Genomic DNA, 115,343 nt, shown 5'->3' on the forward strand with positions numbered 1-115,343 from the left:
TGGGTTAGCGGTTTTCCGCCTGCATCTCGGATTTATGTTGATGCCCAGGGGCTTCGCTGCATGGACGAAGATTCCACATATGCGGTCAACCAAGGGCAATGGAAAGCAGTGGGTAAGACAGTGTGGGCTGTTTTCGATGAGCGTGCACGTTTGAATCTGCCCACCGATGTTGAAGATTGGCAACCTGAACGAATCTTAGAGGAAGTAGATAAAGGTGTAGTTCTTAAGGCAGGGTCTTTGGAGGAGTTGGCAGGAAAGATCGGAGTGCCACGAGAAAACTTGAAAAGTTCAGTAGACCGCTGGAATCACATGCTTCCCAACGGGATTGATGATGATTTCAGACGACATGACACTCTTCAAGCTAAGGGAGCCAAGCTGAAGCTTGATGCAATTGAACAAGGTCCTTTTTATGCGGTGCAAATTGTTCCCGGTGAATTGGTGTGTACGCATACAGGATTGCAGATTAATTCCACTGCACAAGTTGTAAATTCCAGCGGCAGTTTAGTTGATGGTCTTTTTGCAGCTGGCGAGGCAGCAGGGGGAATTTTAGGTGAGCGATATGTTGGTGCTGGAAATTCGGTTACCAATGGTTTAGTTCTGGGAAAAATCGCAGGTACGCAAGCTGCGCTTTCACAGAATGAACCTATGTCCCAGGTGTTAATCTGAATCGATGACTGAAGATACTAAGCCGGTAGGTGCTAAGACTCTGGACAATGGGCTTAGGGTGCTTGAAGCGGTGACAGCTGAGTCATCGGGGATAACGTTGACTGAGTTGGCTGCCCAAACGCATCTTCATGCCACTGTTGTGTTCAGACTGTTGCAAACTTTGGAAGCTCATCGACTTGTTCGCAGAGATGAGAACAAAAGGTACTTTGCAGGATCTGGACTTATCCATTTGGCAGCCTCAGTCGATGTGGATCTTAAAGCGTTGGTGTCTCCTTATCTGCAAAGACTGGCTGACCGGACGCAGGCTTCTGCATATGTCATGATTTCTATCTCTGAAACTCAAGTAATGGCTGAACAAGTCGTCCAACCCATGATGCATCTGCCATATGTAACGTTTTCAGCAGGTAGTATCCATGCCCTTGATCGGGGTTCTGGTGGTCGTGCCATTTTGGCTGGGCGAGCACCTTCTCGGAATGATTCGGAGGAGGTTAAACTTGACCGGGAGCGTGGATATTCCATTAGTCATGGGGAGGTTCTTCCCAACGTGTATGGCGTGGCTGCTCCGTTGTCGCTGCCGGATCGTTTTCCAGAAGCATCAATTGGCGTATCCCTGCTTGATGATAAAAATTTGGATGAGATTGCAGATTTAGTCCGCGGTGTAGCTCGAGAGATCTCACTCCAAATTTGACACCAACGTACTTAAATTTGCTCTGACCAGGGCGCGGACGCGGGAGTCATAGGGCATGGCTTCGTGGAGGACAACGGAGTTTGGGTCCAGGTTTTCAACCCAGATGTTTTTCACACGTTCCAGTTCTTCTGAGTTCCGTGCCTCTAGGAAGCAGGTTTCTGGTGGTTGGATCACGGTGTCAAAGTGGGTGGCGATGCACAGGTAGGTCACGCCGGGATCGAGATCGCCACCTTCATTGATGGCATTGATGGTGTCGTGGCCTCGGATCATTTCAAATCCAGCTTCCCCAAACCATGAGTTCACTACGGAATTAACTACCGTTTCACCTCGGTTGTTGCGGATCAGTGGGCTGACAATGCCTCCCATGGTGGTTCCGTGGTTGGGTACAGCTAGTGACACCATGTGTTTTACTTTTGTTGCACCTCCCAAAACGCGCATCCAGTATCGCAAAAGCACACCACCTTGGGAGTGTCCGACCACGATTACTTTTGATGCCCCAGTAGCGAGCAATACTGTATCTATATAGGCCCCAATTTGTGCGGATGATTCTGCCACGGCTCCTGTGGCGCGTTGGCCAAAATCGGGTGCAAAAACTGCCCATCCATCGCGGCGTAAATCTGCACCGAGGTCTTGCCAATCGCCTTTTGTGGCTCCGGTTCCGTGTATTAAAACGACAGGCCAGGGGCGTTCTTTGGTGGGCCGTGCTCGCCAATCGTCTTCAAAAAGGCCACGTGAACGCATGCGTGCCAGCATGGGTAGTGAATTGGAGTGGTCTTCGTTGAGTTTGCCGCGGTTTTTGGGGTTGCGGTAGAAGTTTGTTGCGATCTCATTGACCACATCATCTGGTAATGCATCAGCTTCCGGAGCATTGTCGGTGGGTAGGTTTTTCCACACGGACCTTAACGCATTGGTGAGTTCTCGGCGGAGATCATTAAGTGCGTCAACCATGTCCCCAACTTAGCCGAGGCGCGCTACCCGGTCGAGCTCTGCGCGCACGATTTCTATTACTCGGGGGTCGCGCACCATGTCGTTGTGGGCGATCATTGCGCGTGGGTGTTCATCTTCTACCCAAATATTGTGAACTCGATCGGGGTCGTCATCTTCGCTCACCTCAAGGAATGCCACTTCTGGTGGTTGGATGAATGGATCAAAATGGGTGCCGACGCAGGTGTAGGTAACGCCAGGGTCGAGGTCGCCTCCGTCGGCTAGGAATTCAATAATGTCGTGTCCGCGAAGCTGCTCAAATCCGGTGGGGCCAAAAAGTCTGTGCATCAATCTTTCGACCGTTCCTTCACCTGACTTCACCTTCGTCATTGGATTCAAAATGCCACCCATGAGGGTTCCGTGATTGGGTGTGGAGATAGATATCATATGCCTGACCTTCATGTATCCGCCGTAGGTACGCATCCAATACCGCGCCACCACGCCTCCTTGCGAGTGTCCAACGAGCACAATTTGCGCGGCTTTAGTCACCAGCAACACGGCATCTATGTAGGCGCCGATCTGGGCAGCGGAGGCTGCAATGGGTTCGGTGGCGCGTGTTCCAAAATCAGGTGCAAACACCGCCCAGCCCTTGCTGCGCAGTTCAGCGCCCATTTCCTCCCAGGAACCTTTGCTGGCGCCAGAGCCATGAATCAGCACAACCGGCCAAGGCCGAGCGCCGCTTGGTCGCGCTCGCCAATCATCTTGGAAGAACCCTTTTGGTTTCAGCCGTGCGGTCAGGGGCAGGGTGATATTTGTTGCGTGGTCATAGAGCTCCTGGGTGAGTTCCTCCGCGAAATCCTCCCGCGGCTTGCGCCGTATCTTCGCCACGCCGCGCTTAATAGCGCGCTTTAACAAATGGGCCATGTGCACACATTAACGCCGTAGGCATGGTTGCGCTCGCTGAGCGATTTTGCTTTTCGACGCCACCCTCCGTAACAGTTCCAACTCAAACCACCAACGATTCAACCGTTATCGCTTTTGTCTATGAAAATAGTGCAAAAATGGAGTTTAAGCTGTCGTGGAGAGGATGATCATCATGAGCAATGTGCAGCAGTTTCATCGATTTTTTGATGATTCCGCAGTCTACTATCCCTGTTTCGTCCCGCTAGACCGAGCAATCGGCGAACATTTTGATCGCCAGAACAAGCCGATGTCCAGATTCATCGGCACGCTTATTTTGCCTCTGGCCAAGTTGGAAGAAGCTGCTCAATACACCGGAGATCAAGTACTGCGTGTATCTGCAGTAATCAGTACAGACGAACTGGGAGATCTGCGACGAGATTTCTATGAACTCCCCAACATTGATATCGCTTCGGTAGAAATCAAACTCGTTGGTGCAGCACTAACCACCACCGCGTGGCTTGATGATGTAGAAAAATTTATCCAACAACACCGCAACACTTTAGTGTGGGTGGAAATCCCTACCGCCTTGGTCACGGCAGATACCGTCCGAAGGCTGCGCCATATGGGAGCTGGCTTAAAGTACCGAACTGGTGGTGATCGGGAAGAGCTCTTCCCAGCACCCGAAGATTTGATAAAGGTGCTGAGTACTGCCATTTCTGCTTCATTGCCGTTCAAGCTCACTGCTGGTCTGCACCGTGCATTGCGGTACAAGGACGAAAAAACTGGCCGTCTGCATTTCGGTTTCCTTAATATTGCAGCTGCGGTGGCAACCCTGCGTTCTGGGAAAGGAGCGGATGAAGCACTGAAAATTCTTCAGGGCGATGATGCCGCTCCATTGGTTCATGCTTTGCAGAGTGATGAAAATTGGCGGGATTCATTCCGAAGTTTCAGCACGTGCAATGTGGTGGAACCGCTTAACACCCTGATTGATCTTGATATTTTGGCAGAAAGCGATGTCCACCCTTAAAAGCGGCAGAATAAGTAGTCATTACTGCAGGGCTGGGAACATGAACCCAAGTGCAATAATGGCTAGGACTCCAATAAACGGAACGATCACCGTCACTACTCCAATATCCTTGTAGGACTGGCGGTGTGTCATTCCTGTGACCAGCAACAATGTCACGATTGCGCCGTTGTGTGGCAGGGAATCGAAGGAAACTGAGGCCATAGCCATAGCGCGGTGGAGGAAATCTAGGGAGATGCCTTGGGCATCTGCCAAAGGAACAAGATACTCCGCGAAACTTTGCATCGCGATGGTAAGACCACCCGAGGAAGATCCTGTAATTCCCGCGATCACTGCTGTTGCAAGGGAACCCACGATAACTGGGTTGTCGCTGACATCGAAAAGGCTGTCGCGGATAACAGCAAAAATGGCCAAGGACGCGATCACGCCACCATATGCTACTTCGGAAGCGGTGGTGAAGACGGGAAGCACAGCATTTTTCGCACCATCGGAAAGGGCGGTGATGTAGTCTTTAACGGATTTTGGAGACATGATAAAGATCGCGATGATGGCGGTAACAAGTGCTACCACCACTGACCACACACCAATCACATTAGACAGTGCAACCCCGCCAAATTTTTCTTCTGACAAGTAGGAGAAATCCAAAACATCCGACAAGACATAAACAAACAGCAAGTTGGTGATGACAACAACCAGAATTGGAAATAACCCGATAAAGCCACGCAGGTGAAGATTGTGAGTGATGCGGGTGCGTTCTGCGATTACTACTCCGCGCTTTCCTACTTCTTCAAATTCATCATCGGTATTGGGGTTGGGATCTTTACCGTCGATGTAGTGGGAAGTATAGCCTTCGCCAGCCTTTTCCAGCTGCTTCTTGCGATAGTTCAACCATGCCATACCCAGCCCAAACGTAATGGCAGCGCCAATGATGCCTAGCAGCGGTGCGGCAAAGGATGTGGTATTAAAAAATCGTGTTGGAATCGCATTGTGGATTTGTGGAGATCCCGGCAATGCAGCGGTGGCAAAAGTGAAGATACCCAGTGCAATTGCAGCTGGCATGAGCTTTTTAGGAATATTTGCTTCACGGAACAAAGCACTAGCAATGGGGTAGATCGTAAACGCAATAACCCAGGCAGACACGCCACCATAGGTGAGTAGTGCGGTGGCGATGACTGTTGCCAACACTGCTCGTTGAGGTCCAAGAAGTGTTGAAATCCAATGGGCTAGGTCTTTTGCTAGGCCACTCACGGTCATGAGTCGACCAAAAATTGCCCCGGCCAAAAACAGTGGGAAGAAACTAACGATGAATCCACCCAAGGCAGGCATAAAAATTTGGGTATAGGTGGCTAACATCGGGGCACCGGAGAATATCACCGCGATCATTGCGGAGATCGGGGCAATGACGACCACGGAATGGCCCCGGTAGGCCATGGTGATCAAAAATGCTAGTGAAATTAAAATTCCAAGCAGGGGGATGAACGTAGACATAAAACGTCCTTGGTTGAGGTGAGTCTGGGGGTGTTTATCTAAGACAATCGACAATTTATGTGATTGAGGGCACAGTACAATAACGCCCTGAAAATAGTCAAGGCATGAACTAATAAAAGGGTAAAATTGACGCCCTTTTGACAAAAATCCCACGTGTGAAGCTACACCCGTTTATCCCCCGAAAGTAGCTAGCGCCTTTGCTCTCGAACCTCCTCTGCGCGCTTTCCGTTGAGGAGTTTATTGAGCAGTGAAATTAAAAGATCCCTTTCGATCGCGGTGAGGGAGCTAGACCATTGGGTTTCGAGGTCGTTTTGTAGAGGGAAGACTTTGTTTATATATTCCTCACCTTTGGGTGTGAGGATAAGGAGTTTTGACCTGCGATCTTCAGCCGATGCCTCCTGGGTAACATAACCCTGCTTGAGCAGTGGCTTCAGTAAATTTGAGATTGCCGATTTTCCCATTCCGGTTAGTTCAGCGGCTCGTGCCGGGGTGAGTGGACCAGCAAGCCAGACGACGAAAATAACGCGATAAGCTGCCCAACTTGACTCCTCGGGGCGGTGGACTGTCGCATCAAAGTCGTATGTGAGCAGGTGGGACACCCGATTAAGTGCTACGGAGAGCTGGTTGGCTGTTGGGTCTGAATGTGGAACTAGTTCGGCCACTTTGGAGCTGGCAAACTCTGCAAAATTCCGATATTCCAGATTGTCTTGTGTCATTTCGTCTCCTTTGTTTGAAATGAGCATAATCCAATCCAAATTGCGTAGTTGTAAAAGGATCTTGGAATGTGTGAAAAGCCAATGGGGGTGAAAATTTCACCCTCTAAAGCAAAGATTGCAATGGTGTTAAAAGTGTTATTTTCCCGGGGGATTTATGGAAACCGTGAACATTGCAAGGTCTGTTGAGAATTGAGGGTAGACGAGAGTTTAAGTGAACGATATAGTACATGCATGAACTACATTGAAAGGGAAACATCATGGCTTACTACCGTTCTCTAGGAACACTTCCTCGCCAGCGCCACACGGTTCTGCGCGGAGAAGATGGACGTTTACGTTTTGAAGAACTCATGGGGGAAGAAGGCTTTTCCTCTGATTCATCGTTGCTGTACCACAAGGAAATTCCATCTGCATTGGTTGATGCGCGTCCGTGGGTGCTTCCGGATCAAACACTGACTCCTAATGATCCGTTGATTCCACTGCACTTAAAGCTTCATGAATTAGATGCGCCCGCGGGACAAAAAGTTAATGCGGTGACAGATCGTCGTTTGGTTCTTGGAAACTCTGATGTACGTATTTCCTATGCGAAAGTAAATGAGACCTCGCCACTGTATAAAAACGGTGTCGGTGATGAATGCGTTTATGTTGAACGTGGCTCGGCACTTTTAGAAACTCAATTTGGTGCCCTAGAGGTATCCCAAGGCGATTATGCCATGATTCCTCGTGCAGCAATCCACCGCTGGGTCCTGCGAGATGGTGAAGAAGCACGACTTTATTTCATTGAAGCAAATAGCCATATCGCGCCACCAAAACGCTTTTTGTCCAAGTATGGCCAGCTTCTAGAACATGCTCCTTATTGTGAGCGTGACTTCCGAGGACCAACTGAGATTCTCTTACGTGAAGAAGAAGATGTAGAGGTTTATATCAAGCACCGTGGTGCAGGACCTTCCGGATTGTCTGGTTCCATCCATGTCTTGCCTACACACCCATTTGATGTGGTGGCGTGGGATGGCTGCCTGTATCCCTATGTTTTCAACATCAAGGATTACATGCCGTTAACGGGTAAAGTGCACCAGCCACCACCATCGCACCAGGTGTGGGAGGGATGGAACTTTGTGATCTGCAACTTTGTTCCTCGAAAAGTTGATTACCACGAGGGCGCGATCCCAGTTCCGTACTACCACTCCAACGTGGATTCTGATGAGGTCATGTTCTACGTCGAAGGTAACTATGAGGCACGAAAAGGGTCAGGAATTAAAGAAGGATCCATTTCTCTGCACCCTGGTGGACACCCGCACGGGCCACAGCCAGGTGCAATGGAAGCATCCCTTGGCGTTGAATACTTCGATGAGACCGCAGTGATGGTTGATACCTTCAAACCTCTGCTGCTTGGTGAGGCAGGAATTGCCTGCAATGATCCAAAATATGCCTCTTCCTGGACTGGCGGTCGCTGGATTGGAGAGTCATAGGTGTGTCTACGCTTCAACAAATCACTAAATTTTTTGATGATGCCGCAATTTTTCCACCGGGCTTAGCACCGCTGCGCGAAGCGGTTCAAGCCCACATTGCAAGACGAGACGATCCCGTATCTCAAGTGGTGGGTCCATTCATTGTGCCTGTGGCAAAACTAGCGGAAGCTGCCACCTATGCAGGTGGGGAAAAACTTGATGTATCGGTGATTCTTAATTCCACAGAAGTTGATCTGTTGGTGGAAACAGCCAAAAAGTACTCCAACATTGAGATTGTGGCTGTGGAGGCCAAAATAGTTGATGGGCTTGAGGGGATAGCTGAAATACGGGAGAGGTTGGCGTCGACAAGCATTTTCGTTGAGCTACCCGCTGACCTGGTCAGCGCTGACAACCTTAAATATCTGCGCACGCTGGGCGCCGGGCTGAAGTTTCGCACCGGCGGGATCCGCCAAGAGCTTTTCCCCACATCACAGCAGCTTATCGACGTGCTCGCTCTGGCAATCAGAACGGAAATCCCTTTCAAATTGACGGCTGGGTTGCATCGTGCGATGCGATACAAGGATGAAAAAACCGGATTTCAACATTTTGGATTCCTCAATGTGGCCGCAGCTGTTAAAGAGTTGCAATCTGGGCATGGGGTAGAAGCAGCGCTTCAAATTTTGGACTCGGACGATGCGCAGCAAGTGATTGAAGTGGTGTCCAGGGATCAGCAGTGGCGCACATCGTTTCAAAGCTTTGGCACCTGCAGCATTGCAGAACCATTGGAAACTTTGGCAGATATTGGCTTTATCGACACCACGATTTTTGACATCGAAGGATAGGACATATGACTTCAACGGCAGTAAAAGAACTAGCAACCGACGGTTTTGGAATCGAAAACCTCCCCTATGGTTCATTTGAACTTGAGGGTGAAACCCATTTGGGAGTCCGATTGGGGGATCACGTCATTGACCTTAAATCACTGATTTCCAAAATAGGTGGATTAGACGAAGAGGTAGCTCGCGCAGCTTCCGCCTCCAACTTGGATCTGCTTCTAGCCGGCGGAAAAGCCATATGGTCACCGCTGCGTGCATGGTTGCAAACAACCCTAAAAGATGAAGAGGCATCAGAAGAAGTACTGGCCAGCGCCGTGCCACTTAATGAAGTGACCATGAAGCTGCCATTTACCCCAGCTGATTACGTGGATTATTATGCGTCCGAGCATCACGCAACCAATCTTGGAAAAATGTTCCGCCCCAATGAAGATGCGCTAAAGCCCAACTGGAAGCACCTCCCAGTTGGATACCACGGCAGGTCAGGAACCATTTTTGCATCAGGAACAGATGTTATTCGCCCAAAGGGTTTGCGTCCCGGCCAAGATTCCATTCCATCATTTGGGCCAAGTAACCGGCTTGATATTGAAGCAGAGATGGGCTTTGTTCTAGGTGGATCTGCACCTCGTGGTGAGGTAAATATTGCAGATGCAGCAGATCATATTTTTGGCGCATTTTTGTTTAATGACTGGTCAGCTCGTGATATTCAAAACTATGAGTATGTGCCTTTAGGTCCCAACCTTGGAAAATCTTTCGCCTCCACGGTAGGCGAATGGGTTGTACCTTTTGAAGCTTTAAACGCGGCTCGAATCGCTCCACCGAAAAGAACTTTTGAGCTCGCGCCCTACCTTCAGGATCCAACAGATGAGCACGGTGAATTTGGCCTCGATGTGACTTTAACCGTGCGTCTTAATGATCAAGCAGTGTCTCATCCTCCATTTGGGTTGATGTACTTTACCGCGCCACAAATGCTGGCACATATGACCGTTAATGGCGGTTCCCTGCGCCCAGGCGATATGTTTGCCTCGGGCACCATCTCTGGCCCGGATGCCAACCAACGTGGATCATTCATTGAACTTTCCTGGGGTGGAAAAGAACCACTGCAACTCGAAGACGGTAGTGAGATCACCTTTCTCCGGGATGGCGATACCGTAACACTGCAAGCAGTTGCGCCTGGACCTGATGGTTCAACAATCAGCTTTGGTGACTGTGTGGGAACGATCAAACCAGCAACCGACTAAGCCTTGAAACAAGAGCCGGTGTACGGAAAAGTAATTTTCCGCACACCGGCTCTTGTAATCTTTGGGGTAACAAGAAAGACGCTTTTCGACGAAAGAAGACGCACATGACGGTTAACTCAGAAAGTTTTGAATACTGGGATTTTGTGCGAAGCAGCCGAGCGAAACTTTCGGAGGAATTATCTGGAATTGATATCAGCCCCAATGATTTAGCCATGATTCTCAACCGTGCATCCGGTGTTGCCACCGGGGTTTCCGAAGCAGAAGTTCACCGCCCGAAAGGCATGGGGTGGAATGCCTTTAAAGTGCTTTTTATTTTGTGGATGGAAGGTGACCTAGAGCAGCATCGCGTGGCCATGCTTGCAGGAACTAGCAGGGCAACCACCTCGTCGATCGTTAAATCTTTAGTCAGTGCAGGGTATGTAGAGCAAACACCGTCGACGATCGATAAACGCACGCATGTGCTTTCTTTGACGCTGTCAGGGGCAGAACTAATCAAAGAATCGTACTTGGAACAAAATGACATTTTATCCTCGTGGAACCGCAGACTGACTAAAACTGAACAAGAAATTTTAAAGATGCTGCTTTTGAAGTTGCTGCGAGGAGATGAATAGTTAGGGTTGCCGCGGATCTGGAGATTTTCAATTAAGTTTGAGGTATATCTCGGGCTCAAATAACTCAAATGAGCTGTAGGTTTCTGATTTGAGGTGGTATTAGAAGATGCAAAACACTGAAGCTTTTAGCGCGGATAATTTTTAATAGTTCATCCCAAATATTCTTCTATTTTTATCCCGGAAAAAAGCGGTATATTGTCGATTTTTAAAGGCTCTCCCAAAAGTTTCACACGGGGAGCTAAACTAATTTCTGTTGCCTGACAGAAAGGGGAAAAATTGCATATCACTCCACGTGAACAAGAAAAACTAATGATCGTGGTGGCGGCAGATCTTGCACGTCGCCGTAAAGATCGCGGCCTGAAACTTAACCACCCAGAAGCCGTCGCACTTCTCACGTACGAACTTATTGAAGGCGCACGCGATGGTCGCACAGTCGCAGAACTCATGAGCTGGGGAAGCACCATTTTAACCAGGGATGATGTCCTCGAAGGAATCCCAGAAATGATCCCTGACATCCAGGTAGAAGCAACATTTGATGACGGCACCAAGCTTGTGACTGTTCATAACCCCATCCGTTAAACCTTGATGTTTTAAGGAGTTTTCATGATCCCAGGCGAGTACATCTTGTCCAAGGAATCTCTCACCGGAAACGTCGGGCGAGAGGCCAAAACCATTGAAATCGTCAACACCGGCGACAGGCCAGTGCAGATCGGTTCACATTTTCACTTCGCAGAGGTCAATCCCAGCATCCGCTTTGACCGCAGCGAAGGCTATGGTTTCCGCCTTGATATTCCAGCAGGCACCGCAGTGCGTCTCGAACCAGGTGACGCCAGGACCGTCAACCTAGTTGCCATTGGTGGTGACCGCGTTGTTTCAGGCTTCCGTGACCTCGTTGATGGACCTTTGGAAGACCGCAAAGTCAACGTATGGGAAGGCCGCGAAGATCATTGGCGCCGTTCCTCTGCAGCTGGTGATGCTCCACAAGAATTGCCACAGTCTGATGCCGCAGAACGTGGCCGCAAGCTTGATGAGGCCACTGATGAGAGCTCGGAAGAAGGACGTAAATAAATGAGTTTTGAGATTTCCCGCAAGCAATACACCGACCTCTACGGTCCAACCGTTGGTGATTCTGTTCGCTTGGCTGACACAGAGCTCTACCTATGCGTGGAAAAAGACTACGCAGCAATTGGTGAAGAAGTCACTTTCGGCGGTGGCAAAGTAATCCGTGATGGCATGGGCCAAAACGGTACCTTGGTGCGCGATGTTGATATCCCAGACACTGTGATCACCAACGTGATCGTGCTGGATTACACCGGTGTGTACAAAGCAGACGTGGCGCTTCGCAACGGCAAAATTTTCCGCATCGGTAAAGCCGGAAACCCGAATGTCATGGAAAATGTGGATATCGTCATTGGTGTTGCAACCGACATCATCGCTGGTGAAGGCAAGATCTTAACTGCAGGCGGCATTGATACCCACGTACACTTTCTAGGCACCGACCAGGTCAACACCGCTCTGGCATCAGGTATTACCACCATGATTGGCGGTGGTACTGGACCAAGCCAGGCCTCCATGGCCACCACTGTTACCCCAGGTCAGTGGAATACCTACAACATGCTTAGTGCTTTTGAAGGCATGCCCATGAACTTTGGCATCCTGGGCAAGGGACACGGATCATCCAAATCCCCTTTGGCTGAACAAGTACGTGCAGGTGCCATTGGTCTGAAAATCCATGAAGACTGGGGTGCAACCCCCTCATCGATCAACACTGCGTTGGAAGTTGCCGATGACATGGATATCCAGGTGGCTTTGCACTCCGATACCCTCAACGAAGCAGGGTTCGTGGAAGATACCATCGAAGCCATCGCGGGCCGCGTAATCCACACCTTCCACACTGAAGGTGCCGGTGGTGGACACGCACCTGACCTCATTCGAGTTGCCTCACTGCCTAATGTGTTGCCAGCATCTACCAACCCGACTCTTCCATATACCCGCAATACGGTAGAAGAGCACTTGGATATGGTGATGGTTGCGCACCACTTGAATCCAGATATTCCAGAAGATGTGGCGTTTGCTGATTCCCGCATCCGTGCAGAAACCATTGCTGCTGAAGATGTGCTTCACGATATGGGAATTTTCTCCATCACTTCTTCGGACTCTCAAGCAATGGGTCGCGTTGGTGAAACAATCACCCGCACATGGCAGGTCGCTGACCATATGAAACGTACCCGCGGAGCACTAAGTGGTGATTCCCAGTACAACGACAACAATCGTCTGCGTCGATTCGTTGCCAAGTACACCATCAACCCAGCTATCGCTCACGGCGTTGATTACGTGGTGGGTTCGATTGAAGAAGGTAAATTTGCAGACCTTGTGCTGTGGGATCCAAAGTTCTTTGGTGTGAAACCTGATCTGGTGATCAAGGGCGGATTGATGGTTAATTCCCTCATGGGTGATTCCAACGGCTCCATTCCAACACCGCAGCCTCGAACCCTGCGCAATACCTGGGGTGCCTTTGGTCAGGCAGTTTCACGAAGCTCTATTACCTTCTTGTCGCAAGATGCGATCGACGCCAATGTTCCTGATCTGCTGAACTTAAGAAAACAGATTCGTGGCGTTCGTGGCATTAGAAACCTGACCAAAAATGACATGAAGCTTAATGCAGAGATGCCTGATATTCATGTCGATCCAGAGACCTACCAAGTCTTTGTCAATGGTGAATTGATCACCAGCAAGCCAGCAGAGATCGTGCCCATGGCGCGTCGCTACTTCTTGTTCTAGTACCAGCAAAAAGGAAAGGGAGGTCCATGATTATTACAGCGATTGACACCAATATCAGTGATCATCCAGAGTTCGTTTCCGGACGAGAAGTGGTTGGTGTGCGATTTGAAGATTTAGTGTTGGATAAACGCATCCAACGTGTCACACTTCCAAACGGCGTGGAGCTGGGTTTGCGCCTTGATCACGGCCACCCCATCTTGCGTGAAGGTGATGTTTTAAGCGCGGATGAAAATTCGGTTTATGTTGTGGAGATCATCCCAACCGATGTTCTGGTGATCACTCCAGATGATATTCACCAAATGGGTTTTGTAGCGCACTCGCTGGGAAATAGGCACCTACCAGCACAGTTTGCAAAACCTGGTGAGGTAACAGACAAGGCTGCGATGATTGTGCAATATGACCACACCGTGGTCAGCTTCTTGGACGAGCATGAGGTTGACTACCAGCGCACAGAACTGGTCCCACCAATCCCATTTAGGCATAGTGGGCACACACATTGATAGATCTTGATGCCGAATTCTTGCTGCTGCATCTCTCGGACTCAGCACTGCCAACCGGGGCGTTCGCGCACTCATTTGGCTTTGAGACCTACATGGATGCAGAGCGGATTACTGATGCGAAACAGTTTCAGGATTGGTTGACAGTTTTGCTCAAAGTCCAATTGACTAGCGCAGATGCTCTGGCAATGCGGCTTTATTACGCAACACCCACGATGGAGGAATTACAGCGTTTAGATGAACGTCTTTACGCAGGTACTCCGTCAAGAGAAGTACGGGAAGCTAATTCCCGAATGGGTACTCGCATGGCAGAAATCATTGAAGAAACCTACGGGCTACCCATGATTTCGCAGTACCTGGCCCTAATTAAGCAACGCGAACTTTCTGGCCATCCCGCACTAGCTGTAGCCATTGCAGCGCACAAAGCTGAAATTGATGTGGAAAGAGCCATCCATGCGCACTTGATGGCGACGGTGAGCTCGCTGATCCAAAACGCAGTACGTGGCATACCTTTGGGACAAATGGCTGGTCAACGAGTGATGTTTGCCATGCGTGAGCCAATTAATCAGGCAGTACAGCGTAGCGCCACCTTGGAAGAAGTTGATTTCTGCTCAGGTGATCCAGGTTTGGATATTTCACAGATGATCCATGAAACCCAACGCGCACGACTATTCATGAGCTAGAAAAGGAGATTTTAAAAATGAGCCCAATTCGAATCGGGGTAGGCGGACCTGTAGGCGCCGGAAAAACGCAGCTGGTAGAGCGGATTACGCGAGCGCTTATCGACGAAGTCAGCATGGCTGCAATCACTAACGATATCTACACCATCGAAGATGCCAAGATCCTAGCGGCCAATGGAGTTCTGCCAGAAGAACGCATCGTTGGTATCGAAACCGGTGGCTGCCCTCACACCGCAATCCGCGAAGACACCTCCATGAATGATGCGGCAATCAAGGATCTTGTGGAACGCTTCCCAGATTTGGAACTGATCTTTGTCGAATCCGGTGGCGATAATCTTTCTGCAACCTTCTCCCCAGAGCTCGTTGATTTTTCCATCTACATCATCGATGTTGCCCAAGGTGAGAAGATCCCAAGGAAAGCCGGACAGGGAATGATCAAGTCTGATTTGTTTATCATCAACAAAACAGACCTTGCCCCATACGTCGGTGCCAACCTGGACATCATGGTTGAAGATGCCAAAGCATTCCGCAAGAACAAACCATTTTGCCTGACCAACCTGCGCACAGATGAAGGTTTAGATCAGGTCTTGGAATGGATTCGCCATGAGGTGATGATGCAGGACTTGCAGGAAGCCTAAATGACACAAACTCAACCGGTGGGCACACTCAAACTCACCATTGATGATCAAGGACCCCAAGGGCAAAGCCGTGCGGTGGAACAATTTCACCAGGGTGCCCTGCGGGTTATTCGACCTCACTATTTAGATGACTCCGGTCAAGTTTGTTACACCATCATCGCAATAGGTGGTGGATACCTAGGTGGAGATGTCTATGAACAACAGTTCACGGTAAAAGATAACGCCCAGGCGTTGATCACCACCCAGTCCGCGACCAAGATCTACCGCACTCCGCAAGGACCAGCAACGCAGCACACGGAGATCGAAGTCGGTGAAAACGCGGTGTTGGAATATTTGGCGGATCAAACCATCGCGTACCGGGAATCCACGTATCATCAATTCACCAAAGTGACATTGCATCCAACCTCGACATTTGTGCTCAGTGAACAAATAACTCCTGGCTGGCACCCAGATGGCAAACACTTTGCCTACGATGAGATGCGCTTGCACACCGAAATCACCGACGCCACCACGGGTCGGTTATTTCTTCTGGATAATTTATTGCTGCGCCCAGACTCTAGGGAAGGTAGCTTTGGGTGGACCGAGCAGTACACACATTCAGGGCAGATGATTGTGGTGGGGGAGGGCGTCGATAAGCAGCTTGTTGCGGAGCTGAATGCGTCGCTTGCCGAAAACCCTCATGTGTACGGCGCCGTCAATTTTTTAAGCGCGCCCGGCACGGCGCTGCGCGGATTTATTGCGCGCACGCTGAGCAACCGCACTGAAGAGTTGATTAACCTGCACGAACACATCGCATCACTGCTGCGTGGGCGATGGCGCGGGCAAGAACCAGTCAATTTGCGGAAATACTAGACCGAATCCAAAAAACGAAGCACCCTGGATGTAAGCCCCAAAGGGTGCTCGAAAATGGAATAGTGTCCGACATCGGGCAACTCTTCAACCGTCAGATTGTTATAAATCGGACTGAACGTAGATTCCACCACCGACTTGGTCACCGCAGGATCCAACGCTCCCGTAATGACATAAACCGGGAGCGTTTGGCTGCCCAATTCATCCGCGAAATCACAATCTGCCCACGCATAGAAATACTTTTCTACCGCCTCCGGCGTGGAGTTTTCTTCCGTGGATTTAGTCAACTCATCCAACCACGCATCAGGCTGCGAAGAACCCGATGTGAAATCAATGATGGCGCGCCGGGACTGTGGATCCTGGCCTGCTGAGGTAAACAGCTTTCGGGAATCCTCATCAAAGGGGGTTCCTGCTGCTGGAACGGGAGAAATACCCACTAGCGAAACAATGGGAACAGGGCTTTGGGCCAACACTTTTTGCATATACACCCCACCCATGGAGTGGCCTAAAAGTGATAGTTTTTCTGCCTCTATTGTGGAGATATATGCCACGATATCGTCCGCGATTTCTTCAAGACTAAACTCACCTGATTCGTCCTTGCGGCTGCCATAACCTCGGTAATCCCAAAAATGCCAGGTGTATTTATCCTCATCGAGGTAAGTGCCAAAAGGTCCCCAATCAGCGGCATGACCAAACCACCCATTTAGCACAAGGACATGATGCGGACCAGAACCTCTAATTAGTGCAGCCACTGCTTTCTCCTAACCGTTGATTAAATATTGAGAACAAGTTTTGAGCATCCTTTAGCTCGGGAAACACAGGTGAGAATCTTGGCTCCGGTTTCTTTCTCCCGTTCGCTGAGCACATGATCACGGTGATCTATATCACCCGAAAGTACCCCAACTTCACATGTTCCGCAGAGCCCTTCGCGACAGTCGGCGTAAACATCATGACCAGAGCTTTCCAATGTTTCCAACAACGTGGTGTTTGCTGCCACGGTGAGCGCCTCGCCAGTGGAATTAATCTCTACTGTGAATTCTTCATTGTTGCTGGAATCAAGGGCATTAAGCGCAGTGAAGGTTTCATGTCGAATACTTCCTTCCGGCCACTGCGGTAATTGTTCAAGCAAAGAGCTGGTCAGCCGATCAGGACCGCAGGCAAGAAGTTGTACACCTTCAGCATGGCGTTTTTGGAACTGCTCAATATTAAGGCGTGTTCCTTCATCACTGATGTGAAGTTCTGTGTTGGGGCCATGATCACGTTCAATGCGGTCAAGATAGGCAAGGGTAGAGCGATTCTTGCCACAGTAGTGAAGCTCGTAGGAAATGCCACGTTTCTTGGCATCATCAGCCATGGCAAGCATAGGGGTAATGCCTACTCCTCCGGCTACGAGAATCAGGTGGGTGGCGTCTGCATCTGCTCGGAAATTGTTGCGCGGACCCCTGACATTAAGGGTGGATCCTTCCACCAAATTCTCATGAATCCACCGGGATCCACCACGACCATTGTGTTCTAGAGCAACGGCAATTTCCCAGGTCTGTGGATCATCCCCGCAGAGAGAATAATGGCGGTTAACTCCACCCGCTTCCACTTCAATATGTGCACCTGGATGCCAGCTTGGCAGGGGATTGCCATCGGCGGTATCGGCGGATTCCTCGGATTCCGCGGATTCCAACACAAGTCGGCGGATTCCTGGTACTGAATCATCAACATTTTTCACCATGAGTTTGCGGGTGCGTAGTTCACGGCTCGGACCGTTGAAAACCATCTCGGGAAATTCAGCAGGAGGTGTTTGCACTTTTGCTGGATCCCATTCCACCTGTAGTGCATTAGGTCCACGGAATGATGTGTTGGCTACAAATGTGAACTCTTGATCAGCAAGAGTGAGATCAGGAAAGCGCGTGGTTAATTCCTGAAGGATAACTTGCAGCTCCAGACGAGCAAGATTTTTACCTAAACATTGGTGGCTGCCATAACCGAAGGTGAGGTGCTGTGCCGAATTGTCGCGGTAAAGATCAATAACGTCTGGGTCTGGGAAAACCTCTGGATCACGGTTTGCTGCAGCGGACACCATGAGCAGTTTTGAACCTTTAGGCAACTTCACGCCAGAAAGTTCCGTATCGGTAGTGGTGATCCTGCGCCACGCAGCAACACCGCCGGATAGCCTCAGGCATTCTTCGATTGCGTTGGGGATAAGCTCTGGATGTTTGCCCAACTTTTGCCACAGGCCTGGGGTTTCCAAAATAAGCTTTACTGCATTCGCTCCAGAATGGGCTGTGGTCTCATGAGCTGCAACAATGCCGGCCATCATCATGGAGTGAAGGTAAGAATCTGTAACTACTTCTGGCATTTCTTTTTGCATGCGGATGGAAAAAGGCATCCATCCTTCCGCCTCTGGAGTTTCCCGTAGCTCTTCCAGAATATCGCCAGCTAGCTGCCAAAACTTACCCACCGAGGATGCGATTTCTGCTTGTTCCTCATCGCTTGGTCGACCCCAGGTAGAAACAGTATGGGCGACAGAATATTTGTGCAGCAGTTCCATGTCATGTTCTGGAACACCTAAGAAGTGGAAGGCCACGGTGAGCGGAACATCATAAAGCAGTGCCCCAACTAGATCGACGGTGCCTGAACCTTGGAATTGCTCAATGCGTTCGCGCACGAGTTTGCGCACCATAACATCATGATGGGCAAGCTCTTTAGTATCGAATGCTCCACCTAACGCACGGCGTCGGGCAGTATGTTGTGGTTCATCCTCATTAACCAACGTGCGATTCAAACTGAAGTCATGAGCTTTGAGGATCTCCTGGGCTTCTTGGGTAAGCGGAGTGATTTTCTCCAAAGCATTGGAAGGTGAGTATGTGACATTGTCGCGGAAAACTTCTTGCACATCTTCATAACGGGTAATCACCCAGTACCCTAATTTTTCATCGAAGAAAATTGGGGCGTTTTCGCGTGCCCACTTTAAAGCTTCACCGGGGTTGAGCTGATATTCGGTGCCGAAAGGGTCAAAATTTTCAGCAGCTTTTTCTGCGCTAAAACCAAAAGGGCAAGTGGCGGGAGCGTAGCCATCATTTACTTGGCTGGGGAGTGCTGAAAGATCGATAGACATGGTGTCCTCCAATTTTTTGTGATGGCAAACACGTTATCCACATCACAAAATATTGTCAAGGTTTTGACAATTTCAGGTATGGTGATCTGTTCTTACGCCTTCTACTCCAAGTGTTTATGTCAAATGATTGACTAAATATTGCGCTTTCTGCAGCTCGATCAAAGGGGATGAACTCATCGGATTTCTGCACATCCGGATTCCTTGGACAGCGCCTTTTACAGGCCGTTTAAGCGGCTGATTTTTGGCAATGGGTATTTGTATCACCTGGGGTCTTAAAAGGGCTTGAGGGGCGAATCTGTGGGGCTGTTTTTTTCTAACCGCTTTTTAAGTTTTGCGGTTCATTTCATCTGGAGACCAAGCGAGCCCGTCTGAGAGCAAGTTTTGGTCGCATACGCCGGTATCTCCGCCTTCAAATTTGATCTGGCGACCAAGAATCCTGCGAGCGCTTATGGATTTGGTCGTCTGTGCTGGTCCTAAGACACTGCCCAACCAGATCGCTAAAAACCAACCACGTCCCCAACATAAAACCGCTACTAGTCCCCCGAATCCCGAATTTTAAAGACATACTCCCAGGCCACAGATCTACCTTGCAGGAAACTCCCTAAACCACATACCCACGTTTGATCTGAACCCCGCGCACAATAGCTGAGCCACCTGCAAGAACCGCAAGTGCATAAAGCGGAGCGGAGGCATCAAAGTGGGGGAGGAGGGCGTCGAGAAGCACTGGGAGCCCAAATCCTAAATACGTGAACACGTAATAGATGCCGATGCCCGTGCCTCGTCGATTTAAAGGCGTATATGTTTCGATGCCTAAAAGCCCTTCGCGCAGGCAGAGCCCATATGCCGTGCCCAGCAGAATCGATGAAAGCGCGAAAAGCCACACCGGAACAGCGATGCCGCCAATCGCTGCCAGCAGCATTCCCGCTAAAGCACATAGCGCGCCAAAAATGCCGGAACCGCGTCCCCACTTGAATTTTCTGCCTAAAAATTGCGCGATCAATCCTGCGCTGAACGCGATGGCTGCGGCGATTCCCGGCAGCATGATGGTGTTAGAAAAATTCTCAGCCGTGCGCGCGGAAAGCACAACAAGGGATGTGGTGATGCAGCTAAACACCCAAATTGCCATCGGCAAAGAAACCGCAAGCGCCTTTGTCATGCTGCGCTTATGGCTAATTCCCGTAGCCCCGCTGGAGGTGTTTTGTGTGCTGCGCGCATCGCCAAAAAGCCAGCCAATAATCACCGCGAGCAGTGAAAGGGCAACGGTTAAGGCAAACGGCAAAATAATGCTTGTCGACGCAACCCCCAACCCACTTGCCACAATCGGCCCCACCATAAAACCGGCAGTTAAAATAATTCCCGCCAGCGTGATACCACTTGCACCCCGTAGCCGACCTGCCCATGCAGTTCCTGCGCTAACAACCAGGCCAACCCCCAAGCCGACGATGAACCTTCCTACCAGCAAGGCGGGGCCATCATGGGCTAACAAAAGCATAAAGTTTCCGGCAGCAGAGACCACACCGCCGGTGAGGACAACGATGCGTGCACCAAAACGATCAGCAAGCACACCGCCGGCAAGCAAATTGGGTAAAAGTCCCAGCGCATAAATACCAAAAGCGCCGTTGACCAGCACGCTTGATACACCTAGTTGTTCTCTGATCAGCACTAACACTGAGGCAAAATGGTTAGCTGCCCACCCTGCGGTAAAAAGCAGGAAGGCAACGCCTAAGAAGACACGATTAGTGTTCCCTGATCTCATGGGAGAACACTTTAATCCATAAATCGTTCCTTTTCTTCAGCTTTCTTGGCCCAATATTCTGCCTTTTTGGGGTTGCCAAGATCGTCATAAACAGAGGACAGATAGGTGGCGTAATACGCCGATTGCTCGACGGGAATGTCGAGAACATTAAAGGCATTCTCGAGCATTTCTGCACCCGCCTCTAGATTTCCGCTTTGGAACGCATACAGGGCGCCTTGTTCAAGTTGGGATGCAGCGTTGGAAGGATCTCCAGTTGCCATCGCCAAGATATGCGCCCTGTGACATCCTTTGAGGCAGTCATCAAGGCGTTCAAAAGTGAAGTAAGTGCGGTTGAGGGATTCCTGCACATACAGCTTCTGCAGAGCGGAATCTGCGAGCTCATAGGCGGTATTTAAGGTATCAAGCGCCTCAGTCATCCCCAGATCTGCTTGAACAATGGCGATGTTATCGAGCAGTTTGATTTCTGCTTCGTGTTCATCATCAAGTACTTGGGCAAAGGGGAGTGTGTCATTGAGCTCGTCCAGGAGCCACTCGAGTTCACCAAGGGAATATAAAACTCCAGTAAGCATATGCATTGCTTGGACTGCAATCTCAAAGTTTTCAAACGCAGCGGCCATTGCGCGAGCTTGAAGGAGGATCGCGGCAGCTGCCTTTGAATCAACGGTGACAAGGGTTCTTCCCAAAGCAAGAAGAGCCTCCATCTCCAGTTCATCAAATTCCGATTCTTGGGTAAATTTCGGTAGGAGAAGCTTTTCTAGAATCTCGCGAGCTTCAACTGGTTCGACCGCAGCAAGGTGGATACCCAACTTCAATTCTTGCTCGCGGTGTGGCAAACCTGCAGCCTGCATCGACTCGACGGCAAGCCTGGCCATTTCCACGACGCGTTCAGATTTCCCAAAAATGGAGTAAAACTCTGTGAACTGCTCTGCCAGATGAGCAGTGGCTTCACGCAAACCGGCATTGATCAAGAATCCAAGAACCTCATCGAGGATGGCTTCGCCGGTTTGTGTGTTTGGAGATTGTGGGGCCAAAGTCTCTATGTCCAAAGCAAGCAGGTGTTGGCCGTAAAGCATATCCAGCGTGTGCACCTGCGCCGCGGTTCCTACCTTGCGAAGCTCCAGGTAGGTGTCCTTATCTACTTCTCCATCCACTAGAGCAAGGTTGGACGCAAACGCAGAAAAACGGGCTTGCAGATTTTGTTGTGCAAACTCCGGTTTGGATTCAGTAGCTGCGATGATTTCCTGGGCAACTTTATGCGCTTTGTAGCTTTCGCTTCCATAGGGAGCAAAATCTAGGCCATCGAGGCACATTTGACGAAGCAGGATCCAAGATTTCAGATCACGTTCAAGAAGTTGCGCTTCGGTCAAAAATTCCGGTGTGTTGGGGTCTCTTAGCTCGTCATTAGTTTGCGCCTCAAGATAGTCAGCGGCCAAATAGTCCTGGCGACGAAGCTCATCGATGAACAGTTTGCGGCCTTTATCTTCCTGCTCTGGTGGGAAAAGCAAAGCCATCGCGTAGTGCACGCGGTCAAAGTCGGAGAGTTGCGCAAATTCTTCGTCGCTCAGCACAAAACGCTGACAATCGGCAAAAGCTCCGCGCTTCAGACAGATGTAGAACAACGACAGCTTATCCTCAACAGTTTCAGGTTCACTCGGGGTGGCTGTCTGCACCTGAAGCAGCAAATTGGATCCGCCTAAGTTCACTGGAATATCCAAATCGGCATTGGCCGTGGAGGCTTCAAAGCGTTTGGCAAAATTATCATTGCCATTGCGGGCGTCATATTCGCGGGCAAGGTTGCGCGCCAATTCCAGGCAGCGCTCTTTAAGCTTGTCGACGCTCAAATCCACATCTTGGCCAAACACCTCACCACTACCGGAGACAATCACATCGCCAAACCCTGCGCGGTCGGTAGAGGACAACAAGGTATAAGCACCCAAGTAGAACTGGAAATGTCCCAAGGTGGCCAACGGATCAGTGATCAATCGGTGCTGGTAGCGGGTAAGTAGAGCTAGCCCCTTGGAGTGGTTTCCGGTTACTCCAAGGAATTCTAAATGGCGCCCAACAGTATCAAGCGATTGAAACTCTGGATTTGCCTTGGCGCTGACGTCTTGTAGATGACGTGCAAATTCGACATCCCCAGTTTTCAACGCCTGCATCATAAAAGCAGCGGTAGTGGTCTCCGGCTCCATGACACAGCCGATTGAACCAAAGCTTAAGATCTGGGTAACAAGGTTTGATGCTTCGTCGAAATCTTTTGTTGCCATCGCGAGTGCAAATTTTCCTGCAATCTTGCAGGTTGGACAATCGTCGAAGGGATCGCTGTAGGAGGAGGCGTCGATAAGCTCTTGGCGCTTAAGCGCGTGCTCGAGGGAGCCGTTAATGAGGGCGTCGTCGCGGTATTCAATATCAATCGCGAGATTCGGAATACCCGCGCTTGAGTAGTGGTCCTCCATCTGATCAAGCATGTCGTCGATCTGCTCACGCGTGAACAACACAGAGCTAACCACCAGGTTGAGGGCATTTTTGTACAGCCAAAACAGATCCGGATAGGAACCGTCTAAACTCTCACCAGGAAAACGCAGCGGATCGCGATCATGCATTCCAACAGCCGCGGAAAAGTGCGTAAGTAGGGAGGTGTGATCCACGTTGACATTAGCCAACGAGGCTAAAAACAACCGAGCCTTAAATTCTGTATCTTCATCCCCGGTTTCCTGCGCCACATTCAAAGCAAGCTGAAAAGTTTCAACTTGCTCATCATTCATGGGCATATTCATTGCACGATCTAATAACGCGCTTGCTGACTGCTCAAAGCCATAATCCATGTCTCCGAGCGTAGCGGAGGGTTACTTTAGAGTTCAGGTGATATAGACAAAGAAACCAGATCTGCCAACGAATCATTAAGCAATGTACGTTCCTTAGCCAGCAATGGTCGCTTGCCAGAAAGTAAAGCTTGGACGTACAGCAAACGCACTGTCCTAGACACCACAGCGTGGTCATCTATTGATGCCAATTGTCTGACCAGTGAGTTATTCCAATTCAGACACAACGCGGAAAGACCTTGGCTTTTCGAGGTATTGGCTGCCTGACGGCTCAAAGTGTCATCTACTGTTGCCAAAATATCCGCCCAGCGATCAGTAGTCGCGCTTTGTGTTTCATTGCGATCCCTTGAGGCTTGCGCCTTGGAATCAATAATCACCACAGCAGGAACATCTGCAGGTTCAAAAACCCTCGTTGCGCCATTGATCTGGAAATCTTTCAGCGATTCTGTGACTTGCGCATCCAAGGCTCTGGCTTTTTCCATATCTTTTAGAGGTGGAAGCTCCATCAAATCCATGGATTCACGCAGGTCAGCGGTAGATACCGTAAGAGGAGGGTAGTGAACGGGAATGAGTCTAGCCAGGTCACTGTCATGAACGTAGCCACCATTAATAATCAACGTATCCGGACGTGCAATGGCGTTGAGCTGCCTAAAATCATCCAACGTGGTGGCTAGCTGCAGTGAGATATCTTCAGTGATGCACAACGTGGTGATCTCACCAATGGTGATGCGCCCACGAGAGGTCTCCAAAGTAAGCAAGCCCAACATGGTTTCGGCCAAGTCTGGATCAGATAGGCACAGTTCACGCAACGCTAAATCATGAATGGAAGTAAATTCTCGCACGCGGTGAGGTTTGGTCATAGCAAGATTAATCAGCCACGATTTAATGCGCTCACCGATATGTTCCCGGGTGGCAGCAAACGCAGTATCATCCATGAGTGCTTCACGCGATGCAGTTGGTTCCAAATCGCTGGAGTTGATCTCACACTCAACAAAGAAAGCCCAGCTAGGAAGCACTGTTGAAGGTCCATCAGATACCAGCATTCGATTCACATAAATGCTGTGGCGCCGAGACATATGAGGAGCTTGCGCCTGAGGCAACACATAAGCCACACCTTCAATACCAGGCCCGGAAATGTCGATGACATCAAAAGGAGCCTTGCCTAAACGCTGTCTACCGGCATGAAACCTGACCTGGCTGTCCGTATTTTGCGCAAACGCCGGAGTGGTGGTGATAGTAGTGTTCTTCTCACCTTGCACCACGATGGGAAAAGGCAAGTAGCGGCCATAGTGGCTAGCAATGGAGACCACGGAATTTTCCGTTAACAATGTGCGCTCATCAGCACGCGGAGCAAGATGCACAGTAGTGCCCACGGGAATGACATCCGAGGCTTCCTGATTTAGGGTTTCGAGCAAAAATGTGCCATCGGCAAAACCCGTCCACCGAATCGCAGGCGACCCTTCCGCACGTGACACCATGATGATCTCATCTGCCACCATAAAACAACTAAGCAGTCCGATGCCGAACTGCCCAAGTCGGCCTTCGCGTTGCAAACCGAATTCATCGCGTTTCGACGTCCGACCCACCGTCGCCAACAATTCCCGCGCCTCCTGCACGGTCAGGCCCGTACCATTATCAATCAGTGAAAACGTGGCACGCTCTTTAGTAATCGGACGGATCTTAATACTCGGAACGTAATCAGCCTCGCCCATTTCCACACGAGCGGTACACGCATCAACTGCATTTTGTAACAACTCACGCACATACACCCGGGGGCCGGAATAAATATGACGACTTAAAAGATCAACAACTCCACCGAGATCGACTTGGAAATTATCACGCGAGGTTTCATGCATACGCCTATAAAAGCACAGTTTTTAATTCACAGCGCATCCGGTGCCAGCTAAAGATAATGTGGTGCGCATGGAAGCAACAACGATCGATGACGCAATTGCAAAGCTCATTGACATCTACGACACCTCGACCAAACTGGCCAAAGAAACCCTCAACAATGAGGACTACGCCGCATACGCCGATGTTGTTTACCCCAAACTCACCGTTGACGTGCTGGAATGGAAACCCATCGACCGTACCGAACCTTTCGGCTACGTTGATCGTGCAGGACGTTACTCTGCCATTTTGTCCAAACCACGCGTGATTGAGCGTTACCTCCGCGAACAACTCGAGCGTCTCACCAGCAATTATCCCTGCAAGATTTACGTATCTGAGTCAGATATCCGCATCCCACCGGAGTACATTCGCGGCGCACCTTCCGCTACCGAAGCTCGCCGTGCTGGTGATGTTGCAGATATCATCCCACGCCCCACCCTGGATGAAGTCCACGACGCAATTATCGACGGCGACTGGCACGCCTTCAACGGCCCCGAACTCCCGCTTTTCCACTTCGGGCCGCAACGCTTCGACATCGCCTGCGCCCGCATCGAGCACTACACCGGCATCAACGTGGAACACGTGCAGAAGTACATTCTGTTCACCAACTACGCCATGCACACCACCGAGTTCGTGCATTTTGCCATGTCCGAACTCACCTCGGAAGACTCCCGCTACGTGGGTCTATCCTTGCCAAACGGGCAGGTAATTGACCGAGAGACCGCCACCAGCCTCGGAACGGAAACCCTTGATCTGACTAGCCGTTTCCAAATGCCTCGTTACGATCTCATCACCGAAGCCGGTGACGGTATTACCATTATCAACATCGGTGTGGGCCCATCCAATGCAAAAACTATCACCGACTGCCTTGCTGTACTCCGCCCAGAAGCCTGGGTGATGATCGGCCACTGTGCTGGTATGGACGCCCGCATGCGCATCGGCGACCTCATCTTAGGCAACGCCTACCAGCGCGAAGACCACATTCTGGACAAACGCATTTCCCTTGGCAACCCCATTCCTGCCATCCCAGAAATCCAAAAAGCACTCGAAGCCAGCGTTGATGAAATCTACGGATCTGACAACAGCCTGATGCGCACCGGCACCGTCCTATCCACCGACGACCGAAACTGGGAATGGCACACCCCAGAAGACCTCTGGAACTGGCTCAAAGGATCCACCGCCGCAGCTGTCGACATGGAATCTTCCACCTTGGCCACCAACGGATATCGATACCGCATTCCGTATGGAACCCTGCTCAGCGTGTCCGACCTTCCCCTCCATGCAGTGCCGAAACTCCCAGCGCAGGCGCAGGCGTTCTATTCCAATTCGAAGGAAGCGCACGTGATGTGTGCCGTGCGAGCCATGGAATACCTGGCAGTAGATCCTGAACGGTTGCGTACCCGTAAACTGCGCAGGACCTTGGGTGAGGTGCCGTTTCGCTAAAGTCTCGGAGAGTTAGGCCAGTTGTGCGGCCATTTTTTCAGCCGCATGACGTGTCGCATCGCCGAAATCTTGGCCCACTGACCTGATCACTCGGTTGAGAGGCGTGGCAATACAAACAGCACCGAGGATGCGTCCGTTAACAATGATGGGCGCACTCGGTGCGAAGGAAGGTGTCGGCGTCGGTAAGCGCCATCATGTCGCCTCCGTTGCCGGTGACAAGCACGGTGAGGCGCTCTTGCCCAGCAGCTGTGGCGACACCTACGGCGGTGGGGAAGCCGAGGCCGATGGATTGGAAGGCGGTTCCCAAAAGCACGATGCTGTCTCGTGATTCCAGGTCGAAGTAGGTGTTGGCCCCTCCGATGAAGTGTCCGCCAGGGCATGTCAGAGGATTATCGTCCAGGTATAGCTGGCGCGGTGCGTGGAAATTTTGTGTACGAAGCTTTAAAAGCACTGCGTCTACAACAGTTGTGTTATCTGCGCTAATGAAATGGTTAATGCGCGGGTTGGTGGTCTGTGTTTCAAGATCCACTTGGAGCACTTCCGCGAGTTCACCGAAAGCCTCCCCGAATGCCATGGTGAATTGGTTCAAACCGGCGCCCAGCACAAGTGCCACGTCGGCTCGGCGTATTTCTGAAGCTGCACCGGTCGCAGCGAAACCTCCACATACGACCAGGTCGCGAGAGTTTCCTGAGGGATGGAAGAATCCTCGGGCGGGCGCGCTGGTGGCTACATCAGCTGCCAAAAGATCTGCCAATTCCAGGATGCTTTGCTGTGCTTCGCGTGTGCCACGACCTGCAAGAGGGAGGGGATTTTGGGTATTGCGTAGAGCTAGGACAAGGTCGGTGACATCGGGAGTTTCTGAAATCCGGGGCGCAGCAGGTATGTAGTCACTGTTGGATCGGTGGCTGTGGCAGCTGCTAGGTCATAGGGGATTTCCAGAATCACGTGTGTGTTTTCCGGCGTATTATTCCAAGCCTGAAGAGTTACCGCAGCAACGTCATCTGCATGCACGGTGAAGGTTTCCACGCCTACGGCACGTGCGAGTCCTTGCCGGTCAATGTCGAAACAGCGAGGCCCGGCGCTCGGGGCAGTGCCCACAACCAAAAGAAGTGGGATACGGGAGAGGGCGACGTCGGCAAGCGTGGTCATGGTGTTGGTGAAACCAGCACCATAGGTGGTGGTAGCGACCGCCGGGCGGCGGGTGACGCGGTGGTAGGTGTCCGTGGCGGCCACGGTTTCAACTGTGGGGCGGACGGTGATGATGCCTCGCCCGAGGCGTTCTAGGGCATCGACGAACCAGGCGTTTCCGTTGCCCATCAGGTCGAAAACGTGATCGGTGCGGGGCATAAGAGTGCGGGCGATAGTTTCTGAAATTGAGTACACAGTGGTCTCCAGTAAAAGGAAAATTTTGAGGGCCAGATGTGTCTCTGCCCGCTTGAATTCAACGGTGCTGTTGCAAAGTCGGGTGGAGGGGCCACGAACGCCCGAGTTTCATTTCTCCATGGTCTCTGCGACTCAGCGTTCTCAGGCCATCTCGAAGACCCGGCTGACGATCACCGCGTCCGGGTTCGGTTGCCCGTAAGCAAACATCGTCCCCTGACCTTTCCGCAAGGAGTGCATCGCTTCCATCCCTTTCAACGTCCGATATGCAGATGTCTAAGTTCTTAAACGCGCCTTTCGGCCCGAGGATCCGCTTCAGCCGACCATGGTCGCCTTCCAGGATGTTGTTGAGGTATTTCACCTGCCGGTGTTCCACTGTTGGCGGGCAGATTCCCTCTGACTTCAACTCGGCGATTGCCCTGGCTAGGGAGGGTGCTTTATCGGTGTTGATCACTCTGGGATACCCGGCTGACGCAGTGGATCTGAGGGCCTTGGCCAGGAAACGCTTCGCTGCGGCCACGTTCCGCTTCGGAGAGAGGTAAAAGTCCAGGGTCTGGCCACCGGCGGTGATCGCCAGATCAGAGGTAGCACCACCTGCCGCCGACCCGGATATAGGTCTCATCCACCCGCCAGGAACTGGCCTGCCAGTCGGGTACCTGCCGGTACCACCGTGTTTGCTTGTCCAGCTCAGGGGCGTATTTCTGGACCCAGCGGTGAGAATCGTGGTGTGATCGACCGGCACGCCGCGGCTGAAGTCATCATTTCCTCCAGATCTTAGGTCAGCTCACGCCGTAGCGGCAGTGACCTGCGCACCGCCCACAGGATGACCTCGCGAGGGAAATGACGACCGGAGAAGATACCTATGGCTGTGATTATTTCACGCCTGTCTTCCTACTGCCCCAACTTTGCAACAGCACCGAACAGGCCACCAGGGTCACGGCGGTGAGCACCGCGGCAACCGCGATGGCGGCTCTGCGGGGTGTGCTCGGCATGGATTAGATCTCCTTATTCCGGGGTGGTGGGGAAGAAGACGGTGTTCTGGTTGTCCCGGAAGACCACAACACCGAGGAAGGTCATCGTGCTGCCCGGTGGGTGGTCTGCAGCGACTCTGCCCACCTCGGCACTCAACCCTGCTGTGGGGGTTACTCGTAGCGAAGCGAGCTGACCATCCCGGTTTCCATGTGATAGGCGTTATGGCAGTGAAATGCCCACTCACCGGGGTTGTCAGCGATCAGGTCGGCGATCATGGTTTCACCGTGGCGGAGAAGGACGGTGTCCTTGCGTAGCCCGCCGCTGCCGGGCAGCGCCCACGTGTGGCCGTGGATGTGCATGGGATGGGGCATCATGGTCCTGTTGCGCATGACCATCCGCAGGCGCTGGCCCTCCTGCACGGTCGCGGAGGAGGATTGGCCGTCGGTGAGAATGCTCCATTCATACGGCATCATCTGCCCGCCCAGGTCGATGCTGACTTCTCGGTCTGGTGTGCCCTCGGGCAGGAGTGCACGGTCTGCTGGCTTCAGGGAGGACAGAAGCAGTCCGGTGGACGACAACTCGGGGAAGTCGACATCGGGGCGGGGGGCCTGGCCGCCGGCGGTGCGGATGACGGCGAAGGCGCGGTCGTCCTTACCCACCGCCAAAGCCGTGAGCGGGAAGATGCCGTCGCCGAGGATGACCTCGACGTCGACACGCTCGCCCATCGACAGGTAGATCGATTCGGTCTCCCAGGGCTGGACAGGGAAGCCGTCGGTGTGGGTGACGGTCATGCGGTGACCACCGAGGGCCACCTTGAAGATGGTGTCACCGCCGGAGTTGATAAACCGCAGGCGGGCCTTGTCGCCCGGGCGAGCCTCGAAGGTCCGGTGAGCACGGGGGATACGTCCGTTGATGAGGTAGTGCGGATACATCACATCGCCGACATCCCCGCCCAGTACCCGGTCCGGGGTGCCGTGCATCATCTGGCCGTGACCTCCCATTCCCATCCTCCCGTTATGGTCGCCCGAACCCATTCCGGTGAGCTTGTCGAGCTCATCGTCGGGAGTGCCCTGAATGCCATCGACCCAGTCGTCGAGCACGATGGTCCACTCGACGTCCTGGTCCTCAGCGTCTTGCGGGTCACGGATGATCAGTGGGGCGTGGAGGCCGCGATCAAGCTGCAGGCCGGTGTGGGAATGGTAGAAGTAGGTGCCACCGTGGGGGACTTCAAAAACATAGGAGAAAGACTCGCCAGGTTCAATGGGGTCCTGGGTCATGCCGGGCACACCGTCGGCTGCGTTGTGGAGTGCGATGCCATGCCAGTGGATGGAGGTGCTCTCAGGCAGTTCATTGGTGATATCGACCTGGAGGACGTCGCCGGCGGTGGCCTCAATGGCCGCATCCCCGGTGTCAGAGACGTATCCCCACGTCTTGGCTTCGATGCCGCCGATATCCAGGGAGAGGGGCCGGGCGGTCAGTGTCCGGCGCACCGTCGGCTCGCCGAGCGCAGTGGGGGTGGGAGTGGGGCGAAGGGAGGGACCTGGTGCCGAGGCAGCGGGTCCAGGGTCGCTGGTGCAGGCGGCCACGGCCCCGGTGCCGGCGAGTACGAGCCCGCCGAGCAGAAACTGTCGCCGGGAAAAACTACTTGTCATGGTTAAACCGTCCTTGGTGCAAGTCTGAGTGACACAGGGGAAGGATCAGGGGAAGGATCAGGGGAAACCCACTGCTGAGGCATCAGGTCAGGCGCAGGTCCGTGACACAGGTGGCCCCGTCCTCGGTGGTGGAGAACTCGGTGACACCGGTGCGCCCCTGATGGGTGATCTCGATGGTGCCGGTGGCATCATCGGGAAGCCAGAAGCCGACAAACCCGTTGTCGAAGGTGGTGGTTTGCTCATCGATCAGGACCTCGCCGGTCGCTTCATCGGTGATCGTGACCTGGATATCCTCATTGTCGAGTTCCCCCAGGCAGGTCGTGAGGCTGTGGTAGAAGCAGTCGTGGGTGGAGGTGATATACGGAGCAACCGAGACATACGTCTGATTGTCGGGAAGATCGACCACGACTTCCTGGTCATCGCTCGAGAGCAGCAGTTCATCGGCACGCACGGAGGCGATCAGATCCGTGGGACGCTCAGTGACCTTCTGCCGGTCGAGGTGATCAATGATCTCCACCGCGTCCATGGCGGCCAGGCCATGGGTAGTCAGGAATGTATCCTGGGACACCGTCCCGTCGGCGGTGGGTTCCGGGTCGGCGGCCGAACACCCCGTGAGGGCGAGGGCAAGGGCGGCGGCTGCGATCGCTGCTCGTTTCACGTCAATCTCCTTGGATCGTGGTAAGACCGTGAGAAGACACCGCCTCAAGGTCGATGCCATACCTTTTCTAGCACGGGTGCCTGACGGCCCAGAAATCAAAAACCCTGCTCACAGCCTTATGACAGGGCGAAAAGGGGGTGACTCCGGTGGGCTGGGTCACCACCGGGACACCACCCCACAGCCGTGGGCGATGTCCTTCTACCCGCCCCGGGTATGCGGTGCAGGCAGTGAAATCCCTGGTGGCGCTTGCTGAACTGACCAGGGGAGGCGATGCCGCCGGCCCGGGGTGGGGCACAGGGGTGACGGCGGTCGAAGGGTGATGTTTGAAGATTTGATGAAGATTTCCCCGCCGGGCACTGAGCGAGGGTGGTATTTCCCCCGGCAGAAGCGATACTGGGGTCTATGGCTGACCGCACACCGACCACCGCCACGCCCCCGGGGCGGGTGCTGGTCGTCGATGATGAACAACCCCTGGCTCAGATGGTGGCCTCCTACCTCATCCGGGCCGGCTTCGACACCCGCCAGGCGCACACCGGCACCCAGGCCGTGGACGAGGCCCGTCGCTTTTCCCCCGATGTTGTGGTGCTGGATCTGGGGCTGCCCGAACTCGACGGCCTGGAGGTGTGCCGACGGATCCGCACCTTCTCGGACTGCTACATCCTCATGCTCACCGCGCGTGGCAGCGAGGACGACAAGATCAGCGGTTTGACCCTGGGGGCGGATGACTACATCACCAAACCTTTTAGCATCCGGGAACTGGTGACCCGGGTGCATGCGGTGCTGCGCCGCCCGCGCACCAGCACCACCCCACCGCAGGTGACCACCCCCTTGATCGTTGGTGACCTCATCCTTGACCCCGTCGCCCATCAGGTGCGGGTGGGGGAGACGACCGTGGAGCTCACCCGCACGGAGTTCGAGCTGCTGGTTGCCCTGGCCCTGCGCCCCGGCCAGGTGCTGACCCGCCACGACCTGGTCACCGAGGTCTGGGACACCACCTGGGTCGGTGATGAACGCATCGTCGATGTCCACATCGGCAACTTGCGTCGCAAGCTCGGCACCGACACCCGGGGCCGGGGGTTTATCGACACCGTGCGTGGCGTGGGCTACCGGGTGGGGCAGCCATGAATCACGGACCCGGCCTGACCTTCCGCTTCCTGGCCGCCCAGGTGTTGGTCGTGGTGATTAGCCTGCTGGTGGCCGCGGCCGTGGCCACGATGGTGGGCCCGACCCTGTTCCATGATCATATGTTGATGACCGGCCGGGAGGACCCCTCGCTGGAGCTGTTCCATGCCGAGCAGGCCTACCGGGACGCCAACCTGATCACCCTGGCCGTCGCCCTGCCCACCGCCTTGATCAGCGCCCTGCTGGCCAGCCTGTGGTTATCGCGTCGCCTGCGCACCCCCCTGCAGGATCTCACCCGCGCCGCTACCAGCCTGACGGCCGGCAACTACCGTATCCGCGTGCCCGCCGGAGAAGCAGGCCCCGAGGTCACCACCCTGGCTCATGCCTTCAACACCATGGCCGACCGGCTGGAACACACCGAACAGGTCCGCCGCCAGATGCTCTCTGATCTGGCCCACGAAATGGGCACCCCCTTATCGGTGCTCACGGTCTACCTCGATGGTCTCCAGGACGGGGTCGTGGACTGGAATAATGCCACCCACACGATCATGGCTGACCAACTCACCCGCCTGACCCGGTTGATGGAAGACATCGACGATGTCTCCCGGGCCCAGGAACACCGGATCGATTTGGACCTGGCGGAGGAAGGGCTCGGGGATCTGCTCCATACCGCCGCTGCTGCCGCGGGGGAAGCTTATGCTGATAAAGGCGTCGATTTACAGGTCGAGACCATTACGGACACCGCCCGGGTGCTCGTGGACCGGCAACGCTTCGGCCAGGTGATGAGCAATCTCCTGTCGAACGCGCTACGGCACACCTCGGCCGGCGGGCAGGTCCGGATCAGCGTCCACCGACAGGGGGCGTCCACCGCGCTCATCCACGTCGCCGATGACGGCGAGGGCATCCCACCTGGCCAGCTCGGACACATCTTCGAACGCTTCTACCGGGGGGATGCCGCCCGTAGTCGGGACAACGGCGGGGCCGGTATCGGTCTGACCATCTCCAAGGCATTGATCGAGGCCCACGGCGGCACTCTCACCGCCACCTCTCCTGGCCCCGGTGCCGGATCGGTCTTCACCATCCGTCTTCCCCTGCACCAGGAAAACGTGTCCCTGATGCTCAGTAACCCCACTCCCGGGGACAATAATTCTGATGACCTCGGCAGCGATCCGTATCAACCCCTTGACAATACCCCATAGGGGTATATTGTGGGAGGGGAACCCCCGCCTGATCCCCCGATCCCACAGGAGCGATCCGATGACCACCCCGACTTCCCCCTTGCTGCCGCTGGCCTCCGACGGTTGTGGATGCTGCGCGCCCTCTACGCCGTCCGCGACCGTCTCCGCCCCGGCCGTGGCCGCGGCAACCGATGCAACACTTGAAGGTCCCACCACCTACCAGGTCACAGGCATGACCTGCGGACACTGCGCCGGCAACGTCACCGAGGCGGTGAGCGCTCTGCCCCAGGTCGACGACGTCCAGGTCGACCTCATCGCCGGTGGGGTCTCCATCGTCACGGTCACGGGTTCCGTGCCCCTGGAAACCGTTCACCGGGCAATTGAGGAGACCGGCTACACCGTCTTGTCCTGATCGATTCGCCCATCATCTCGACCCCGACTGGGTTGAGCGGAAGGAACCTCATGAGCACTCCCCACCACCACGGTGATCACCCCGCTCCGGAAACAGACCACACCCACCACCCGAATCATGCCGGTCACGAGCACCATGCGGATGCCGCCACCCACGGCCAGGCCATGCCGCACGATCATCCGCATTCCACTGTCGATGAAGAACACCAGGTCCACAGTCACGGTGAACACGCCGGCCACAGCGCCGCGATGTTCCGGGACCGCTTCTGGTGGTCGCTGATCCTGTCGGTTCCGGTGGTGTTCTTCAGCCCGATGTTCGCCGACCTGCTGGGATATAATATTCCGGAGATTCCGGGAGCCTACTGGATTCCTCCGGTCCTGGGCACGATCATCTTCCTCTACGGCGGCACCCCCTTCCTCAAGGGCGCAATGACCGAGCTGAAATCCCGCCAACCGGGCATGATGCTCCTGATCGCCATGGCGATCACCGTGGCGTTTATCGCCTCCTGGGTCACCACCCTGGGGCTGGGCGGGTTCCACCTAGATTTCTGGTGGGAACTGGCCCTGCTGGTGACCATCATGCTGCTAGGCCACTGGCTGGAGATGCGCGCTCTTGGTGCAGCCTCCTCCGCGCTTGACGCGCTGGCAGCGCTCCTGCCCGATGAGGCCGAGAAGGTCGTCGACGGGACCACCCGCACCGTAGCGATCTCAGAGCTGGCCGTCGACGATGTCGTGCTGGTCCGAGCCGGTGCCCGCGTCCCGGCCGACGGGACCATCATCGACGGAGCGGCCGAATTCGATGAGGCCATGATCACAGGCGAATCCCGACCCGTCTACCGGGATACCGGTGAGACCGTGGTGGCCGGCACCGTGGCCACCGACAACACCGTCCGTATCCGGGTGGAGGCCACCGGTGGGGACACCGCCCTGGCAGGCATCCAGCGCATGGTCGCCGACGCCCAGGCCTCCTCCTCCCGGGCCCAGGCCCTGGCCGATCGAGCCGCAGCCTTCCTGTTCTGGTTCGCCCTGATCGCAGCCCTGATCACCGCGGTGGTCTGGACCATCATCGGCAGCCCCGACGACGCGGTAGTCCGCGCCGTGACCGTGCTGATCATCGCCTGCCCGCACGCCCTGGGCCTGGCCATCCCGCTGGTCATCGCGATCTCCTCCGAGCGCGCCGCGAAATCCGGGGTGCTCATCAAGGACCGCATGGCACTCGAGCACATGCGCACCATCGACGTCGTGCTCTTCGACAAGACCGGCACCCTGACCGAAGGCGCACACGCCGTCACCGGCGTGGCTCCGGCCACGGGTATCGCCGAGGGTGAGCTGCTGGCCCTGGCCGCCGCCGCTGAGGCCGATAGTGAGCACCCCGTGGCCCGCGCGATCGTGACTGCCGCGGCCGCACACCCGGAGGCCTCGCAGCGTCAGCTGCGCGCAACCGGTTTCACCGCCGCCTCCGGCCGCGGGATCCGGGCCACCGTCGACGGTGCCGAAATCCTCGTGGGCGGGCCGAACATGCTACGCGAGTTCAATCTGACCACCCCAGGTGAGCTCGCCGACATCACCGGTTCCTGGGCACAGCGAGGTGCCGGAGTGCTCCATGTCGTCCGCGACGGTGAGATCATCGGTGCGGTGGCAGTGGAGGACAAAATCCGCCCCGAATCCCGCGCGGCGGTACGCGCCCTGCAGTCCCGTGGTGTCAAGGTGGCGATGATCACCGGCGACGCCCAGCAAGTGGCCCACGCCGTCGGTCAGGACTTAGGCATTGATGAGGTCTTCGCCGAGGTCCTGCCGCAGGACAAGGACACCAAGGTCACCCAGCTGCAGGAGCGCGGTCTGAGCGTGGCCATGGTCGGCGACGGTGTCAATGACGCCCCGGCCCTGGCCCGGGCCGAGGTCGGTATTGCGATTGGCGCGGGTACAGATGTGGCGATGGAGTCCGCCGGGGTGGTCCTGGCCAGTGATGATCCCCGGGCCGTGCTGTCGATGATCGAGCTCTCCCATGCCAGCTACCGCAAGATGGTCCAGAACCTGGTCTGGGCGACCGGGTACAACATCGTGGCCGTTCCCCTGGCCGCCGGAGTGCTCGCCCCTATCGGTGTGCTGCTTCCCCCGGCGGCCGCCGCCATCTTGATGTCCCTGTCCACGATCATCGTCGCCCTCAACGCCCAGCTGCTACGCCGGATCGACCTGGACCCGGCTCACCTAGCTCCGACCGACGGGAAGGAGGAACACAGTGGGTCGATATCCCCCGTAACCGTTACTGACTGACCTTGTCTCTCGACCCCTAACTCACACCACCTTTGAAAGGAACGCTCATGAAACGCAGCATTACCCTCGCCGCCTTGGTACTGACCTCCACCCTGGCGCTGACCGCCTGCAGCGACGCCACCGACAACTCCGACGATGCCGACACCACCAGCACCACGACGGCAACCGCAGAGACCAACGAGACCCACCAGGAAGACACCACCACTGCCGACGACGGTGGTCATGACATGGAGCACCCGGAAGACGGTGGCCCGCCCCCGGAGGGCATCACTGAAGCCACGGATCCGACCTACCCGGTCGGCTCCGAGGTGATGCTCAGGGCTGATCACATGCCGGGCATGGACGGTGCGCAGGCCACGATCTCCGGGGCCTTCGACACCACCACCTACTCGGTCAGCTACACCCCGACTGACGGTGGTGAGCCGGTCACCGATCACCGGTGGGTCGTGCACGAGGAGCTTGTCGACCCGGGCGAGGCACCGCTCCCCGGCGGCACCGAGGTGGTCCTGAACGCCGAGCACATGCCGGGAATGCAGGGCGCGACCGCCACCATCGACTACTCCACGCAGGAAACGGTCTACATGGTCGACATTGACACCGGGGAGATGACCATGATCAACCACAAATGGGTCACCGAGAGCGAGATCCAACCCGCCGAATAGTCCACCCACCCTGAACCGCAAGACCAGACAAGGCACCCGCTCCAGAGTCGGTCATCAATCACTGCCGACCATGCCGCAGCACACCAGCCACACACGGAACCTGCACGCCCACAGGACCCACGCTGAGGTAGACCTTCTGTGTCACTGCTTCTCTTAGTCAGGGAAATATGCCCTGGAATGACCCTGGTGACAGGAGTTCATTCCAGGGCTTTGTCTCTGCCCACAGGCCCGGTCTCTTGGGGTACCTGCATCCGCCCAGCGAGGTTGCGGAACAACCACCGCACCAGTTGCCGGGAAGGTCGTGAGTGGGTCGCCGCAGGCTAAAGTGATGCGCTCTAATTCCGGAAGCGTTGCGTCACTCTGGAGAGTGCTGTAACGGGGCTGCCCACGGATCGCCGAAGATCAGCTGGGTCCGGCAATGCGCGACCTGCGGCAGGGCAAGAAACTTGTCAATGATCAGAGCCTGCAGCGCTGTACTATCAGACACCGCGACGTGGACGAGGTAGTCCTCATTACCACTCACGTTGTAGAGCGCAAGAGTCTCCGGCAGCGCCTTCAAACAGTTCGACTTCACCTCACTGCGCATATCAAACACACCCTAGTGCGGAAGCCGGCCTTTCCGGTATCAGCCGGTTGACGAGCTCGCCCATCCTGCCCAGCAGCTACAGCGCAGGTCTTGTTGTGCACGGGACTTCTGACCCCATTTGTACACATAGACCCTAAGCACATAATGGTCAAAAGACGTGTGAACAACCCTGCTCACCATATATTCGTGCGATCGTCTCTAACATCGGCAAGCGACTCCATGCTGCCGAAGGCCTACTCTGCTTTACGAGTGGCAGCATAGAACATGCATTGCGGCCGTCTTCAAGTGATGGCGGACCCAAGCCTCGCGTGAAGGCTAAGGTCCGACGACACGTCCAGGATTTACGGTTTGAGCACCACCTTGATGCAGCCGTCCTGCTTCTTCTGGAACTTCTCGTACATCGCTGGCGCCTCCTCCAACGGCGCGGTATGCGTCTTGAGGTCGAGCACACCCAGCGGATCGGACGGGTCGTCCACCAGCGGCAGCAGCATCTCGGTCCAGGAGCGCACGTTGCACTGGCCCATCCGCAGCTGGATCTGCTTGTCGAACATCGTCATCATCGGCATCGGGTCCTTCATGCCGCCGTACACGCCGCTGATTGAGATCGTCCCGCCACGGCGAACGGAGTCGATGGCGGTGTACAACGCACTCATCCGGTCCACTCCGGCCCTCTCCATTGCCTTGCGGCCCAGCGGCGACGGCAGCTTGCCGACGGCTGCCTGCGCCGCGCTGGCCACCGGCGAACCGTGCGCCTCCATGCCAACGGCGTCGACCACGGAGTTCGGGCCACGCCCGTCAGTCAGGTCCTTGAGCTGTTCCGCCACGCCGTCCTCGGAGGAATCCAGCGTTTCAATGCTGTAACGCTCGGCCATGGCGCGACGCTCGGGCACTGCATCCGTCGCGATCACCCGGTAGCCCAGGTGCTTGCCTATCCGGGCGCTCATCTGGCCGATCGGGCCCAGACCCAGCACCGCCAGCGAGCCGCCGTCGGGGACTGCCGCGTAGTCCACGGCCTGCCAGGCGGTGGGCACGACGTCGGAAAGAAACAGGTAGCGCTCGTCTTCGCCGACGTTGGGAACCTTGATTGCCCCGTAGTCCGCGTGCGGCACGCGCAGGTACTCCGCCTGCCCGCCGGGCACCGAGCCGTAAAGCCGCGAGTAACCGAGGAACTGGGCGCCGGTGCCGTATTCGCGGACCTGGGTGGTTTCACACTGCGACTGCAGGCCCTGGCGACACATGAAACAGTGGCCACAGGAAATGTTGAAGGGGATGACCACCCGGTCCCCGGGCTTGATGTGAGTGACGGCCGAGCCGACCTCCTCGACGATGCCCATGGGCTCATGGCCGATGATGTCGCCCTTGTCCATGAACGGGGTCAGCACCTCATAGAGGTGCAGGTCAGATCCGCAGATGGCAGTTGAGGTGACCCGGATGACCGCATCGGTGGGCTCCTGGATCTGTGGGTCCGGAACCTCCTCCACACTCACCGTGTTTGACGCCTGCCAGGTCAACGCTTTCATGTGTCCTCCTTGCCAGGGCGGCCGTCTCGGGTGAAACGTCGCCACTGTTCGGTTGGTTGTGACCGGCTATACTAAAAACACGGAAGGCGGGTAACCAATATCCCGACGGGTCCTAGGGCATGTCTCCTAGCTGAAGATCCTGCGACGGATGCACTCGCAAAGCATGATCGAGTGAGTAATAGTGGATGTCATCTCACGTTAAAACCAGATGAAACAGGTGTAATGGGGTACAACGGCGGACCGACTATTGATGGTCTCGCGTTTCCGGCCATTCTCGGATCCACATTCCTGCTCGCTTTGGTGGGCACCATTGTCCCAACAGAGATTCGTGACCCAGCGGCAGACAAGAATATTGTCACCGGCCGCCACATGCTTGAGGTCCTAGCTCGGGTACACAGAGAGATTCTCGATGCTTGGGACAAGGAACCGACAGAAGACCATCCAGATGCAGCTATACCCGATGCCGAATCCAACGATGGAGACTTATAACTATGGGTTCAACAGTGCACTTTTTTATCCCGCTTGGCCGGGCGCTCCCAGTGCCTGACGGCTTCAATAAGACCAAATACCCATCTGGGCAGCAAAAGACAGAGGAAGGGGTGATCGCCCCGACCACAGACAGCGCACACTTCATCTTCCATCAGCGTGTACTCCAGGGTTCTCCGCACCTGCCGATGGAAGCCGGTTTCGAGATTGCCGCCAAGAGGACACATACCCAGCCCCGGCAAGAAAGTCCTCCTGGCATCCTGCGCACTGCCCATCAGACGGTCGTTGAAGCCATGGTGGAGTTGGATTACGCGCCCCTGGTCGCTGCCCAGGATCTGAACAATGACGCCCCAGACGAAATAACTAGGGCCTTCGACTATGCAGTCTCGGAGCTAAATATTCTCCTCCGGGCAATCGCCATGGCCCTGGATGAACCGCTCAGGATCGTGGCAAGGGAATCGCTTCCCCCGATGATTCCGATCGCAACCTCTGATACCAAACCGTGGGAGATGATCGACAAGACCGATCTACCGGATGTGGAAAGCTTCAGCATCTTCAACGTCAACTGGAATATACCTATCGCTCCTGACAGCACTCAGGAGCATGCTCAACTGGACACCTGGATCGATGCTGCACTGGTAAATCTATCCACCACAGGACCGTTCATCACCTATCGTGACTTCCGACGCGAGGCTGATCTGACCTTTTTTGCGGAAGGTAACTACCGGACTGCAATCATCCTGTATGCCTCTGCCTGTGAGTCTCTATTGGATGAACTTCTGCAACACAACCTTTGGGAGCAGAATCTGCGCCCAGAAGAAGCGGCAAGCAAATTCCTAAACCAGAGAGGTAGCCCCCGAGGCATCGTCGATCTTGTTAAGAACGAACTGGGGAAGTTCTACTCAGGGTGGGGCCGTAACACCCCCGAGGTCATTATTAGGTGGATCACCTACGTCACTGATCTTCGAAACCAAGCTATCCATGATGGGTATCTACCCACCTCAAGTGAATTGCGCACTTGCGTGGAGACAGTCAACGCTCTTGTAGAGTTTCTAGCCGATCAAGCCTTTGAAACCAGAACAAGGCGGCCTATCACTGCACTTGCTTTTCTCGGTCGAGCGGGTCTTGAATCTCGAGGTGGCTGGGATGAACAGTTTTCTAGCTATGAAGCCGGCCTGACCGATGTGAACTTTCGACTCAGAGTTTTCCGGAGATGGGGGAGTGCGCTGTCATACTTCCGGGCTGGCGACCGTAAGAGACCAGTGCCGAGCACCGAGCAGTCCACTTGCTACATGGTAACTTACCCACAGGGCAAAACTGAGGTTTTCCTTGTAGACCAAAACGGCGTTATGGCGCAGCCGATCACCCGCGAAGAGGTCATTCTGCCCGCTACAGCCGAGGAAAGCATTCGGCGCTTTGAATACCTGAATGCTCCGATTCCTACAGTGACAAATCTTCCATACGAAAAGCTCACCCTCCGAGAGGAACCAAGGTGGGAGCATTATGTTTACGATGTGCTTCCAGGCCACGAGGTTGTCTTCTCCACTTTGTGGGAATTTGAAAACTAAAGATCCCTTTAGGACTTATAAAACTTTTGCCGCAATTACTAAAATCGCAGGTAATTACTCTTCCAACTTGGTTTCTCTATGCTGGCTGCATTGATCGACCCACCCCTGCACTACCCTCGCAACATCTTTAGGAAGTTTCTTGTTGAATACTTTGTTGGCAGTGACTACTTCGATTTTAAGATCTTTGACCGGCTGGTGAACGGCGGGCGTGAACCCCATAATCTGGGCCAATGGGATCTCGACTTCGGCGATATCTCCCACTGGGAAGTGCTGCCCTTTACCGCTCCCACTGTGTCTCCATGAGCCTAGCCACATGGTGGTCCATCTGAGGCGCGGCAGTTCCCCGGTGTGGATTAGTGGATCGGTAACCGTAGTTTCTGTTCTTCCTGCGTTCTTAGCAATCACGATCAAAGAGGCCTTGGGATAATCTCTATCGCCTTCTGGAATCACTTCCGACCCATAGACGGAAAAATCCAGTTTTACCCTCGCTCCGCTGCTCCACCATTGCCAAATCGCAGTAAAAATGGATGCAACTAAGGCAAGCGAAGCAAAAACGTTTGAGGCGGTCCAGAATTCTGGTTCTGGGTTCACTATTTCCACGGGGAACGGCGCAATGGCGAAGTACACGCCGGGATTGTATCTCACGATACAGCTGCACTCAGCTCTCGATGTTGGAGCCAGGGTGAGCCCATGCTTTCAGGCATCGGTAGTAAGCGAGGCTTTGCATGATCACATTGGCTGGGTCATGCTCCTTTTCTCCAAAGGTACAAAGAATGTCATGGGTCAAACTAAGGATTTCCCTCGCAGAAAATTCTGCCCGAATTTCCCGTCACTTTACTGTCCTTTGGAACCCTTTGAGTAATATAGAATAAATTATGCGTTAAGTGACAATTTTCGTAGGTGTGCACATGTCGGTCGAGAATGTCACGTAAACGATCGTTTATGTGACACACATCGAAAAATATCGTTGTCAGGGCCAGAAGGCGATTGGCACAAACACGGCCTAGTCAGCAGGGCTGTGCACACGCCTCCTGACCACTATCTGGTCACTACATGCGTGCACAAGACGACAAGTGTCAGAAGTCCCGTTCAGCAACCCTCACCGCAGGCTGGGGTGTGAGGTGTCAGGGATGCCTGCGGCGGTGTGGGGCTCCACCGGCCGGGGTGGCAGGTGCCGGTAGAGACTGGAGCGGGTGATGCCGGTCTTCTCCACAATCTTGCTCATCGAGTACCCCTCGTTGCGCAGGTGTTCTGCGTATCGGAGTTTGTCTGGGTCCACCACACTGGGCCGGCCCACCCGTTTTCCCTTCGCCTCGGCCACCGCCCGAGCATGGGCTGCGCGTTCGACGGCGTAGGTGCGTTCCATCTGCCCGAACAGCGAGAGGATCACCACCGCCAACTGCGCCATCGGATCATTCGGATTCGAGGAATCGACCTTGATGGGATCGGCCAGGGTGCGCACCCCGACCTCACGCTCCTGAAGGTCATGGATCAAGTTGAGAGTGTCCCGGACGGTGCGGCCCAGCCGGTCGAGGGTGTGAACGACGATGACATCACCCGCGCGGGCTTGCTCAAGGGCTTGCTGAAGTCCGGGCCGATTAGTGGTGGATCCGGATTTCTTGTCGACGTAGATGTATTTATCCGCAACACCTTCTTTACGGAGCGCATCGATCTGGCGGTCGAGGTCTTGTTTCGCGGTGGAAACCCGGGCGTAACCAATATCCATGACCACAGCGTACCGGAAGTCTATTCTGTAGCAGGGTTCGTGAGACAGTTCGTTGGAATAGCTTGTGGAACAGTTTTCTCTTGGGACTATGCATTTTCAATTGGTTTCATTAAGGGTGTCCCACTTCCTAGGAAGTGGGACACCTTGATCGGTACGTGGGTCGCCGCTGGCCTGGGCCGGAAGCTGCCGGCAATAGCCCTCACCTTTAAATCACGTCGGGAACACCGCCAACTAGGCAGCTGCTTCCTTCTTGCGCAGTGAAGGCCTCAGCCTGAAAGTGCAGACGACCTCTGGCAACGACGCCACCCCATGTTGAATTTAGTTCAGCAACAGCTGTATAGTTCAGCACATGCTGACTATTGCTTCTCGTCTAGACGTGATGAACCGGTTGGGTCGAGCCATGGCGGATCCGACTCGTTCCCGCATTCTCCTGGCGCTGCTGGAGGGGCCGGCCTACCCGGCCGCTCTCGCCCAGGATCTGGAACTGACGCGCTCGAACGTGTCGAACCATCTCGCCTGCCTGAGGGACTGCGGAATTGTTGTTGCCGAACCGCAGGGGCGACAGACCCGCTACGAGATCGTTGATGCTCATCTGGTGCAGGCGTTGAACGCGTTGCTGGATATCACCCTGGCCGTCGATGACAACGCCGAATGCATCGACGCCGGATGCGCCGTACCTGGGTGTGTCACTGGACAGGAGAGTGCGTAGTGGTAACCGGTCTACTGTCGGCGATTGGTCTGTTTATTGCCACCAATATCGACGACATCATCGTGCTCTCGCTGTTTTTTGCCCGCGGGGCGGGGCAAAAAGGGACCACGCTTCGGATTCTGGTTGGTCAGTACCTCGGCTTCATGGGCATCCTCGCGGCCGCAGTCCTGGTCACGCTGGGGGCAGGAGCATTCCTACCTGCTGAGACGATCCCGTACTTCGGACTAATTCCGCTGGCCCTGGGACTATGGGCGGCCTGGCAGGCCTGGCGAAGCGATGACGACGATGATGATGCGAAGATCGCCGGGAAAAAGGTGGGTGTGCTGACCGTCGCCGGTGTGACGTTTGCCAACGGTGGCGACAATATCGGTGTCTACGTCCCGGTCTTCCTCAACGTGGACACTGCCGCCGTCATCATCTACTGCATCGTTTTCCTTGTCCTGGTGGCAGGCCTGGTCCTGCTGGCAAAGTTCGTGGCCACCCGCCCGCCCATCGCAGAAGTCCTTGAGCGCTGGGAGCACGTGCTGTTCCCGATCGTCCTGATCGGCCTGGGCATCTTCATCCTCGTCAGCGGCGGCGCCTTCGGCCTCTAATAAGCCCATCCCGAGCGCCCGGGTGGCCTATCCAGGTGTTGCCATCGGCGTCGACTGAACCGCCATTCGAAGCTGCGGAAAAACCGCCAAACGAAGCTGCAAGTCACAGCGGTTTTAGGGTGTGTGCCACCTGTTGCTCTGGGGTATACCCATGTGAAACGCTCGATCGGGGCTTATTTTCCCTGTTCCACATGGTCAATCTGGGTTTTTTGGACTACCTGTTGCTCAGGGTCTAAGAATGCCAAGACAGGTTTAGCAGTGCTTCGTTAGGAATACATACGTCCTGCTCACCCCTCATTGTGCAGTTATGGGCGGAGAAAACAGCAAACGTGCAGAATGGGCATATGGCCACTGACGACTCTGTCCACATGCCCGATGCCGTAATTAAGGCATCACGGCAGCCTGCCAATATCGAGATTGCGCACCAAGTTGGCGAGGTGATAGCGCACATGCTTGGCGATGGTCAGTCCGTCATTGATCCCACTGAGACTATTTGGACGGCTGAGGCTGCGGAAGATCTGCGGGCAAGGATTGGCGATAATCCAATTCTTGGCTCAGATAAAGGGCAGTGGGATAAGCTTGATCATCAACTTGATGGTGCACCGCGAGCCGTAGTTCTCCTTGCAGCAGAGCTAGTCTTTTTGCGTGAGCATGCACTGTACGTGGCGTTGCCGACTACTCGTTTAGCTCACGTCGAACGAGTTCTTGCCCACCTTGATCCACCCGTGGCGATTAAGGATCCGATGGCAACGTGGCTTTCTCGTCCTGTCAGAACCGCTGGGTTTGACCCCGGATCCTGGTATAACGGCGCATTATGGCGACATCTAATTTGGGCAGCAACGTTTGTCCGACACTGGAAGGAACTTCCAGAAGACAAGCGTGAGACAGCGAAGAATAACCCGTGGGCGTTTCAACAAGTCATGTTGGCTTCTGGCACTGACCGCTCTGATATTCGAAATGCATTGCAGTTTCTTGCTTTCCCTCAGGCATTCGAGCCGATTTCAGCTGCAAGCATGAAGACGGAGATTCGCAATGGTCTCGCTCATCTGATCGGCGGAGCTACAGGCAGTACCCCAGCTGCAATCGATAGTGATCTACTTGCTATCAGACGAGTTTTAGCTCTGGAGATAGAAGAGCCTTTCGATTTTTGGTCACCAGGTGTCGTGGAACGCTGGAATAATAAACCTCAGCCAGAAGCATCTGAAGATAGTGAAGATCTTGAGCTTGCTGAACCACGTCCGCGACATTACTGGCTGTATTCTCCGGGGCCACAAGCCTCAGAGTGGGATGAATTTTCCTCTGAGTCGATTATGGCGATTGGTTGGGATGATCTGGACGATCTCTCGACCTATCCCAGTCGAGAAGCGATTCGGCAGGCCTTCAATGTCGATGGGGCCGGTGGGTCGCAGACGAATGCGACTCTAGCGCTCTGGCAATTCCAGAATGATATGACCGTGGGAGATATTGTTTATGCCAAAGAAGGTAGACAGAAAATAGTTGGCCGCGGGGAGATCACGTCTAATGCTCGTTTTGAACCGGAACGTGAATCATATCGCCATGTCAGGTCAGTAAAATGGACTCATATTGGAAAGTGGGACCATCCTGGCGATGCGGTAACTAAAACGCTCACCGACATCACCAAAGATCATGACTATGTAGAAAAGCTTGAAGCACTCATCACTGATGAAGTGGATACAGAACAGCTGGTGTCACCTTCCACGGCCCCGATTTATGACAAAGCTGCTTTTCTGAGTGAAGTCTATCTTTCCGAGACTCGGTATGTCCGGCTGCGATCCTTGCTGGGCCGCAAGAAAAACGTCATCCTCGCAGGTCCTCCCGGAGTAGGTAAAACCTACGCCGCTAAACGTCTCGCCTACTCCATTATGGGAACAAAAGATCCCAGTCGAGTGCAGATGATCCAATTCCATCAGAGCTACTCTTATGAAGATTTCATGATGGGATACCGGCCTACTGAAAATGGGGGGTTCATTATCTCCGAAGGCCCCTTCTACCGATTTTGTGAAAAAGCTCGGGCAGATGATGCGGACCGGCCCTACTTTTTCATCATTGACGAAATCAACCGCGGCAATATTTCCAAGATTTTTGGTGAGCTACTCATGCTCATTGAGTCAGATAAGCGCGGCCAGGAACTACGACTTCTGTATAAAAATGAGACTTTTTCCATTCCTGCCAATGTCCATATTATCGGCATGATGAATACGGCTGATCGTAGCCTCGCGGTGCTCGATTATGCATTGCGACGCCGCTTCGGATTCTTCGAGCTCGCCCCTGCCTACGAATCTGCTGGATTTGCTCAGTGGATTCAAAGTGCTGATAACCCAATGCTTAATCGTCTTGTATCGGTGATTCTTGACCTTAATAGGGAAATTATTGACGATCCCACCCTTGGGCAAGGTTTTGCGATCGGGCACAGTTTCCTCTCTCAACCTGTAGGCAACGCTGATGAGGCCTGGCTTTATTCCGTAGTCGAAGACGAAATTATCCCTCTACTCAACGAATACTGGTTTGATGAACCTGTTAAGGCTGAGCAATGGGCAGATAAGCTCCGGGCAGTGGTCGCATGATTACTGGGCCCATTGTCATACGCAACATTTATGTGATGATGGCCTACGCTTTTCGGACGTTGAACAGGGAAAACACTGAACCTATATCCACCGAGCCGTTCGATCACTTGCATGACCTCTTTGCAGAGATACTTGTGAGAGGTATCAATAGACAGATCAAGCAGGGGCTACATCGTGACTACATTCGTCACACTGGGGTGCTTTCCACCATCCGTGGACGCATCGATATTACTGGCACCGTGGCTACGTGCTCTACAGGCAGAGGCAGGGTGGTGTGTGAGTTCGATGAATATGAGCCCGACACACCCCATAACAGGGTCTTAAAGTCAGTTATTGTGCTTCTCGTTCGACACGGGGAAGTTGCTAAGAGACGCAGAGAGCAGCTGCGGAAACTTCTTCCTTACTTGGAAGAAGTAACTCTGATTTCACCAGAATCTATCCGTTGGAACACGCTTACTTATCATCGCGCTAATGCTTCATATCGGCTTTTGTTGGGTGTCTGTGAGCTGGTTGTGTGTGGGCTTCTTCCTGCCCAGGGTGCTGGGAACATGAAGCTTGCTTCGTGGCTTTCAGATGATGTGATGAGCAGCCTGTATGAACGATTTTTGCGCGAGTATTATCGCTTCCATCACCCTGATCTCTCGCCTAAGGGGTCTGTTCTGTCATGGCACTATGATCACGGCAGTGCTTTTGGGGCGGAGCAGTTGCCAGTAATGCGCACAGACCTCACGCTCCGAAAAGCGGGGCGCACACTTATTATCGACGCGAAATATTACAGTCAGTCGATGCAGAGTGGGATGTCGGGAAAAGAGACAGTGCATTCAGCGCATCTTTACCAAATATTGGCTTACGCCAAGAATGCAGATGTCGACCAGAATGGCTCGGTCAGTGGCCTGCTTCTCTACGCACGCACAGAGGCAGTAAAGCAGCCTGATCTGGATGTAGTTATCCAGGGCAACAGGATTGGTGCTCGAACGCTGGATCTTAATTGTCCGTGGAGTGAAATTAGTGCTGAGCTGGAAAGTATCGTGAGATGGCTTGAGGACGGAGCTGAATATTCGCGGTCATGAGAGCCAGTGATGGTGTGCATCAGAGCCACTTTCTCTTAAGAGCGGTTGGTCTCCCCGGGAGTCATCCGTGGTGTCCAGGAGAGCCGCTGCGGTTCCTTCCGTCCGATGACCGCAGGGGTAGCTCTCAAAGCTAAATCGGCTTCCACCGCAACGTGCACCTTGCCTTCGCACAGAAGGTGCTGTTGCAAAGTCGGGTGGAGGGGCCACGAACGCCCGAGTTTCATTTCTCCATGGTCTCTGCGACTCAGCGTTCTCAGGCCATCTCGAAGACCCGGCTGACGATCACCGCGTCCGGGTTCGGTTGCCCGTAAGCAAACATCGTCCCCTGACCTTTCCGCAAGGAGTGCATCGCTTCCATCCCTTTCAACGTCCGATATGCAGATGTCTAAGTTCTTAAACGCGCCTTTCGGCCCGAGGATCCGCTTCAGCCGACCATGGTCGCCTTCCAGGATGTTGTTGAGGTATTTCACCTGCCGGTGTTCCACTGTTGGCGGGCAGATTCCCTCTGACTTCAACTCGGCGATTGCCCTGGCTAGGGAGGGTGCTTTATCGGTGTTGATCACTCTGGGATACCCGGCTGACGCAGTGGATCTGAGGGCCTTGGCCAGGAAACGCTTCGCTGCGGCCACGTTCCGCTTCGGAGAGAGGTAAAAGTCCAGGGTCTGGCCACCGGCGGTGATCGCCAGATCAGAGGTAGCACCACCTGCCGCCGACCCGGATATAGGTCTCATCCACCCGCCAGGAACTGGCCTGCCAGTCGGGTACCTGCCGGTACCACCGTGTTTGCTTGTCCAGCTCAGGGGCGTATTTCTGGACCCAGCGGTGAGAATCGTGGTGTGATCGACCGGCACGCCGCGGCTGAAGTCATCATTTCCTCCAGATCTTAGGTCAGCTCACGCCGTAGCGGCAGTGACCTGCGCACCGCCCACAGGATGACCTCGCGAGGGAAATGACGACCGGAGAAGATACCTATGGCTGTGATTATTTCACGCCTGTCTTCCTACTGCCCCAACTTTGCAACAGCACCGATCAGAGTACTTCGCCAGAAAACTGGATCAGTTGAACCTGACCGCCGATACGTTCAGATTGGAACGCGACAAAAACTGCACAAGTTCTTAGCCTAATCATCGGGCGAGTGGCTTTCCGTGCGCGTGCTTAAACTGCTGCGATTTCAACGTCAGCAAGATCATTGTCGGAAGTGTCATCGAGGTCTATTTTCCATTTCAGCTGGCCGTCGTCTTCGTCTAATTCAACAGAATCAATAATTCCGTCTGGGTATTGATCCAGCGCTAGGCCAATGGCTTGAGCTGCGGTGACTGTGGCTGCGTGAGCTTCGCGGATGTCGTCATCATCATCGTTGTCGCGGTCGTCGGTATGGATCTGGCCACTGGTGGTGACATCAAGTTCAAGGACTTCTTGGCCAACCACAACATCGACTTCGTATTGATCGGAGGAGTCTTCGCGGTCAATGTCGGTGATGATCCTGTCGGGGTATTGGGCAAGGACGATGTCGATGATGTCGAATACCGGATCGTCATCAATCACGGCAGAGGTGGTGGTACTTGAGGAGGTAGAAGTGGTGGCATCTACTGCAGAAGCAGTTTCGCTGGAAATGGTGGATTCTGCTGTTCCGGAATCGGTGGAGCTGCAGCCAGCGAGGATAAGGGGAGCGGATATGAGCGCGAGGAAAAGTTTTGCGTTCTTCATGTATTCAACCCTATGAAGTGAATATGAAATGAAGATGAGAGTTTGTTTTAGGTGGCAAAACGGGGGTATCAGCAGGCTGAGGGGAAAGCGTGTGCGCTGCGCTTTTAACAATTTCAGCTGCGTAAAAAGGGGTGCGGTGGTTAAAAATCCACATTTGGGATTATGTTGGGGGTCACATCTGAAAATAGTTGCTGGGATCCATCACACCTACGATGCGAAACGGCACCCACACCGCTGATCTTGAAGGAGAACCGCCACCATGACATCGATGAATCTGCCTATTGAGTTGGCTACGCTGTCTGACCAGGCTGTGAATAAGGTGCGCTCCTGGCTGGAGTACAGCAAAAAGGAAAGCGTGCCCAATGCCGATGCGAAGCGTCTAGCTGCAGTGTTGCAGGATCCTAATGGTTTGGAATTCACGGTTGGTTTCGTGGATCGAGTGGTTCGAACTGAGGATCGTGAAGCGGCAGCGCATGCGTTGTATGAGTTGGGCAAGATTGCTCCGTCGACGATGTCCTTTTTGGATCGGGCGCAGATTCAGGCCGGTTCTTTGGTGGGGCGGGCGTTGCCGCAGGTTGTGGTTCCTGCGGCGCGGGCTCGAATCCGGCAGATGGTTGGGCACATGATTGTGGATGCCCGCGACAAGCAGTTCGCCAAGGCTGTCGCTGAGATTCAGTCGGATGGGCACCGCCTGAACATCAATTTGCTAGGTGAAGCGGTGTTGGGCCGAAAGGAGGCAGCGAAGCATTTGGATGACACGGTGCGGTTGTTGCGCCGTCCGGATGTGGAATATGTGTCCATCAAGGTCTCTTCGGTGGCATCGCAGATTTCGATGTGGGGTTTCGAAGACACCGTTAATTATGTTGTGGAACAGCTGACACCTTTATATATAGAGGCCGCGCGGGCGCCCCAAGGCACGAAGTTCATCAACCTGGACATGGAGGAATACCGCGATCTGCGCCTGACTATGGAGGTGTTCAAGCGGCTGCTCTCCAATCCAGAGCTGCATGAACTAGAAGCCGGAATTGTGTTGCAGGCGTACCTTCCCGATGCCCTCGGTGCGATCCAAGACTTGGCGGAGTTCGGCCGCGAGCGCGTCAACACAGGCGGGGCGGGCGTTAAGGTTCGCCTGGTCAAGGGGGCTAATTTGCCCATGGAGCACGTCCATGCACAGATCACCGGCTGGCCGGTTGCTACGGAACCTTCCAAGCAAGCCACCGATGCCAACTACAAGCGCGTGCTGTATTGGACGATGCGTAAAGAAAACATGGAGGGCCTGCGCCTGGGTGTTGCCGGCCATAACCTTTTCGACATAGCATTCGCGCATTTGCTCTCTGTGGAGCGCGGGGTTGCCGACCGTGTGGAGTTCGAAATGCTGCAGGGCATGGCGTCCGATCAGGCGCGCGCCGTCAGCGTTGACGTCGGTGAGCTGCTGCTTTACGTACCAGCCGTGCGCCCACAAGAATTCGACGTGGCCATTTCTTACCTCGTGCGCCGCCTCGAGGAAAACGCCGCGAGCGAAAACTTCATGTCCGCCATCTTCGACCTCGACGCCGACAACCCGTCCTTCAAGCGAGAGGAGAGCCGCTTCCGCGCCTCCATATCTGACCTCGCCACGCTCATCGACGTGCCCGCGCCCGGCCCCAACCACACACAAGACCGCAGCAAAGAGACGCTTCTCGACGCCCCCCTCGTCCCATTTATCAACGAGCCCGACACCAACCCAGCGCTCATCCAAAACCAACAGTGGGCCACAAAAGCCCTCGCCACCGCAGCAGAGCCCGGTTGGTTGGAAAAACAAACAAAGCCGGAGGTGTTGGAAGAGGGGGACGTCGACAAGCTAATTAACGATGTGCGCGACGCTGCTGAAGCGTGGGCAGCGCGCCCAGCCCGTGAACGCGCTGAGATTTTGTACAAGACCGCCGAGATTTTGCGCGTGCGACGCGGACACCTGATCTCAGTGGCGGCCGCGGAGGTGGGTAAAGCTGTGGAACAAACCGACCCGGAAATCTCTGAAGCCATTGATTTCGCCCGCTACTACGCGCATTTGGCCCTGGAATTGGACGACGTAGACAATGCGGAATTCACCCCAGATCGCGTCGTTGTGGTGACCCCGCCCTGGAATTTCCCCATCGCGATCCCCGCTGGATCGACTTTCGCAGCACTCGCGGCGGGCGCTGGCGTGATCCACAAACCCTCAAAGCCTAGCCAACATTGCTCCGCTGCAGTGGTCGAAGCCCTCTGGGAAGCCGGCGTTCCCCGCGAGGTTCTGCATTGCATTTACCCAGCTAATCGCGATGTTGGACGTGCGTTGATCAGCCATGAACACGTCGACCGCGTCATTTTGACCGGCTCCTCCGAGACCGCCGCGATGTTCTCCTCCTGGCGACCAGAACTCACCATCAACGGCGAAACCTCCGGCAAAAACGCCATCGTGGTCACCCCATCTGCCGACCGCGACCTCGCCGTCGCCGACCTGGTGAAATCCGCCTTCGGCCATGCAGGACAAAAATGTTCCGCAGCCTCCCTCGGCATCTTGGTAGGCAGCGTCTACGAATCAGAACGCTTCCGGAAACAGCTGGTAGACGCCGCATCCTCACTCATCGTCGACTGGCCTACCAACCCCTCCGCAACCGTCGGACCACTCACCGAACTCCCCAGCGACAAACTCCACCACGCCCTAACCACCCTCGAAGAAGGAGAAAGCTGGCTGCTGAAACCCCGACAACTCGACGACACCGGCCGACTCTGGTCACCCGGCATCAAAGAAGGCGTCAAACCAGGAACCTTCTTCCACCTCACAGAAGTATTCGGACCAGTCCTCGGCCTGATGAAAGCCACCGACCTCAATGAAGCCATCGAATTCCAAAACGGCAACGACTTCGGACTCACCGGCGGACTCCAATCCCTCGACGCCGACGAAGTCCGCACCTGGCTTGACCACGTCGATGTCGGAAACGCCTACGTCAACCGCGGCATCACCGGCGCCATCGTCCAACGCCAATCCTTCGGAGGCTGGAAAAAATCCTCCGTCGGCCTCGGATCCAAAGCCGGAGGACCCAACTATGTCATGCTCATGGGAACCTGGGCCGACGCGCCAAGCCACCACGCCCCACGCAAAACAAACCCGCTGATCAGCAAACTGAATCTGTCCGGTGAAGACATCGAATGGCTCGAAAAAGCCAACGCCAGCGATGAAACAGCATGGAACACGGAATTCGGCAGCCCACGCGACCCCTCCGGCCTCGATGTAGAAGCCAACATTTTCCGCTACCGACCAGCAGAGGTAGTACTCCGACTCGATGATTCCGCCACACCCCGAGAAACTGCCCGCGCATTGTTGGCAGCCCGCCGCGCCGGGGTTATTCCGCGAGTTCTTCAAACACCAGGTGTTTCAGAGCAAGTCCGCGAAGTATTGTCCGCTGCTGGAGTGAGTGCAGAAACAGTCGATGATTCGGTATTTATTTCCAACGTGTTGCGCGGCGAATACGACGACAACTCCAGCGTCCGAGTCCGTTACCTGGGCAAAGTCAGCGAGACTGTCCGTGAACGCCTAGCTGTACGGCCTGAAGTTGTTCTGCTCGACGATGCGGTCACTGCTTCCGGTCGAGTTGAATTACGTTACTGGCTCAAAGAACAAGCAATTTCCATGACGCTGCACCGCTTCGGAAACCCCGTTGCGGCCTTCCACGAGTTGGCGGAGGAACTTAAACGTTGATGGTTTTGCGCATGGGTCGCTGCGTGCCGATTTAAGGGCTTCGTGAGTCGCAGTGACCTGTTGTCCTGATTTCAGTTCTGAAGGCTCTTAGAGGCGATTCTAGAAGGGGTCGAATTTGGGGCCATTGGGGCTGTTGTGAATCCTGGCAGTTTGCAGGGCAAGGATCCACCACGTTTGAGCGGAAACCTCGGATCTGTGGTGGATTCGTGCAAGATTGGCCTCTGAACTTGCAAAAATCCACCACGTTTCGACTGATCAGAGCAATTTGTGGTGGATCCTAACCAATCTGGCAGTGGGGTCGGTGAATTCATTATCGGCGGGCTTTTCAAAGGTCATATGTCGATTTTGGGGCGAAAAATCGACACGTTTTCACGATATGTTTAAGACATCAACATATAGCTTCTGCTACTTTAAGAATTTTTATTCTGAAATTCTGTAGAAACGCTCCTATGCTCGGGGCAGTAAGTTGTGAGCATAGGAAATGGAGCACGGCGTGACCGTTATTAAAGGCACTGAATTTGATGTTTTCCCACTAAACCTCGGTGGAAATACCTTTGGCTGGACCTCGAATAGGGAACAGACCTTCGCGGTTTTGGATGCATTCGTGGCAGCGGGAGGAAACTTTGTTGACACCGCCGATTCTTATTCTGCATGGGTTGAAGGCAATGAGGGTGGCGAGTCGGAGCGGGAGCTCGGCGCGTGGATTAAGGAACGTGGCGCAGACAAGCTGATCATTGCTACCAAGTCTGGTGCGTTGGAGCCTGTTGCTGGTCGTTCCCGTGAGGCAACTTTCAAGGCTGTCGAGGGTTCCCTGGAGCGTTTGGGCGTGGAATCGATCGATATTTTTTACTACCACTACGACGATGAGGCAGTCAGCATTGATGAGCAGGTTGCTATCGCTAATGATCTGATTGCACAGGGCAAGATTAAGCACCTCGCATTGTCTAACTACAGCGCGGAGCGTTTAGCTGAGTTCTTTGAGAAGTCTGTAGGCACTCCAGCGCAGCCGGTTGCTCTGCAACCGCACTACAACCTGGTGTCGAGGAAGGATTATGAGGAGAACGTGCAGCCGCTCGCCGAGAAGCATGGCGTTGCAGTCTTCCCTTATTTCGCGCTTGCCGCGGGTCTTTTGACCGGAAAGTACACCTCCAAGGAGGATATTTCGGGTAAAGCGCGTGCGGGGCAGTTGGATCGTTACGCCAGCGATGAGGCGTTTGCCGTGGTGACAGAGTTGCGTGCTGTTGCCGATGAGTTGGGTGTTGCGCCAACGACTGTGGCGCTTGCGTGGTTGGTTGCGCATGGTGTGACCGCACCGATTGCGTCCGTGTCCAAGGTAGAGCAGTTGAAGGATTTGATGGCTGTGAAGGATGTGGAGCTGAGCGCTGAGCAGCTTGCACGTTTGGATAAGGTTTCGGAGCCTTTCGCTTAAGCTCTCCTCAAAGTAAGTGATGCAAGTCATAACATTTGCATTACGGTTGCCTTATTTGCCGATATTTATTCGGTGAGTTACTTAGTCTGGCTGGCATCGCCGGAAAACCGAACCGAGGTTTTCCGCATGACTGCAAAGGTCTGAGAAATGAGCTCAACAACCTCAAAAACCTCAGAAAGACAACAGCCAGACGCACCGACGAGCAAGCTCGGTAAATGGAGCGATAAATTTCTCAATGGTGTGGAAACGCTTGGAAACAAGCTGCCCACACCATTTACGCTTTTCTTGATACTTTTCCTGATCACGGCGCTGGCCTCATCGATCATGGCGTGGATGAACGTGTCCGTGATTGTGCCGGGTTCGGATGAAGAACTTTTTGTTAAAGGCCTGTTCACCGGTGAAGGCCTAACCTGGTTGACTACGAATCTCGGGGCAAACTACATCGGGTTCCCGCCGTTGCTCACCGTGTTGCCAATTCTGTTGGCAGTGGGTGTTGCTGAACGTTCCGGCATGTTGGCTGCGCTGATTAGGAAACTTTTTGGTTCGGCGAAAAAGATCGTGCTGCCTTATGCCGTTGGTGTGATTGGTGTGACGGCGTCGATCATGGCGGACGCTGCCTTCGTGGTGGTGCCACCTTTGGCCGCGATGGTGTTTAAAGCTGCTGGTCGGCACCCTGTGGCTGGGCTATTGGGTTCGTTTGCAGCTGTGGGTGCAGGATATTCCACAGCGATTGTGCCCACCAGCCTTGATGCACTTTTTGCGGGAATTACCAACGCCGTGATGGAGACTCTGCCGGGAATCGCCACAACTGAAGTGAATCCGGTGTCGAACTATTACTTCAACATTGCATCCTCGATTGTGCTGGGTCTGCTGTGTGGTTTCCTTATCGATAAGGTTCTGGAACCCCGCATGTGGCGTCAGGATATCGCCACCGAATACGCGGAGAGCGTTGAACCGATAAGCGGCACCGGTGATGAGGAAATCTCGGCAACGTTGACGGTTCAGGAAAACCGCGCACTGGCGATCTCCATGTGGACCACCCTGGTCACGGCCATCATTGTGCTGGTAGTTGTGCTGATTCCTGGATCCCCATGGCGAAATGAAGACGGCGGATTCCTCCCAACTTCACCACTGCTGAGCTCTGTGGTGTTCATCGTGTTCTTGTTCTTCATGGTGATGGGTCTGGCCTACGGCATGGTGGTGGGCACGATCAAGAACATGGATGATGTCGTGAACATGATGGGCGAAGCAATCAAGGACATGATTGGTTTCTTGGTTTTGGCCTTCATTTTGGGACAGTTTGTGGCGCTGTTTAACTGGACGGGCATCGGTACCTGGACTGCTGTTCAGGGCGCTGCGGGATTGGAAGCGATCGGGCTTACCGGATTCCCTGCGATCATTGCATTTATTATTTTGGCGTCATGCTTGAACCTGCTGATTATTTCCGGCTCTGCGATGTGGACGCTGATGGCTGCGGTGTTCGTCCCGATGTTCGCTCTGCTTGGCTATGAACCATCATTCATTCAGGCAGCATTCCGCGTGGGTGACTCGGCAACTCAGGTGATCACACCGCTGAATCCGTACATGATTGTGATCCTCGGTTTGCTGCGTCGATACGAACCGGATGCAGGTTTAGGCACCTTGATGTCAAGGCTTATCCCATTTGTGATCCCTTTCTGGCTAGCCTGGGCTACATTGTTGGCAATTTGGTTCTACGCCGATTTGCCGCTTGGACCTGGCTCTGCGATCTTCCTCGAAGGATAAGTTTTCATGAGTACTGACAATTTTTCTCCACAAGTTCCGTCGACTGTGTATTTGGATTACATGGAGCAAGGGATTGCCGCACGTAAAGCGGAGGCAGAGTCTAACGCCAGCACGCAGGGGGAGAGCCCGGATTATCCAGGCCAGCAGGTTATTTGGCGCCTGATCCAGGAATCAGGGGAGTCATTGCGTGATGAACTGCGCACACTGGCTTTCATGCTGCACGACCATCCGGAAGAAGCGTTCGAGGAGGTGTTCGCCACCGAGGAAATCACAAAACTTCTGCAAAATCATGGTTTTGAGGTTCAGAGTGGAGTTTATGGTGTTAAAACCGCTCTAGAAACTAGTTTTGAAACCCCTGGTTATGATCCAGCGCAGCACCCAAGCATTGCGATCTTGGCGGAATACGATGCCCTTCCAGAGATCGGCCATGCGTGCGGGCACAATATCATCGCAGCAGCTGGTGTTGGCGCATTTTTAGCTGTCACCAACATGATCAAAACTTCCGAAGTGAAAGGCGTGGATCACCTCGACTTTGAAGGTCGGATCGTGCTGTTGGGAACACCTGCTGAGGAGGGGCATTCCGGCAAGGAATACATGATCCGAAATGGCGCATTCGATGGCATTGATGCGTCGATTATGATGCACCCCTTTGGCTTCGATCTGGCGGAGCATGTTTGGGTGGGCAGACGTACCATGACGGCGACGTTCCACGGTGTCTCTGCACACGCGTCTTCGCAGCCTTTCATGGGTAAAAATGCCCTCGACGCTGCAAGTTTGGCGTACCAGGGCTTCGGAGTTTTGCGTCAGCAAATGCCACCGAGCGACCGCCTTCACGCCATTATTACGGAAGGCGGAAACCGGCCAAGCATCATTCCAGACACTGCAACGATGTCGCTGTACGTGCGTTCTTTGTTGCCGGAAGCGCTCAAAGACATATCGAAACGCGTGGATGATGTGCTTGACGGGGCGGCGTTGATGGCGGGGGTGGGCGTCGAAAAGCATTGGGATGTGCACCCGGCCAGCTTGCCCGTGCGCAACAACCATGTGCTGGCGCGGCGCTGGGCAAAAACGCAGAATCTGCGTGGCCGGACTGCGCTTGCCGAGGGCATTTTGCCCGACACGCTCGCCGCATCGACTGATTTCGGCAACGTTTCGCACCTGGTGCCAGGCATCCATCCGATGGTGAAAATTTCACCGGAAAACGTCGCGCTTCACACCAAGGAATTCGCGGCCTACGCGCGCACGGAAGAGGCCATCGACGCTGCTGTCGACGCCGCAATCGGGCTGGGCCAAGTCGCCGTTGACGCGCTTGCAGATCCGAAAATGCTTATCGACGCCACCCTCGAGTTCACTAACTCCGGCGGTGTGCTTAAAGCAGAGGACTATTTGGGTTAGGCAACGACTACGAAACCTGCAGTCCACCCGATCTTTTCGCTAGCAGCCAAAGTTAACTGCAGGACCGCTGTTTTGCCATTGACTTTGAAAAGGAAGGAATTTTTAAACTCTTGCAGTTGCCTCCAGAGCAGCCGTCGCGCCGCCATCAACGGTAAGGGTGACACCGTTGACACCAGAAGCAAGATCACTATTGAGGAATAGCAATGCTTTTGCTGGCTCACTGGGATCGAGATAACGGCCAAGTGGAGTGGGGTAGGAATCAAAATAAGCATCGCTCAACACATTGCGGAACTCGGCGCCCATGGGGGTTTCAGTGAAACCAGGCATGACAGTATTTTGTCGGATCCTTCGCTTGCCGTCCTCGCCACGTTGCGCGGAGCTAAGAACTCCCCATGCTGCAATAGCTTGTTTGGATACTCGATAGGCTGCGGTAGCAACACCGGGTTCGCGGAGGTGTTCATTGGCGTTAAACCACTCAATTGCGCCGTCAAAAGAGTCTTGAGCAATAAGTTCTTCATATTCACGCAGGTTGTTACGCCACTTTTCTCCCGCATTGGAGGCAATTGTGGCGATGGCGCCGTCATCATTGATGTACTTCAGTGCAGTGTTGGTCAAGTGACGTACGCCAGCAAAGTTGATCAAAAATGTGTCGAGATCACTCGTGCGGTTTCCGGCTACTCCGACGCAGTTGAATAGTGCATCGATGCCTGCTCCGACTTGTTCGATGGCATTCTCAATTGCTTTAGGATCTTTGAGATCAACCTGGAGGAATTGAGTTCCCTCATGTTGTGGTTCTTGAACATCAAGGACCCAGACTTCTGCGCCATTTTCAAGGAGTGCAGCTACAGCAGCTGCACCCATTCCGCGGCCGCCACCTCCGGAAACAACGACTTTTTTACCTGCGTATGAGGGGATGAGTGCTTGTGACATGGTGATTATGCCTTTCTAAATATTGTGGTGTGGAGAGTGGTTTAGCGGCCTGCGCCCCAGTGGATGGCTTTGGTTTCTAGGTATTCATCAATGCCCCACGCTCCGTATTCGCGTCCTAAACCAGATGCTTTATAACCGCCGAAGGGGATGCTGGTGTTGGGGAAGGATCCACCGCCTCCATTGAGTGCCACCTGGCCACTTCTTAATTGCTTGGCGATTTCAAAAGCTCGAGCAGGATCGGCAGTGTTTACGCCGGCGGCGAGCCCATATGGATTGTCATTTGCCATCGCGATGGCTTCTTCTGTGGTGTCGAAAGCAATGATGACATTGACCGGGCCAAAGATTTCTTCCTGGGCAATGCGCATGGAATTATCTACGTTGGCAAAGAGCGTGGGTTCAATGAAATAGCCTTTATCTAGCCCCGCGGGCCTTTTTCCACCAGTGATTAAGGTGGCGCCTTCATTGATTCCTACAGCAATATAGTCTTCTACGGTTTCACGCTGAGCTGCGGAGATGAGTGGACCCATGTCAGTATCTGCATCATTTGGGTCACCCACCTTGATGCTTTCTAAACCGGCTTTTACCCGAGCAATGAGATCGTCTTTGACTGAATTGTGGACGAGGGTACGAGTGAGAAGCGAACATCCTTGTCCAGCCATTTTTGTCGTTGCTGCAATGACTGCTCCGGCAACAGCATCAAGATTGGCATCTTCGAAAACGATGTTGGGGCTCTTGCCACCCAGCTCTAGAACCACCTTTTTCAGGGTATCTGCGCCCTGGTGATATACCTCTTTGCCTACGGATTCTGAACCAGTAAAGCTGATGATGTCTACATCTGGGTGGGTGGACAATGCTTTGCCGGATTCACGACCACCAGTGATCACATTGAGCACGCCCGGTGGAAGACCAGCCTCTTCGCCGATTTCAGCAAGGATTAAACCTTCAAAAGGCGTGGTGGTGGCAGGCTTAAGGATAACGCTGCATCCTGCCGCGAGTGCTGGAGCAAGCTTGGTCATGTTGAGCCACAGGGGGAAGTTATAGGCACTGATCAAAAGTGCCACTCCAAAGGCCTCACGAACTACAACGCCTTGCCCCATTCCTCGGCCAAAATGGTGTGCAGTTGGTGCTTCCCAATTGAAAGAAGACATGGCATCGATTGTTGATTGCAGATGTGCAATTGCTCCATCTACCTGGGCAGATTCCGCGAACCCTCGTTCAGAACCACATTCTGCGATATTGAGCTCAATTAGTTCTTCGCGGCGTTCTTTCATGATGGCGGCAAATTTCTCAAGCACTACTTTGCGCTCTTCAGGCGTGGTTTTTCCCCAGGGGCCACTATCAAAGGCTGCGCGCGCTGCTGCTACAGCATTGTTGGAATCTTCAATGCTTGCGTTGGATACGGTACCAATTACTTCTTCGGTGGCGGGATTCTCGACGTCGATCCGCTTATTGTTGTTTGGACTAGTCCAGGCGCCATTGATATATAGTCCGGACTCAAGGTTGAGGCTGGTTCGAATGGTTGTGGTCATCAGGTGGTGTGTCCTTTGTTCATTAAGAGGCGGGAATCGTGGCTTTATCGGGATCCGCGATAGTGGATGCCTCTGCGCGTGTATTTTTGATTCCCAGTTGTTCAAGCGGAGTACGGAAGGTTTCTTTAGCAGTGAGTGCTGCAAGAACTGCAATGGCAGAGCAGACAGCAGTCATGATGGCTACAGGAATCCAATTGGCAGTATCTTCGCCTTGGAGTGCACGCCCGATGGTGGGGGAGAAACCAGAAAGCAAAATGCCAATTTGAAGGCCAATGGCCATTCCGGTGTAGCGAATCTTTGCGTTGAACATTTCGGAGAAGAATGCAGGGTAGGCGCCATCGGCAAAGCTAATGGCCACACCGGTGAGCAAAATCATGCTCACTGCAATCATGAAAACATTTCCAGAGGCAATGGCTGAGAAGAATGGGAAGATCAGCAAACCGCTGGAAGCGGCACCAAAGATGAAGACAGGCTTGCGTCCAAATCGATCAGCAGCAAGGCCACACAGTGGACGGGCGAAGATGGAAATGAACTGAGAAGCGGTAACAATGGCAACCATGGTGGTGCTGTTGACACCTTGTTGGATAGCGTAGGAAAGTCCAAAGACGGTGGTCACGGTTTGAACGACGGCAAAGAGATTGCACAGTGCGACGCGAATAACGCCCTGTGGGTTTTCCCGGAATACTGCGATAAATGGTGGTGCCTTTGAGGTTTCTGCGTTTTCAAATGCTTCTGGCTCATCAAGACTGCGGCGAACCCAAATACCGATGACGAGCACGACTGCGCTCAGCCAGAAAGGAAGACGCCAGCCCCAGGTGTAGAGGATGTCATCTGGGAGTGCGGTTATTGGAATCATAATGGCATTTGCCATCACCATGCCGATGCCTACTCCTACCAATGAGAAGCTGGAAACAAACGCCCGACGACCTTCGGGAGCGTGTTCCATGGTGAGGGAACTTGCACCGGCGAGTTCGCCACCAGCAGAAAAGCCCTGGACAAGACGCAAGGTAACCAAAAGGGCAGGAGCAAGAATTCCGATGGAGTCATAAGTTGGCAGGCAGCCGATCAAGAAGGTGGCAACGCCCATGAGTGAAATGGTCAGGAGCAGTGCATGCTTTCGCCCCTGGCGATCACCAATGTGGCTGATGATGATTGCGCCCAGTGGTCGGGCCAGGTATGCGGCACCAAAGGTGGCGAATGAGGCGAGGACGGCGGCCTCGGAATCGTGAAAAAAGAGTTTAGGGAAGATGATTGCTGCTGCAGAAGCAAACAGGGCGAAATCATAATATTCCAGTGCCCCGCCCATAACGGATGCAATTGCTGCACGCTTGGGTTGTTGGCGAGGTGGGCTTTTAGTCGGTGCATGACTTGAATGTGACACTACCTAGCTCCTTGTATGAATTGTTCTATGGCACCTCAAAGTATTGGACATGTGAACTGTGCAACAGTTTGAAGGACTGTGTCCTAGTTCACCATATGACTTTGCTTGATGCAAGAACTTTTTTAAGCTCACTCGCCGCAAGCGGTCGGCCGTGGGCGGGATTTAAACATTATTGCCACGTAGGAACACCTTTTAGCACTTTGGGAGTTCGGTAATTTAGAAACAATTAGTTTTTTAGCTTGGGGGTAGTTTGGGGGTGGTACATTGGTGTCTTAAACGACAAACGCCAAGGGAGGCGTCGAAAAGCTTCGAGACCTACCTTGGCATCTTAGGGTGGAGTTGACTAGCCAACTGGGCGGATAGCCACCTCTTTTTGTTTGAAGAGCAAAGAATCTTCCAGGATCTTATCGGCAGCGATCCACGCTGCGGCAGAAGTTGGGCCATTGTTGTTACCCGAAGGCTGATGCGGGAAAATCGATGCATCAACAACGCGCAAAGAATCAACGCCACGGACTCTCAGGCGATTATCCACCACATCATCCTCATCCGGCCCAATCGCACACGTGCCCAAGGTGTGGTAGCCAAAGGGGCCAAAGTTGAGTGAATGATGGACAATTTCCTCATCCGTTTGCACCGCCTCACCTGGGTAAAACTCCTTGGCTCCGAGGCTTTGCATCTCGGGAGAGTTGAGGATTTCGCGCATTTTGTGCGTGGTTTTAACGATCATCTCCTTGTCATAATTAGTCTCATAATAACCAGTGATAATGCGTGGTTTATCGGCCGCGCGCGGACCCGTGATGTGGATGGACCCACGGCTCGTGGGATACATGGGATATCCGCCGATTAGGCCGCCGGCCTCCTTGCGTGGCTGCATCTTTTCATCATAAGAAATAGCTGTAGCAAAGAGCTGAGTATCCACGCCCTTGGATTCCGGGTTGAGCTTGACCATGGCGATGGCATCAAAGGAACCTGAGGAAATGACACCTTTTCGGGTAAAGAGATATTTGGCGCCCGCGATTAATTGCTTGAGTGGACTGTTGATCTCATGGTTAAAACCCAAACCCTCGTTGAGGCTATAAAGCATGGAGATTCCGCGGTGTTCCGACAGATTTTCGCCAACCTTTGGGCTCTCAACAAGAACCTCTACACCTGCAGCATCAAGCACGTCCCGGCGTCCAATACCGGAACGCTCAAGGATCATGGGTGATTCCAAAGAGCCCGCGCAGATAAGAACTTCACGATCAGCAAGGAAAGTCTTGAGTTCACCATTAACATCTGCTTCAACCCCGATGGCCGTGGTGCCGGAAAAAACCACTCGAATGACATTGGCATGGTTGATCTTAGTGACATTCTTGCGCTTTACAGCGGGATTAAGGAATGCCTCGGCAGCACTCCATCGAGTACCCAGTTTTGTGTTGGTAGAGGCATAGGAAGCGCGATCCCCTTCTGCGAGGTTGGCATCTTCAACTACTTGAGCTCCTTGTGACGCGAGCGCCGCAATGAAAGCATCTCCTAGTTCATCCTTGGTGGATACTGTTTCCACATTCATCTTGCCCTTCTTCTTGGACAAGGATCCTAATCCGGAACTACGATTTTCAATCTGATCAAGTGCATTCCGGAATGCTGGCCAATTCCAACCTTCATTGCCTAGAGATTCCCAGTCATATGCAGGTGATTCTCCGGTATTCCAGCCCAATCCATTAACGGTGGTGGAACCGCCGTCAACGACTCCGCGTGGCCACTGTTCTGTGGTGCCATCACCAAAAGGTTCTGGGTAGTACTTGCGAACATAGGTATCGTTTTGCATGGTAAATACCCAGCCCTTGGGTACGCGGTGCATGGGGTTCCAATCGGAACCACCGGCTTCAAGAACCAAAATGCTGTGTTCGCCTGATTCGGAGAGGCGATCTGCCAGCACGGATCCGGCGGCGCCGGTGCCAACAATAATGTAGTCATGTGCCATGGTTGCATCCTTAATTTGTGAAAGTGAGGGGGAAGTGAAGGGATGGGATTAAAGCGGAGGTTTAGCCTGCGGAAACGCCCCAAATAACGCTTTTGAACTCGAGGTATTCTTCCAATCCAGCCTCACCGTATTCTCTGCCCAAGCCGCTGTCTTTGTATCCGCCATAGGGGAGGAAGGTATTGGGGAAGGCACCGCCGCCTCCGTTAACAACCACGCTGCCGGCTCGGATTTGCTTGGCAATTTCATAGGCGCGAACGGGATCCGCAGAACGTACCGCTGCCCACAGACCGAACTTGCTGTCATTGGCTATGCGCACGGCTTCTTCATCACTATCAAAAGGAATAATCACGTTGACAGGCCCAAAGAACTCTTCTTGAGCAATGGTCATGGAGTTATCCACATCAACAAAGACTGTTGGCTCCACAAAGAATCCCGTGTCCTGATGTTTTGGGCGTCCGCCACCGATGGCGATGGTCGCGCCCTCATCCACGCCTTTTTGAATGAGGGCTTCTACGCGATCGCGCTGGGCCTTAGAGATAAGGGGACCTACGGCGGTGGAGGCATCTGCAGGATTGCCGATGGTCAGTGCGGAAAATGCCTCTTTGAGCTTTGCCACTAGCTCATCAACGCGGGAGCTATGTACGAGCGTGCGGGTCAATAGCGAGCATCCTTGACCTGCATGAATGGTGGTATTGGCAATAACATCAGCAACCGCATTATCCAGGTTGGCATCCTCGGTGATGATATTGGCAGATTTGCCGCCGAGCTCCAGCACAACCTTTTTGAGCGTGGGAGCTGCCTGTTCATAAATAAGCTTGCCCACTGTATCGGAACCTGTGAAACTCACCAGATCAACATCAGGGTTGGTGGAGAGCTCCAGGCTGACTTCCTTATCGCCGGTGATGATATTAAGAACACCAGCAGGAAGTCCTGCTTCCTCAGCAATTTCCCCAAGAATTAACGCTTCAAGCGGAGTGGTTGATGCTGGCTTGAGCACCGCGGAGCAGCCGGCCGCAAGCGCGGGCGCCACCTTGACCATTGCGAGGAGGAGCGGGAAATTATAGGCCGAAATCAACGCAGCGACGCCATAAGCTTCTCGACGCACAACCCCCTGCCCAATCCCCGCTCCAATATGTGCAGGGCTGGGCTTTTCCCACTGAAAAGTGGGCATGACCCGATCGACCATATCGCGCAAATGTTCAATGGGAGCACCCACTTGAATAAGCTCGGCAAGCCCGCGGGGTGCACCACCGGAGGTGACATTGATGTCAATGAGCTCTTCTTTTCGACGCTCGAGGATGTCCACCATGGTGGATAGCACTGCTCGACGCTCTTGCACGGTGGCATTGGACCACACTCCAGAATCAAAGGCCTTGCGCGCTGCAGCAACTGCGCGCCGGGCATCATCCGCAGTTCCATCGGGTACCCGCGCAACCACCTCCTCTGTTGCTGGATTCAACACATCAAGGAAGCCATCTCCACTGCTATCAACCCAGTGGCCATCGATGAAAATTTGATGGTGGCGAATACGCGTGTCTACTGGTGTGCTCATTACCTCTCCTCAGATATAAATATGCTCTGGATCACAATAATGAACACGCTAGCCTCCATGGATCTATGTGGGCCAGTGATTCTAAGTTAATTTTCCATGCAAAAACTGCAATCTATGTTGCGTATTCAGACATGATGCTGGTTTGTTCGTCGGCAAGCCTTTTGAGCTCGTTGATGGCGGATTGAGCAGCAAGCTGGATCGCGCGACCGCGATAGGTGTAAATCGCAATATCGGTTCCCGGCATGTGCTGGTCAAGGTGTTCAATTTCAAGAGCGGTGATCGAATAACTGGTGGGGGCAGTGGTGGAAACCAGGACTCGATCGCATTTGCGCACGGTATCAACCAAAACGCTCAAGTTATCGACCACCGCAACGGGCCGGATGCTACGAGCTTCAGCGCTAAACCCTTCGGATTCAATGGCGGTGACGAAGGAGGATCCGGAAATAGCCCCATATTGAGCAATCTCGCTCAGTTGGATTGCATCCTTCTTGAAAGTGAGCGGATGGTTGAGGCGCACAAAGAAATTAGGCTTTGATGTCATGAGAAAAGTGGAATCAAGATGCTGACGTTGGTATTCAGCACTCGCTTTGATCACCACGAATTCCAGCTCACCATCCGCCAAGAATTTGAGCATCTGTTCATCATTGCCCGTTTTGATATCAAAGTGAATATCGGGAAATTCCTTGGCAAACCGGGCAAGCAGGGATGGGATAAACATGCTGGCAATCACAGGTCCAATGCCAAATTTTACGGTTCCTTGAGTCCCTTTTCCTACCGACTTCATGGTGCGTTCAATGGATTCAGCGGCAAGAACCAGATCCCGAGCATGTTCTAACAGGTTTTCGCCTGCCGCGGTGAGGCGCGCGCCTCCGCGGTCTCGGTTGAACAGCGTGACTTTGTAGAAACTTTCTAGGGATTGAATGCTTCGGGAAAGTGCAGATTGGCTGATGTGGAGTTCTTCCGCAGCGCGAATAAAGCTTTTTGTGCGGGCGACGCCCAGAAAATGTTCCAGTTTATTGAGGTCAATCATGGGTGGTTCAGCCCTCAGAATTGAGGTGGATGGTGAGCGGATCCATGTCTGTCCCTGCTTGATAAACGCCACCGAGCAGTTCCGATCCCATGGTGGTGACCTGGGTGGAAATGACAATTTCTTCGGGAGTGTGATGGATAACGTGGCCCCGGGCGATCTTCATGCTCCGGCCTTTCACTTGGACAGAAATGACTGCCTTGTCCTGCTCAAGTGTGACCGTGAGGTGGTGGAATGTGACATCAAGCATTCCGTGGTGGCCGTGTATGGAAATTTCACCAGATGATTCGAATTTGTCCGAAGTGGATGTGGTGAGTGGAAAGTGAAAGACGTTCTTAGGCGTCAGAATTGCGCCGTTGGATGCGGTGATAGAACCGTCTGGCAATGCGTTTACGTACTGAAGAAAAGAATCTTTAATTCCCCAAACAAAATGTTCTGACATGTCATCTCCCGCTGGTCAAAGGTTTGTATGTGCCCAATGCATTGAAGATTGAACTTAAATGCATTGGACGTATTTATAGCATGCGCGTAGCTTTCACTGCAACGGAAAAAGTGATTTAACACACTTAATTTTCCATAAGTTGCACAGATCATGAACTAGCCCATGAAAGAGAGAAGCCCGTGCTAACAGCATTTAATTTTGGCGAAGCCATCGTCATGGTGACCGGAGCCGGCGGAGGAATGGGACGATCCATTGCCGAATCCTTTGCCGCTCGCGGCGGCACCGTATACGTCACCGATATCGAAGAAAGTGCAGCGCAAGAAACTGCCCAGCTGATCAATGTCGCGGGAGGCCATGCAATCGCCCGTCAGCTTGATGTCACCGACGCTAATGCGATGGATGCGCTTGCCAATGACATTTTTGAAGCCCACGGCAGGATTGATGCACTCATCAATAACGCTGGAGTAACTATGCGTCCATTCCGTGCAATCTGGGATGCATCAGCTCAAGACTTTGAATGGATGATGCGCATCAACTACTTCGGCGTTATCAACGGACTGAGATCCTTCATCCCCCGCATGCGGGAACAGGGAAGCCGCGCCCATATTGTCAATACTTCTTCCTTCGCAGCAATTGATACCATTCCAGGCCACGGCATGTACACCGCCTCAAAAGCAGCAGTTGATGGCATTTCCAATGTGCTTCGCGCGGAATTTGAAGATCAGGGCGATGACATTGGCGTGACCATCTTGTACCCAGGCCAAGTAACCACCCGGATTGGAACCAGCGAACGCTTACGCGACGCAGCTGAACGCTCTGATGTGCGTGAGGTGAAGGCCTATGAAATGAAAAACCTCAGCAACCCGCACAATGAGCCGCTAGCTCCTGAGTTCGTGGGAGACATGGTGATCACCGCCATCGAGCGCAATGCTCCCTTTGTGCTCACCCACCCTGCGCCGACCGACAACCTCAAGGCACGCGTCGAAAAGCTCAACTCCGGATATTTCGGCCTACATTCGCAGGCTTCCCACTAAACCTACTTTGTGAAAAGGAAAAACCATGACCGATTTCCAGGCAATTGATCTTCAGCTCACCGATCCCCAGACTTTTGCTGGCGAAGACTACCACGAGATTTTCACCACGCTGCGCCGTGAAGATCCCGTCCACTGGACCACAGGCAACTACTCCCGCGGTTTTTGGTCCGTGACCAGGCACGAAGATGTGCTGGACATGCTTGATCAGCCCGAAGTGTTCTCCTCCTCTGCAGGCACCCACCTCCCACCAGATGGACGCGATCTCTCGGAAGAAGAGCGCTACCGTTTGGGCTATGACGTACAGCTGGTCACCAGCGATCCGCCCATTCACAACACCAAACGACGCCCCTTCAACAAGCACTTTTCAGTGCCGGCTGTGAAGCGATTCCATGATGATTGCGATCGGATTGTGGATGCCATCTTGGATGACGCCGAAGCAAAGGGCGAAGTTGATCTGGTGAAAGACATCGCGGCTTTGCTGCCCGTCAACCTCTTTCTCAACCTCATGGGAGTTCCCGAAGAAGATTGGGAGCACCTGCGCGGTATCACCATCACCATGCTTCACCCACAGGACGCGGAATATCTGGAAGACGGTGTGGATCCCACTCAGGCGATTATCCAAGCATCAGATGCACTGTATAAATATGCCTACGAGCACACCATGAAACGCCGTGGTTATGAAGATCAATATGATGATTTCGCCAGCTTGATTGCCAACCTCAAAGTGGAAGGCGAATACCTCGACGAACGCGATGCCGCTTGGATGTCCTTCTCTGTTATCGCCGGTGGTTTGGAGACCACCCGCAACGCAGCAGCCGTGGGCATTCTTGAATTGATGCGCAACCCCGATCAAGCTGCACTTTTGCAAGATGACAAGATTGCCAAAAATGCAGTCGAGGAAATCATCCGTTGGGTCACACCATCAAAGAATCGTCTTCGCGTAGCCATGCAAGATACAACATTGGGTGGCAAGGAGATCAAAAAGGGCGATTGGGTTGTTGGCTGGGGAGTTTCCGCCAACCGAGACGAAGAAGTTTTTGAAAACCCCCAAACCTTCAATATCCTCCGCGAACACAATCCACACCTAGGATTCGGCGATGGCGAGCATCTTTGCCTTGGGCGAAATGTTGCGCGCCTTGAGCTCCAAGTGCTCATTCAAAGACTCTTTGCCCGATTCCCCGATGTTGCCCCCATTAGCGAAGCCGAATGGGTGGCATCAGATAACACCACTGGTCTCAAGCGACTTCAAATTCGAGTTCAACCCAAAATTCCCTCAGTTGTTGGCAGCTAATAGGCCGACCATAACTATCCAGAACGGTAAAGTTCATGGCTCATACGACAACATTGTCCCCTTCATCGCCGCCTTCGGAATTTCGACGGGGATGGAAACCACTTCTCACCGCATTCCTCACATTTGGTTCTGGACCCATCATTTTCCTCCAAACCAATGCACTCTTTGTTGAACCAATCCGCGCAGAAACGGGACTTTCAGCAACGCAAGTGCAAACCGGTTCCATCGTGAACCTACTGGTAGCCATCGCTGGAGTTGGTGTGGGATTCTTAGTGAATAAACACGGCGCACGCCGATTGGTGATCACTGGATTTTCCCTCATGGGAGTTCTTGCCCTCCTCCTGGCATTCCTGCCCGCCACGGTATTCACTTTGTATTCCATCGCTGCATTGCTGGGCATCACGGGTGCACTGTGTTATCACGTGCCATACACAAGATTCATTTCCAGTTGGTTCCAAAAGAGTTTTGGCCTAGCCATGGGAACCATGTCCGCAGGAGCATCTGTTACCCCGCTCATCATGACACCACTGATTGTGTGGACGATTTATGAGTTCGGATGGCGGTGGGGATATGTCACTATTGCTGCATTGGTCCTGGTTATTGCTCTTCCAATGGTGATTCTTGGGTTCCGTGAAAATGAGACTGAGATTCCCTCTGTAGTTAAGACAACAGCAGCTAGCAGTGATAAAACTCCCGCTGGCGTGAGCATCAAGGCAACAAGCCGAGATACCCTCCGAAACCTCCGCGATCCGCGCTTGTTGTTAGTTCTTATCGGTTGCGCGATTGCTACCTTTGCCATCGGCGGCATCATGTCTTCGGTCCAACCTTTCATGATTGAACTGGGGCGTCCAGTAGAAACCGCGACCGCCATGTCCATGGCTCTTCTGGTGGGCATCATTACAGGAAGAATCGTCGGTGGCTCGCTGCTTGATAAGGTCTGGCCTTATGCAGTTCCACTGGTGGTGTGCAGTATTTCTGGTGTTACCGCGGTGATTCTTTCCCAAACCGCTGCCACTGCTGCCGTTGCACTCGTGGTGTTCATGGTCTTCCTGCTTGGATTCGGCCAAGGCGCGGACGCAGACTTTCCCGCCTTCTTCACCCTCAAACTCACCTCCAGGATTGCCTTCCCCGCCATTTTCGGAATTATCGGCCTTGCAACCGGTTTGTCCACCACTGTGGGTGCGCTCATCGCGGCATCCATCAAAGATGCAACAGGTAGCTACACCATGGCGTTTGTCATGAGCGGTATCGCGTATCTCATCGCCGGCATGCTGCTCTTTGCCAATGGACTTCTTGGTAGAGCAATGGCAGCAAAGGGCAAGCACGGATCAGACAGCACTACAACGCAGCTTGAACAAGATCCCATCCATGACCCGCAGCGTGAACCACTCAAGGTCACCGAATAACCCCTCCCAGACCGGGCTCCACACCAGGCCCCAGACCGAGCCCCACATATTAAGAAAATACAAAAGATAGGAGAAAACAATGCCAAACATAACGTTTGTTTTTGATGACACTGAGAAAGTAGTCGAAGCCAAAGACGGCCAATCTTTGATGCGAGCCGCAGTAGAGCACGATATCCCCGGAATCATCGCGGAATGTGGCGGTGAAATGAGTTGTGCCACCTGCCATGTGTGGCTCCAAGGTGACGTTGCCCAGGAGGTTCCACAGGCAACATTTGATGAGGAAGACATGTTAGAGATCGTGGATAATCTCTGCGATAAATCCCGCCTGAGCTGCCAAGTTGTTCTTACTCCTGAGCTTGCTGGCCTCCGCGCATTTGTTCCAGGTGAATAACATGGCTGCACAATATTTTGATGTCATTATCGTTGGGGCTGGTCAGGGAGGTGTTACTGTCGCCACGGAGCTGCATCGACAAGGTTTTGAGGGCAGCATCGCGATTTTAAGCTCAGAGTCCATCCAGCCCTATGAGTTACCTCCGCTATCTAAAGGGTTTTTCTCCGGGGAGCAATCCTATGCGGACATCACGTTTAAAGGCCAAGATTTTTGGGATGATTCTCCGATCACTTTGAAGCTCAACAGCCGTGTGATTGAGGTGGACGCAAAAACAAAAAGTCTCACCACCGAGGCTGGCGAAACCTTCAGCTATGACCGTCTGGTGTGGGCTACTGGTGGGCGTGCTCGTATGCTTCCTTTGCCTGGTCATGAACTTGCTGGCGTGCATACGGTGCGTCGGCTTGAGGATGCACTTGCGTTGAAGTCAATCGCTGAAACTGCCAATAGTGCGGTGATCATTGGCGGCGGTTATATCGGGCTTGAGGCGGCCTCGGCGTTGCGCAAGAAATCTCTCGATGTCACGGTGATTGAGGTGCAGGATCGTCTGCTTGGGCGCGTGACCAGCCCGGAGATCTCCGAATATTTCCACCAATTGCATACCTCCCATGGCGTGCGGGTGTTGCTCAATACCGGAGTTGCTGAGATTGTTGGTGCCGCTGACGTGGTCAGCGGAGTCCGGCTTGCCAGTGGGGAGCTTATCGACGCCGACTTGGTGATCATTGGAGTGGGCATTATTCCCAATATTGACGCTCTCGAAAAAGCGGGTGCCTCCACGAGCAATGGCGTAAACGTTGATGAATTCTGTCGAACGAGCTTGCCTGATGTGTGGGCTATCGGTGATATTGCATCGCATCACAATCGTTTTGCTGGTCGTACCATGCGAGTGGAATCAGTCAACAATGCCACAGCTCAAGCAAAGACCGTGGTGTCTGATCTTCTTGGCACTCCAGTTCCTTATGACACCGTTCCGTGGTTTTGGTCCAACCAATACGATGTCAAGCTTAAAACCGTGGGCATCCTCAGCGATGACGTCCAGGTAATAATCCGAGGGTCTATTGATCTTCATGAATTCAGCGCAATTTATCTCCGCAATGGAGAACTAGTTGCTATGGACTGCGTTAACCGCCCCAAGGACTTTGTTGAGGGCAGAAAAATGTTGGCTGGCTCCGTGAAATTAGACCCTGCGGTGCTCTGCGATATTAATCGGCCTCTTCGTTCCGCCATCCTCGAACCTATCAGTTAGGAAAACCTCATGTCCCTATCAAAGTCAGCTCGCCTGCGCGCACTCTTTGAAAGCAAAGAAACAACAATCATGCCATTTGGCACCCTGCCCATGCATGCTCAAATGGCAGAAAAGGCTGGTTTTCCAGCATTTGAAGTATCGGGCGGAATGAGCTCCTGGTGGGTCGGCGGTGTTGCCGATGTCGGGTGGCTCACCATGACTGAGGTGGTCGCACATTGCAAAACCATTGCCGCATCAGTGGATATTCCGATCTTCTGTGATGCTGATACCGGTTATGGAAGCGCCATTAACGCACGCCGCACTGTCCAAGAATTCATCCAGGCTGGCATTGCGGGTATTCATATCGAAGATCAGCTTGAGCCGAAAAAAGCTGGCGGACAGGCTGGAATTGCGTTGGTCTCTGATGAGGAAGCCATTGGGCGAATCAACGCAGCGTGTGATGCTCGCGATGAGATGGATAAGGATTTTGTCATTGTTGCCCGCACCGATGGATATGGAGCTGAAGGCGGAAGCTTGGAAGAAGCTATTCGACGCGGCAAGCTCTATGCCGAAGAAACCGGCGCAGACTGCATCTTCTATGAAGGACTGCGCACGTGGGAAGAAGTAAGAATTGCCAATGAAGAAACCCCAGGACCGTCCTATTGCATTGCTTCACGGCATGCCGGCCCCACGCCTTCAGTGAAGGAACTGACGGAGATGGGTCAAGCAATTCAGATTGCTCCATTTATTCTTCCCGGGGTCCAAGAAGTATGGAGGCTTCTCCTTGAGCTCAAAAACACCGGTGAACTGGCACCAATTGATGCGTACAATGCACAGGCGTTTGATCGTCTTGGGGAAGAAGACTACGTGGGATTTGGCGATGTGTTTGTGAAGCCAAGTTATGAGGACGTTCGTAAGTGGGAAGAGGCATATTATCCTGCAGAGAAGCAGCGCGACTATGTAAACACGATTCACGATTGATGGATGATTAGTGGTTGAAATGAAAAAACAGAGCAAGAGCGCTGGTCCCATTGCGATCGGTGCTCTTGTTTTGGGTTGCTTGGTGGCGGGGTTATTGCAAACAATCGTGTTGCAGATTCAAGATGATTTTCCTGAACTTCTTCAAGCGCCCCGTGAAGTAACCGGATGGATCGTCACGATAACCATCCTCGCTGCGTGCGCCTTCTCCCCGGTGTCATCACGGTTGGGCGACATGCTGGGAAGGAAAAACGTCATCGTGGGATTGCTGTTCATTATGGCTGCGGGCTCACTCGTATCAGCAATGGCACCGAATGTGTGGGTGCTTATTGTGGGTCGAGCTTTTCAAGGTCTAGCAATTGGGGTTATTCCGCTCGCAATTTCGGTGATGAAGGACATTGTGGCGCCAGAAAAACTTGGCGGTGCCATTGCCCTAGCCTCCGGCACACTGGGGATTGGTAGTGCCCTGGGATTGCCTATCGGTGCAGTAATCAATGAAGCGACAAGCTGGCGAGGAATCTTCTGGACATGTTTCATTTTGGGCATTCTTGCAGCATGCGCTATTTATTTCACAGTTCCAGCAACCCAAATGAGGGCATCGGGATCTTTTGATGTTGTGGGGGCAGTGGGATTAGGACTTGGAGTTACTGCGCTGCTCATTGGTTTGGCGCAATCCTTATCATGGGGCTGGCTTGCTGCCCCAACGCTATTTACCCTCGGCGCGGGGATAGGCATTTTAGCGTTGACCATGGTGCACCTATTTAAAAAGCGGGAGCCCATCATTGATATTCGGGCATCGTTAAGCTCTCGAGTTTTATTAACCAATATGGCTGCGCTGTTGATGAACTTTTCTATGATGGGCGTCAATATTGTCTTCCCACAATTGATGGCTCTTCCAGCTGATGCTCCCGCAGGATTAGGCGTTGACCGTGTTATTTCAGGATTAGTCATGATGACCTCGGGTGTTATTACCGCGCTGGCTACTCCCTTGATCGCGCGCCTGAGCTCTCGCTTCGGACCGAAGAACCTCATGCTGTTGGGCACCGTGATTGTGGCCATCAGCATTTGCTCAAGCTTGTTTATCCCATGGAGTTCGGGCCTCATCTTTGCCATCAATGTGGGATTAGGCCTTGGGTTCGGAATGGCTTTTGCCTCCATGCCACAGATCATCATGGAATCCGTTGATCGCAGCAGGTCGGCGGCAGCCAATGGCGTGAATGCTCAACTTCGATTTTTTGGTACAGCGATGGCATCAGCAGTGATCGCGGCTGTCCTTGCTAAGTGGTCCGTTCCTTTTGGGGATGGAACCGTTCCCACCGAGGCGGGAACGTATCTGGCCATTGGTTTATGCTCAGCGGGAGCGGTGCTAGCGGTTATTTTAAGTGCGCTTATCCCTACGAAGGATTGAGCTCGATATTGTCGATCAACCGCACGGGACCAACGCGAATGGCAGCAACCGCAATGGCGGGAGCTTCCACGATATTGGTGCTTATGGGATTTAATGTGGCAGCGTCCACCACTTCCACGTGATCAAGCTCCACTCCGGGGGACTGCCTGAGGCTATCGCGAATGCCGTCGAGATTGAGCGGCTCGTGATTGGCACAGCGTTGTGCAAGTTCCTGAAGAGCACGGGGAAGAACAAGGGCGTCTTTGCGGTTGGCCTCGGAAAGGCGCTGGTTGCGGCTAGATTCTGCAAGTCCGTCCTTAGCACGAATGATGGGTACGGAACAGATTTCCACGGGGAAATTGAGATCGGAAACCAGGCGACGGATGATGGCAACCTGTTGGGCATCTTTTTGCCCAAAATAGGCGCGTTCGGGACGGATAAGGTTGAAGGGTTTGGCCACCACGGTGGCTACGCCGTCTAAGTGCCCGGGACGGCTGGCACCCTCCAGTTTTGATCCCATTTCTCCAGTGCGAACCCACAGTATGGGGTGGGAATCTGGATACGTTTCTTCCACCGAGGGGGGCAAAAACATAGTCAACGCCTGCGGATTCGAGGAGAGCCAGGTCAGCGTCGAGTTGGCGTGGATAGTCGCGGTAATCATCGCAATCACCGAGATTGTCAAACTGCAGCGGATTAACAAAGATGCTGCATACCACAACTGCGCCAGTGGTTTTAGCTGCATTAATCAGCGATAAGTGTCCCTGGTGGGGTGGGGACAAGAGAGATGGAGCGCTGGGGGAGGGCGTCGAAAAGCTCTTTTAGTGGTGAGAACCTGCATCAGTAGGACTCCGCTTCGCAGGGAAAGCAGCATTTTCCACTGGTAGCTGAAGACGGCTCACTCAATGGTCCCTTCAATGCTTTTCTTCTAGCACCCGGAGTTGGAGCAGCTGTTCAAGAATTGGGTAGCGCCATTAGATTCCGCTCTGACCTTTGTGAGCGTTCCAGAGAAATTGCAATCTTGGTGGTCGCGGCAGAATGGAATAGTGATTTTGAGCGTGATTCCCATGAGGCGATTGCTCGTTCTCTTGGTATTACCGAGGCTGAACTAGGTGGAATCCGCAAACATAATTTCTCAATGCTCAACGAGGGGGAAGCCCTCATTGCGGAAGTGACCAGGCAATTACTGGCGGGAGACCTTGATGATCACCAGTGGAAAAAGGCTACAAAGCACCTGAGAACTTCAACGCTCTTCGAGCTTTCTACCCTCGTAGGCTATTACTCGATGCTCGCTCTTCAGCTACGAGTGTTCCGGGTGTAACGGCAATCCTTAAACGGTGTTTTTAGAGGCGCTTCAGCATAAATGCTCATATGTTGAAGCGCTTTTCGACGTTTACTTACGGTCATTGAACGTTGAGTCTCGTGGACATCTGCCGATTGCAGCATTAAGAGATCCTAGGCCTTCCTTTCTTTCCGCTCACGATGGGATCATTGGGAATCCAAAACCTCAATGGGGCATCGGCATTCTTTGAGATTCCGATGCGTGAGCCCCGTACCCACTCAGGGTGAGTTGAGGGTTCAACCAAGGTGAAATCCTGGCCGTTGATGGGTGCGTGGTTATCGTCGATGTTCAGGTCGAGGGTTTTCCCGAGGTTGCCGGGTCCTTGGGCAAGACGATGATGGAGGATTCCTGGGCGCCGTTTCGCAGCAATGTCTATGCCATCAACAACTTCGCCAGCGCGGAGAAGAACTCCTTGTCCTGTGCCTTCTGGGGCGCACACAATATTGCCAGCCCGGTGAATGCCGTAGGAGATATACACGTACTTGTGTCCGCCTGGTCCGAACATGGCAGCATTGCGTGGTGTTTTCCCTTTGTGAGTGTGAGCTGCGGCGTCATCTGCTCCTAAGTAGGCTTCTACCTCGGTGATTCTGATGGTCACGCCAGCATGGGTGAATAGGCACCCCAATAATTGCGGGGCAACTTCATCAGCGGTGTCAAGGAAATTGATAGCCATGGGCTTGATTCTTTCATGCTGAATGTTTCATGAGGGTGCATCCTGCTCACAGTTTTAGGATGTTTCTATGACATTGTCTGTTGCAGAAGCCATTAAAACTCGCCGTGCTACTCGTCGTTATACCTCAGAAATTCCTAGTGATGCGGTGTTGGACCGCATTGTTAATTTAGCTCTTGAGGCGCCGAGTGCCTTTAATGCGCAGCAGCGTGATCTGGTGGTGGTAACAGATCAGAGAGTGAAGGAAAAACTGTTTTAGGTCTCGCGTCAACGGCAGTTTTTGGATGCGCCCGTGGTGTTTGTTGCGGTGGCGCGGGTGGAAAACCAACCGGCGGGCTTAGAAGAATTACTTGGTCCACAGCGTGCTGAGCGGGTTCAAGGATTTTTGGCTAATCGCTCGCCGGAGGGAGCTCGTGAGGCAGCAATCAAGGATGCCAGTTTATTGGTGGGTTTTGTGCTGATCGCGACGCCAGCGGAAGGACTGGTTACAAACCCCACAACGGGTTGAGAGGAAGAGGGTGTTAAGGAAGCTTTGGGAATTGGTGGACGTGCAGATCGCACTACAGCTTTGGTGATTGCGGCTGGTTTTCCTGATGAACTCCCCGAGCATCCTGGTCGAAGCCACGCGCGAAGTTCCTGAGAAATACAAAAAGGATGCTTGAGCAGGGCGCCGATATCAATGTTCGTGACACGGAAGGCAACACACCGCTGCACGTGCACTCAAGGGATTGGAATTTATCGCCTGATCTCTTGCTCCGCTGCGGTGCTGATGTTCACGCCGTGAATAATGATGGTGAAAGCGTTGCCTATGGTGCTGCGTTTTTCCCTGAGAACCTCACCAAGCTTATCGACGCCGGCGCTGACCCCTTTTCTCGCGCCAACGACGGAAGCACCGCTTTGCCACGCGTGCTGCGCAGTGCTGATACCGGCCAAATTTCCGAGCTTGCTGAGATCACCGTGCTGCTCACCGAAACTGAATTCACCGAGGAAGAATTACAAGAAGCCCAGGAACTCATCATCCGGCTCGGTGAGAAATTTGAAGATATCCGTGAGGCCTACAACGAAGAATCAGTGGATGATGCAGCCCAGAACATGATCTGGCTATACAACCGTTTTGAGATTCCCGAAGAACTACGCGCCAGCACACCCCAACGTCATGATGGCATCTCACGTATTGAATTGTAGGAGAGTCGTGGCAAGAACGTTTTATTGCCGGATGGGATTATCTTGTGCCTGCCATGAGATATGCAAAAACTCTGCAGGGTGAGACCATCCGCATTGCTGGACGTGTTTCTGATGAATTCCACGGCAACGACGGTATTAACTGGGAAAAAGACTACAAAAAGATGGTCAAATCTTTGCTTGCTATCACTGCCGAAGGCAATCCACTACCTGACCCCATGCGCGAAGAGCTGGAAGCAGCCGTCAAACATGTGAAAAAGGGCGAGCCATCCGATGCTGATATTGATACGCTTCCACGTATTGCTACCGTATGGGTGAGGGCAAACCCTGATCCCATTCCCATGTGGGATGCAGAATATCGCCGTTAATTAATTGTTGAGTTTTCAGAGATCTGCGAGAGAAAAGAATTCCAGTACGTGGCACATGTCCTTCCCACCATCAACGTTGATTCTGTCCATGATTGTTTTGGCAGTGGTGCCCTCAAACGCGGAAGAGATTATGCACACGACGGGATGGTTCTCAGCCTGGGATGGAATGTACATAACAGCGTCTTGAGCGGATCTGTGATGGGCAGCGGGAATAATGACTATGACGTGGATGTCTATCTTCGTCCGCAGAAGGTGGGAGCTGACGGCTATTCTTCCGACGACACCGTATGGGGCGTATCGGCCAGTAGGTGTACCTGTCCAGTGGGCGTTAACTGCAAACATGGCGTTGCGGTGTGTTATGCCACGATGGATCATGTGGGCTTTGATCAGGAGGCCGATGATTCTTGGGAAGAAAACCTTGGATCAAGCACCATTTCCCCACAATCCAGTGGTGACCTCCCGCGCCAATTATCGTGGATTAATGTCATTGAAGATTTCATCGGTGAATCTGGAAGAGCCATAGCAGCTGGTGTCTTAAATCCACATGCCATGGAACCTCAACTACAAGAAATAGCACTTAGCATTGATGTCAAAATTCAATCGGAGAATAACCAAAAATATTTCCGCAGCTCTGAGGAAAAAACCCTCACCATGCAGGATTATGCGGGTCTTGAAGACGGCGACCAAAAACAGCTAAACATTAAGATCCGTCCCCTGAGAAAATCAGATGCTGGCAACTGGGTCAAAGGCCAAATTTCTTGGTCCGTATTTGAGCATTCTTATCTGACAAATTCTTTTATTGCCAAAGAGCAATTCTTGGCCATGAATCAATTGGTTCAGCTCCATCAAGATAATCTGAGTTTTACAACAACCGATCCAGAATTTGATACCAGGTTTTGGAGTGATCCTCGCTTGTGGGATCTACTGAAAGACGCAACGGCAACGGGTATTCCTCTAATTGGACAATTGGCGATCCGGAACGTTGAGATCGCCGAAGCAGCAGAGGTCCTGATGGACTTCACCCAGGAGCAAGGCTTCGATGGCGCAGAATTAATGGCAGTGACCCCACGCATTGTGTGGCAGGGTGAGTACCTGAAATTCCCACGAATTATCGCTCCATCTGCCATTGTGCAACTAGAGGAAAGCACTGACACCACCCCTGGCCTTAAAGGAAAATTGCACGCCCGAATCATTCCGCTAAAAACACCACTGAGTTATTATCAGCGCGAAATGATCCGAAATTCCACGTCTTTGGCGCTTCATCCTAAAGAACAAGAAACCTTCTTTGAGGAATACTTTCCCACGCTACGCAACGTGCTCCCGGTGTTCTCTTCTGATCACTCCATTGAGTTCCCCACAAAGAAGCTGCCTTCCTTGGAAGCATCGGTGAACGTTACACGCGGAAAACTGGAAGACTTTGTTGTCGTCGATTGGGCGTGGCGTGACACTGCACATGGGCTGTCACAAGAACACCGTGATGCCGTGATGGATTCTGTGCGGGGTGTTTTCCCCGATGTAGCATTGACTGGAAACATGCTCAAAGGTACTGCTGTTCCACCCTTTATTGAGCATGTGGCGGATAAGCTTGATGCCCTTGATTATGTCACCGTGAAGTTTGTGGGCGAGCGCCCCAATTATCGGGAGCTAAGTGGCGATCCCTTTGTCGGCATCACCACCACTTCCACTGATAATGATTGGTTTGATCTCAATTTTGATATCTCCATCGATGAGGTCAAAGTGCCGTTTAGTAGCGTGTTTATCGCGCTATCCCAAGATCAAGACACTGTATTGCTTGATGATGGCTCCTATTTCTCCCTTGATCACCCATCCTTTGATGCCCTCCGTGGCCTTCTTGCAGAGGCCCAAGATCTGGAGGAATGGGATGCCAAAAGCCAAAGGGTTCACCGTAACAATGCGGGACTTTTTGAAGATCTCGCTGATTTGGCCGATGAATGGGTCCCAGATGTAGCGTTGGAATCTTGGCTGGCAACCGTGCGTGAACTTGCCAATATCAAAGAGCTGCCCCGCGCTGCCATCCCAACAACGCTCAATGCCACCCTGCGCCTCTATCAAGAAGATGGTTTCCGCTGGTTGGCGCTACTTTATGATCTTGGTCTGGGTGGCATCTTGGCTGATGACATGGGCCTGGGTAAAACCATTCAAACGCTGGCTCTTATCGCCCACGCCCGAGATCATAAAAAAGAAAGCACTGATAGTGGCTTCTTGGTGATCGCACCATCCTCAGTGCTCTCCGTATGGAGAGATGAGGCTGCTCGATTCCTTCCGCACCTGAGCGTGGAGGTACTGGATAAAACAGCTGCGAAGCGCAAAACAGACCTGCCGATTAATGCTGATATTGTGATCACTTCTTATACCATTGCGCGTATCGACGAAGAGCTCCTTGCCTCTAAGCAGTGGAGCGGCATCATCGTTGATGAAGCTCAATTCATCAAAAACCACACCACACGCAGCTTCCGTGCCATTCGGAGCATTGCCCAACAAGCGAAATTCCGGCTTGCAATCACCGGCACCCCAATGGAAAATTCCCTATCTGATCTGTGGTCTTTGAGTGCACTGACCGCGCCGGGGTTGTTTCCTAAGTTCAAGGAATTCAAAGCTCAATTTATTAACCCCATCGAATCAGGCTCAGAGCTGTCAGCTGAAAGAATGGCGCATCTTCAACGCAGAATTGCACCATTTATGCTGCGTCGCGCCAAAGAAGATGTGGCCACCGATCTACCCGAGAAAATCGAGAACACCGTGGTTCTCCCGCTCACAGCGCCACACCGCAAGCTTTATGATGCCGTCTTGCAGCGCGAACGCAAGAAAGTCCTCCATTTGCTCGATGAGGACATGGATGCCAACCGCATGAGCATTTTCCGTTCCCTCACGTTGCTGCGCATGCTGGCGCTTGATCCTTTCATTGTTGATGAGGATAACGCTGCTATTCCATCGACCAAATTGGAAGATCTCCTCGAACGCCTGGAGGTGCTTACCACCGGTGAAGATCACCAAGTCATTGTATTTTCCCAGTTCACCTCCTTTTTGAAGCGTATCGCTGAACGTTTGGAGGAGATAGTAATCAGCTATTCCTATCTTGATGGAGCCACGCGAAACCGCAGTGACGCCATCAAGGAATTCCGCGACAATGGAGCCTCGGTGTTCCTCATTTCCCTCAAAGCAGGTGGTTTTGGGCTCACGCTGACAGAGGCAGATTGTGTGTTCCTCCTTGATCCCTGGTGGAACCCTGCGGCGGAAAATCAAGCTATTGACCGAGCTCATCGCATTGGCCAAACCTCTAATGTCATGGTGTACCGCATGGTTTCTGAAGGCACAATCGAAGAAAAAGTACTTCAACTACAAAAGAAAAAAGCCGAGCTTTTCGACGCCTTAACCACCGGTTCTTCTACGGCAGCCTCCGGACTTTCGGTTGATGATGTTAGGGAGTTATTCTCGCTGGACTAGCTTTTGGCATGGCATTGAGCCTGTCCTCATAAGCATCAAGGCCAAGCACCTTCATCATTTCTATGTTCGCAGGAAGAATGGGAGGGTGTTCAGCGGTATAGCGCTGGGAGGATCCCGTCTCTTTGAGGGAATCAAAGTACTCGATCATGGCATTTGCTGCTGCTTGAAGTGAGATCAGCGGCATGGTTACCACTTTTGCGCCTAGATCAAAGAGATCCTGAGCAGTGAACCCAGGTGGGGGATCAAGCGTGACCACGGGGGCGTCAATCCTAGTGATAAGAGTTGCGTAGATTTCCATGCGTTCTTCGGGGCCGCGATCTAAGAATCTCATTCCGTCGATGGCGTTGACCATGGGAAGTACTAGATCTGCACCAGCTTCAGCAAAGCGATTGCAGCGGGTGATGATCTCTTCCATCCCCTGTTCATCAGCGTCAGTGCGCGCAATGATGAGGAGCTCGTCTTCTCCCCTGGCCTCGGTTGCCAGTTTGATGCGGGCAGTGGCGGTATCTTGATCGACTACTGTGCGTTTTCCTAAAAAGGGGCAGCGTTTGGGATCGGCTTGATCTTCGATTTGGATGGCTGCAGCGCCTACGCGGCTGAATTCTTTGACGGTTCGGTAGAGGCTATTGGGACCTCCAAAACCAGTATCAACATCCACAATGATGTTGAGTTCGGGGGCAGCGTGTGTGATGCGAGCAATGTGGTTGGCCAATTCCACCATGGTGGCATAGCCCATGTCTGGCGCACCAAGTTGTGTTGCTTCGAATGCGAAGCCTGATGCATAAACCGAGCTAAAACCGGCTTTTTGGGCGAGGACAGCAGTGAGGGCATCGTGTGCTCCCGGGGCAATGACGCCTCCATTTTTTAATTCTTGGCGCAATGTGGACATTGTTTTCTCCTTTTGAAGTGAAAGTTTTTGAGGAAAAGGGTTGCACCTAACGCTTCCATATGGTGAACTGTTGCACAGTGTACACATTCACTAGAAAGGCATCACATGAATGTTCAGGAAAAATCAGTAAAGGCTCCCGTTGAAGTTCCGTATCCAATGCAATCGCGGCAGGATCTCATCGTTGCTGCGGAACTAGAAGAAGAGTTGGGAACGCTTCGTCATGACTATGGCTCTGTGGTTCCAGCATTGATGCCTTTTGGCGAAGGAAAATGCTGGATTGCTATTGGCTATGAAGAAGTTCGCCAAGTAATGAGCGATGAACGCTTCGTGGTGTGGAAGCACCGAGGAAATAACTATCCCCGTCTTCGGTTTAATGAGGGCAACCGTCCGCCTTTCCGAATGGCTTTTGACAAAATGGATGGACCGGAGCAGATTGCTCGCCGTCGTGTGCTGGCAAAGCACCTGTCTGCTCGTCGTGTCATGGGAATGCGCGAAGAAACCCGAAACAAGATTGAAAATTTCTTAGACGGCTTCATCGCGCATGGGCAGGGCGCGGACATGATGAAGAAATTTGTTGAGCATGTACCGCTCGCAGTTATTTCTGATCTCCTGGGCGTTCCAGCTGATGAAACGGATATCTTCCTCGAAGCAGCACTTGATCACATGAACGGCCGCATTACCTCTGAAGAACAGGCAAATGCACACATCAACAAAGTCAATGCCTATTTTGATCACCTTGTTGCTCGCCGACATGAAGAGCCGGGTGATGATCTCATCAGTGCTTTGCTCAATGACGTCGGAGGTACTTGGGATGATGAGGAACTCGGCGGCGTAGGTTTCGTGCTTCTTACTGCAGGTCATGATTCCACTGCATCCATCATCGGAGGCATTCTCTTTTGGCTTGCCCATGATCCAGAACGTTTTGCTTACTTGAAGCACAATCGCGAGGTCCTGCCACGAGCAATCGAGGAGTTTCTTCGGGTCGTGCCGGCTGGAACCGGTACCCGAGTGCGCATTGCTACTGAAGATGTAGAAATCGGTGGCGTTGTGGTCAAAAAAGACGATGGCATTCATCCTGTGGTGCACCCTGCAAACTTTGATGAAACAGTTTTTGAAAACCCAGATGAGCTGAATTTCGCCAGAGAGGGAGAAACTCACCTCCGATTCGGTTTCGGTTCGCATGCATGTCCGGGAAATCAGCTGGCACGTATGGAAATCCGTGAAGTTCTTGATGCCGTATTGAACCGTTTTGCCACCTTTGAAGCAGTCAATCCATCCGAAAATTGGCGTGGAGAAATGCTCATGCGTGGGCCAAAAGAACTCAAGGTCAACTGGACCCTGGAAGGAGATGAAAACTAATGAACGCGCTCATTATTGGCGCAGGAGCTGCTGGCTTAGCAGTTGCTGAAGCTCTCGCCGAACGCGACTGGGAAGGAGAGATTACTCTTGTAGGCCAAGAAAACTACGTTCCCTATGACCGCCCACCGTTGTCCAAAGCGCTGTTGTCCGGCGAGCAGGAATTCGACTTTGTCAGTCTGTGTTCTGAAGAAAACCTTCAGGACAACAACATCACCTTGGTGAAAGGGAAAAGTGCTACCTCGCTTGATTCCACTCACAAATTCGTAAATTTTGATGATGGTTCCCGCATGAGCTTTGACAAACTCATTATCGCAACGGGAGTGGATGCTAGAGAGCTGCCGGCCACGCAACACATCGATGCAGCCCTGACATTGAGAACTTTCGAAGATTCGATGAAATTTCGTGGGCTCATGACAGAAGGCAGCAACATCCTTATCGTTGGGGCGGGCTTTATCGGTCTGGAAGTCGCTGCAACCGCCATTCTTAAAGGATGCACCGTGCATGTCGTTGAACCGTCACCTGGAGTGTTGTACGGAAAATTCCCGGATGTACTTTCTGAGCGCATTCGTCAATCGCATGAAGAAAAGGGAGTAAATTTCCACTTCGGCCAGGTCGTTGAACACTGGAATGCTCCTGGTGGTGTGCTGGAATCAGTCACATTATCTGATGGCACCACGATCACAGCCGATGCCGCTTTGGTGGGCATTGGCACCATCCCCGCTACCGGGTGGTTGGCAGATTCTGGCTTGCCAATAGCCAACGGAATTATGTGTGATGCTCAGGGCCTTGCGGCGGAAGATATTTATGCGGTGGGCGATGTGTCCAATTGGTTCCATCCTCTGATTGGTGAGAATCGACGGATTGAACACCGCCTGAGTGCAGGCGAGCAGGCACAAATTGTGGCAGCCCAACTAACAGGCACCAATGCACCGGCTCTTGATTTGCCTTTCTTTTGGACTGATCAATACAAGGAAAAGTGGCAGGCCTACGGCTATGTCGATTGGAAAGCCGATATTGAAATTGTCCACGATGACAAAGAAGCCAACAAGCTGGTTGCAGTGCTACGCAAGGACGGGGTACTCGAGGCTGTCATTGGAAAAAATGCTGTGAAACAACTAATGCCGTACCGGCGTGAACTCAAACTTGCTGCGCAGGCTGCAGATGCCGCAACGCTTTAAAAAACAACATTCTAAGGAGAAGAAATCATGAAGGTCATCGTCGATACCGATAGGTGCATCGCTGCAGGAGCATGCGTCATGGAAGCAATGGAAGTTTTTGATCAGCGCGATGAAGACGGCGTTGTTGTTTTGCTGCAGGAGCACCCCTCTGAAGATCAGCATGACAATGTTCGCCGAGCAGTGCACGCCTGCCCCGCGAAGGCAATTGTTCTACAAGATTAATCCACAATTTCCGCACATGAAATACACGCCCTTCAAGGAGAATCACAAATGACATCAACCAGTACTCCCACTGGAAAACTTGCCGCTGTTACCGGAGGAGCGAGTGGAATTGGCCTTGCTTCGGTGGAACGTTTACATGCTGATGGGCACGGTGTGATCATCATTGACCGCTCCATGGATGCGCATGAAGTTGCTGCTCGGTTGTCAACGCCTGAGCTTCCTGTGGTGGCAAAGATCGCAGATCTCAGCAGCGCAGAGGATATTGCTCGAGTGACTGCAGAAATTGATGAGGAATTCGGTGGTGTTGACATCCTGGTCAACAATGCGGGTATTCATCCAAAGAAGCCTGATGGGGGCCATTTCCCCATTGAAGATATCACTTTGGATCAATGGAATCTGGTGATGGATGTCAATATGACTGCCACATTCTTGTTGTCCCAGTGGGCGATGAAAGCAATGACTCAAAAAGGTTGGGGACGCATTGTCAACGTTGCTTCCCGTGCTGGCCGGATGTACATGCCGATCAGTGGTGCGCACTATGCAGCCAGTAAAGCAGCGGTGATCAGTTTTACTCGTTATCTTGCTGGTGATTGCGGCCCCTTTGGAGTCACCGCAAATACTGTGGCACCGGGTCGGATCAAGACGCCATTGTCTGATGTCAGCGGATTAGGATCGAGCCAAAACCTTCATGAGGAATTTGCCAAATCAGTTCCACTCAGGCGCGTGGGTAGGTCCGATGAGTTGGCAGCTGCGGTGTCCTTTTTAGCGTCGGAGGATTCCAGCTTCATCACGGGTTCCGTGGTGGACGTTAATGGTGGAATCTTCGGATAGCACCGGAAATCACTGATATGAGTAGATCAGGTTCAGCATTAACCGGAGCGCTTACAGCAACAATGGGTGTTTCTGCCTTGCTGACTTCGGGAATCAGTGCGCTTGGGCCTGCGGTTCGGGAGGGCCTTATGCTTTCTCGTTCGGAACTCAGTTTGTTTTCATTGGTCGTTTTTATTACCGCATCCGCGACATCCATTCCGTGGGGGCTGCTTGCAGATCATCTGAGACCGTTGTGGGGAATTACGCTGACATTTTTCCTGGCTATTCTCGGCCTAAGTGGTGCGGCGCTTGCGCCAAATCTTGCGGTGTTGTTGGTGGCTGCGCTGGCAGGAGGTTGTTCCCTGGCCATTTCAGCAACTGTCACCAACAAGTTGGTGAGCCAGTTTGTTGCTTTTCGACGGCGCGGACGTGTGCTGTCCACCAAGCAGATGGGCGTGCAATTTGCCCAAGTCATTGCAGGTTTTTTATTCCCTGCTGTGGCAGTGTACTTCGGGTGGCGCGCTGGCTTGGCTGCGGGTGTTCTGGTGGCTGCCATTGGCCTCATAATCATTGTTTTTAGTACAAGGCAGTCTTTTGAGCAGCAGGTAGAGCAACCACAACGTCTTGTTTCTTCTAAAAACGGTACCACCAACACTCGACTGTTAAGCGCCATGGTGGTGTATGCCTTGGTCACAGCACTGTGCTTCCAGTCAAACCTTTTTGGATTGCCATTGATGGGATATGAGGAACTTGGATTTAATGTTTCTACTGCATCCACAGTGGTCGTGGTTCTTGGTGCCGTTGGATTTATCTCTCGATTGGTGTGGGGAGCATTTGCTGATAGACCTTTCAACATCAAGATGGTGATGGTGGCTCTTGGTGCTGGTCTCCTTGCTGGAGAGCTAGCCATTGGCCTGTCTGTGTGGCTTGATGTTGCGTGGATATTTTGGCTGGGCTCGGTGCTGATTGGCACCTTCTTTGCTCTTGTTCCGGTGGTGTTGTCCGCCGTCATTTTGCAGAATTTCTCGGCCCACCGAATCGGGTTGATTTCCGGAGTGATTTCGGTGAGCACTTTTGCAGGATTCGCTGCGGGACCTTTGCTTTTCGGCGTAGTTGCGGATACGTGGAGCTATCAACATTCATCCGCTGTGATCGTTGTGATCGCAGCGGTAGCAAGCCTTGTCCCATGGCTATTGCCCAAGAATAAACCCCTAAAAGAAATAGAAGTGGTGGAAAAGATGGAAAGCGTGAGGAAGGGAGCATGATGAGTAAAACAACATGCGATGTCATTGTCATTGGCGCAGGTATTGCAGGTATTTCCACTGCCACTGCAGCTAGGGAACAGGGCCTTGACGTGGTGCTTTTAGAAAAGATGCCCACAATTGGAGGCTCTACCGTAATGAGTGGAGGTTGGTTTGCCTTTACGGGGACGGATGAACAACAGGAAGAAGGGGTAGAAGATAGCATTGATCTCTTTCGTGAAGATTTGCTCAATGTTGGAGCTCATCAAAATGACCCTGACCTCGTGGATGCCTACCTCGAGCATCAATTGGAAACCTATCGTTGGTTGAAAAATAAGGGTGTAAATTTTGGCGAAGTGTCTATTAGCTCTGGCCAGTCTGCGGCACGTGGGCACAGTACAAAAATTCGTGAAGTGGTAGCACTTCTCCATGCTGATTTTTCAGAGCGTGGCGGTAAAACTCGGCTCAATGCCCGGGTGACCGCATTATTGCAAGATTTCAGCGGCCGGGTTGATGGCGTGATTATCAATGGAGATGAAAATCTTTATGCACGCCGTGGCGTAGTGATTGCCTCCGGCGGGTTTTCCCGATCAACTGAGTTGCTCAAAATTTTCGCTCCGGAACAATTGGCTGCACTGCCTTATGGAGGCGCAGGAAATACCGGTGATGGTTTAAAGATGGGGTGGAAGTTGGGCGCTGGGATGGCAGATATGTCCGCGGTCTCCGGTACCTATGGGTCACATCCAGAAACTACGGATGAGCAGCAAGAATTACTCACTGCCTATTATATGGGTGCGATTATCGTTAATAAGGACGGACAGAGATTTATTGATGAGTCTCTGGATTATAAAACGCTTGGTGCTGCTGTGATCACGCAAAAAGACGCTATTGCTTTTCAGATTTTTGATGCAGGTGTTCGCGCCCAATCCCATCGGGGTATTGCGTTAAAAGATATGGATACCTTGGAAGATTTTGGGCACCTGCCCAGTGGGAATTCTTTGGAGGAGCTCGCAGAGCTCATTGAGGTACCAGCGGAACAATTGCTGAAAACCGTAGAAGAATATAACGCATCAATAGACGCCGGGGAGGGGGATGCGCTGGGACGCACGCATTTGTGCAATGGCGTCGGCGAGTTGAAGGGAATCGTCGAAAAGCCTTTTTATGCCTATCCTGCAAAAACTTTGATGACCACCACATATGCAGGTTTAACCTTCACGCCTCGAGGTGAGGTGACCGATGTGGATGGTGAGGTTATTGATGGATTATTTGCCGTCGGTGAAGTGACAGGCGGCTTTCATGGAGCTGCGTATATGACTGGTTCATCCTTGGGCAAGGGTGCGGTTTTTGGACATCTTGTGGCGCAGACACTTAATCACAAAGAAAAGGACACTCATGGATAATAAGATTCTTCAACGTTTGCGTGCCGGTGAGATTTCTCGTGGTGTGAATATTCAAAGTAATGGTCCGGAAATTGTTGAGATGGTTGGGCATGCTGGTTTTGATCATGTGATGATTGATTGGGAGCATGGTTCTTTTGGTACGGATTCTGTGGTGTCGATGATTCGTGCAGCGCAATATGCACAGGTCACACCGATTATTCGGGTGCCGTCTAATGATGAAGTATGGATCAAAAGGGTATTGGATGCGGGCGCTTTGGGCGTAGTTGTTCCACATATTTCAACAAAGGATCAGGCGCTTCGAGCAGTAGGATCAGCCAGATATCGAGGCACCGACGGCGCTGCCGCTGAGGTGGGTGCGCGAGGTGCTTGCCCGAGCGTGCGCGCTGCTAAGCACATGGCTGAGGATTGGAAATCTTTCTCAACCTGGTCAAATGACAATATTTTTGTTGCGGTGGCCATCGAGAGCTCTGAGGGTGTTGCTGAATTAGATCAAATTTTGCAGGTCCCGGGTATTGATGCCGTATTTCTTGGAACCTTTGATTTAGCGCATGATATGGGCTTTTATGGGGATAACTCTGCGCCTGAGGTGGTGGAGAAGATTAAGCGGATTGTTGAGGTGTCAAAGTCTGCAGGAGTGCCACTTTTTGCCACACTATATCGAGGTCGGAGCGATGAAGAAGTGAAGAAGGAAGTGGAGTTTTGGCGCGATTTGGGGGCAGAAATATTCAACACGATTAGTGATCGTCGTTTGATTCTCCAGGGCCTGGAACATCGACTGGGCCAGGTAAATTAGATGGCTATTTCACTGTGGAGCATCTCCTCGGAGCAATTTCTGTTGGACTGTAGAACAATAATGCTTTCCCATGTTGTGTAGATCCGATAATGTGGCATGTAGAAAAATAACCTGAATTAAACAAGCAAAAGGAAACGCGGGGCACCATGGTTGCTGGCAAGCTGCAAACAGTATCAGTCGTAGACGCACTTGAAGAGCACCTCCGCATGGATATCTTCAAGGGGAAAATTGAGGCAGGGGAGAGGATCAAAGAATCTCCCCTAGCTAAAGAACTAGAGGTGTCACGCCACACCCTTCGAGCTGCGCTTTCCCGCTTGGAAAATGTGGGTCTCTTGGAGTACCGCGAGAACCGTGGATGGTCTGTGCCACAATTTGGGCAAGAAGAATATGAAGACATTCTGATGCTGCGTGAATCTTTGGAAACCACCGCGTATCGCGTTGCCGTGGACAAGGGTATAAAACCAAATGCTGCAGTGGATGCGGTGATCGCTCGTATGAAGGTGATGACAGAAGAAACCCCATGGTTTGAGCGCATTGAGGCTGATTGTGACCTTCACCAATCATTGGTAGACCTTGCTGGGAGTCCCCGTTTGAGCAGGGCTTTTGCGGATATGATGGATGAATTTAGGCTGTGCCGCATGCAGTCTTTGGAGTGGCTGCAGGAACTTCCTGTGGCGCGGTGGATCGCGTTCCACGAAAAGCTCGTGGAGGATCTTAAAGATGATAATGCTGATCCTGAAAGCGTGGCCGGCACGCACTTCGTGGCAGCCCCATGGAATGCTCCGCGCGCAGATGTGAAACCGGAAGAGTTCAAGGCGGCGGTATCGCAATGACAACAATAGGAACCACAATGTTGGCATGGGGGATTAAAAAAAGCTTTCTTGGATATTTAGAAAGCCTTCCAGACTGCGTGTTCGCGGAAAGTGATGGTGCCTCCCGTGATCCTCATACCGGACTTTTTCAGTTTCCTTTTCACCGCAGGGTAGAGCTTGATGAGGGTGGGTATCGTCTAGAGTTTTCCGGTGATATTCGAATCAAAGCACATGGCGGAATGCTCTTGGTTATTTTGATGAATCCATGGCTTGAAATCAGCGAACGCGGTGTAGAGCTCAGCGTTGTTGATTTGATGCATTGGCCCGATACTTCTCAACGAGAACTAATTGGGCATTCTCCTCTTATGGAAGCACCGGGCGATGCAGAATTTCCTCTGGTTCTTGCCGAATCTGCGGTAGAGACCTTCAATAATGTTTATCAGCCAGGCGAGCCACTAGACCCGGTGGTCTTGATATAGGCCACATGCGTGGTTGAGGTGCGGTTCTGACGGGGTGCTGGCAAGATGATGGCAAGGTGCTGACACATTTCAGCACCCTATCAACACCGCACCTAAACGTTGTGGTTTTTAAGATCGAGCGCGTTTGATGAAGTCTGCTCCGCGTTCACCAATCATGAGCACGGCCGCGTTGATATTTGCGGTGAGCTCACCCGGCATAACGGAGGCATCTACTACGCGCAGGCCCTCAACCCCATGGACACGGAGTTGTGTGTCTACCACGGCTAGAGGATCTGAGCCCATGCGTGCGGTACCGGCATAGTGGAATGCGGTATCGCCGTTCTTCTTGATGTAATCAAGAAGAACATCATCTTCCTTATCTGCGCCGGGACCTGGATCAATCTCCTTCACATTAAATTCCGCTGGCATGGCAGCAGCGATCTTTCCAGCCAAGCGCATACCTGCCATCAAAACCTGTCGGTCTTCTTCTACGGACAGGTGGTTGAAGGTATAGCTGGGTTTAGCAAAGGGATCTGCGGAGGTGATGCGGGCATGTCCGCGGCTTTGTGGTCGGCCTTGATACATGCCCAACCGGAAGCCGGAGAAATTGGCCAAATCCCAGCCCTGGTCACCGGGCATGAATGGGAGGAAGTGGAGCTGCAGGTCAACATCCTCAGAATGCTCACTGGTTTTTACATAGGAGCCGGCCATTGAAGCGCCGATGGTGAGTGGGCCTTTGCGGTCACCAAGCAGGTAGCGGGCACCGCGGAAACCTTGTTGAAGGGGAGTTCGCATCAAACTATTAAAAGTATATTTGCTGGTAGTGGTGTATTTTCTACCGACTTGGAAGTGGTCCATGAGGTTTTCACCAACGCCGGGGAGATCATGAATAACCTCAATTCCGTATTTTTTGAGCAATGCGGCGGGGCCAACCCCAGAGAGCTGTAAGAGTTTGGGAGTAAGCAATGCGCCCGAGCTGAGAACTACCTCGCGCGCTGCGGTGACGCTAAGCTCTTGATCCTTGTGTTTGTAGGTGACGCCCACCGCCTTCTTGCCGTCGAAATTGATTTTGAGGACTACCGAATCGGTGATCACGCTCAGATTTGAGCGCTTGCGTGCTTCCTTAAGGAAAGTTTGTGAGGTGGAAGAACGGATACCTTTGTGGGTGGCTAGATCCCAATAGCCTGAGCCTTCGGCGTCACCAGAATTGAAATCAATGTGCTTTGGAGTGCCCAGATACTGAGAGGCAGTATCAATAAAAGCTTCTGCCAGTGGGTTTTGCCAGCGAGCTCGTTCGACGCCAATGGGTCCATGGGCGCCGTGCAGGGGAGTATCGCCACGGTGGTCTGATTCATATTTGCGGTGGAAAGGGAGGTTGTCTTCCCAGCCCCAGCCTTCTGCGCCTGCATCAACCCATTCTTGATAGTCCCGTTTGATGCCCCGAACGTGAACAAGGCCATTGATGGCGCTGGATCCACCGACCAGGCGGCCATAGGGCAATGCGTATTGACGGCCATTGATGGCATCCTCGGGTTCAGTTTGGTGATCCCATGAGGTGTATTTCTTGTTAAAAATGATCTTGCCAAAACCCAGGGGAATGCGTGACCACAGGCTTTTATCCTCTGGTCCGGCTTCAATGAGGAGTACCTGATTGCGGGAGTCTTCGGAAAGTCGTGCCGCCACGATGGCGCCTGCGGATCCTGCACCCACCACGATGTAATCGAATTGTCGGGGGAGATGATTCATGTGTCGTGCCTTCCAGTCAAAGAACTGTGATGAACTGTGTCACAGCCTGCCCCATAGTGTTCTCCATTTGTGAACAGCTGTCAATAATTTTTCGTGAAACCGCGGCCTATAGACTGAAACCCATGGAAAAACGCTCCGAAATTCCGGTGCAGTCGCAGGAAGTGGGGCTGGGACGGCGTCGACAAGCTCTTAAAAGCTCTACCGATGCGCGCGCAGTGCGCACGCGCGATGGCATCATTGCAGCATTGAACCGCCTGGCTGAAAATGGTTCAGAAATTACCGTGAGTGCGCTGGTGCGAGAAGCGGGAATTAGCCGAGGAACTTTTTATACCCATTTTTCTGGGCTCGAAGAACTGGCTGTGGCCATGCAGGCCGAAGTTGTCCATTTTCTAGCTGGCCTTGAACGCACTGAGGCGCATTTGGATCCAGCGGAGACTATTCGTTCGCGTAAGGAAAGCATTGCTGAGGCTCTCGCTGGGGTGGTGGAGCATTATGCTCACTACCAGGGCTTTTATGCTGCGGTATTTTCACTTCCCATATCTCAAGCTGCTGCGAAAAAGCGTGTTGAGGCCTTGGCAATTGAGCTGGAGGAGCATATGTGCACTGATGCCGTTGTTCCTTCCCATGTCAACGTGAAAATGGCAGCGCTATTTATTGCTGGTGGATGGACCACGGTGATTTCGGAATGGGTGTTGGGCAATATCCAAGCCTCGGAAGCGCAAGTGGCGGAGCATCTTGTTGAACTTGTCCCTGAGTGGCTGTATCGCTTGCGGGGTCGAAGCTAGGGGGCGGATGCTTTTCGACGCCTCCCCCTGGGGTGCGGGCTGCAGGGTGTTTGCTGTGTGATCTGGCAATCTTTTTGAAAAATGTGAGTTGACACACTTGCCAAACAGCGAGCGTTAGTAGACACTTGTTAACAAAGTTCTGTAGCACAGTTCGACATGAGTGGATTTAACGACGGAAAGGCTCAACCCCATGAGTTCATTTTTTAACCCAACCCCATCTTCAGGCAGCAGTTCCGTACCTGAGTACGGCCTATACATCAATGGAGAGTGGATCGAACCTGGAAATCGAACGCTCATTGATGTGGATAATCCCGCAACCGAAGACATCATTGCGCGAGTAGCGGAAGCTACAGAAGATGATGTTGATAAAGCTGTTAAAGCTGCATGTGCAGCTCATGATGATGGCCGGTGGTCGGCCCTTAGTCCCAAAGAACGCCAGCAGGTACTCATCCGATTTGCTGACATCATGGATGAGCGCAAAGCAGAACTCGTGGAGATTGATATTGCAGAATGTGGCTCGGTGGGATGGTTTGCCGATGCGGGCCAAGTGGGCGGAGCAATTGCTCATTTGCGGTCCACAATTGAGGCAATGGATCGCTTTGAGTGGGAAAAGTCTTCCCCTGTGCACTTTGGCAATGGTGTTGGTCAGGGGCAAGTGGTGCGCGAAAGTTATGGGGTTGCAGCATTGATCAGTGCCTATAATTTTCCGTTGTGGCTAAACATGACCAAACTTGCTCCAGCGTTGGCTGCAGGATGCTCGGTAGTTCTTAAACCTGCTTCAACCACTCCGCTTGAAGGGCTCATCCTTGCAGAGATTGGTGAACAAGCCGGGATTCCTGCAGGCGTTCTCAACGTGATCACCGGTGGCCGGGTTCCCACCACCGCGCTGACCGTGCATCCTGGTGTGGACATGGTCAGCTTTACGGGGTCGGATTCAGTAGGAGCTCAGATTTATGAACAGGCTGCACGATCCATTAAGAAGGTGGTACTTGAGCTCGGTGGCAAGAGTCCGAATATTGTATTTGAGGATGCCGATATTGATGCGGTAGCAGCGCAAGTTGTCACTCACACCATTATTCAAGCTGGTCAAGGGTGTTCCTTGCTGATGCGCACCCTTGTACACAGTTCCCGTCATGATGAATTGGTGGAGAAAGTGGCGGCCGGACTTCAGGCGATCACGGTGGGTAATCCAGCCGATCCCAACAGTCAGATGGGGCCACTAATTTCTGCTGCTCAACGTGCAAAGGTGGAGGAACTCATTGCCTCCGGTGTGGAGGCGGGTGCAGAACTTGTGACCGGTGGACAACGTCCTGAAGGTCTGGATGAAGGCTTTTATATTGAACCCACGCTGTTTGCCAATGTGGATAACTCTATGCGCATTGCCCAAGAAGAATTCTTTGGCCCCGTCAATGTGATCATCCCCTTTGACACTGAAGATGAGGCCGTTGAACTGGCCAATGATTCCATTTATGGTCTCTCCGGTGCAGTGAATTCTGCAGATAGCATTCGCGCCTACAAGGTTGCGCGTCGTTTGCGCACTGGTGCGGTAATCATCAATGGTGGCGGCGGTGCCTTCCCTGATATTTCTATGCCATTTGGTGGCTATAAAGCCTCAGGTATCGGCCGCGAATATGGTGAGTGGGGTATTGAGGAATACCTCCAAACTAAATCCATCGGATGGTCAGCAGGTAAATAAAAGCGCTTTTCGACGCAACCCCTCACTCGCACGCCGTCGTACTCCTACTAGAGGAAGTACGGCGGTTTTTTCGTCGAAAAGCTTGGGTAGTTCCCCCAGCCAACAGGAGCTGAGGGCTACTGGGGTGTGTTTAGTTGCTGAGCAACTCAAATCTCACAGGCAGAGATTTTACGCCGCCAACAAAGTTGGTTTGAAGCACTTTTCGGCCGTCGAGAAGCTCAATATTGCGCACGCGAGGAAGCAATTGTTCGAGCAAAATGCGCAGCTCAAGGCGAGCAAGAGGCTGTCCCAAGCAGGAGTGGGGGCCGGAGCCAAAAGCAATGTGCGGGTTTGGCTTGCGGTCATGACGGAATGCCGTGGGATCCTTAAACATTTCTTCATCACGGTTTGCGGACTGGAAGAGCAGCATGAGGCGATCTCCCTTTTTGATTTGCTGTCCACGGAGTTCATAGTCGCCTGCAGCTTGATGCACAAAATGTTTCACCGGTGATGCCCAACGGAGGCCTTCGTTGATCAGGTTTGGAATGAGTGAAAGATCCTCTTGGACAGCTTTGAGCTGCTCAGGGTGCTTTGCTAATTGTTCGAAAATTACCGCTGATGTGGTGGACGTGGTGTCGTGGCCTGCGCCAGAAATAGCGATGTAATAACCGATGCACATTTTGATGGGGTAGAACTCCCCATTACTCATTCGCGCATTGGCGATGAGGCTTGCCAGGTTATCCTGGGGCTCCTTGCGCAATTTTTCTACAAGGGTGGTGTAATAAGCAAAGAAATCCTTGATATTTGCAAGGTTTTGCTCGGCGGCGGCGGTGGGGGAATCATTGTCAATGCCTGCGCGCCGGGATTCAGGATCATTGACACCAAAGCGCTCATGGGCAAGTTTCATGATGTGTGGCTCATCTTCTTCTGGCACTCCGAAAAGTGTCATCACCACATGCAGTGGGTAGAACCAGGCGAAATCTTTAGAGAAGTCCAGTTCATTGATGCCTTCGTGAAGGTGGCGCTCAATGACCTTATCGGCTAAGTCGCGGATGCGATCGTTCCATTTTTTCAGCTCTACCGGACGGAACCAGCCTTGGGCGATATCACGGATCATGGTGTGTTCAGGAGGGTCCATCATCTGCAGGGATTCAAGGGGGCGTAACGTTCCGTGGGTTTGGAGGGTGTATTGATCCCCCGCCTTTGTGTTGAGAATGGGGTTGTGTGTACCGGGATTATCTGGACCACCGCCGTTGGGGAAGAGCTCTGGTTGGCGCTCAATATCTAAGATGTCAGAGTGCTTTGTTACTAACCACAGGCGATCATATCCTTCCACTTCAACTTGGGATAGTGGTGCATTGGTACGCAGCCATTTATATGCGTTGAACAGGGCTTCTTCGTCGAGGTGTCCGGTCGGGAGAACGATTTGGTTGGCAATATCTTGAGGTACCTGGGTTTGAGTGGTTGTCATCACTCCTCCTTCGAATTGTTGTTGCGTATAGCGGGCTGAATCCGCAAAACATTGGGGATTTTTATGGGGGTAGTCATGTAGGTTTCGGACATTTCATCATCTTTTGGTATACGGTTCTCCCATTCGGGGGTGGGGAGCGTGAGGTGTCAAGAAAACTTTCGGGCTGCTATTGAATGACCAACAAGGTGTGTGTAGTGTCTCACATTACACAACACAGTTCTACTGTGGCACAGTTCCTCAAAATTTGGAACAGGGAAAGCGTAATCCGTGAAATCTGTTTCCAAGAAACTCATAACCCAGACACCAACCCACATTTTCGAGAAATGAGAAACCTCATGAATGCTCTTCCTACTGGCCGTCCAGTCCGCAAAACATTCAGAAACGTCATTGCCACCATGGCTATTACCAGTACTTTTGCGCTTGCAGCCTGTAGTGGATCAAGCGATTCCGCATCCAGTTCAGGTGGGGAAGAAGGCGGTGGATTCGATGAAGTCACGCTTTCCTACAGTGACTTGACCTCCTCAACCTCTGGTGCCGGTGTCGCGGTTCAGGGGTGGATTGATGAGATCGCCGAAAAATCTGGTGACAATGTGATCATTGAGCCCTATTGGTCAAGCTCCTTGCTCACCAGCGCCGATGCGCTATCGGGTACGGGATCAGGCGTATCGGATTTCACGTACACCGTGGTTACCTATCAGCCACAAGCCTTGCCAGTAACCAACTGGATGAATGAACAGGGATCCTTGCCCTTGGATTCTTATCCGCAGAGTCAGCTTCAAACCGTGGGAGTGATGAATGAACTCTTCAATACCGAAGACGCCATTAAGGAATTTGAATCTCAGGGAGTGAAGTTTCTAGCTTCCACCAGTGTGGCCGGAAAATATGATCTTCTGTGCAGCAAGGAAGTATCGGATCAAACTGATCTCAGTGGATTGCGAGTGCGAGCTCCTGGTCCAGTATGGGCAGCAGAAGCAGAAGCGCTGGGCATGACGGTGGTCAATGTGGCTCAGGGTGAGGCCTATGAAGCGTTGCAGCGCGGACTTGTTGATTGCCAGATTGGTGCGCCATTCATGTACGAAGACTATGGCCTCAATGAGGTGGCAAAGCATTATTACCCAGCTGGATTCTCGGCCAATATGGGTTTGGTGCTTTTGATGAACTTGGATCGCTGGGAAAGCCTATCGCCAGAGACCCAGGAACTACTTCAATCGAGCATGCAAAGTTATGCGACTGCTCGAACCCAGGCGGATATTGAATCGCATATGAAGTTCATGAATCGACGCGATGAGCTGGGTATTATCACCCACGACGCGAGTGAAATGGATGAGGTCTTGGGGAAGTTCCAGGAATCTCAGAGAGAATCATGGATTGACCATGCTCCTCCAGGAGTCACTGATCCAGAGGCAACCGGTGAAGCCCTTAGTGCGGCAATTGAATCTTGGGCTGACACTGTCACCGAAGATGTTGCTCCTGTTGCACCTGGTGAAGTGGCCTCCGAGAGCATTGATGATTTCCCCGCATGGCAAGAACGCCTTGCAGAAACCTTCAACAACTAGATTTTCCCCAGGGGACATTTTCTGAATGCCCCTTGGTTTCCAGATTTTTAATTCTCCCATTCTCTTGACTCCAGAAGTACGCACCAGAAGCGCACCCTAGAGACACTCCCCAGATTTACGTTTCACAGGCGGCGAAGAGAGAACCCTTAAAGGGAAGGAAACTCATGATTCCAACCACCACAGTCAAACGTCCAGTTATCAACGCGGTGTCTACAATCTCGCGCGGCGGCAGTGCAATCTTGTTGTTCTTTTCTGGTCTTGCACTGGCACTTTTAGTTTTGTTGGTGACATATGACGTCATCTTGAGAAATTTCTTCGGTTCCGCCATGAATGGTGTGTCTGAATATGTGTCGGAATGGCTCATGCCCGCCACAATTCTTTTTGGCCTGGCCTACGCGGAACATAAAAATGAGCATATTCGCGTGACCATCGTGGAGGATGCCATCAAAGGGGCGCCCCGAAAGACGCTGCGTATTCTCGGCCAACTCACGGTAGTGCTGATCTCTGCAGTTATGGCGTGGAGCTCTTTGCAGCTAGCCATTGAATCCTTCGATATTAAAGAAACTGTTCCCATGGGCACCGCTCTTCTTTCGGTGTGGCCAATCAAGATCGCAGTGGTGGCGGGATGGGTATGGCTGACGGTGCAGTGCTGTGCGTCCCTAATAAACATTGTTTTTGATGCAAAGGAAGAAGTGCATCCAGAAGCAGGAAGCTTGTCTGAACTTGAAATGGAGGGTGATCCTCGTGTCTAAAACAGCTGAATATTCCGCGCCGACGGTCCAAAAAGAACTAAATATTCCAGGGGAGAAGGATAATTCCACTAATCCAAAGCCTGCTATTAAGGCTCAAGCAAAGCAGAATCCACTTTCTTGGCTGTGGGTGATCATCCTTTTCGGTGGTGGCGCGCTCATTGCTGCCACGCTGCTTTTCGGGGATCCGGGACGTGAAATCACCGGTGTGCTTACTGTGGCGCTGATGCTCATTCTCATGTTGGGTGGCGTACATATTGGTTTTGCCATGGTGGGAGCTGGTGGGCTCGGCCTTTATTCTCTTGGCGGGACCACTGCGCTGCAATCTACGTTAGAACAGGGCTCTTTTGATCCCACCGCTACGTGGCAATTATCTGTTATTCCTACCTTCATCCTCATGGGTACTGCGTTATGGAAATCGGGTCTAACAACCAGGGCTTTTGATGCGGCCAAGATGTGGTTGGGCAATGTTCCTGGTGGTTTGGCGCTCACTACCACGATTTCTGGTGCAGGTCTTGCGGCATCTTCTGGATCAACGATTGCTCTTACCCATGCCTTGGGGAGGGTATCTATCCCTGAAATGCTTCGTGCTGGTTATAAGCCTGGTTTTGCCATTGGTTCAACTGCCATGGCGGGTACTTTGGGTCAGTTGATTCCACCATCGGTGTTGTTGGTTGTGTATGCAGGGGCTGCACAAACTTCGGTGGGAAGTCAGTTGATGGCAGGTATTATTCCAGGCATTATCTTGGCTATTGCTTTTTGCTTGTACATCTTTGCCGTGGGAGTCTTGAAACCTGCTGATGCGCCACGCACCAATATTCATTATTCAATGAAAGAAAAGCTGGCCGGTTTGGTGAAGGTCATTCCGCTTGCGCTCGTAGCCATTGTGGTTATCGGTGGTATTGCCTCAGGCATATTTACACCCACGGAATCAGCGGCCATTGGTTCCATCGTGGCATTGGTGCTTGGCTGGTTTACTCGAACTGATGGTTCTAGTGGATTCCGTGATCTCTTCGCCTATGTCAAGGGCGTGTTGGTGGTTGCGGTTGTGTCATCAGCAGGAATCTTCCTTTTGCTCATTGGCGTGCATATTCTCACCCGCGTGGTGACATTGAGCCGACTTGCCAATGGCCTCACTGACATGATTTTGAGCATTGGCCTCAATGCCATTTCTTTCATGCTCATTCTCATCATCTTGTATTTGATCTTGGGAATGTTCATGGACACCATGGCCATCATTTTGCTCACCGTGCCAATTTTGGCGGCACCCCTGTTGGAGCTTGGCGTGGATATGATTTGGTTTGGTGTCTTCCTGGTGATCATGGTGGAAATCGGCATGGTGACCCCACCTTTAGGAGTGCTTGCCTTCGTGATTCACCGCATTGCCCAAGACCCAGAGGTTAATCAAGGAAAGAAAATATCTTTGACTACCACCTTCATCGGAGTTTTGCCCTTTGTTGCAGTGGCTTTGGGCGTGACATTATTGCTAATCTTTGTGCCGGATTTGGTGACATGGCTTCCAACGCAGCTTTCGGTAGCGGGGTAAATGCCAATGCACATTCTTGAATGGGGCGTTAAAGAATCTTTTCGCGCATATTTTGAGCGCCTTCCGGACCATAACTATGCCCTCAGCGGTGGTTCAAAGATGCTTATCGACGGCCGGTTTCAGTTCCCTGGTCTAAGCGCTGATGCGCAGTGCCTTCAGTTTCACGGAGAGATTCGAATGACTGGTCACCACGGTGCTTTGTCTTTGCAGATTGCTGATCCCATCATTGAATTCCACAATGCAGATACGGCGATGTTGTCGGCTGTTGTGGATGAAGAAAACGCTCAGCCCTATCGCCTGGTGATTGCAGCATTAAGTAAAAAATCGGAAGACGCACACAGCATCATTTTTGATACCCACCTTGCAAACGATGGGCAATTTCTTTTTATGGGCAATTATTTCGCCGGGGATCCCATGGATCCCGTCACCATCAGAAAGTGAAAAACTACGTGACTATTGAATATGACGGACTTTATATCGACGGCCAATGGATGAATCCATCATCTGCAGATCGCATCAAGGTGTACTCGACGGCCACCGAAGACTATATAGGTAGTGTGCCTGAGGCAAAGAACGCCGATATTGATAATGCTGTTGAAGCAGCTCGGCGCGCTTTTGATGATAAAAAAGGTTGGTCAACCTGGACAAGTGCGGAACGGGTCACAGTGCTCAAGCGCTTTGCTGATGAATATGAATCGCGTGGGGAAGAGATCGCTCGTCGTGTCACCGCCCAAAATGGCATGCCAACAGCGTTGTCCCAAAAGTGGGAGACCACCAATCCTGCTCAGCTTTTGCGTTTTTATGCAGACATGGTGAGTGGGCAACAGGAAGAGATCCGGCAGGGAGTAAAAGGTAAGAAGGTGCTGGTCACCCGCTCGCCGATTGGTGTGGTCGGAGCGATTGTTCCGTGGAATGTTCCGCAGAGCATCACCTTCCTCAAATTGGCACCTTCGCTTGCTGCGGGGTGCACCGTGGTGCTTAAACCTTCCCCCGAAACTGTCTTGGATGCTTTTTTGGTAGCTGAAGCTGCTCATGCTGCAGGCCTTCCCGCAGGTGTGCTCAATGTAGTCCCGGCAGGTGGCTCAGTTAGTGCGTATCTGGTGAGTCACCCATTGGTAGATAAGATTTCTTTTACTGGATCTCCAGAAGTTGGCCGCCTCATTGGGGAAACTTGTGGGCGCATGCTGCGTCCCGTCACCCTAGAGCTTGGTGGAAAATCCGCGGCGATTGTGCTGGATGATTGTGATCTATCCAGCAGCATTGATGATATTTATCGAGCATCCATGACCAACAACGGTCAGGTGTGTTGGTTGTCTACGCGCATTTTGTTGCCGGAGTCCCGTTTTGAAGAAATGCTCGACATAATTACTGCAAAGATCAGCAGTCTTAAAGTCGGGGATCCTTTTGATCCTGACACAGAGGTGGGACCTCTGGTGAGCAAACGACACCGCGAACGAGTGGAAGCACTGATCAAAGCGTCAGTTGAAGATGGCGCGCGCATCCTCATTGGTGGCAAACATCCCGAAGGAGTTAAAAAGGGGTGGTTCTTGGAACCGACGATTCTTGTTGATGTTGATCCAAAGAGTATTGCTGCGCAAAAAGAGTTTTTTGGCCCCGTGCTTTCCATCATCAAGTACACCGATGAAGAGCATGCCATCGAGATAGCCAATGATTCTGATTATGGTCTTGCGGGAAGCGTGTGGAGCGCCAACTTCGGCCGCGCAGTAGGTGTGGCAAAGCAAGTTTTTACAGGCACCATCGGAATCAATGGTTATGCGACAGACCCGTCTTCGCCTTTTGGTGGTGTCAAGGACAGTGGACTTGGACGCGAGCTGGGGGCCGAGGGTTTGGCACATTATCAGGTACTGAAATCCGTGTATCTGCTCCAACCCAATGACGTCTAGAAAGAAAGAAGTACTTATGAAAGCGGCAGTTGTACACGCCCCTGGTGCAGGCTTTGTGATGGAAGATATTCAGATTGATGCACCACGTGCCAAAGAAGTGCTCATAGATATCAAGGCAGTAGGGCTATGCCATTCTGATTACACCATGGCCAGTGCTGATTTGGGTTTTCCTTTTCCTGCGGTTTTTGGGCATGAGGTGGCTGGAGTGGTGAAGGAGATCGGCTCAGAGGTTCGGACGGTGAAAGTCGGTGACCCCGTGGTGGCTGCGCTGGTTCGTTATTGCGGAGAATGCGAGCGCTGTCTTTCGGGGCATTCTTATTATTGCCGCAATGTTGACCGCACTGTGCGCAGGCCGGAAGATACACCGCGTTTAACACTTGGAGAGCAGCCACTTACTCAAGCATTTGGGCTTGGTGGTTTTGCTGAACAAGCACTCATTCATGAAAACCAAGTGGCCACCATCCCTGAGGGGATTCCCTTTGAACATGCCGCATTATTGGGATGTGGGGTTATTACTGGTGCTGGTGCAGTGCTGAATACAGCTAATATTGATCGGGGAGACAGCGTTGCTGTGATTGGCGCTGGAGGAGTGGGACTTAATGCCATCAGCGCTGCAGTAATCGGCGGAGCGTCGGAAATTGTGGCAATTGATATTTCCGATTCCAAGCTGGACAAGGCTCGCAGTTTTGGCGCGACTCATACGATTAACTCTGCTGATGTTGATCCGGTGTCAATGTTGAGGTCTCTTCTCCCTCTGGGTATTGATCATGTTTTTGATTTTGTCGGCACCAGCGCAATTGCTCAACAGGGTTTAGAGATGCTGTCTTATGGTGGTGCTTTGTACCTGGTGGGTATTGGTGGTGCGGAGGTTCCCATCACCTTCAATGCTTTTAGTTTTATGCGCAACCGCAACCGAATTGAGTCTGTATATATGGGCTCTGCCAATCTGAAGGTGGATATTCCTTATTTTGCCTCGCTGGAGGCGCGTGGATTGTTGCACCTTGATGAGCTCATCACTGACACAATTTCTCTAGAAGAGATCAATGAAGGCTATCGACGCCTCAAAGAAGGTCGCGTTGCCCGGCTTGTGGTGGTGAACTAGATCGATTTGTCCGAAATTATAAGATCCCAATAACCCAGAGTTGATATGACGGAGATTACCCGCCACACGGGGTGCCCCATGGTATGACTAGGCAATTGGTGTATTTCTCGTTGACACAGGATTATTGGAAAAAGATGAGGGGGCACGTTCACTATTGGTATGAAAATGTGACAGATAGGATCGCTATTGTTTGCTATCTTAAGCTCCCGCGATAATTATTGGGAATGTGGTTGCGACACGAACCGGACATTAGAAATCGGAACTGATTCTCCTTGAAAGCGATCGCGAGAGTAAATCGCCTCGATGAGCGAGGCGCAGAAGGCTCGTAGATCTACGCTTGGAAATCTTACTTGCCTGAGTGAACTTTCTCTGGCATTGAAGTGGTTCTAGAAAATCAACTCTTTGCTCAGCCAGCACTAAGTCGCGTGATCGAAGGCGAGGTCGACATCAGTCTTGGGCGTTGGGAAAACCTTCCTGACGCTGTGGAATCGAGTGTGGTGCAAAAGGAAGGCTTGGTAGTCGCCCTTCCTGTTTCCCATGAACTTGCAAATCGTAAGTTGATTTCAATGCGACAATTGCGGAATGAAGCTTTTATTGCCCTGCCACCGAACAGCTGAAGCAATTGACTGCTGCAGTCGGTTTTAATCCCAATATTGTTCAACGAGTGCCAGATAGCTGGACCGCGATGGCATTGGTTGGAGCTGAAGTCGGAGTGTCTTTGCCTGTCTCTTCTGTTGCTGAAAATATTGTGGATAAGCACGTCCGATTTGTTGAAATTTCCGATCGCTATGAACTAGTGCAGTTGCGGATGGCGTTGGCAGAAGAAATTTGATAATCCTGCTTTGGCTGCAATGCTTAAAGCTGCAGAGAAAGTGTGGCACTAGCAATTGCGGGCTATCCTTAGAAATTGTTTTAGATTTTATTCAGGATGGGGAGCATTGTTGTGGATGAACGAAGCAGGATCGCGCGCAGCGTTTTCCCAGATGGTGAAGAGCCAGATCCCCGTTTCACGCTGGCCAATGAGCGCACATTTTTGGCATGGACCAGAACCTCTCTTGCGTTTTTAGCAGGCGGTATTGCTTTTGAGGCTTTTCAAATTAGTGGTTTATCGGACACGGTGCGTTCAGCGGTCGCTGTTTTTATTATTGCAGTGGGCATGTTCATTGCCGCTGGTGCAGCGGTGAGGTGGATGAACGTGGAACGGGCAATGAGGAAGAAGAAGCCCCTGCCGGTACCTGCGATTATTCCTTTTCTATCCATTGCAGCTTTAGTGGCATCTGCGGTGGTTATTGTGCTGATCGTGCTTCAGTAAGCGTGGGATAAGTGATGCGTTTTCATGATGATCCTGGTTTGCAACCTGAGCGAACTGTCTTGGCGTGGAATCGAACCACTGTGTCGATGGCGGTGTGTTCGGCGATCTTACTGAGGTGGACTAATTTTTACGGGGTGTTCACGTTATTGCCTGTGGTTCTCCTCAGTGCGATGGCGATTGTTATCCTGTTTACCCAAAGGGTTCGTTATGAACGCCAGGCGGTTGGACTTGTGGATAATAAATTACCGCCTAATATAATCGGGGTTGTTTCCTTAACGGCGACGCTTTTGATCTTCGGGGTGGTTGGAATCGTATTCGTTTTTATTGATTGATACGTTTGTGTTGCAAAGTAGTAACAGGTCTATAACTTTTGTTATGAGGGGTTTCTTCTTCCCGATAGAGATGCGACCATGGCAACTAACGCCCAAGGGATTGGGTTGGTAAGGCTTCTGGTTGGTGTCGCGATTCTTGCTAGCGTATTGGATGAGCAATGAGCCCATTGTCCTCCAGTCAGAAGAAACCCCTCACCGGGTTACACCTAAACCCGGTGAGGGGTTTTTGCTGCCGTTAATTGGGATGCTTGTTCATAGTCATTCAGATGGTTTATACGCGTCCACGGCGCCAAGCCCATACTGATAAGCCTGTGCCCGCAACAGCGGTTATAGCCCAAAGGATCTGCCCTGACAACAATGAATTAAAGTAATCATCAGAGGGGTCAGACAAGGGCGCATACATAGTCCATCCATATTTCAGGCCCAGGGGCGCAATCGGGAGAAATGAATAGACGGTGAGTGCTGCGGCAAAGGCTGTGATGGGAAATACTACCCAGAACCATGGAAATCCGGAGCTTTGTTGCTTGGTCCGCCGGGGAAGGACTGCCCCAGCGACAGTGAGGACGATGAGGACTGCGAGCACTAGAAGCCATGTCATAGAACAATGATGCCATTTTCTACGGAAGGCTTCCTTCAGTCACTGCGTACGCCAATCTGGGATGTACTTTGCTTGGTTGCTTAAAACTGCTCGGCGACCATTGTTGGTCAGGGGGCGGGAACGGTAATGACTTGAACGCCTAGATCCCGGATTTCGGCGAGGATCTCCCGTGGCGCATCGGAGGTTGTGACCAGCTGGTGCAGGTCCGTGACATCTGCGAAACGGAAAGTGGAAACGTGGTTGAGTTTACGGGCAGCTACCACGAGGATTCGTCGATTAGCAGCGTGGATGGCTGCGCGCTTGTTTTCTGCATCGTCGTAGGTGGTGGTGGCCAACCCGTGTTCCAACGATGTGGAACAGGACCCGAGGATTACGGCGTCAGCGGAGAAATCTCTTAAGGCGGTGATCACTGCTGGGCCAGATAAAGCTAGGGAGTCGTTTTCCACGGGACCGCCGGGGATGAAAACGTTGGTGCCGGCTCTGCTTCCCAGAGCGGCCGCTGAGTGGAGAGATAAACACAACGCCGTGATGGGGCGCCCCGCCAATTCTCGGGCTACTGCTTGGCAGGTGGTGCCGTTGTCGATAATTACTGCTTCATCATCAGCGATTAGTTGGGCGGTAGCTTGAGCCAAGATGTGCTTGGCCGCTCGGTCCTCAGCCTGGCGTACAGCAAACGGTTGGGGAGTACCGCGTTTGGGGACTCGTTTCGCACCGCCGTGGGTGCGGGCGAGAAAACCTGCTTGCTCTAGCTCGACGAGATCCCGGCGAATAGTCACCGCGGAAACCCCTGTTAGTTCGGTGAGAGCATCAATGCGTGTGATCCCGGGTCGGTCGATCGTTCGCATGATCACTTTGTGTCGTTGTTCGCGCTCCATGTGATCAGAATCCGCCTTTTCCTAAAGAATGTCAACCCCGTACACTTCAGGTAAATACTGGTTAAAAGGTCTTTTTATTCCAATTAGGCAGTCATGAGGCAAGTGGGGGATGCCCCTTCGTGGACTGATTTAAATGATCATTTTCAATGATCGAGTAATCATTTACACTGTGGCCCATGAACAACCAAGAAGGCATTCAGAAGTCGATGGCGGCCAGGACAGATACCCGTGAGAAGTCGGTTGCTACCAGTCAGTCAGATAAGCGGTGGGCCCTAAGATGGGAATGGTTTCAACACACCGGCCTGAAGATAACCGGGCAGTTTGTAGAGGGATGAAAACGTCGCTTTGGATGTCAATGACACCATGCGTCCAAGTACAGAAGATGCGTTAGGCCTTTCTGCACAATGTTGTTTTCGGAACTACTCTGGCGTCCATGCGAATTGAAATCACAAGCGTATTTGTTGATGACCAGGCCAAAGCACTCGACTTCTACACCACCAAACTTGGGTTTGAACTCAAGCATGATGTAACTGCTGGTGACTACCGATGGTTGACTGTTGTTGATCCAGAAAACCCAGATGGTGTGCAGCTTTTGTTGGAACCAAACCAGCACCCAGATGCAGCGACTTACCAAGCTGGAATTAAACGAGACGGTATTCCTGCTACACAATTTTACGTTGATGATGTGCAGGAAGAATATGACAGCCTCAAGGATAAAGGCGTGGACTTCATCATGGAGCCCACCGATGTGGGGCCTTCGGTGATTGCCATTTTCGATGACACCGTAGGAAACCTAATTCAGATTGTTCATTTGAAGCAGAACTAACCCCGTGGAATGACAAAATCTGTCAACCGAGCAGAGTTTCTTACAAGCTTTGACCAAGGAGTATTAAATTCCAACACCGCGATGGCACTGGTGGGAAATTTTTCTTCCATCTGAGCCCAGCCGGGGTGTTCATCGCGGATGCCAAAATAATGGGCTAGTTCTTCTACACCTGGCCAATGCCCGATGAGCAGTGCGGTGCCAACTTCATCTGGAAGCCCAGTGATTAAGTGTTCAAATTCAGAGACTCGGTTTTCATAAATGTCATTGTGAAAACTTGCACCTTTTGTAGTCGCGCCACCTAGTTGGACTCGTTCCCAGGTTAATTGGGTGCGGGTGACATCAGAACATAAGACATGATCAATTTCGCCGATGTGGGCAGCTAACCATTGGCCAGCTGCCACACCATCGCGAAGCCCACGGTCATTAAGCGGGCGTTTATGATCTGGTTCACCGGTGGACCAGGAAGATTTAGCGTGTCGAAGGATAACGAGGCGATGTGCGGAGGACATACCCCAACCCTAGTGCGCAATCCCAGTTCAGCAATGGATTTAGACAGTCACCTGAGCAAGAAGTGCATCGATGGTTGCCTCAGCACCAACAGTGTGCAGGGACGTCAAAGTATCGGCATACGCTTTTGTGAAAGGTTCCGCATCGACTAAGTCTCCGAAGATTCCGCGGTCGCGGATGAATGACAAAATATCGGTGCGATTGTCGGCTGCGTTTTCTTGAACACGCTCACTCAAACGATCAACGATCTTGATCGGATTTCCTTGCTCATCGATTCCTTCTGCATAGCGTGCCCACGATGCGACGATGGCTGCAGAGAGCGTGACGTCGCGGTCAGCTGCAAGGTTTTCACGTACCACTGGCAGCAGCCACTTCGGGATGCGGTCGGAGGATTCTGCACACAGGCGCGGTACGGTGTCTTTGACTGCGGCGTTGCCGAATCGTGCGATGAGTTTGCGTCGATAAGCATCTAGATCCACGCCTGGAAGTGGCTTGAGTGTTGGGGTGGCTTCGCGCTCCATGTAGGCCAGGAGGAAATCTTGGAAGCGGGGATCTGCCATGACATCGTGGACCATGTGGTGGCCTGCGAGGTGGCCGAAGTAGCAAAGTCCCTGGTGGGAGGCGTTGAGAAGGCGCAGCTTCATCAACTCGTAGGGTTCTACATCGGACACTAACTGTACGCCGGCTGCTTCGTATGGGGGACGGCCCTGGGTGAAGGAATCCTCGAGGACCCATTGGGTGAAGTCTTCACAAACCACTGGCCATGCGTCGATGTAGCCGAGTTCTTCGATCTCGTCGCGGTCTTCATCGGTGGTTTCTGGGGTGATGCGGTCCACCATGGAGTTGGGGAAGGAGACATTGTTTTCCACCCATTGGCCAAGCTCAGGGGATACTGAATGTGCGAAAGCGAGGAAGAAACGCTTGGCCAGATCGCCGTTTCCTTGGATGTTATCGCAGCTCATGATGGTAAATGGCGCAGATCCAGACTCTTTACGGGCCATCAATGCTGCGGTGATCAATCCGAAGAACGTCTGCAGGGTAGAGGTGTCGCCAGCTTGCAGGGCTTCGCGGTCGGCAACGATGCGGGGGTTGGTGTGGTCGAAGTCTTCAGTTGCAGGATCGATGTTGTAGCCGCCTTCAGTCACCGTGAGGGAAACAATGCGGATTGAATCTTGTGCGAGAGTTTCCACAGCGTGTGCTGGATTATCTGGGGCGAAGACATAATCAATGATGGAGCCGATGATCATTTGATTAAGAGTTCCATCAGGAGTTTTGGCGGTCAGGGTGTAGAGGTAATCTTGGCTGGCAAGTGCATCGCGCATGCGTACATCAGAAGGCATAACACCCATGCCAATGATGCCCCAATCCAGTGCTCTTCCTAGGTTCATCAATTCGTCGAGGTACATGGCTTGGTGGGCACGATGGAATCCGCCAACGCCGAAGTGGACGATGCCTGGGGTTACATCAGCGCGGTTGTATCCGGGGATCTCGACGCTTGACATCCGCGAGATTTCCTGCAGATTCTGAGCGTTGAGCTTGAGTGCGACATGTGGGTTGTTCATAGGATATTTCCTTTCAGAAGTTTTTAAGAGCGAGAAGAGATGTCAGCGGTGGCATTGGCAGCAGAGTCCCCTAAAGAGTCCGCTAAAGAGTCCACTGCCAGGTCTTCAATGTGTGCGCCTTCAGCAAGTGCTGGCACACCGTCAAAACCGGGCTGGGTGCCACGGAGTTGGAGAGTCATCCAACCAGAGAGCAGGTACAAAGCGATCATGACCAGGATCAATCCGGTCGCTCCGATGAGTGGGTGGAACACTGCAACTAGTAGTGGGCCTACGGCAACGGCTCCACCAACGCCGAGGTTGTATGTGGCCATCGCTGCACCTGGGTGCTTGGGATCCAATGAGACTGCAATTGCAGACAACGGAACGAACCCAGCGAGGGATACGCCAAAGAGCGCACCGGCTGCGATAGTAATGCCAAAGACGATGCCGTTTGGAATGCCAGCCTGAACACCGAACATTGGGATGAAATAAACCAAGGCAAGGGTGATGGCACCACCGATTGATCCGCCCCAGAACACAGTGCGTGCCCAACCATGGCGGTCACCGAAGCTACCGAAGAAGGGGTTGAACGGCAGGTTGACCGCATAGATAACTGTGGTGAGGATGAGGAACCAGCTCAGCTGCCATTTCAAATCATCGGTGAAAAATGAAGGGAAGAAAACAGCCATTGCATAGGTGGGGATGGAGTTAATGGTGCGGATGTAGGTGACAAAACGTGCGCGGCGATCAGTGCGTAAAAGCTTGAAACCTTGCCCCAGGGTTTGTTTGACATCTTCGGGATTGGATACCAGTGGGTGGCGTCCACGGCGTTCTTTCACACCTAGCAACGCAATGAGGGAGCCGATAATTACAAGTACAAGTGACACCCACAAGGTTTCGTAGAAGGTCAAGTTCACATATTGCATGGAAATGGTGGCAACCAGCGCGCCCAAGGTCGGTAGACCTGCGGAAAACGCTACGTAGAACCAGCCGACACCGGTGCCGAGTTGTTTAGGTGACGCGGTTGCAGTGATCCACACCAAGAAGCCATAGGCGAAGAATGGGTAGCCAAAACCACGAAGTCCGTAGGTTAGGAAGATTAGCCAGGTGTGATCGGTGGTGAGTGCGACGGTCAGGAATATCAATTCGAAGACAATCCAGATAGACGCTCCGAGGATCATCACTTTTCTAGGGCCCCAGAGATCAGACAGTGCAGCGGCGAAGAACGCTGCGATGGCCACGGCAACGCCGTAAATGGTCACCAAAGTTCCAGCTAGGGAAACGCTGAAGCCATGCTCAGAGCTTAGGAAAGGCTCCAAAATATTGGTTTCAACACCATCGCCGATCATGAAGATGGTCAAACCGATGAAGCCGAAAATCAAGGGACGGGGGATGCCGAGGCGATCGAGCAGCCCGCTCTGTTGTACTGACATGTGTTCACCTTTGTTTTATGAGTTTAAGTTCAGTGCCAAACCAGAAGCCAGCACCAGTGTTAAGTCCATGTTGGATTTAACAAAATGTGGCCAAGTTTCAGCGCTGAACTCACAGTTTTGTTTGGTTCGTGGTGTGAGTCACGTGAAACTAACAACAATCTAACGCCATCATGTTAGGAAAAAGCAAGAGTTAACAATAAAATGTTAGAAAGTGCTGGATCTAATCACATTTCCGTGGTAGATTTCTCACATGGCCCAAGTTATCCCCGCCAGCTCACAGGAAAAGCGTCGTGAGCGGATCGTGTCTTTTGTTACCCGTCATGGCTCAGCTCGCGTTGAGGCGTTGGCGGAACTTTTTGATGTCAGCGCGATGACCATCCACCGTGATTTGGAGGCGCTAGCTGGGGACAGTTTGGTGGAGCGTATCCGTGGCGGTGCACGGTCTGTTTCGCCGTCTATGAGCGAGTTGGCGGTGGGGCAGCGTAGACACCTGCATCGCACGGTTAAAGATGCGTTGTGTATGGCAGCAGCGCGTTTAATTCCAGAAGGCGCCGTGGTCGCGATTGATGATTCCACAACGTTGGAATCTCTCGTAGCTCAATTGCCAGAGCGTGCGCCTTCGGCATTGATTACGCATTCTTTGAAGACAATGGCGGATCATCGCACCCGCGCCGGGATGAGTGATATTCGTTTGATCGCGTGCGCGGGGCTGTATTTTGCAGAGACTGATTCTTTTTTGGGTAAGGCAACATCGGCGCAGTTGAATGAGTTGTCGGCGGATTTTTCTTTTGTGTCGACAACCGCGATTCGCGCAACGGGTGAGGTGCCTGCGCTTTTTCATCCGGATATGGAAGCCGCCGATACAAAACGTGCGCTGATCGGGATCGGAAGTGTGCGTGTGCTGGTGGTAGATTCCAGTAAATTTGGATCGGCTGGCGTATTTAAGGTTGCGCCGATCGATGAGTTTGACCACATCATCATTGATTCGCAGTGCACCCCTGAGCAGCGGGAACTTCTGCGTAATTCACGCGCGCATATTCATGTGGTAGACCAAAAGGGTTTTGAAATTTCGCAGGCCCCTACGGAAGAGGATTTTTAAGATGGCTCTGGTTCTTGGAATCGATAGTTCCACCCAATCTTGCAAAGCTTTGCTTGTCGACGCCGCCAGCGGCCACATCATCGACGAGGGGCGCGCGAGTCACCCAAGCGGGTCGGAGGTAGATCCACGTGCGTGGATCGCTGCGCTGGATCAAGCTACCGAGGGGTTGCTAGAACGTGCGGATGCTGTTGCTATTGCAGGTCAACAGCACGGCATGGTGGCGTTGGATGAGCATGATGAGATTGTGCGGCCAGCGTTGTTATGGAATGACACTCGCTCTGCTCAAGCTGCACGGGATCTCAACGAGGAAATCGGTGGGGATCAAGCTGCAGTCGATGCCACAGGCAGTGTGTATGTGGCATCGTTAACCGCCACAAAAATGCGGTGGATGCGTGATCATGAACCAGAAAACGCAGCGCGCACAGCCTCTGTGATGTTGCCTCATGATTTTCTAACCTGGCATTTGATGGGCAGGGGCCGCAAAGTTACTGATCATGGTGATGCCTCAGGAACTGGCTATTACAGCACTCGCGATCGCGCATGGCGCCATGATCTCGCGACCTTGGCGTTGGGCCATGAGGTGGAGCTTCCTGAAATCTTGGCTCCCAATGAAATTGCAGGTACAACTCCCAATGGCGTGAAGGTCGCTGCAGGTACTGGCGATAATGCCGCGGCTGCACTTGGCCTTGACCTACAGCCAGGCGATGTCAGCGTATCGATCGGCACCTCAGGCGTTGCGGGTATGACTGCGCAAAATAGTGTGCATGACCCTTCTGGCATTGTCACTGGTTTCGCCGATGCTACCGGCGCGTATTTCCCACTTGCCTGCACGCTCAACGGTGCACCAGTGTTGGAATTTGGCCGACGCATCCTCGGGGTGGAATGGGAGGAGTTCGACTCCCTCGCGTTGGCTGCCCAACCTGGTGCTGGTGGAGTGACTCTGCAGCCTTATCTGGAAGGCGAGCGTACCCCGAATCGCCCCACAGCACGTGGCGTTTTGGCAGGCCTAAACAGTACAACCACCCGCGAAGATTTTGCACGCGCGACAGTTGAAGGTTTGCTGTTGGTGCTGGATGACGCCGTAACTGCCTTGGTAGATGCCACGGGAGTACCAGTAAAACGCATCCAACTCATCGGAGGCGGTGCTCGTTCGAAAGCAGTCCGAGAAATCGCCCCTGAAATTTTTGGCCACGAGATTGTGGTGCCACAACCTGCTGAATATGTAGCATTAGGTGCGGCTCGTCAAGCCGCGTGGGCCTTGTCCGGCGAACCTACCCCTCCGCAGTGGACAACACCTGGATCAAGCCCCATCAGTGCACCGAAAAACACTGAGCTGAGCACGCGTTATGCACAGCTGCGTGCAGCTACTGAGGATTGGTACTAGCAACAAAACTCCCTCGACCGGACTCAATAGTGGACCGTCGAGCTTCCAAGCTGGAAGTGCTTTAAGTGAAAAATGCGCTGTATCAAGTATGAATAGATGCAGCGCATTTTTTGGTTTCGAAAATTTCAACTGGTTAGTTATCCAATTGGGGCAGGCATGAGGCTGACTTGATATTCAGCACTGATTGTTCCCAGTTGAACATCGTTGAGTGAGACTCCCCAGTTTTCAGAGAACTGATCAACACCTGGCTTCATGGTGATTGTTCCAGACATAAGTACGGTGCCAGGAAGACGTTCTCCGCGTTGTTCGAGAACATCGAGCCAGTACTCTGGCTCGAGAAGTGCACTTACTGGAGCTTCTTGGATGGTGGTTTTGTCTTGCCCTACCCAAGCTTTTAGGATTACTTCGTCCAGCCGGTGAGCGATGTCTGATAGTGGCCAAGCCTTTTTCCCGAGAACGTCTGGCGAGGCATTTTTAGACCATGCGACTCCGAATGTTTCTAGTTTGCGGTCGGTGTGATCGCAGGCAACGGTGAGCAGCTCTCTTCCTTGGTCATCAATCATGAGTGCCCACTCTGCCTCGCCAGAAGTTTCGTTGTGTTGCACCTGCACGTGGTTAGTTTGTTGCGCTAGGTAAGGGGATACTGGATAGAGTGCGGGGGTAGTGGTGGGGGCAGGAACGCCTAGTTCTGCAAGTTCTTCGATGTGGGCCCGGACTTCTTTTTGATCTTTGCCAGCGTATCCAGCGTTAAATAGGCGTTTCACCGTAACGGTAGTGGTAGAGCCATCGGGCAATTCAAATTCGAGTACAGGGTTGCCTGGGTGTGAGGACATTAGTCCACCTTTCTGAACGGGGAAATTTGAAGCTTTTTTCAAATGGGGGTTCCCTCTGTATGCAAAGTGTATACAATCTAATCATGATTCACGACACATTCACTCAATTTCAAGAACAAATCACACCAAGGAGGAATTGATGTCTAATATCACTAAGCCTGCGCCAGGATTGGAATCCGTCACTAAGAAAGATCTGTATAAAGCTTTCGCAGCATCATTGTCCGGTACTTCACTAGAGTGGTACGACTTCGCGGTTTATTCTGCAGCTTCTGCGCTTGTATTGGGACAGCTCTTTTTCCCTGCTGAAGATCCCTACACAGCTACAATCGCCGCGTTTTCTACGTATGCAGTCGGCTATATTTCCCGCCCTATCGGAGGAGTTTTCTTCGGCCGATTGGGGGATAAAGTCGGCCGCAAGAAGGTTCTTGTTTACACACTGCTTTTAATTGGTATTGCAACATTTATTATCGGAGTGTTGCCCACCTACCAAGATGTCGGAATCATCGCCCCGATCTTGCTGGTATCGCTACGTTTCGCCCAAGGCATCGGCGTTGGTGGTGAATGGGGTGGAGCGGTTCTTTTATCAAGTGAATTTGGTGACCCACACAAACGAGGCTTTTGGGCATCTGCTGCTCAGGTAGGACCACCGGTGGGCAACTTGATGGCTAATGGCATGCTTGCACTGCTCACTTTTACATTGTCTGCTGAACAGTTTTTGAGCTGGGGCTGGCGAATTGCGTTTCTAGTTTCGCTAATTCTCGTTGCTTTTGGTCTGTGGATCCGACTTAAACTGGAAGATACTCCTATATTTCAAGCTTTGCAGGAAAGCGGTGACCGCTCAGAAAAACCTGTTACTGAAATATTTACCACTCAGCGACGTCAGTTACTTTCTGCAATCCTCTCACGCTTGGGACCTGACGTATTCTATGCTCTTTATACGGTTTTCATACTCACCTATGGAGTGCAGAGGCTTGGTTTAGATCGAAGTACTGTCTTGAGCGCTGTTCTTATCGGTTCAGCTACGCAGATATTCACTATTCCACTTGCAGGTTGGCTTTCAGACATTGTTAATCGTCGCGTTCTGTACGCTGCCGGTGCGGTGGCTGCTGCAGCGTGGTCCTACATAATGTTTACGTTCTTGGATCCATCTAATTTTGGAACAATTGCATTTTCAATGGTGGTTG

At 52.7% G+C, this 115,343-nt stretch carries 102 protein-coding genes and 4 pseudogenes (2 of these 106 running past the window's edge); 67 read left to right on the plus strand and 39 right to left on the minus strand.

Going from position 1 to position 115,343, the window contains the following annotated elements:
- Both N24_RS00565 and N24_RS00570 read left to right on the plus strand, forming a co-directional pair.
- Window positions 1-666 carry the 3' end of an FAD-dependent oxidoreductase gene (locus tag N24_RS00565; protein ID WP_096453406.1) on the plus strand. Its footprint begins 774 nt before the window's first position, so 666 of the gene's 1,440 nt are visible here — the last part of the coding sequence; the start codon falls outside the window, past its left edge; its stop codon occupies window positions 664-666.
- Between the two features lie 4 nt (window positions 667-670).
- Entirely contained in the window at window positions 671-1,354 is a 684-nt protein-coding gene (locus tag N24_RS00570) for an IclR family transcriptional regulator (RefSeq protein ID WP_096453408.1), read from the plus strand.
- On the opposite strand, the gene N24_RS00575 is transcribed toward N24_RS00570, so the two are convergent.
- Window positions 1,340-2,302: an esterase/lipase family protein gene (locus N24_RS00575; RefSeq protein ID WP_096453410.1), complete on the minus strand. Its 963-nt coding sequence runs from the start codon at window positions 2,300-2,302 to the stop codon at window positions 1,340-1,342. The genes N24_RS00570 and N24_RS00575 overlap by 15 nt on opposite strands.
- A 9-nt stretch (window positions 2,303-2,311) precedes the next feature.
- Window positions 2,312-3,202 carry an esterase/lipase family protein gene (locus N24_RS00580; RefSeq protein WP_096453412.1) on the minus strand — a complete coding sequence of 297 codons (891 nt, stop codon included), beginning with the start codon at window positions 3,200-3,202 and terminating at the stop codon, window positions 2,312-2,314.
- Window positions 3,203-3,374: 172 nt separating this feature from the next.
- Here N24_RS00580 and N24_RS00585 point away from each other — a divergent pair, with 172 nt between their 5' ends.
- On the plus strand, window positions 3,375-4,208 hold the full coding sequence (locus N24_RS00585) for a hypothetical protein (protein ID WP_096459516.1): 834 nt from the start codon (window positions 3,375-3,377) through the stop codon (window positions 4,206-4,208).
- A 21-nt stretch (window positions 4,209-4,229) separates the two neighbouring features.
- Here the strand turns inward: N24_RS00585 and N24_RS00590 are convergent, their stop codons facing one another.
- Window positions 4,230-5,693: a GntP family permease gene (locus tag N24_RS00590; RefSeq protein WP_096453414.1), complete on the minus strand. Its 1,464-nt coding sequence runs from the start codon at window positions 5,691-5,693 to the stop codon at window positions 4,230-4,232.
- Between the two features lie 188 nt (window positions 5,694-5,881).
- Window positions 5,882-6,409, minus strand: a complete 528-nt coding sequence (locus N24_RS00595; RefSeq protein ID WP_096453416.1) for a MarR family winged helix-turn-helix transcriptional regulator — start codon at window positions 6,407-6,409, stop codon at window positions 5,882-5,884.
- Window positions 6,410-6,666: 257 nt separating this feature from the next.
- Here N24_RS00595 and N24_RS00600 point away from each other — a divergent pair, with 257 nt between their 5' ends.
- From N24_RS00600 to N24_RS00650, 11 genes are all read left to right on the plus strand, one after another.
- Window positions 6,667-7,875: a homogentisate 1,2-dioxygenase gene (locus N24_RS00600; RefSeq protein ID WP_096453418.1), complete on the plus strand. Its 1,209-nt coding sequence runs from the start codon at window positions 6,667-6,669 to the stop codon at window positions 7,873-7,875.
- A 2-nt stretch (window positions 7,876-7,877) separates the two neighbouring features.
- Window positions 7,878-8,696 (plus strand): hypothetical protein, encoded by an 819-nt coding sequence (locus tag N24_RS00605; protein WP_096453420.1) that lies wholly within the window; start codon window positions 7,878-7,880, stop codon window positions 8,694-8,696.
- Between the two features lie 5 nt (window positions 8,697-8,701).
- A complete protein-coding gene (fahA, locus tag N24_RS00610; RefSeq protein ID WP_096453422.1) occupies window positions 8,702-9,928 on the plus strand; it encodes a fumarylacetoacetase in 1,227 nt (408 codons plus the stop codon).
- Between the two features lie 104 nt (window positions 9,929-10,032).
- Window positions 10,033-10,539 (plus strand): MarR family winged helix-turn-helix transcriptional regulator, encoded by a 507-nt coding sequence (locus N24_RS00615; RefSeq protein ID WP_096453424.1) that lies wholly within the window; start codon window positions 10,033-10,035, stop codon window positions 10,537-10,539.
- 276 nt (window positions 10,540-10,815) lie between these two features.
- The gene (locus N24_RS00620) at window positions 10,816-11,118 is read left to right on the plus strand and encodes an urease subunit gamma (RefSeq protein ID WP_096453426.1); all 303 of its coding nucleotides are present in this window, start codon (window positions 10,816-10,818) and stop codon (window positions 11,116-11,118) included.
- 24 nt (window positions 11,119-11,142) lie between these two features.
- Entirely contained in the window at window positions 11,143-11,607 is a 465-nt protein-coding gene (locus tag N24_RS00625; protein ID WP_096453428.1) for an urease subunit beta, read from the plus strand.
- Window positions 11,608-13,320, plus strand: coding sequence for an urease subunit alpha (ureC, locus tag N24_RS00630; RefSeq protein WP_096453430.1), 1,713 nt, complete (start codon window positions 11,608-11,610; stop codon window positions 13,318-13,320).
- A 26-nt stretch (window positions 13,321-13,346) separates the two neighbouring features.
- Window positions 13,347-13,820, plus strand: coding sequence for an urease accessory protein UreE (ureE, locus tag N24_RS00635; RefSeq protein ID WP_096453432.1), 474 nt, complete (start codon window positions 13,347-13,349; stop codon window positions 13,818-13,820).
- Entirely contained in the window at window positions 13,820-14,500 is a 681-nt protein-coding gene (locus tag N24_RS00640; protein WP_096459519.1) for an urease accessory protein UreF, read from the plus strand. Before ureE ends, N24_RS00640 begins: the two co-directional genes overlap by 1 nt.
- 17 nt (window positions 14,501-14,517) lie before the next feature.
- The gene (ureG, locus tag N24_RS00645; protein ID WP_096453434.1) at window positions 14,518-15,135 is read left to right on the plus strand and encodes an urease accessory protein UreG; all 618 of its coding nucleotides are present in this window, start codon (window positions 14,518-14,520) and stop codon (window positions 15,133-15,135) included.
- Window positions 15,136-15,987 carry an urease accessory protein UreD gene (locus N24_RS00650; RefSeq protein ID WP_096453436.1) on the plus strand — a complete coding sequence of 284 codons (852 nt, stop codon included), beginning with the start codon at window positions 15,136-15,138 and terminating at the stop codon, window positions 15,985-15,987.
- On the opposite strand, the gene N24_RS00655 is transcribed toward N24_RS00650, so the two are convergent.
- The 5 genes from N24_RS00655 to N24_RS00675 form a co-directional block, all read right to left on the minus strand.
- Window positions 15,984-16,736: an alpha/beta fold hydrolase gene (locus tag N24_RS00655; protein WP_231910771.1), complete on the minus strand. Its 753-nt coding sequence runs from the start codon at window positions 16,734-16,736 to the stop codon at window positions 15,984-15,986. The genes N24_RS00650 and N24_RS00655 overlap by 4 nt on opposite strands.
- Window positions 16,737-16,756: 20 nt before the next feature.
- The gene (locus tag N24_RS00660; protein WP_096453438.1) at window positions 16,757-19,093 is read right to left on the minus strand and encodes a cytochrome P450/oxidoreductase; all 2,337 of its coding nucleotides are present in this window, start codon (window positions 19,091-19,093) and stop codon (window positions 16,757-16,759) included.
- Between the two features lie 601 nt (window positions 19,094-19,694).
- Window positions 19,695-20,849, minus strand: coding sequence for an MFS transporter (locus N24_RS00665; RefSeq protein ID WP_096453440.1), 1,155 nt, complete (start codon window positions 20,847-20,849; stop codon window positions 19,695-19,697).
- An 11-nt stretch (window positions 20,850-20,860) separates the two neighbouring features.
- Window positions 20,861-23,671, minus strand: a complete 2,811-nt coding sequence (locus tag N24_RS00670) for a hypothetical protein (RefSeq protein ID WP_096453442.1) — start codon at window positions 23,669-23,671, stop codon at window positions 20,861-20,863.
- Window positions 23,672-23,697: 26 nt separating this feature from the next.
- Complete coding sequence (locus N24_RS00675; protein WP_096453444.1) at window positions 23,698-25,524, minus strand: HSP90 family protein; 1,827 nt, start codon at window positions 25,522-25,524, stop codon at window positions 23,698-23,700.
- A gap of 67 nt (window positions 25,525-25,591) precedes the next feature.
- Between N24_RS00675 and amn the strand changes: the two genes are divergently transcribed.
- On the plus strand, window positions 25,592-27,001 hold the full coding sequence (gene amn / locus N24_RS00680) for an AMP nucleosidase (RefSeq protein WP_096453446.1): 1,410 nt from the start codon (window positions 25,592-25,594) through the stop codon (window positions 26,999-27,001).
- 136 nt (window positions 27,002-27,137) lie between these two features.
- Here amn and N24_RS00685 read toward each other — a convergent pair whose 3' ends face one another.
- From N24_RS00685 to N24_RS00705, 5 genes and pseudogenes are all read right to left on the minus strand, one after another.
- On the minus strand, window positions 27,138-27,884 hold the full coding sequence (locus N24_RS00685; protein ID WP_331713146.1) for a hypothetical protein: 747 nt from the start codon (window positions 27,882-27,884) through the stop codon (window positions 27,138-27,140).
- Window positions 27,830-28,384 carry a thiamine pyrophosphate-binding protein gene (locus N24_RS00690; protein WP_096453448.1) on the minus strand — a complete coding sequence of 185 codons (555 nt, stop codon included), beginning with the start codon at window positions 28,382-28,384 and terminating at the stop codon, window positions 27,830-27,832. The genes N24_RS00685 and N24_RS00690 overlap by 55 nt, the downstream gene beginning before the upstream one ends.
- Before the next feature lie 141 nt (window positions 28,385-28,525).
- Window positions 28,526-29,245: pseudogene (locus N24_RS00695) on the minus strand (IS6 family transposase).
- A gap of 278 nt (window positions 29,246-29,523) precedes the next feature.
- Entirely contained in the window at window positions 29,524-31,005 is a 1,482-nt protein-coding gene (locus tag N24_RS00700; RefSeq protein WP_003859486.1) for a multicopper oxidase family protein, read from the minus strand.
- An 82-nt stretch (window positions 31,006-31,087) separates the two neighbouring features.
- Window positions 31,088-31,663, minus strand: a complete 576-nt coding sequence (locus tag N24_RS00705; RefSeq protein WP_003859489.1) for a CueP family metal-binding protein — start codon at window positions 31,661-31,663, stop codon at window positions 31,088-31,090.
- A gap of 402 nt (window positions 31,664-32,065) precedes the next feature.
- Between N24_RS00705 and N24_RS00710 the strand changes: the two genes are divergently transcribed.
- Genes N24_RS00710 through N24_RS00730 form a run of 5 tightly spaced genes read left to right on the plus strand, consistent with a single transcriptional unit; the run spans window position 32,066 to window position 37,310 of the window.
- The gene (locus N24_RS00710) at window positions 32,066-32,788 is read left to right on the plus strand and encodes a response regulator transcription factor (RefSeq protein WP_003859491.1); all 723 of its coding nucleotides are present in this window, start codon (window positions 32,066-32,068) and stop codon (window positions 32,786-32,788) included.
- Window positions 32,785-33,984, plus strand: a complete 1,200-nt coding sequence (locus N24_RS00715) for a sensor histidine kinase (protein WP_096453450.1) — start codon at window positions 32,785-32,787, stop codon at window positions 33,982-33,984. Before N24_RS00710 ends, N24_RS00715 begins: the two co-directional genes overlap by 4 nt.
- Window positions 33,985-34,042: 58 nt before the next feature.
- Window positions 34,043-34,375 carry a heavy-metal-associated domain-containing protein gene (locus tag N24_RS00720; protein WP_096453452.1) on the plus strand — a complete coding sequence of 111 codons (333 nt, stop codon included), beginning with the start codon at window positions 34,043-34,045 and terminating at the stop codon, window positions 34,373-34,375.
- A gap of 50 nt (window positions 34,376-34,425) precedes the next feature.
- Complete coding sequence (locus tag N24_RS00725) at window positions 34,426-36,648, plus strand: copper-translocating P-type ATPase (RefSeq protein ID WP_096453454.1); 2,223 nt, start codon at window positions 34,426-34,428, stop codon at window positions 36,646-36,648.
- Between the two features lie 47 nt (window positions 36,649-36,695).
- A complete protein-coding gene (locus N24_RS00730) occupies window positions 36,696-37,310 on the plus strand; it encodes a YdhK family protein (RefSeq protein ID WP_096453456.1) in 615 nt (204 codons plus the stop codon).
- Window positions 37,311-37,665: 355 nt separating this feature from the next.
- On the opposite strand, the gene N24_RS00735 is transcribed toward N24_RS00730, so the two are convergent.
- Together N24_RS00735 and N24_RS00740 are read right to left on the minus strand one after the other, a co-directional pair.
- Window positions 37,666-37,896 (minus strand): Lrp/AsnC ligand binding domain-containing protein, encoded by a 231-nt coding sequence (locus N24_RS00735; RefSeq protein ID WP_096453458.1) that lies wholly within the window; start codon window positions 37,894-37,896, stop codon window positions 37,666-37,668.
- 341 nt (window positions 37,897-38,237) lie between these two features.
- The gene (locus N24_RS00740; protein WP_096453460.1) at window positions 38,238-39,416 is read right to left on the minus strand and encodes a zinc-dependent alcohol dehydrogenase; all 1,179 of its coding nucleotides are present in this window, start codon (window positions 39,414-39,416) and stop codon (window positions 38,238-38,240) included.
- Window positions 39,417-39,587: 171 nt separating this feature from the next.
- On the opposite strand from N24_RS00740, the gene N24_RS00745 reads away from it, so the two are divergent.
- Together N24_RS00745 and N24_RS16410 are read left to right on the plus strand one after the other, a co-directional pair.
- Window positions 39,588-39,905, plus strand: a complete 318-nt coding sequence (locus N24_RS00745) for a hypothetical protein (RefSeq protein WP_231910772.1) — start codon at window positions 39,588-39,590, stop codon at window positions 39,903-39,905.
- A gap of 110 nt (window positions 39,906-40,015) precedes the next feature.
- Window positions 40,016-41,470 carry a hypothetical protein gene (locus tag N24_RS16410; RefSeq protein ID WP_231910774.1) on the plus strand — a complete coding sequence of 485 codons (1,455 nt, stop codon included), beginning with the start codon at window positions 40,016-40,018 and terminating at the stop codon, window positions 41,468-41,470.
- A gap of 54 nt (window positions 41,471-41,524) precedes the next feature.
- Here the strand turns inward: N24_RS16410 and N24_RS00755 are convergent, their stop codons facing one another.
- From N24_RS00755 to N24_RS16190, 3 genes are all read right to left on the minus strand, one after another.
- The gene (locus N24_RS00755) at window positions 41,525-42,097 is read right to left on the minus strand and encodes a hypothetical protein (RefSeq protein ID WP_096453464.1); all 573 of its coding nucleotides are present in this window, start codon (window positions 42,095-42,097) and stop codon (window positions 41,525-41,527) included.
- Window positions 42,098-42,569: 472 nt separating this feature from the next.
- Window positions 42,570-43,196 carry a recombinase family protein gene (locus tag N24_RS00760; protein ID WP_003859028.1) on the minus strand — a complete coding sequence of 209 codons (627 nt, stop codon included), beginning with the start codon at window positions 43,194-43,196 and terminating at the stop codon, window positions 42,570-42,572.
- Between the two features lie 205 nt (window positions 43,197-43,401).
- Window positions 43,402-43,545 carry a hypothetical protein gene (locus N24_RS16190; protein WP_157736378.1) on the minus strand — a complete coding sequence of 48 codons (144 nt, stop codon included), beginning with the start codon at window positions 43,543-43,545 and terminating at the stop codon, window positions 43,402-43,404.
- Here N24_RS16190 and cmtR point away from each other — a divergent pair, their 5' ends adjacent.
- The 4 genes from cmtR to mcrC all read left to right on the plus strand — a co-directional run bounded on the left by cmtR (window position 43,546) and on the right by mcrC (window position 48,153).
- Entirely contained in the window at window positions 43,546-43,905 is a 360-nt protein-coding gene (cmtR, locus tag N24_RS00765; RefSeq protein WP_011896450.1) for a Cd(II)/Pb(II)-sensing metalloregulatory transcriptional regulator CmtR, read from the plus strand.
- On the plus strand, window positions 43,905-44,498 hold the full coding sequence (locus tag N24_RS00770; RefSeq protein WP_096453466.1) for a cadmium resistance transporter: 594 nt from the start codon (window positions 43,905-43,907) through the stop codon (window positions 44,496-44,498). Before cmtR ends, N24_RS00770 begins: the two co-directional genes overlap by 1 nt.
- 344 nt (window positions 44,499-44,842) lie before the next feature.
- A complete protein-coding gene (locus N24_RS16500; protein WP_231910776.1) occupies window positions 44,843-47,083 on the plus strand; it encodes an McrB family protein in 2,241 nt (746 codons plus the stop codon).
- Window positions 47,080-48,153: a 5-methylcytosine-specific restriction endonuclease system specificity protein McrC gene (gene mcrC, locus N24_RS00785; protein ID WP_003859009.1), complete on the plus strand. Its 1,074-nt coding sequence runs from the start codon at window positions 47,080-47,082 to the stop codon at window positions 48,151-48,153. Before N24_RS16500 ends, mcrC begins: the two co-directional genes overlap by 4 nt.
- Window positions 48,154-48,406: 253 nt before the next feature.
- Here the strand turns inward: mcrC and N24_RS00790 are convergent.
- Window positions 48,407-49,126: pseudogene (locus N24_RS00790) on the minus strand (IS6 family transposase).
- A 182-nt stretch (window positions 49,127-49,308) separates the two neighbouring features.
- Window positions 49,309-49,860 carry a PepSY domain-containing protein gene (locus N24_RS00795; RefSeq protein ID WP_096453468.1) on the minus strand — a complete coding sequence of 184 codons (552 nt, stop codon included), beginning with the start codon at window positions 49,858-49,860 and terminating at the stop codon, window positions 49,309-49,311.
- 268 nt (window positions 49,861-50,128) lie between these two features.
- On the opposite strand from N24_RS00795, the gene N24_RS00800 reads away from it, so the two are divergent.
- The 4 genes from N24_RS00800 to N24_RS00815 all read left to right on the plus strand — a co-directional run bounded on the left by N24_RS00800 (window position 50,129) and on the right by N24_RS00815 (window position 58,166).
- Window positions 50,129-53,578: a bifunctional proline dehydrogenase/L-glutamate gamma-semialdehyde dehydrogenase gene (locus tag N24_RS00800; protein WP_197702416.1), complete on the plus strand. Its 3,450-nt coding sequence runs from the start codon at window positions 50,129-50,131 to the stop codon at window positions 53,576-53,578.
- A 481-nt stretch (window positions 53,579-54,059) separates the two neighbouring features.
- The gene (locus N24_RS00805) at window positions 54,060-55,007 is read left to right on the plus strand and encodes an aldo/keto reductase (RefSeq protein ID WP_003858893.1); all 948 of its coding nucleotides are present in this window, start codon (window positions 54,060-54,062) and stop codon (window positions 55,005-55,007) included.
- A gap of 147 nt (window positions 55,008-55,154) precedes the next feature.
- Window positions 55,155-56,771, plus strand: coding sequence for an AbgT family transporter (locus N24_RS00810; protein WP_020447868.1), 1,617 nt, complete (start codon window positions 55,155-55,157; stop codon window positions 56,769-56,771).
- A gap of 6 nt (window positions 56,772-56,777) precedes the next feature.
- Window positions 56,778-58,166: a M20 family metallopeptidase gene (locus N24_RS00815; protein ID WP_096453472.1), complete on the plus strand. Its 1,389-nt coding sequence runs from the start codon at window positions 56,778-56,780 to the stop codon at window positions 58,164-58,166.
- 102 nt (window positions 58,167-58,268) lie between these two features.
- Here N24_RS00815 and N24_RS00820 read toward each other — a convergent pair whose 3' ends face one another.
- From N24_RS00820 to N24_RS00850, 7 genes are all read right to left on the minus strand, one after another.
- Window positions 58,269-59,096 (minus strand): SDR family oxidoreductase, encoded by an 828-nt coding sequence (locus N24_RS00820; protein ID WP_096453474.1) that lies wholly within the window; start codon window positions 59,094-59,096, stop codon window positions 58,269-58,271.
- 41 nt (window positions 59,097-59,137) lie between these two features.
- Window positions 59,138-60,625: an aldehyde dehydrogenase family protein gene (locus N24_RS00825; RefSeq protein ID WP_096453476.1), complete on the minus strand. Its 1,488-nt coding sequence runs from the start codon at window positions 60,623-60,625 to the stop codon at window positions 59,138-59,140.
- Between the two features lie 22 nt (window positions 60,626-60,647).
- On the minus strand, window positions 60,648-62,006 hold the full coding sequence (locus tag N24_RS00830; RefSeq protein ID WP_231910779.1) for an MFS transporter: 1,359 nt from the start codon (window positions 62,004-62,006) through the stop codon (window positions 60,648-60,650).
- 343 nt (window positions 62,007-62,349) lie between these two features.
- Complete coding sequence (locus tag N24_RS00835; protein WP_096453478.1) at window positions 62,350-63,969, minus strand: GMC family oxidoreductase; 1,620 nt, start codon at window positions 63,967-63,969, stop codon at window positions 62,350-62,352.
- A gap of 61 nt (window positions 63,970-64,030) precedes the next feature.
- On the minus strand, window positions 64,031-65,521 hold the full coding sequence (locus N24_RS00840; RefSeq protein WP_096453480.1) for an aldehyde dehydrogenase family protein: 1,491 nt from the start codon (window positions 65,519-65,521) through the stop codon (window positions 64,031-64,033).
- A 112-nt stretch (window positions 65,522-65,633) separates the two neighbouring features.
- Entirely contained in the window at window positions 65,634-66,551 is a 918-nt protein-coding gene (locus N24_RS00845) for a LysR family transcriptional regulator (RefSeq protein ID WP_096453482.1), read from the minus strand.
- Window positions 66,552-66,558: 7 nt separating this feature from the next.
- The gene (locus N24_RS00850) at window positions 66,559-66,990 is read right to left on the minus strand and encodes an HtaA domain-containing protein (RefSeq protein ID WP_096453484.1); all 432 of its coding nucleotides are present in this window, start codon (window positions 66,988-66,990) and stop codon (window positions 66,559-66,561) included.
- Window positions 66,991-67,169: 179 nt separating this feature from the next.
- Between N24_RS00850 and N24_RS00855 the strand changes: the two genes are divergently transcribed.
- The 7 genes from N24_RS00855 to N24_RS00885 all read left to right on the plus strand — a co-directional run bounded on the left by N24_RS00855 (window position 67,170) and on the right by N24_RS00885 (window position 74,720).
- Window positions 67,170-68,024 (plus strand): SDR family oxidoreductase, encoded by an 855-nt coding sequence (locus N24_RS00855; protein WP_096453486.1) that lies wholly within the window; start codon window positions 67,170-67,172, stop codon window positions 68,022-68,024.
- A gap of 25 nt (window positions 68,025-68,049) precedes the next feature.
- Window positions 68,050-69,315, plus strand: a complete 1,266-nt coding sequence (locus N24_RS00860) for a cytochrome P450 (protein WP_096453488.1) — start codon at window positions 68,050-68,052, stop codon at window positions 69,313-69,315.
- A 35-nt stretch (window positions 69,316-69,350) separates the two neighbouring features.
- Window positions 69,351-70,721 carry an MFS transporter gene (locus N24_RS00865; RefSeq protein WP_096453490.1) on the plus strand — a complete coding sequence of 457 codons (1,371 nt, stop codon included), beginning with the start codon at window positions 69,351-69,353 and terminating at the stop codon, window positions 70,719-70,721.
- 79 nt (window positions 70,722-70,800) lie between these two features.
- Window positions 70,801-71,112, plus strand: coding sequence for a 2Fe-2S iron-sulfur cluster-binding protein (locus N24_RS00870; RefSeq protein WP_096453492.1), 312 nt, complete (start codon window positions 70,801-70,803; stop codon window positions 71,110-71,112).
- Window position 71,113: 1 nt separating this feature from the next.
- Window positions 71,114-72,355, plus strand: a complete 1,242-nt coding sequence (locus N24_RS00875; RefSeq protein WP_096453494.1) for an NAD(P)/FAD-dependent oxidoreductase — start codon at window positions 71,114-71,116, stop codon at window positions 72,353-72,355.
- Between the two features lie 9 nt (window positions 72,356-72,364).
- Window positions 72,365-73,315, plus strand: coding sequence for an isocitrate lyase/PEP mutase family protein (locus N24_RS00880; protein WP_096453496.1), 951 nt, complete (start codon window positions 72,365-72,367; stop codon window positions 73,313-73,315).
- A gap of 19 nt (window positions 73,316-73,334) precedes the next feature.
- Window positions 73,335-74,720: an MFS transporter gene (locus tag N24_RS00885; protein WP_157736379.1), complete on the plus strand. Its 1,386-nt coding sequence runs from the start codon at window positions 73,335-73,337 to the stop codon at window positions 74,718-74,720.
- On the opposite strand, the pseudogene panC reads toward N24_RS00885, so the two are convergent.
- Window positions 74,707-75,537 (minus strand): annotated as a pseudogene (panC, locus tag N24_RS00890) (pantoate--beta-alanine ligase). The gene N24_RS00885 and the pseudogene panC sit on opposite strands and share 14 nt — an antisense overlap.
- A 39-nt stretch (window positions 75,538-75,576) precedes the next feature.
- Between panC and N24_RS00895 the strand changes: the two are divergent.
- On the plus strand, window positions 75,577-76,017 hold the full coding sequence (locus N24_RS00895) for a carboxymuconolactone decarboxylase family protein (RefSeq protein WP_269457474.1): 441 nt from the start codon (window positions 75,577-75,579) through the stop codon (window positions 76,015-76,017).
- Between the two features lie 124 nt (window positions 76,018-76,141).
- Here the strand turns inward: N24_RS00895 and N24_RS00900 are convergent, their stop codons facing one another.
- A complete protein-coding gene (locus tag N24_RS00900; protein ID WP_096453502.1) occupies window positions 76,142-76,711 on the minus strand; it encodes a DNA-3-methyladenine glycosylase in 570 nt (189 codons plus the stop codon).
- 67 nt (window positions 76,712-76,778) lie between these two features.
- Here N24_RS00900 and N24_RS00905 point away from each other — a divergent pair.
- From N24_RS00905 to N24_RS00920, 4 genes and pseudogenes are all read left to right on the plus strand, one after another.
- A pseudogene (locus N24_RS00905) lies at window positions 76,779-77,348 on the plus strand (nitroreductase family protein).
- 14 nt (window positions 77,349-77,362) lie between these two features.
- On the plus strand, window positions 77,363-77,893 hold the full coding sequence (locus N24_RS00910) for an ankyrin repeat domain-containing protein (RefSeq protein WP_096453504.1): 531 nt from the start codon (window positions 77,363-77,365) through the stop codon (window positions 77,891-77,893).
- A 53-nt stretch (window positions 77,894-77,946) separates the two neighbouring features.
- Window positions 77,947-78,258 carry a hypothetical protein gene (locus N24_RS00915; protein ID WP_157736380.1) on the plus strand — a complete coding sequence of 104 codons (312 nt, stop codon included), beginning with the start codon at window positions 77,947-77,949 and terminating at the stop codon, window positions 78,256-78,258.
- A 48-nt stretch (window positions 78,259-78,306) separates the two neighbouring features.
- The gene (locus N24_RS00920) at window positions 78,307-81,723 is read left to right on the plus strand and encodes a DEAD/DEAH box helicase (RefSeq protein ID WP_096453508.1); all 3,417 of its coding nucleotides are present in this window, start codon (window positions 78,307-78,309) and stop codon (window positions 81,721-81,723) included.
- Here N24_RS00920 and N24_RS00925 read toward each other — a convergent pair.
- Window positions 81,698-82,612, minus strand: a complete 915-nt coding sequence (locus tag N24_RS00925) for an isocitrate lyase/PEP mutase family protein (RefSeq protein ID WP_096453510.1) — start codon at window positions 82,610-82,612, stop codon at window positions 81,698-81,700. The genes N24_RS00920 and N24_RS00925 overlap by 26 nt on opposite strands.
- Before the next feature lie 105 nt (window positions 82,613-82,717).
- Here N24_RS00925 and N24_RS00930 point away from each other — a divergent pair, with 105 nt between their 5' ends.
- From N24_RS00930 to N24_RS00970, 9 genes are all read left to right on the plus strand, one after another.
- Window positions 82,718-83,971 carry a cytochrome P450 gene (locus N24_RS00930; protein ID WP_096453512.1) on the plus strand — a complete coding sequence of 418 codons (1,254 nt, stop codon included), beginning with the start codon at window positions 82,718-82,720 and terminating at the stop codon, window positions 83,969-83,971.
- Entirely contained in the window at window positions 83,971-85,149 is a 1,179-nt protein-coding gene (locus N24_RS00935) for an NAD(P)/FAD-dependent oxidoreductase (protein WP_096453514.1), read from the plus strand. The genes N24_RS00930 and N24_RS00935 overlap by 1 nt, the downstream gene beginning before the upstream one ends.
- 27 nt (window positions 85,150-85,176) lie before the next feature.
- On the plus strand, window positions 85,177-85,371 hold the full coding sequence (locus N24_RS00940) for a ferredoxin (protein WP_096453517.1): 195 nt from the start codon (window positions 85,177-85,179) through the stop codon (window positions 85,369-85,371).
- A 48-nt stretch (window positions 85,372-85,419) separates the two neighbouring features.
- Entirely contained in the window at window positions 85,420-86,202 is a 783-nt protein-coding gene (locus tag N24_RS00945) for an SDR family NAD(P)-dependent oxidoreductase (RefSeq protein ID WP_096453518.1), read from the plus strand.
- 17 nt (window positions 86,203-86,219) lie between these two features.
- A complete protein-coding gene (locus tag N24_RS00950; protein ID WP_231910782.1) occupies window positions 86,220-87,446 on the plus strand; it encodes an MFS transporter in 1,227 nt (408 codons plus the stop codon).
- Window positions 87,443-88,822 (plus strand): FAD-dependent oxidoreductase, encoded by a 1,380-nt coding sequence (locus tag N24_RS00955; RefSeq protein ID WP_231910784.1) that lies wholly within the window; start codon window positions 87,443-87,445, stop codon window positions 88,820-88,822. The genes N24_RS00950 and N24_RS00955 overlap by 4 nt, the downstream gene beginning before the upstream one ends.
- Window positions 88,815-89,615 carry an HpcH/HpaI aldolase family protein gene (locus tag N24_RS00960; protein WP_096453525.1) on the plus strand — a complete coding sequence of 267 codons (801 nt, stop codon included), beginning with the start codon at window positions 88,815-88,817 and terminating at the stop codon, window positions 89,613-89,615. The genes N24_RS00955 and N24_RS00960 overlap by 8 nt, the downstream gene beginning before the upstream one ends.
- 146 nt (window positions 89,616-89,761) lie before the next feature.
- Window positions 89,762-90,448, plus strand: coding sequence for a GntR family transcriptional regulator (locus N24_RS00965; protein ID WP_096453527.1), 687 nt, complete (start codon window positions 89,762-89,764; stop codon window positions 90,446-90,448).
- Window positions 90,445-90,906: an HtaA domain-containing protein gene (locus N24_RS00970; RefSeq protein WP_096453529.1), complete on the plus strand. Its 462-nt coding sequence runs from the start codon at window positions 90,445-90,447 to the stop codon at window positions 90,904-90,906. Before N24_RS00965 ends, N24_RS00970 begins: the two co-directional genes overlap by 4 nt.
- 108 nt (window positions 90,907-91,014) lie before the next feature.
- Here N24_RS00970 and N24_RS00975 read toward each other — a convergent pair whose 3' ends face one another.
- Window positions 91,015-92,631, minus strand: a complete 1,617-nt coding sequence (locus N24_RS00975; protein WP_096453531.1) for a GMC family oxidoreductase — start codon at window positions 92,629-92,631, stop codon at window positions 91,015-91,017.
- A gap of 122 nt (window positions 92,632-92,753) precedes the next feature.
- Between N24_RS00975 and N24_RS00980 the strand changes: the two genes are divergently transcribed.
- Together N24_RS00980 and N24_RS00985 are read left to right on the plus strand one after the other, a co-directional pair.
- The gene (locus N24_RS00980) at window positions 92,754-93,416 is read left to right on the plus strand and encodes a TetR/AcrR family transcriptional regulator (RefSeq protein ID WP_096453533.1); all 663 of its coding nucleotides are present in this window, start codon (window positions 92,754-92,756) and stop codon (window positions 93,414-93,416) included.
- A 190-nt stretch (window positions 93,417-93,606) separates the two neighbouring features.
- Complete coding sequence (locus N24_RS00985) at window positions 93,607-95,112, plus strand: aldehyde dehydrogenase family protein (protein WP_096453535.1); 1,506 nt, start codon at window positions 93,607-93,609, stop codon at window positions 95,110-95,112.
- Window positions 95,113-95,242: 130 nt separating this feature from the next.
- Here the strand turns inward: N24_RS00985 and N24_RS00990 are convergent, their stop codons facing one another.
- Window positions 95,243-96,562: a cytochrome P450 gene (locus tag N24_RS00990; RefSeq protein ID WP_096453537.1), complete on the minus strand. Its 1,320-nt coding sequence runs from the start codon at window positions 96,560-96,562 to the stop codon at window positions 95,243-95,245.
- A 194-nt stretch (window positions 96,563-96,756) separates the two neighbouring features.
- Between N24_RS00990 and N24_RS00995 the strand changes: the two genes are divergently transcribed.
- From N24_RS00995 to N24_RS01035, 10 genes are all read left to right on the plus strand, one after another.
- Window positions 96,757-98,118, plus strand: coding sequence for a C4-dicarboxylate TRAP transporter substrate-binding protein (locus N24_RS00995; RefSeq protein ID WP_231910786.1), 1,362 nt, complete (start codon window positions 96,757-96,759; stop codon window positions 98,116-98,118).
- 164 nt (window positions 98,119-98,282) lie between these two features.
- On the plus strand, window positions 98,283-98,870 hold the full coding sequence (locus N24_RS01000) for a TRAP transporter small permease subunit (protein ID WP_096453539.1): 588 nt from the start codon (window positions 98,283-98,285) through the stop codon (window positions 98,868-98,870).
- On the plus strand, window positions 98,863-100,413 hold the full coding sequence (locus N24_RS01005; RefSeq protein ID WP_096453541.1) for a TRAP transporter large permease: 1,551 nt from the start codon (window positions 98,863-98,865) through the stop codon (window positions 100,411-100,413). Before N24_RS01000 ends, N24_RS01005 begins: the two co-directional genes overlap by 8 nt.
- A gap of 6 nt (window positions 100,414-100,419) precedes the next feature.
- Window positions 100,420-100,854: an HtaA domain-containing protein gene (locus tag N24_RS01010; protein ID WP_096459535.1), complete on the plus strand. Its 435-nt coding sequence runs from the start codon at window positions 100,420-100,422 to the stop codon at window positions 100,852-100,854.
- Window positions 100,855-100,862: 8 nt separating this feature from the next.
- Entirely contained in the window at window positions 100,863-102,317 is a 1,455-nt protein-coding gene (locus N24_RS01015; RefSeq protein WP_096459538.1) for an aldehyde dehydrogenase, read from the plus strand.
- A gap of 16 nt (window positions 102,318-102,333) precedes the next feature.
- The gene (locus N24_RS01020; RefSeq protein ID WP_096453543.1) at window positions 102,334-103,419 is read left to right on the plus strand and encodes a Zn-dependent alcohol dehydrogenase; all 1,086 of its coding nucleotides are present in this window, start codon (window positions 102,334-102,336) and stop codon (window positions 103,417-103,419) included.
- A gap of 425 nt (window positions 103,420-103,844) precedes the next feature.
- Window positions 103,845-104,036, plus strand: coding sequence for a LysR substrate-binding domain-containing protein (locus N24_RS16505; RefSeq protein WP_231910788.1), 192 nt, complete (start codon window positions 103,845-103,847; stop codon window positions 104,034-104,036).
- Window positions 104,037-104,041: 5 nt separating this feature from the next.
- Window positions 104,042-104,251, plus strand: coding sequence for a type 2 periplasmic-binding domain-containing protein (locus tag N24_RS16510; RefSeq protein ID WP_231910790.1), 210 nt, complete (start codon window positions 104,042-104,044; stop codon window positions 104,249-104,251).
- Between the two features lie 111 nt (window positions 104,252-104,362).
- Window positions 104,363-104,731: a YidH family protein gene (locus N24_RS01030; protein ID WP_096459541.1), complete on the plus strand. Its 369-nt coding sequence runs from the start codon at window positions 104,363-104,365 to the stop codon at window positions 104,729-104,731.
- Between the two features lie 14 nt (window positions 104,732-104,745).
- Window positions 104,746-105,063 carry a DUF202 domain-containing protein gene (locus N24_RS01035; RefSeq protein WP_096453545.1) on the plus strand — a complete coding sequence of 106 codons (318 nt, stop codon included), beginning with the start codon at window positions 104,746-104,748 and terminating at the stop codon, window positions 105,061-105,063.
- Between the two features lie 271 nt (window positions 105,064-105,334).
- On the opposite strand, the gene N24_RS01040 is transcribed toward N24_RS01035, so the two are convergent.
- Together N24_RS01040 and N24_RS01045 are read right to left on the minus strand one after the other, a co-directional pair.
- Complete coding sequence (locus N24_RS01040; RefSeq protein WP_096453547.1) at window positions 105,335-105,661, minus strand: hypothetical protein; 327 nt, start codon at window positions 105,659-105,661, stop codon at window positions 105,335-105,337.
- A gap of 107 nt (window positions 105,662-105,768) precedes the next feature.
- Window positions 105,769-106,536, minus strand: a complete 768-nt coding sequence (locus N24_RS01045) for a DeoR/GlpR family DNA-binding transcription regulator (RefSeq protein ID WP_096453549.1) — start codon at window positions 106,534-106,536, stop codon at window positions 105,769-105,771.
- Between the two features lie 433 nt (window positions 106,537-106,969).
- Between N24_RS01045 and N24_RS01050 the strand changes: the two genes are divergently transcribed.
- The gene (locus tag N24_RS01050; RefSeq protein WP_096453551.1) at window positions 106,970-107,362 is read left to right on the plus strand and encodes a VOC family protein; all 393 of its coding nucleotides are present in this window, start codon (window positions 106,970-106,972) and stop codon (window positions 107,360-107,362) included.
- On the opposite strand, the gene N24_RS01055 is transcribed toward N24_RS01050, so the two are convergent.
- Genes N24_RS01055 through N24_RS01065 form a run of 3 tightly spaced genes read right to left on the minus strand, consistent with a single transcriptional unit; the run spans window position 107,359 to window position 110,843 of the window.
- A complete protein-coding gene (locus N24_RS01055; RefSeq protein ID WP_096453553.1) occupies window positions 107,359-107,871 on the minus strand; it encodes a SixA phosphatase family protein in 513 nt (170 codons plus the stop codon). The two genes, N24_RS01050 and N24_RS01055, sit on opposite strands and share 4 nt — an antisense overlap.
- A gap of 39 nt (window positions 107,872-107,910) precedes the next feature.
- A complete protein-coding gene (locus N24_RS01060) occupies window positions 107,911-109,431 on the minus strand; it encodes a mannitol dehydrogenase family protein (protein WP_096453555.1) in 1,521 nt (506 codons plus the stop codon).
- Window positions 109,432-109,454: 23 nt separating this feature from the next.
- Window positions 109,455-110,843 (minus strand): RbtT/DalT/CsbX family MFS transporter, encoded by a 1,389-nt coding sequence (locus tag N24_RS01065; RefSeq protein ID WP_231910791.1) that lies wholly within the window; start codon window positions 110,841-110,843, stop codon window positions 109,455-109,457.
- Between the two features lie 250 nt (window positions 110,844-111,093).
- Between N24_RS01065 and N24_RS01070 the strand changes: the two genes are divergently transcribed.
- Together N24_RS01070 and xylB are read left to right on the plus strand one after the other, a co-directional pair.
- On the plus strand, window positions 111,094-111,942 hold the full coding sequence (locus N24_RS01070) for a DeoR/GlpR family DNA-binding transcription regulator (protein ID WP_096453557.1): 849 nt from the start codon (window positions 111,094-111,096) through the stop codon (window positions 111,940-111,942).
- Window position 111,943: 1 nt separating this feature from the next.
- Entirely contained in the window at window positions 111,944-113,326 is a 1,383-nt protein-coding gene (gene xylB, locus N24_RS01075; RefSeq protein WP_096453559.1) for a xylulokinase, read from the plus strand.
- A gap of 137 nt (window positions 113,327-113,463) precedes the next feature.
- Here the strand turns inward: xylB and N24_RS01080 are convergent, their stop codons facing one another.
- Window positions 113,464-114,159: a DUF2848 domain-containing protein gene (locus N24_RS01080; RefSeq protein WP_096453561.1), complete on the minus strand. Its 696-nt coding sequence runs from the start codon at window positions 114,157-114,159 to the stop codon at window positions 113,464-113,466.
- A 139-nt stretch (window positions 114,160-114,298) separates the two neighbouring features.
- Here N24_RS01080 and N24_RS01085 point away from each other — a divergent pair, with 139 nt between their 5' ends.
- Window positions 114,299-115,343, plus strand: the 5' portion of a protein-coding gene (locus tag N24_RS01085; RefSeq protein WP_096453563.1) for an MFS transporter. Its footprint extends 305 nt past the window's final position; the window shows 1,045 of its 1,350 coding nt (coding positions 1-1,045); it begins with the start codon at window positions 114,299-114,301; its stop codon lies off the right edge, out of view.

The sequence above is a fragment of the Corynebacterium suranareeae genome, from assembly GCF_002355155.1.
GTDB classification, from domain to species: Bacteria; Actinomycetota; Actinomycetes; order Mycobacteriales; family Mycobacteriaceae; genus Corynebacterium; species Corynebacterium suranareeae.

Bases quoted from the DNA above. Each gene is read 5' to 3' on its own strand.
- N24_RS00570 (WP_096453408.1), top strand. From the start codon at position 671: ATGACTGAAGATACTAAGCCGGTAGGTGCTAAGACTCTGGACAATGGG.
- N24_RS00575 (WP_096453410.1), bottom strand. From the start codon at position 2,302: ATGGTTGACGCACTTAATGATCTCCGCCGAGAACTCACCAATGCGTTA.
- N24_RS00580 (WP_096453412.1), bottom strand. From the start codon at position 3,202: ATGGCCCATTTGTTAAAGCGCGCTATTAAGCGCGGCGTGGCGAAGATA.
- N24_RS00585 (WP_096459516.1), top strand. From the start codon at position 3,375: ATGAGCAATGTGCAGCAGTTTCATCGATTTTTTGATGATTCCGCAGTC.
- N24_RS00590 (WP_096453414.1), bottom strand. From the start codon at position 5,693: ATGTCTACGTTCATCCCCCTGCTTGGAATTTTAATTTCACTAGCATTT.
- N24_RS00595 (WP_096453416.1), bottom strand. From the start codon at position 6,409: ATGACACAAGACAATCTGGAATATCGGAATTTTGCAGAGTTTGCCAGC.
- N24_RS00600 (WP_096453418.1), top strand. From the start codon at position 6,667: ATGGCTTACTACCGTTCTCTAGGAACACTTCCTCGCCAGCGCCACACG.
- fahA (WP_096453422.1), top strand. From the start codon at position 8,702: ATGACTTCAACGGCAGTAAAAGAACTAGCAACCGACGGTTTTGGAATC.
- N24_RS00615 (WP_096453424.1), top strand. From the start codon at position 10,033: ATGACGGTTAACTCAGAAAGTTTTGAATACTGGGATTTTGTGCGAAGC.
- N24_RS00625 (WP_096453428.1), top strand. From the start codon at position 11,143: ATGATCCCAGGCGAGTACATCTTGTCCAAGGAATCTCTCACCGGAAAC.
- ureC (WP_096453430.1), top strand. From the start codon at position 11,608: ATGAGTTTTGAGATTTCCCGCAAGCAATACACCGACCTCTACGGTCCA.
- ureE (WP_096453432.1), top strand. From the start codon at position 13,347: ATGATTATTACAGCGATTGACACCAATATCAGTGATCATCCAGAGTTC.
- ureG (WP_096453434.1), top strand. From the start codon at position 14,518: ATGAGCCCAATTCGAATCGGGGTAGGCGGACCTGTAGGCGCCGGAAAA.
- N24_RS00650 (WP_096453436.1), top strand. From the start codon at position 15,136: ATGACACAAACTCAACCGGTGGGCACACTCAAACTCACCATTGATGAT.
- N24_RS00660 (WP_096453438.1), bottom strand. From the start codon at position 19,093: ATGTCTATCGATCTTTCAGCACTCCCCAGCCAAGTAAATGATGGCTAC.
- N24_RS00665 (WP_096453440.1), bottom strand. From the start codon at position 20,849: ATGAGATCAGGGAACACTAATCGTGTCTTCTTAGGCGTTGCCTTCCTG.
- N24_RS00670 (WP_096453442.1), bottom strand. From the start codon at position 23,671: ATGGATTATGGCTTTGAGCAGTCAGCAAGCGCGTTATTAGATCGTGCA.
- N24_RS00675 (WP_096453444.1), bottom strand. From the start codon at position 25,524: ATGCATGAAACCTCGCGTGATAATTTCCAAGTCGATCTCGGTGGAGTT.
- amn (WP_096453446.1), top strand. From the start codon at position 25,592: ATGGAAGCAACAACGATCGATGACGCAATTGCAAAGCTCATTGACATC.
- N24_RS00700 (WP_003859486.1), bottom strand. From the start codon at position 31,005: ATGACAAGTAGTTTTTCCCGGCGACAGTTTCTGCTCGGCGGGCTCGTA.
- N24_RS00710 (WP_003859491.1), top strand. From the start codon at position 32,066: ATGGCTGACCGCACACCGACCACCGCCACGCCCCCGGGGCGGGTGCTG.
- N24_RS00715 (WP_096453450.1), top strand. From the start codon at position 32,785: ATGAATCACGGACCCGGCCTGACCTTCCGCTTCCTGGCCGCCCAGGTG.
- N24_RS00720 (WP_096453452.1), top strand. From the start codon at position 34,043: ATGACCACCCCGACTTCCCCCTTGCTGCCGCTGGCCTCCGACGGTTGT.
- N24_RS00725 (WP_096453454.1), top strand. From the start codon at position 34,426: ATGAGCACTCCCCACCACCACGGTGATCACCCCGCTCCGGAAACAGAC.
- N24_RS00730 (WP_096453456.1), top strand. From the start codon at position 36,696: ATGAAACGCAGCATTACCCTCGCCGCCTTGGTACTGACCTCCACCCTG.
- N24_RS00735 (WP_096453458.1), bottom strand. From the start codon at position 37,896: ATGCGCAGTGAGGTGAAGTCGAACTGTTTGAAGGCGCTGCCGGAGACT.
- N24_RS00740 (WP_096453460.1), bottom strand. From the start codon at position 39,416: ATGAAAGCGTTGACCTGGCAGGCGTCAAACACGGTGAGTGTGGAGGAG.
- N24_RS00760 (WP_003859028.1), bottom strand. From the start codon at position 43,196: ATGGATATTGGTTACGCCCGGGTTTCCACCGCGAAACAAGACCTCGAC.
- cmtR (WP_011896450.1), top strand. From the start codon at position 43,546: ATGCTGACTATTGCTTCTCGTCTAGACGTGATGAACCGGTTGGGTCGA.
- N24_RS16500 (WP_231910776.1), top strand. From the start codon at position 44,843: ATGGCCACTGACGACTCTGTCCACATGCCCGATGCCGTAATTAAGGCA.
- mcrC (WP_003859009.1), top strand. From the start codon at position 47,080: ATGATTACTGGGCCCATTGTCATACGCAACATTTATGTGATGATGGCC.
- N24_RS00795 (WP_096453468.1), bottom strand. From the start codon at position 49,860: ATGAAGAACGCAAAACTTTTCCTCGCGCTCATATCCGCTCCCCTTATC.
- N24_RS00800 (WP_197702416.1), top strand. From the start codon at position 50,129: ATGAATCTGCCTATTGAGTTGGCTACGCTGTCTGACCAGGCTGTGAAT.
- N24_RS00805 (WP_003858893.1), top strand. From the start codon at position 54,060: ATGGAGCACGGCGTGACCGTTATTAAAGGCACTGAATTTGATGTTTTC.
- N24_RS00810 (WP_020447868.1), top strand. From the start codon at position 55,155: ATGAGCTCAACAACCTCAAAAACCTCAGAAAGACAACAGCCAGACGCA.
- N24_RS00815 (WP_096453472.1), top strand. From the start codon at position 56,778: ATGAGTACTGACAATTTTTCTCCACAAGTTCCGTCGACTGTGTATTTG.
- N24_RS00820 (WP_096453474.1), bottom strand. From the start codon at position 59,096: ATGTCACAAGCACTCATCCCCTCATACGCAGGTAAAAAAGTCGTTGTT.
- N24_RS00825 (WP_096453476.1), bottom strand. From the start codon at position 60,625: ATGACCACAACCATTCGAACCAGCCTCAACCTTGAGTCCGGACTATAT.
- N24_RS00835 (WP_096453478.1), bottom strand. From the start codon at position 63,969: ATGGCACATGACTACATTATTGTTGGCACCGGCGCCGCCGGATCCGTG.
- N24_RS00840 (WP_096453480.1), bottom strand. From the start codon at position 65,521: ATGAGCACACCAGTAGACACGCGTATTCGCCACCATCAAATTTTCATC.
- N24_RS00845 (WP_096453482.1), bottom strand. From the start codon at position 66,551: ATGATTGACCTCAATAAACTGGAACATTTTCTGGGCGTCGCCCGCACA.
- N24_RS00850 (WP_096453484.1), bottom strand. From the start codon at position 66,990: ATGTCAGAACATTTTGTTTGGGGAATTAAAGATTCTTTTCTTCAGTAC.
- N24_RS00860 (WP_096453488.1), top strand. From the start codon at position 68,050: ATGACCGATTTCCAGGCAATTGATCTTCAGCTCACCGATCCCCAGACT.
- N24_RS00865 (WP_096453490.1), top strand. From the start codon at position 69,351: ATGGCTCATACGACAACATTGTCCCCTTCATCGCCGCCTTCGGAATTT.
- N24_RS00870 (WP_096453492.1), top strand. From the start codon at position 70,801: ATGCCAAACATAACGTTTGTTTTTGATGACACTGAGAAAGTAGTCGAA.
- N24_RS00875 (WP_096453494.1), top strand. From the start codon at position 71,114: ATGGCTGCACAATATTTTGATGTCATTATCGTTGGGGCTGGTCAGGGA.
- N24_RS00880 (WP_096453496.1), top strand. From the start codon at position 72,365: ATGTCCCTATCAAAGTCAGCTCGCCTGCGCGCACTCTTTGAAAGCAAA.
- N24_RS00885 (WP_157736379.1), top strand. From the start codon at position 73,335: ATGAAAAAACAGAGCAAGAGCGCTGGTCCCATTGCGATCGGTGCTCTT.
- N24_RS00900 (WP_096453502.1), bottom strand. From the start codon at position 76,711: ATGGCTATCAATTTCCTTGACACCGCTGATGAAGTTGCCCCGCAATTA.
- N24_RS00910 (WP_096453504.1), top strand. From the start codon at position 77,363: ATGCTTGAGCAGGGCGCCGATATCAATGTTCGTGACACGGAAGGCAAC.
- N24_RS00915 (WP_157736380.1), top strand. From the start codon at position 77,947: ATGAGATATGCAAAAACTCTGCAGGGTGAGACCATCCGCATTGCTGGA.
- N24_RS00925 (WP_096453510.1), bottom strand. From the start codon at position 82,612: ATGTCCACATTGCGCCAAGAATTAAAAAATGGAGGCGTCATTGCCCCG.
- N24_RS00930 (WP_096453512.1), top strand. From the start codon at position 82,718: ATGAATGTTCAGGAAAAATCAGTAAAGGCTCCCGTTGAAGTTCCGTAT.
- N24_RS00935 (WP_096453514.1), top strand. From the start codon at position 83,971: ATGAACGCGCTCATTATTGGCGCAGGAGCTGCTGGCTTAGCAGTTGCT.
- N24_RS00940 (WP_096453517.1), top strand. From the start codon at position 85,177: ATGAAGGTCATCGTCGATACCGATAGGTGCATCGCTGCAGGAGCATGC.
- N24_RS00945 (WP_096453518.1), top strand. From the start codon at position 85,420: ATGACATCAACCAGTACTCCCACTGGAAAACTTGCCGCTGTTACCGGA.
- N24_RS00950 (WP_231910782.1), top strand. From the start codon at position 86,220: ATGAGTAGATCAGGTTCAGCATTAACCGGAGCGCTTACAGCAACAATG.
- N24_RS00955 (WP_231910784.1), top strand. From the start codon at position 87,443: ATGATGAGTAAAACAACATGCGATGTCATTGTCATTGGCGCAGGTATT.
- N24_RS00960 (WP_096453525.1), top strand. From the start codon at position 88,815: ATGGATAATAAGATTCTTCAACGTTTGCGTGCCGGTGAGATTTCTCGT.
- N24_RS00965 (WP_096453527.1), top strand. From the start codon at position 89,762: ATGGTTGCTGGCAAGCTGCAAACAGTATCAGTCGTAGACGCACTTGAA.
- N24_RS00970 (WP_096453529.1), top strand. From the start codon at position 90,445: ATGACAACAATAGGAACCACAATGTTGGCATGGGGGATTAAAAAAAGC.
- N24_RS00975 (WP_096453531.1), bottom strand. From the start codon at position 92,631: ATGAATCATCTCCCCCGACAATTCGATTACATCGTGGTGGGTGCAGGA.
- N24_RS00980 (WP_096453533.1), top strand. From the start codon at position 92,754: ATGGAAAAACGCTCCGAAATTCCGGTGCAGTCGCAGGAAGTGGGGCTG.
- N24_RS00985 (WP_096453535.1), top strand. From the start codon at position 93,607: ATGAGTTCATTTTTTAACCCAACCCCATCTTCAGGCAGCAGTTCCGTA.
- N24_RS00990 (WP_096453537.1), bottom strand. From the start codon at position 96,562: ATGACAACCACTCAAACCCAGGTACCTCAAGATATTGCCAACCAAATC.
- N24_RS01000 (WP_096453539.1), top strand. From the start codon at position 98,283: ATGATTCCAACCACCACAGTCAAACGTCCAGTTATCAACGCGGTGTCT.
- N24_RS01010 (WP_096459535.1), top strand. From the start codon at position 100,420: ATGCACATTCTTGAATGGGGCGTTAAAGAATCTTTTCGCGCATATTTT.
- N24_RS01020 (WP_096453543.1), top strand. From the start codon at position 102,334: ATGAAAGCGGCAGTTGTACACGCCCCTGGTGCAGGCTTTGTGATGGAA.
- N24_RS01035 (WP_096453545.1), top strand. From the start codon at position 104,746: ATGCGTTTTCATGATGATCCTGGTTTGCAACCTGAGCGAACTGTCTTG.
- N24_RS01040 (WP_096453547.1), bottom strand. From the start codon at position 105,661: ATGACATGGCTTCTAGTGCTCGCAGTCCTCATCGTCCTCACTGTCGCT.
- N24_RS01045 (WP_096453549.1), bottom strand. From the start codon at position 106,536: ATGGAGCGCGAACAACGACACAAAGTGATCATGCGAACGATCGACCGA.
- N24_RS01050 (WP_096453551.1), top strand. From the start codon at position 106,970: ATGCGAATTGAAATCACAAGCGTATTTGTTGATGACCAGGCCAAAGCA.
- N24_RS01055 (WP_096453553.1), bottom strand. From the start codon at position 107,871: ATGTCCTCCGCACATCGCCTCGTTATCCTTCGACACGCTAAATCTTCC.
- N24_RS01060 (WP_096453555.1), bottom strand. From the start codon at position 109,431: ATGAACAACCCACATGTCGCACTCAAGCTCAACGCTCAGAATCTGCAG.
- N24_RS01065 (WP_231910791.1), bottom strand. From the start codon at position 110,843: ATGTCAGTACAACAGAGCGGGCTGCTCGATCGCCTCGGCATCCCCCGT.
- N24_RS01070 (WP_096453557.1), top strand. From the start codon at position 111,094: ATGGCCCAAGTTATCCCCGCCAGCTCACAGGAAAAGCGTCGTGAGCGG.
- xylB (WP_096453559.1), top strand. From the start codon at position 111,944: ATGGCTCTGGTTCTTGGAATCGATAGTTCCACCCAATCTTGCAAAGCT.
- N24_RS01080 (WP_096453561.1), bottom strand. From the start codon at position 114,159: ATGTCCTCACACCCAGGCAACCCTGTACTCGAATTTGAATTGCCCGAT.